The sequence below is a fragment of the Imperialibacter sp. genome, from assembly GCF_040222815.1.
Taxonomy (GTDB): Bacteria; Bacteroidota; Bacteroidia; order Cytophagales; family Cyclobacteriaceae; genus Imperialibacter.
The window spans coordinates 115,185-230,527 of sequence record NZ_JAVKCH010000048.1; the positions used below are offsets into that span (position 1 = coordinate 115,185).

General features: G+C 46.5%; 107 protein-coding genes (1 of these 107 only partly in view). 57 read left to right on the top strand and 50 right to left on the bottom strand.

What is annotated here, in order from left to right:
• Window positions 1–976 carry the 3' portion of a translocation/assembly module TamB domain-containing protein gene (locus tag RIF36_RS23445; RefSeq protein ID WP_350120281.1) on the top strand. The gene continues 4,046 nt to the left of window position 1, outside the view, so the window shows 976 of its 5,022 coding nt (coding positions 4,047–5,022); the start codon falls outside the window, past its left edge; its stop codon occupies window positions 974–976.
• A 4-nt stretch (window positions 977–980) separates the two neighbouring features.
• Window positions 981–3,257, top strand: a complete 2,277-nt coding sequence (gene tamL / locus RIF36_RS23450; RefSeq protein ID WP_350120278.1) for a translocation and assembly module lipoprotein TamL — start codon at window positions 981–983, stop codon at window positions 3,255–3,257.
• Here tamL and RIF36_RS23455 read toward each other — a convergent pair.
• From RIF36_RS23455 to RIF36_RS23465, 3 genes are all read right to left on the bottom strand, one after another.
• Complete coding sequence (locus RIF36_RS23455; RefSeq protein ID WP_350120275.1) at window positions 3,254–3,880, bottom strand: HD domain-containing protein; 627 nt, start codon at window positions 3,878–3,880, stop codon at window positions 3,254–3,256. The genes tamL and RIF36_RS23455 overlap by 4 nt on opposite strands.
• Window positions 3,881–3,931: 51 nt before the next feature.
• A complete protein-coding gene (locus RIF36_RS23460) occupies window positions 3,932–4,324 on the bottom strand; it encodes a DUF302 domain-containing protein (RefSeq protein WP_350072119.1) in 393 nt (130 codons plus the stop codon).
• Window positions 4,325–4,436: 112 nt separating this feature from the next.
• Window positions 4,437–6,941 carry a cation-translocating P-type ATPase gene (locus RIF36_RS23465; protein ID WP_350120272.1) on the bottom strand — a complete coding sequence of 835 codons (2,505 nt, stop codon included), beginning with the start codon at window positions 6,939–6,941 and terminating at the stop codon, window positions 4,437–4,439.
• 450 nt (window positions 6,942–7,391) lie between these two features.
• On the opposite strand from RIF36_RS23465, the gene RIF36_RS23470 reads away from it, so the two are divergent.
• Genes RIF36_RS23470 through RIF36_RS23480 form a run of 3 tightly spaced genes read left to right on the top strand, consistent with a single transcriptional unit; the run spans window position 7,392 to window position 10,298 of the window.
• Window positions 7,392–8,531 (top strand): Re/Si-specific NAD(P)(+) transhydrogenase subunit alpha, encoded by a 1,140-nt coding sequence (locus tag RIF36_RS23470; RefSeq protein WP_350093062.1) that lies wholly within the window; start codon window positions 7,392–7,394, stop codon window positions 8,529–8,531.
• Entirely contained in the window at window positions 8,531–8,845 is a 315-nt protein-coding gene (locus RIF36_RS23475) for an NAD(P) transhydrogenase subunit alpha part 2 (protein ID WP_339793075.1), read from the top strand. Before RIF36_RS23470 ends, RIF36_RS23475 begins: the two co-directional genes overlap by 1 nt.
• 7 nt (window positions 8,846–8,852) lie before the next feature.
• Window positions 8,853–10,298, top strand: a complete 1,446-nt coding sequence (locus tag RIF36_RS23480) for an NAD(P)(+) transhydrogenase (Re/Si-specific) subunit beta (protein ID WP_350120269.1) — start codon at window positions 8,853–8,855, stop codon at window positions 10,296–10,298.
• A 77-nt stretch (window positions 10,299–10,375) separates the two neighbouring features.
• On the opposite strand, the gene RIF36_RS23485 is transcribed toward RIF36_RS23480, so the two are convergent.
• From RIF36_RS23485 to RIF36_RS23495, 3 genes are all read right to left on the bottom strand, one after another.
• Window positions 10,376–11,461, bottom strand: a complete 1,086-nt coding sequence (locus RIF36_RS23485) for an amidohydrolase family protein (protein ID WP_350120266.1) — start codon at window positions 11,459–11,461, stop codon at window positions 10,376–10,378.
• Between the two features lie 122 nt (window positions 11,462–11,583).
• A complete protein-coding gene (locus RIF36_RS23490; RefSeq protein WP_350120263.1) occupies window positions 11,584–12,024 on the bottom strand; it encodes a DUF1801 domain-containing protein in 441 nt (146 codons plus the stop codon).
• Between the two features lie 35 nt (window positions 12,025–12,059).
• Window positions 12,060–12,407, bottom strand: a complete 348-nt coding sequence (locus RIF36_RS23495) for a nuclear transport factor 2 family protein (RefSeq protein WP_350120261.1) — start codon at window positions 12,405–12,407, stop codon at window positions 12,060–12,062.
• Window positions 12,408–12,751: 344 nt separating this feature from the next.
• Here RIF36_RS23495 and RIF36_RS23500 point away from each other — a divergent pair, with 344 nt between their 5' ends.
• The gene (locus RIF36_RS23500) at window positions 12,752–13,447 is read left to right on the top strand and encodes a glycoside hydrolase family 16 protein (RefSeq protein ID WP_350149693.1); all 696 of its coding nucleotides are present in this window, start codon (window positions 12,752–12,754) and stop codon (window positions 13,445–13,447) included.
• Between the two features lie 270 nt (window positions 13,448–13,717).
• On the opposite strand, the gene RIF36_RS23505 is transcribed toward RIF36_RS23500, so the two are convergent.
• The 10 genes from RIF36_RS23505 to RIF36_RS23550 form a co-directional block, all read right to left on the bottom strand.
• Window positions 13,718–14,341: a hypothetical protein gene (locus RIF36_RS23505; protein ID WP_350120258.1), complete on the bottom strand. Its 624-nt coding sequence runs from the start codon at window positions 14,339–14,341 to the stop codon at window positions 13,718–13,720.
• A 78-nt stretch (window positions 14,342–14,419) separates the two neighbouring features.
• Complete coding sequence (locus tag RIF36_RS23510) at window positions 14,420–14,998, bottom strand: Crp/Fnr family transcriptional regulator (RefSeq protein ID WP_350120256.1); 579 nt, start codon at window positions 14,996–14,998, stop codon at window positions 14,420–14,422.
• 1,502 nt (window positions 14,999–16,500) lie between these two features.
• Entirely contained in the window at window positions 16,501–17,346 is an 846-nt protein-coding gene (locus RIF36_RS23515) for a DUF5677 domain-containing protein (RefSeq protein WP_350120253.1), read from the bottom strand.
• A gap of 279 nt (window positions 17,347–17,625) precedes the next feature.
• Complete coding sequence (locus RIF36_RS23520; protein ID WP_350120251.1) at window positions 17,626–18,000, bottom strand: hypothetical protein; 375 nt, start codon at window positions 17,998–18,000, stop codon at window positions 17,626–17,628.
• Window positions 18,001–18,305: 305 nt separating this feature from the next.
• The gene (locus RIF36_RS23525) at window positions 18,306–18,809 is read right to left on the bottom strand and encodes a hypothetical protein (protein ID WP_350120249.1); all 504 of its coding nucleotides are present in this window, start codon (window positions 18,807–18,809) and stop codon (window positions 18,306–18,308) included.
• A 211-nt stretch (window positions 18,810–19,020) separates the two neighbouring features.
• Entirely contained in the window at window positions 19,021–19,623 is a 603-nt protein-coding gene (locus RIF36_RS23530; RefSeq protein ID WP_350120246.1) for a hypothetical protein, read from the bottom strand.
• A gap of 479 nt (window positions 19,624–20,102) precedes the next feature.
• Window positions 20,103–20,504 (bottom strand): ankyrin repeat domain-containing protein, encoded by a 402-nt coding sequence (locus tag RIF36_RS23535; RefSeq protein WP_350120243.1) that lies wholly within the window; start codon window positions 20,502–20,504, stop codon window positions 20,103–20,105.
• A 205-nt stretch (window positions 20,505–20,709) separates the two neighbouring features.
• Window positions 20,710–22,158 (bottom strand): hypothetical protein, encoded by a 1,449-nt coding sequence (locus RIF36_RS23540; protein ID WP_350120240.1) that lies wholly within the window; start codon window positions 22,156–22,158, stop codon window positions 20,710–20,712.
• Window positions 22,159–22,449: 291 nt separating this feature from the next.
• Entirely contained in the window at window positions 22,450–23,304 is an 855-nt protein-coding gene (locus RIF36_RS23545) for a DUF4382 domain-containing protein (protein ID WP_350120237.1), read from the bottom strand.
• A 36-nt stretch (window positions 23,305–23,340) separates the two neighbouring features.
• Window positions 23,341–24,816, bottom strand: coding sequence for a DUF4382 domain-containing protein (locus RIF36_RS23550; RefSeq protein ID WP_350120234.1), 1,476 nt, complete (start codon window positions 24,814–24,816; stop codon window positions 23,341–23,343).
• A gap of 87 nt (window positions 24,817–24,903) precedes the next feature.
• Between RIF36_RS23550 and RIF36_RS23555 the strand changes: the two genes are divergently transcribed.
• From RIF36_RS23555 to RIF36_RS23565, 3 genes are all read left to right on the top strand, one after another.
• A complete protein-coding gene (locus tag RIF36_RS23555; protein WP_350072138.1) occupies window positions 24,904–25,419 on the top strand; it encodes an RNA polymerase sigma factor in 516 nt (171 codons plus the stop codon).
• A gap of 66 nt (window positions 25,420–25,485) precedes the next feature.
• Window positions 25,486–26,394, top strand: a complete 909-nt coding sequence (locus tag RIF36_RS23560) for a FecR family protein (RefSeq protein ID WP_350120231.1) — start codon at window positions 25,486–25,488, stop codon at window positions 26,392–26,394.
• Window positions 26,357–28,909, top strand: a complete 2,553-nt coding sequence (locus tag RIF36_RS23565) for a TonB-dependent receptor (RefSeq protein ID WP_350120228.1) — start codon at window positions 26,357–26,359, stop codon at window positions 28,907–28,909. The genes RIF36_RS23560 and RIF36_RS23565 overlap by 38 nt, the downstream gene beginning before the upstream one ends.
• A gap of 106 nt (window positions 28,910–29,015) precedes the next feature.
• Here the strand turns inward: RIF36_RS23565 and RIF36_RS23570 are convergent, their stop codons facing one another.
• The 3 genes from RIF36_RS23570 to RIF36_RS23580 form a co-directional block, all read right to left on the bottom strand.
• Window positions 29,016–29,849, bottom strand: a complete 834-nt coding sequence (locus RIF36_RS23570) for a TIM barrel protein (protein ID WP_350120226.1) — start codon at window positions 29,847–29,849, stop codon at window positions 29,016–29,018.
• Between the two features lie 224 nt (window positions 29,850–30,073).
• Complete coding sequence (locus RIF36_RS23575) at window positions 30,074–30,337, bottom strand: hypothetical protein (protein ID WP_350149684.1); 264 nt, start codon at window positions 30,335–30,337, stop codon at window positions 30,074–30,076.
• A 330-nt stretch (window positions 30,338–30,667) separates the two neighbouring features.
• Window positions 30,668–31,339 carry a DUF6962 family protein gene (locus RIF36_RS23580; RefSeq protein WP_350120220.1) on the bottom strand — a complete coding sequence of 224 codons (672 nt, stop codon included), beginning with the start codon at window positions 31,337–31,339 and terminating at the stop codon, window positions 30,668–30,670.
• 200 nt (window positions 31,340–31,539) lie between these two features.
• On the opposite strand from RIF36_RS23580, the gene RIF36_RS23585 reads away from it, so the two are divergent.
• Window positions 31,540–32,811 carry a hypothetical protein gene (locus RIF36_RS23585; RefSeq protein WP_350120218.1) on the top strand — a complete coding sequence of 424 codons (1,272 nt, stop codon included), beginning with the start codon at window positions 31,540–31,542 and terminating at the stop codon, window positions 32,809–32,811.
• Between the two features lie 9 nt (window positions 32,812–32,820).
• Here RIF36_RS23585 and RIF36_RS23590 read toward each other — a convergent pair whose 3' ends face one another.
• The gene (locus tag RIF36_RS23590; RefSeq protein ID WP_350120215.1) at window positions 32,821–34,440 is read right to left on the bottom strand and encodes a sulfatase family protein; all 1,620 of its coding nucleotides are present in this window, start codon (window positions 34,438–34,440) and stop codon (window positions 32,821–32,823) included.
• A 90-nt stretch (window positions 34,441–34,530) separates the two neighbouring features.
• A complete protein-coding gene (locus RIF36_RS23595) occupies window positions 34,531–34,968 on the bottom strand; it encodes a PH domain-containing protein (RefSeq protein ID WP_350120212.1) in 438 nt (145 codons plus the stop codon).
• Between the two features lie 102 nt (window positions 34,969–35,070).
• Here RIF36_RS23595 and RIF36_RS23600 point away from each other — a divergent pair, with 102 nt between their 5' ends.
• Window positions 35,071–36,810 (top strand): family 43 glycosylhydrolase, encoded by a 1,740-nt coding sequence (locus RIF36_RS23600; protein WP_350120209.1) that lies wholly within the window; start codon window positions 35,071–35,073, stop codon window positions 36,808–36,810.
• 8 nt (window positions 36,811–36,818) lie between these two features.
• Here the strand turns inward: RIF36_RS23600 and RIF36_RS23605 are convergent, their stop codons facing one another.
• Complete coding sequence (locus tag RIF36_RS23605) at window positions 36,819–37,286, bottom strand: DUF1440 domain-containing protein (protein WP_350120206.1); 468 nt, start codon at window positions 37,284–37,286, stop codon at window positions 36,819–36,821.
• A 177-nt stretch (window positions 37,287–37,463) separates the two neighbouring features.
• Between RIF36_RS23605 and RIF36_RS23610 the strand changes: the two genes are divergently transcribed.
• Both RIF36_RS23610 and cysM read left to right on the top strand, forming a co-directional pair.
• Entirely contained in the window at window positions 37,464–38,303 is an 840-nt protein-coding gene (locus RIF36_RS23610; RefSeq protein ID WP_350120203.1) for a serine O-acetyltransferase, read from the top strand.
• Window positions 38,300–39,178 (top strand): cysteine synthase CysM, encoded by an 879-nt coding sequence (gene cysM, locus RIF36_RS23615; protein WP_350120200.1) that lies wholly within the window; start codon window positions 38,300–38,302, stop codon window positions 39,176–39,178. Before RIF36_RS23610 ends, cysM begins: the two co-directional genes overlap by 4 nt.
• Window positions 39,179–39,203: 25 nt before the next feature.
• On the opposite strand, the gene RIF36_RS23620 is transcribed toward cysM, so the two are convergent.
• From RIF36_RS23620 to RIF36_RS23635, 4 genes are all read right to left on the bottom strand, one after another.
• Window positions 39,204–39,353: a hypothetical protein gene (locus RIF36_RS23620; RefSeq protein WP_350072150.1), complete on the bottom strand. Its 150-nt coding sequence runs from the start codon at window positions 39,351–39,353 to the stop codon at window positions 39,204–39,206.
• A 9-nt stretch (window positions 39,354–39,362) separates the two neighbouring features.
• Window positions 39,363–39,659, bottom strand: coding sequence for a putative quinol monooxygenase (locus RIF36_RS23625; protein ID WP_350120197.1), 297 nt, complete (start codon window positions 39,657–39,659; stop codon window positions 39,363–39,365).
• A 155-nt stretch (window positions 39,660–39,814) separates the two neighbouring features.
• Window positions 39,815–39,940, bottom strand: coding sequence for a hypothetical protein (locus RIF36_RS23630; RefSeq protein WP_350120194.1), 126 nt, complete (start codon window positions 39,938–39,940; stop codon window positions 39,815–39,817).
• Complete coding sequence (locus tag RIF36_RS23635; protein ID WP_350120191.1) at window positions 39,927–41,453, bottom strand: arylsulfatase; 1,527 nt, start codon at window positions 41,451–41,453, stop codon at window positions 39,927–39,929. Before RIF36_RS23635 ends, RIF36_RS23630 begins: the two co-directional genes overlap by 14 nt.
• Window positions 41,454–41,538: 85 nt before the next feature.
• Here RIF36_RS23635 and RIF36_RS23640 point away from each other — a divergent pair, with 85 nt between their 5' ends.
• The 5 genes from RIF36_RS23640 (at window position 41,539) to RIF36_RS23660 (ending at window position 48,019) form a co-directional block, all read left to right on the top strand.
• Window positions 41,539–42,504 (top strand): S41 family peptidase, encoded by a 966-nt coding sequence (locus RIF36_RS23640; RefSeq protein ID WP_350120188.1) that lies wholly within the window; start codon window positions 41,539–41,541, stop codon window positions 42,502–42,504.
• Between the two features lie 56 nt (window positions 42,505–42,560).
• Window positions 42,561–43,640, top strand: coding sequence for a dipeptidase (locus RIF36_RS23645; RefSeq protein ID WP_350120185.1), 1,080 nt, complete (start codon window positions 42,561–42,563; stop codon window positions 43,638–43,640).
• A gap of 136 nt (window positions 43,641–43,776) precedes the next feature.
• On the top strand, window positions 43,777–45,687 hold the full coding sequence (locus RIF36_RS23650; RefSeq protein ID WP_350120182.1) for a sensor histidine kinase: 1,911 nt from the start codon (window positions 43,777–43,779) through the stop codon (window positions 45,685–45,687).
• Between the two features lie 54 nt (window positions 45,688–45,741).
• Window positions 45,742–47,190, top strand: a complete 1,449-nt coding sequence (locus RIF36_RS23655; RefSeq protein ID WP_350120179.1) for a CCA tRNA nucleotidyltransferase — start codon at window positions 45,742–45,744, stop codon at window positions 47,188–47,190.
• A gap of 136 nt (window positions 47,191–47,326) precedes the next feature.
• Complete coding sequence (locus RIF36_RS23660) at window positions 47,327–48,019, top strand: tetratricopeptide repeat protein (RefSeq protein ID WP_350120176.1); 693 nt, start codon at window positions 47,327–47,329, stop codon at window positions 48,017–48,019.
• On the opposite strand, the gene RIF36_RS23665 is transcribed toward RIF36_RS23660, so the two are convergent.
• On the bottom strand, window positions 47,998–48,732 hold the full coding sequence (locus tag RIF36_RS23665) for a ceramidase domain-containing protein (protein WP_152000490.1): 735 nt from the start codon (window positions 48,730–48,732) through the stop codon (window positions 47,998–48,000). The two genes, RIF36_RS23660 and RIF36_RS23665, sit on opposite strands and share 22 nt — an antisense overlap.
• Window positions 48,733–48,921: 189 nt before the next feature.
• Between RIF36_RS23665 and RIF36_RS23670 the strand changes: the two genes are divergently transcribed.
• Window positions 48,922–51,363 carry a TonB-dependent receptor gene (locus RIF36_RS23670; protein WP_350120172.1) on the top strand — a complete coding sequence of 814 codons (2,442 nt, stop codon included), beginning with the start codon at window positions 48,922–48,924 and terminating at the stop codon, window positions 51,361–51,363.
• 16 nt (window positions 51,364–51,379) lie between these two features.
• Here RIF36_RS23670 and RIF36_RS23675 read toward each other — a convergent pair whose 3' ends face one another.
• Window positions 51,380–53,023 carry an amidohydrolase gene (locus RIF36_RS23675; protein ID WP_350120169.1) on the bottom strand — a complete coding sequence of 548 codons (1,644 nt, stop codon included), beginning with the start codon at window positions 53,021–53,023 and terminating at the stop codon, window positions 51,380–51,382.
• A gap of 220 nt (window positions 53,024–53,243) precedes the next feature.
• Here RIF36_RS23675 and RIF36_RS23680 point away from each other — a divergent pair, with 220 nt between their 5' ends.
• The 5 genes from RIF36_RS23680 to RIF36_RS23700 all read left to right on the top strand — a co-directional run bounded on the left by RIF36_RS23680 (window position 53,244) and on the right by RIF36_RS23700 (window position 58,753).
• Entirely contained in the window at window positions 53,244–53,696 is a 453-nt protein-coding gene (locus RIF36_RS23680) for a DUF5004 domain-containing protein (protein WP_350072161.1), read from the top strand.
• Window positions 53,697–53,772: 76 nt separating this feature from the next.
• Window positions 53,773–54,396, top strand: a complete 624-nt coding sequence (locus RIF36_RS23685) for an RNA polymerase sigma factor (RefSeq protein ID WP_226940571.1) — start codon at window positions 53,773–53,775, stop codon at window positions 54,394–54,396.
• Complete coding sequence (locus RIF36_RS23690; RefSeq protein ID WP_350120167.1) at window positions 54,389–54,940, top strand: hypothetical protein; 552 nt, start codon at window positions 54,389–54,391, stop codon at window positions 54,938–54,940. The genes RIF36_RS23685 and RIF36_RS23690 overlap by 8 nt, the downstream gene beginning before the upstream one ends.
• Window positions 54,941–54,950: 10 nt before the next feature.
• Complete coding sequence (locus RIF36_RS23695; RefSeq protein WP_350149685.1) at window positions 54,951–56,021, top strand: DUF4097 family beta strand repeat-containing protein; 1,071 nt, start codon at window positions 54,951–54,953, stop codon at window positions 56,019–56,021.
• A 323-nt stretch (window positions 56,022–56,344) separates the two neighbouring features.
• Window positions 56,345–58,753 (top strand): PAS domain-containing sensor histidine kinase, encoded by a 2,409-nt coding sequence (locus RIF36_RS23700; RefSeq protein WP_350120161.1) that lies wholly within the window; start codon window positions 56,345–56,347, stop codon window positions 58,751–58,753.
• Between the two features lie 769 nt (window positions 58,754–59,522).
• Here the strand turns inward: RIF36_RS23700 and RIF36_RS23705 are convergent.
• From RIF36_RS23705 to RIF36_RS23720, 4 genes are all read right to left on the bottom strand, one after another.
• Entirely contained in the window at window positions 59,523–60,014 is a 492-nt protein-coding gene (locus RIF36_RS23705) for a DinB family protein (RefSeq protein ID WP_350120158.1), read from the bottom strand.
• Window positions 60,015–60,143: 129 nt separating this feature from the next.
• Window positions 60,144–60,686, bottom strand: coding sequence for a hypothetical protein (locus RIF36_RS23710; RefSeq protein ID WP_350085206.1), 543 nt, complete (start codon window positions 60,684–60,686; stop codon window positions 60,144–60,146).
• A gap of 62 nt (window positions 60,687–60,748) precedes the next feature.
• On the bottom strand, window positions 60,749–61,501 hold the full coding sequence (locus RIF36_RS23715; RefSeq protein WP_350120155.1) for an SH3 domain-containing protein: 753 nt from the start codon (window positions 61,499–61,501) through the stop codon (window positions 60,749–60,751).
• 270 nt (window positions 61,502–61,771) lie between these two features.
• The gene (locus RIF36_RS23720) at window positions 61,772–63,967 is read right to left on the bottom strand and encodes a DUF5916 domain-containing protein (RefSeq protein WP_350120152.1); all 2,196 of its coding nucleotides are present in this window, start codon (window positions 63,965–63,967) and stop codon (window positions 61,772–61,774) included.
• A gap of 555 nt (window positions 63,968–64,522) precedes the next feature.
• Between RIF36_RS23720 and RIF36_RS23725 the strand changes: the two genes are divergently transcribed.
• From RIF36_RS23725 to RIF36_RS23735, 3 genes are read left to right on the top strand one after another with little or no spacing between them, the layout of a single operon-like run.
• A complete protein-coding gene (locus RIF36_RS23725; protein WP_350120149.1) occupies window positions 64,523–66,259 on the top strand; it encodes a sensor histidine kinase in 1,737 nt (578 codons plus the stop codon).
• On the top strand, window positions 66,249–66,701 hold the full coding sequence (locus RIF36_RS23730) for a response regulator (protein ID WP_350085217.1): 453 nt from the start codon (window positions 66,249–66,251) through the stop codon (window positions 66,699–66,701). Before RIF36_RS23725 ends, RIF36_RS23730 begins: the two co-directional genes overlap by 11 nt.
• Window positions 66,698–67,816: a sensor histidine kinase gene (locus RIF36_RS23735; protein WP_350120146.1), complete on the top strand. Its 1,119-nt coding sequence runs from the start codon at window positions 66,698–66,700 to the stop codon at window positions 67,814–67,816. Before RIF36_RS23730 ends, RIF36_RS23735 begins: the two co-directional genes overlap by 4 nt.
• On the opposite strand, the gene RIF36_RS23740 is transcribed toward RIF36_RS23735, so the two are convergent.
• The 6 genes from RIF36_RS23740 to RIF36_RS23770 form a co-directional block, all read right to left on the bottom strand.
• Window positions 67,804–68,703, bottom strand: coding sequence for an SPL family radical SAM protein (locus RIF36_RS23740; protein WP_350120143.1), 900 nt, complete (start codon window positions 68,701–68,703; stop codon window positions 67,804–67,806). The two genes, RIF36_RS23735 and RIF36_RS23740, sit on opposite strands and share 13 nt — an antisense overlap.
• Window positions 68,704–68,791: 88 nt before the next feature.
• Window positions 68,792–69,505, bottom strand: a complete 714-nt coding sequence (locus tag RIF36_RS23745; RefSeq protein ID WP_317490196.1) for a cell division ATP-binding protein FtsE — start codon at window positions 69,503–69,505, stop codon at window positions 68,792–68,794.
• A 2-nt stretch (window positions 69,506–69,507) separates the two neighbouring features.
• Entirely contained in the window at window positions 69,508–69,711 is a 204-nt protein-coding gene (locus RIF36_RS23750) for a fructose-6-phosphate aldolase (protein WP_152000535.1), read from the bottom strand.
• A gap of 45 nt (window positions 69,712–69,756) precedes the next feature.
• Window positions 69,757–70,413, bottom strand: coding sequence for a fructose-6-phosphate aldolase (gene fsa, locus RIF36_RS23755; protein ID WP_350072172.1), 657 nt, complete (start codon window positions 70,411–70,413; stop codon window positions 69,757–69,759).
• Window positions 70,414–70,641: 228 nt separating this feature from the next.
• Window positions 70,642–70,875, bottom strand: coding sequence for a hypothetical protein (locus tag RIF36_RS23765; RefSeq protein ID WP_350072173.1), 234 nt, complete (start codon window positions 70,873–70,875; stop codon window positions 70,642–70,644).
• A gap of 27 nt (window positions 70,876–70,902) precedes the next feature.
• Entirely contained in the window at window positions 70,903–71,064 is a 162-nt protein-coding gene (locus RIF36_RS23770; RefSeq protein ID WP_350072174.1) for a hypothetical protein, read from the bottom strand.
• An 84-nt stretch (window positions 71,065–71,148) separates the two neighbouring features.
• Here RIF36_RS23770 and RIF36_RS23775 point away from each other — a divergent pair, with 84 nt between their 5' ends.
• Window positions 71,149–71,700 carry a GNAT family N-acetyltransferase gene (locus RIF36_RS23775; RefSeq protein WP_350120140.1) on the top strand — a complete coding sequence of 184 codons (552 nt, stop codon included), beginning with the start codon at window positions 71,149–71,151 and terminating at the stop codon, window positions 71,698–71,700.
• Here the strand turns inward: RIF36_RS23775 and RIF36_RS23780 are convergent.
• Together RIF36_RS23780 and RIF36_RS23785 are read right to left on the bottom strand one after the other, a co-directional pair.
• Window positions 71,686–72,162, bottom strand: a complete 477-nt coding sequence (locus tag RIF36_RS23780; protein WP_350120137.1) for a hypothetical protein — start codon at window positions 72,160–72,162, stop codon at window positions 71,686–71,688. The genes RIF36_RS23775 and RIF36_RS23780 overlap by 15 nt on opposite strands.
• A 50-nt stretch (window positions 72,163–72,212) precedes the next feature.
• On the bottom strand, window positions 72,213–72,806 hold the full coding sequence (locus RIF36_RS23785) for a PepSY domain-containing protein (protein ID WP_350085232.1): 594 nt from the start codon (window positions 72,804–72,806) through the stop codon (window positions 72,213–72,215).
• A gap of 121 nt (window positions 72,807–72,927) precedes the next feature.
• Here RIF36_RS23785 and RIF36_RS23790 point away from each other — a divergent pair, with 121 nt between their 5' ends.
• The 5 genes from RIF36_RS23790 (at window position 72,928) to RIF36_RS23810 (ending at window position 77,727) form a co-directional block, all read left to right on the top strand.
• A complete protein-coding gene (locus RIF36_RS23790) occupies window positions 72,928–73,116 on the top strand; it encodes a 30S ribosomal protein THX (protein ID WP_350149686.1) in 189 nt (62 codons plus the stop codon).
• 90 nt (window positions 73,117–73,206) lie between these two features.
• On the top strand, window positions 73,207–73,935 hold the full coding sequence (locus RIF36_RS23795) for a porin family protein (RefSeq protein WP_350120134.1): 729 nt from the start codon (window positions 73,207–73,209) through the stop codon (window positions 73,933–73,935).
• 274 nt (window positions 73,936–74,209) lie between these two features.
• Entirely contained in the window at window positions 74,210–74,470 is a 261-nt protein-coding gene (locus RIF36_RS23800) for a hypothetical protein (protein WP_152000516.1), read from the top strand.
• Between the two features lie 242 nt (window positions 74,471–74,712).
• On the top strand, window positions 74,713–76,635 hold the full coding sequence (locus RIF36_RS23805; RefSeq protein WP_350120131.1) for an ATP-binding protein: 1,923 nt from the start codon (window positions 74,713–74,715) through the stop codon (window positions 76,633–76,635).
• A 6-nt stretch (window positions 76,636–76,641) separates the two neighbouring features.
• Window positions 76,642–77,727: an alkaline phosphatase gene (locus RIF36_RS23810; protein WP_350120128.1), complete on the top strand. Its 1,086-nt coding sequence runs from the start codon at window positions 76,642–76,644 to the stop codon at window positions 77,725–77,727.
• 65 nt (window positions 77,728–77,792) lie between these two features.
• On the opposite strand, the gene RIF36_RS23815 is transcribed toward RIF36_RS23810, so the two are convergent.
• Together RIF36_RS23815 and RIF36_RS23820 are read right to left on the bottom strand one after the other, a co-directional pair.
• Window positions 77,793–78,635 (bottom strand): T9SS type B sorting domain-containing protein, encoded by an 843-nt coding sequence (locus RIF36_RS23815; RefSeq protein ID WP_350072180.1) that lies wholly within the window; start codon window positions 78,633–78,635, stop codon window positions 77,793–77,795.
• Window positions 78,636–78,719: 84 nt separating this feature from the next.
• On the bottom strand, window positions 78,720–80,000 hold the full coding sequence (locus RIF36_RS23820; RefSeq protein ID WP_350120125.1) for an aminotransferase class V-fold PLP-dependent enzyme: 1,281 nt from the start codon (window positions 79,998–80,000) through the stop codon (window positions 78,720–78,722).
• Between the two features lie 230 nt (window positions 80,001–80,230).
• Here RIF36_RS23820 and RIF36_RS23825 point away from each other — a divergent pair, with 230 nt between their 5' ends.
• The 9 genes from RIF36_RS23825 to RIF36_RS23865 all read left to right on the top strand — a co-directional run bounded on the left by RIF36_RS23825 (window position 80,231) and on the right by RIF36_RS23865 (window position 88,772).
• On the top strand, window positions 80,231–80,929 hold the full coding sequence (locus RIF36_RS23825; RefSeq protein WP_350120123.1) for a hypothetical protein: 699 nt from the start codon (window positions 80,231–80,233) through the stop codon (window positions 80,927–80,929).
• A 167-nt stretch (window positions 80,930–81,096) separates the two neighbouring features.
• Window positions 81,097–81,420: a PadR family transcriptional regulator gene (locus tag RIF36_RS23830; protein WP_350120120.1), complete on the top strand. Its 324-nt coding sequence runs from the start codon at window positions 81,097–81,099 to the stop codon at window positions 81,418–81,420.
• Between the two features lie 55 nt (window positions 81,421–81,475).
• Window positions 81,476–84,067: an ABC transporter permease gene (locus RIF36_RS23835; protein WP_350120117.1), complete on the top strand. Its 2,592-nt coding sequence runs from the start codon at window positions 81,476–81,478 to the stop codon at window positions 84,065–84,067.
• 113 nt (window positions 84,068–84,180) lie between these two features.
• Entirely contained in the window at window positions 84,181–84,516 is a 336-nt protein-coding gene (locus RIF36_RS23840) for a PadR family transcriptional regulator (RefSeq protein ID WP_350072186.1), read from the top strand.
• 6 nt (window positions 84,517–84,522) lie between these two features.
• Window positions 84,523–87,123: an FtsX-like permease family protein gene (locus tag RIF36_RS23845; RefSeq protein WP_350120114.1), complete on the top strand. Its 2,601-nt coding sequence runs from the start codon at window positions 84,523–84,525 to the stop codon at window positions 87,121–87,123.
• A gap of 57 nt (window positions 87,124–87,180) precedes the next feature.
• Window positions 87,181–87,738: a Uma2 family endonuclease gene (locus RIF36_RS23850; protein WP_350120112.1), complete on the top strand. Its 558-nt coding sequence runs from the start codon at window positions 87,181–87,183 to the stop codon at window positions 87,736–87,738.
• 7 nt (window positions 87,739–87,745) lie between these two features.
• Entirely contained in the window at window positions 87,746–87,934 is a 189-nt protein-coding gene (locus tag RIF36_RS23855) for a hypothetical protein (RefSeq protein ID WP_350149687.1), read from the top strand.
• A gap of 9 nt (window positions 87,935–87,943) precedes the next feature.
• A complete protein-coding gene (locus tag RIF36_RS23860; RefSeq protein WP_350120106.1) occupies window positions 87,944–88,261 on the top strand; it encodes a Uma2 family endonuclease in 318 nt (105 codons plus the stop codon).
• A 184-nt stretch (window positions 88,262–88,445) separates the two neighbouring features.
• Complete coding sequence (locus tag RIF36_RS23865; RefSeq protein WP_350085268.1) at window positions 88,446–88,772, top strand: PadR family transcriptional regulator; 327 nt, start codon at window positions 88,446–88,448, stop codon at window positions 88,770–88,772.
• A gap of 155 nt (window positions 88,773–88,927) precedes the next feature.
• On the opposite strand, the gene RIF36_RS23870 is transcribed toward RIF36_RS23865, so the two are convergent.
• The gene (locus RIF36_RS23870) at window positions 88,928–89,287 is read right to left on the bottom strand and encodes a DUF5615 family PIN-like protein (protein ID WP_350120103.1); all 360 of its coding nucleotides are present in this window, start codon (window positions 89,285–89,287) and stop codon (window positions 88,928–88,930) included.
• Entirely contained in the window at window positions 89,287–89,529 is a 243-nt protein-coding gene (locus RIF36_RS23875; protein WP_350072194.1) for a DUF433 domain-containing protein, read from the bottom strand. Before RIF36_RS23875 ends, RIF36_RS23870 begins: the two co-directional genes overlap by 1 nt.
• A 166-nt stretch (window positions 89,530–89,695) precedes the next feature.
• Between RIF36_RS23875 and RIF36_RS23880 the strand changes: the two genes are divergently transcribed.
• The 3 genes from RIF36_RS23880 (at window position 89,696) to RIF36_RS23890 (ending at window position 93,226) form a co-directional block, all read left to right on the top strand.
• Complete coding sequence (locus tag RIF36_RS23880; RefSeq protein ID WP_350120100.1) at window positions 89,696–90,532, top strand: ABC transporter permease; 837 nt, start codon at window positions 89,696–89,698, stop codon at window positions 90,530–90,532.
• A 45-nt stretch (window positions 90,533–90,577) separates the two neighbouring features.
• The gene (locus RIF36_RS23885; RefSeq protein WP_350120097.1) at window positions 90,578–92,278 is read left to right on the top strand and encodes an FtsX-like permease family protein; all 1,701 of its coding nucleotides are present in this window, start codon (window positions 90,578–90,580) and stop codon (window positions 92,276–92,278) included.
• A 177-nt stretch (window positions 92,279–92,455) separates the two neighbouring features.
• On the top strand, window positions 92,456–93,226 hold the full coding sequence (locus RIF36_RS23890) for a motility-associated ABC transporter substrate-binding family protein (RefSeq protein WP_350120095.1): 771 nt from the start codon (window positions 92,456–92,458) through the stop codon (window positions 93,224–93,226).
• Here the strand turns inward: RIF36_RS23890 and RIF36_RS23895 are convergent, their stop codons facing one another.
• Window positions 93,227–93,652 (bottom strand): type II toxin-antitoxin system VapC family toxin, encoded by a 426-nt coding sequence (locus RIF36_RS23895; protein WP_350120092.1) that lies wholly within the window; start codon window positions 93,650–93,652, stop codon window positions 93,227–93,229.
• Window positions 93,652–93,909 (bottom strand): DUF6364 family protein, encoded by a 258-nt coding sequence (locus RIF36_RS23900; protein WP_350120089.1) that lies wholly within the window; start codon window positions 93,907–93,909, stop codon window positions 93,652–93,654. Before RIF36_RS23900 ends, RIF36_RS23895 begins: the two co-directional genes overlap by 1 nt.
• A gap of 203 nt (window positions 93,910–94,112) precedes the next feature.
• On the opposite strand from RIF36_RS23900, the gene RIF36_RS23905 reads away from it, so the two are divergent.
• The 12 genes from RIF36_RS23905 (at window position 94,113) to RIF36_RS23960 (ending at window position 112,569) form a co-directional block, all read left to right on the top strand.
• On the top strand, window positions 94,113–94,451 hold the full coding sequence (locus tag RIF36_RS23905) for a PadR family transcriptional regulator (RefSeq protein WP_350120086.1): 339 nt from the start codon (window positions 94,113–94,115) through the stop codon (window positions 94,449–94,451).
• Window positions 94,448–97,117, top strand: coding sequence for an ABC transporter permease (locus RIF36_RS23910; RefSeq protein ID WP_350120083.1), 2,670 nt, complete (start codon window positions 94,448–94,450; stop codon window positions 97,115–97,117). The genes RIF36_RS23905 and RIF36_RS23910 overlap by 4 nt, the downstream gene beginning before the upstream one ends.
• A 174-nt stretch (window positions 97,118–97,291) precedes the next feature.
• Complete coding sequence (locus RIF36_RS23915; protein WP_350120081.1) at window positions 97,292–97,486, top strand: hypothetical protein; 195 nt, start codon at window positions 97,292–97,294, stop codon at window positions 97,484–97,486.
• Window positions 97,487–97,689: 203 nt separating this feature from the next.
• Window positions 97,690–98,733 (top strand): right-handed parallel beta-helix repeat-containing protein, encoded by a 1,044-nt coding sequence (locus RIF36_RS23920; protein ID WP_350120078.1) that lies wholly within the window; start codon window positions 97,690–97,692, stop codon window positions 98,731–98,733.
• Window positions 98,734–98,866: 133 nt separating this feature from the next.
• Window positions 98,867–99,529: a transposase gene (locus RIF36_RS23925; RefSeq protein ID WP_350120075.1), complete on the top strand. Its 663-nt coding sequence runs from the start codon at window positions 98,867–98,869 to the stop codon at window positions 99,527–99,529.
• A gap of 302 nt (window positions 99,530–99,831) precedes the next feature.
• Entirely contained in the window at window positions 99,832–100,164 is a 333-nt protein-coding gene (locus RIF36_RS23930; RefSeq protein WP_350120072.1) for a PadR family transcriptional regulator, read from the top strand.
• A complete protein-coding gene (locus RIF36_RS23935; protein ID WP_350120069.1) occupies window positions 100,164–102,800 on the top strand; it encodes an ABC transporter permease in 2,637 nt (878 codons plus the stop codon). The genes RIF36_RS23930 and RIF36_RS23935 overlap by 1 nt, the downstream gene beginning before the upstream one ends.
• Entirely contained in the window at window positions 102,793–105,441 is a 2,649-nt protein-coding gene (locus tag RIF36_RS23940; RefSeq protein WP_350120066.1) for an ABC transporter permease, read from the top strand. The genes RIF36_RS23935 and RIF36_RS23940 overlap by 8 nt, the downstream gene beginning before the upstream one ends.
• 192 nt (window positions 105,442–105,633) lie before the next feature.
• Window positions 105,634–106,263, top strand: a complete 630-nt coding sequence (locus RIF36_RS23945) for a response regulator transcription factor (protein ID WP_151998858.1) — start codon at window positions 105,634–105,636, stop codon at window positions 106,261–106,263.
• 370 nt (window positions 106,264–106,633) lie between these two features.
• Window positions 106,634–109,954: a SusC/RagA family TonB-linked outer membrane protein gene (locus RIF36_RS23950; protein WP_350120063.1), complete on the top strand. Its 3,321-nt coding sequence runs from the start codon at window positions 106,634–106,636 to the stop codon at window positions 109,952–109,954.
• Between the two features lie 11 nt (window positions 109,955–109,965).
• A complete protein-coding gene (locus tag RIF36_RS23955) occupies window positions 109,966–111,609 on the top strand; it encodes a SusD/RagB family nutrient-binding outer membrane lipoprotein (RefSeq protein ID WP_350120060.1) in 1,644 nt (547 codons plus the stop codon).
• Window positions 111,610–111,627: 18 nt separating this feature from the next.
• Window positions 111,628–112,569: a hypothetical protein gene (locus RIF36_RS23960; RefSeq protein WP_350120057.1), complete on the top strand. Its 942-nt coding sequence runs from the start codon at window positions 111,628–111,630 to the stop codon at window positions 112,567–112,569.
• 45 nt (window positions 112,570–112,614) lie between these two features.
• On the opposite strand, the gene RIF36_RS23965 is transcribed toward RIF36_RS23960, so the two are convergent.
• From RIF36_RS23965 to RIF36_RS23980, 4 genes are all read right to left on the bottom strand, one after another.
• Window positions 112,615–113,085 carry a DUF6265 family protein gene (locus RIF36_RS23965; RefSeq protein WP_350120054.1) on the bottom strand — a complete coding sequence of 157 codons (471 nt, stop codon included), beginning with the start codon at window positions 113,083–113,085 and terminating at the stop codon, window positions 112,615–112,617.
• Window positions 113,086–113,143: 58 nt separating this feature from the next.
• A complete protein-coding gene (locus tag RIF36_RS23970) occupies window positions 113,144–113,950 on the bottom strand; it encodes an AraC family transcriptional regulator (RefSeq protein ID WP_350120051.1) in 807 nt (268 codons plus the stop codon).
• Window positions 113,951–114,036: 86 nt separating this feature from the next.
• Window positions 114,037–114,621, bottom strand: coding sequence for a nitroreductase family protein (locus tag RIF36_RS23975; RefSeq protein ID WP_350120048.1), 585 nt, complete (start codon window positions 114,619–114,621; stop codon window positions 114,037–114,039).
• A 145-nt stretch (window positions 114,622–114,766) separates the two neighbouring features.
• Window positions 114,767–115,186, bottom strand: coding sequence for a response regulator (locus RIF36_RS23980; protein ID WP_350072216.1), 420 nt, complete (start codon window positions 115,184–115,186; stop codon window positions 114,767–114,769).
• Between the last annotated feature and the right edge of the window lie 157 nt (window positions 115,187–115,343).

Below are 115,343 nucleotides of genomic sequence, written 5' to 3' on the forward strand. Positions count from 1 at the left end.
GCTCGAGCCAAATGGCCGGACGACACTTTCCGGCACTTATTCCATTAGCAGTGGACACTATGAAGCGAGTCTGTACAACCTGGTAAAAAAACGCTTCGAGATTTCCCCGCAGAGCACCATTACATGGCGTGGCGATCCATTGGACGCTTCACTAAATGTGCGGGCTATCTACAAGGTGGAAACTTCGGCAGCTCCGCTGATGGCCATCAGAACGTCCGGTGAAAGCACTGGCCTGGCCAGTAAGTATCAGCAGAAACTTCCTTTCCTTGTTTATCTGAATGTGGAGGGGCAACTGCTCCAGCCTGAGCTATCCTTCGCACTGGATATGCCTGAGGATGAACAAGGGGCCATTGGCGGCGACGTGTATGGCAGGTTGCAGCAATTGAACAGCCAGGAGAGTGAGTTGAACAAGCAGGTGTTTTCCTTGCTGGTGCTCAATCGCTTTTTTCCAGGCTCGGGCAGCGATGGAAGTGGCGGAGGCGCTGCGGCGGTCGCACGGGGCAATGTGAACAAGGTGCTGTCGGGGCAGCTCAACAATTTTTCGGATAAACTCGTCGGCAAGACAGGCCTCGACTTGAACTTCGGCTTGGATAGCTATACCGACTACCAGGGAGAAACTCCCCAGGACCGAACCCAGCTTGACATCAATGCACAAAAGAAGCTGTTCAATGACCGCCTGATTGTTCAGGTGGGTAGTGCCGTGGATATAGAAGGGAGCAGTCAAACAACGGAGGGTACAACACCTGTTATTGGCAATGTCAGCCTTGAATACCTGCTCTCAGAGGATGGACGGTATCGACTGAAGGGCTTCAGAAAGAACGAATTTGAGAGCGTGATTGACGGACAGCTGATCGTCACTGGCATTGCTTTTATGTACAACAAGGAGTTTAATAAGTTCAGGGAACTTTGGCAGAAAATAGCGAAGGACGAAGGAGTGGAAGGCGAGATTGAAGGAAATAAAGCTGAAAAGAAATAGGAGTTTGAAGGCATTCATCAAAATACCGGTCTTTGTTGCGGCGTGCTTTGTTGCAGGCATGGTTTCCTGTCGGGTAAAAAAATTTATCCCGGAGGGCGAATTGCTCTATACAGGGTCAAAGATCGACTTGAAAGCGGAGACCAAAGTGTGGCACCTCAGTGAGATAGAAGACGAGCTGGAAACTGTGATGATGCCTGAACCCAACTCCAAAATACTAGGCATCCGTCTCGGGTTGCTGGCCCACTACAAGGCCCAACGCAAACACCCTGGCCTCTACTACCGCTTTATTAATAAAAAAATAGGAGAGGAGCCAGTGTACATGTCCGACGTTAATCCCTTGCGGGTAGAGGAGCTGATGAACAACCGACTGGAAAACCGTGGTTTTTTCAGAAGCGACATTAGCTCAATTGAAAAAAAGGGAAAGCATGCCGGCTTGGTTAGATACAGGGTGCGTGTGAGGGAACCCTACACGATTAATAGCTATCAGCTAGATAGCGGCACGCTGCCCATTTACAACGATATTAGTGAATACATGAAACGCAGTGGCTTTGTTAAACCGGGTGCCCGGTTCGATTTGGAGCGTTTCAAAACAGAGCGGGATCGGATCGACCTTTTCCTGAAGAACAAGGGCTACTACAATTTCAATGCTGACTTCCTCATTTTTGAGGCCGACACCAACGGGCTCGCAGATAAATCTGTCGACCTGTTTCTAAGGCTCAAGAAAGATGTGCCTCATAAGTCGGTGATTCCTTATGAAGTTGCGTCCATCAATGTGTTTCCGCACTATTCACTGAACGAAGGCGTGAAGAATGACACAGTAACACTGTCGGAAATCAAATTTATTCAGGACTCGGGCTTTTTTCAGCCCCGGCGCCTGGCGCCTTATGTTTTGCTTGAAAAGGGCAAGAGGTACAATCCCACTGACTCACGACGAACAAGCAACCGGCTTTCGTCGATTGGCACCTACAAGTTTGTGAATATTCGTTACGATGAGGTAGGCCAGGAAAACGGCGGTGATACTTTGGGTTATTTGGCGACCAATATTTACCTGTCACCACTTAAAAAACGTGCACTCCGAGCAGAACTTCAGGGGGTAACGAAATCTAATAATTTTGTTGGGCCCTCACTTTCGCTCACATACAGCAATCGCAATCTTTTTCGGGGTGGAGAAACACTGAACCTCACGGGTCAGGCTGGCTATGAGCAGCAGTTGATCAAAGGCGACAATACCGGCCTAAGTAGTGTGCAGCTGGGCTTAAAAGGTGATCTTGTTTTCCCGAGGCTCCTCTTCCCGGGTGAAGTGGGTCGAAAATTTAAATACGCAGTGCCTAAAACACGGTTTAGCACGGGGGTTGAGTACCTGAATAGGAGTAAGCTATACACCCTGCAGTCAGTCACAGGCTCCTTTGGCTACAACTGGAATGCCAGCAGGTATGTTTATCATGAGCTGACTCCCTTGAGTGTCAATGTTGTGAACCTTGTCAATACGTCGCCGGAGTTTGAGACCATACTGGCGGAAAATGAGTTTTTGCAAAGCAGCTTTGACCAGAAGTTTATAGGAGGCCTCACCTACACCTTTACCTACAACGAACTATTAAGCTCGGGCATCAGGAATCCGTTTTTTGTAACGCTTAATGTGGATGTAGCAGGCAACGGACTGGGTTTACTTAACAAGGTGGCTTCACAGACAGAGAAAAACACCTTTCTTGGTTTGGAGTATGCCCAGTACTACAAGAGCGACATCAACATTCAGCATTATGCCTACATCAGTAAGACGCAGAAGCTTGTGACGAGGCTTTTTGCTGGCTTTGGTTTCCCCTTTGGTAATTCAGTGACCCTGCCTTTCTCCAAACAGTACTTTTCCGGGGGGCCGTACAGTGTTCGGGCTTTCAGGGTGCGGTCGTTGGGGCCTGGCACCTACTATCCCGATAGCGAAAACGTAGGCTCATTTTTCGATCAGGCTGGCGACATCAGGCTGGAGGCCAACCTCGAGTATCGGTTTCCGATCTATTCGTTTCTTAAAGGTGCCTTGTTTGCCGATGCGGGCAACGTTTGGCTGACCAACGAAAACGCTGCGTTGCCCGGTGGCAAGTTCACTTCCGGGTTTATTAGGGAGCTGGGGGTTGGCGTGGGAACAGGCTTGCGGGTGGACATTCAGAATTTTGTGATAAGGCTCGACCTGGCAGCTCCCATTCAGAAGCCTTATTTGCCCAAAGGAGAGCGCTTCGGATTTGACTGGAAAAACCCGGTGCTCAATTTTGCCATTGGGTATCCTTTCTAGTTACTGAGCTCCATTAGTTCGTGAGTAAGATTAGCTTTTGCCTGAAGTTCATACCTCGAATGAAATGCGTCAGTTTTGAAAATTCTTTTCCTGTCCAGGAAATGCTGAACCACCTTTCTCCTCCCTTTTCTATACACAAAGTTGGGGTAAACAGCATACTCCTTTCTCACTGCCCTGATGTATGTCTGATAGATTTCAGAGCTTTCTCCCAGAATTGCCAGGTCAATATCGAGTAGGTACTGGGTATCGCTGTCTTGTGTGGCAGTATGCTCCTTTGTCGCCAATATTTGCTTTGCGCATCGTTCTATTTTTTCTTCGGGAACTCCCAGCATCCGTAGTGCGTCGTTGGCGGCCACAGCACTTTTCTCCTCGTTGTCATTCCTGAGAGCGTTGTACGCAAAGTCGTGATAGAAAATGCTGAATAAAAGTGCATCAAAATCAGCAATTTGCGACTTATGCGCTGTGGCCAGGCCGACCATATATTCAATATGGTTCAAATTGTGGTAGTGCCGACCAGATGACAAATACGCATTTTCAATCTCCTGCCATAGCTTATCAATCAATACCTGATCTTGCGAATAGGCTATAGCCAGATCGTGCCATATCTGCCTGATGTTTTTCATGCAACTGCACCGTTTCGGTTCATCATGAATAGCAGCCTGTTTCCTCAGGGATCAATTAAGGTTATTGATTGCCCTCGTTAGCTTTTGCTGAACCTCCTTTGCTATGCCTTCCAGGTCTGTGTTTTTTACTGAGCCCATGGAAGCGATTGGGTCAACTGCCGACACCTCAATTTCTCCGTTGGCCTGCTCTTGTACCACCACGTTACAAGGGAGGAATACGCCGATTTTATCCTCACTTTGCAGGGCTTTGTAAGCGAACTGCGGATTGCAGGCACCAAGAATTTTGTACTTTCTGAAATCTACATCCAGCTTCTTTTTCAGCGTTTCTTTGATGTCAATCTCAGTCAGTACCCCAAATCCTTCTTTTTTCAATTCAGCGGTCACTTGTTCTGTTGCTTCATCGAAGCTTTTACCCTTTAGTATTTTATTTATGCTGTAGCTCATGGCTTTGCAATTAAATAGTGTTGTTAATTGTTTCTATTCTTTCAACAAAAAGCCGGGAGATATCATTCAGAAAAATCAGCCTTTACTCACCAGGCAATGCGGATAAGCTCTATCAATTTGAAGCCATTCTCCTTTTTCGCCGCTTCACCATCTCGTACCAAATCACAAACAGGAAACCAATTCCGCCACTTGTGCCTAACTGTCCCAAACCAAGGGGGCCAAAACCAAAGAACCGTGTAAGCGGAGGCACAAAAAGAAGCAACCCTAGAATAAGGACAGTGATGCCGATAATGAGTGGAACCAGATTGTTTTTATACTTCAATGTGGTGAGGACTGAGTAGAAAAACGACCTGTTAACCAGTGTGAGAAAAATGTTAGAAGAGATGAGGGCCACAAAAACCATGGTGCGGGTCACCTCTTCACTGGCGCTTGCATTCACTGCCAGCTGGTAGGTGAGCAAGGTGCCCGCTGTGATTGCCAACCCTTGCACCACACTGGTGGTAAGCTCCCTCGAATTGAAGAAAGTGCTGCTGAAAGGTCGTGGTTTTCGGATCATTGTATTTTTCTCTAAAGGCTCATTTTCATAGATGATGGAGCAGGTAGGCCCCATGATCAACTCAAGCAAAATGATGTGCAGGGGCGAAAAGATATTGGGATATATCCAGCCCAGAGCCAGTGGAAGAAACACAGTAAGGATGATTGGTATATGTATGGAAATAATATACTGGATGGCTTTTTTCAGGTTCGTATAGATTTTCCGTCCCATGGCCACTGCTTCCACCATTTTGGAAAGGTCGTCTTCCAGCAAAATAAGCGACGCTGCCTGCTTGGCGATTTCTGTACCTTTCTTGCCCATGGCAATGCCAATATGGGCGGCTTTCAAGGCAGGCCCGTCGTTTACGCCGTCGCCTGTCATGGCCACAATCTCGTTCGTGGCTTTCAGGGCATTAATAATTCTCAGCTTGGCTTCGGGAAACATGCGGGTGAATACTTGCATCTCTTCTACTTTTTCCTTCAGCTCGTCTTCCGTTAGCTGCATCAACTCATCACCGCTGATGCTTTTATCGAACCCGTGGAAGCCCACCTGTCGGGCAATGGCCCCCGTAGTGAGGGCATTGTCTCCAGTTACTATTTTTACCTGGATGCCTGCGGCGTAAAACTGTTCCAGCACCAACGGAATATTCTTTTTTGGTGGATCGTAAAAGGCCACCAGACCTTTGAAAGCAAAGGCAAACTCCTGCTGAGTAGACGGGAAGTCATTGCCATCAAAACGGGCTTCGCCTACTCCGAGCACCCTAAAGCCATCTTTAGCCAGGGTGTTAATAGCTTCATGCACTTGCTCCTTTTCACCTGCCGACAGGCTGGACACGGCGATCATGGCTTCGGGGGCGCCCTTGGCAGCAATGATTCTTTTACCCTCTTGGTCTTCAAAAATATGCGTCATCATCGGCGGTTTCCCACCCAGCGGATACTCATGGATCATGTTGAAAGCTGGTCTTTCATCAGGTACTGCTGATTTTCCGTAGGCGTTGTGCAGTGCCACTTCCATCGGGTCGAAAGGGATGGGTTCGCTGGCCCACATGGCCAACCGAACAAGAGACTGAGCCTCTGCTGAAAGTGGCTGGCTGGCATCCACCACTTCCTGCGACGACAGGACGAAAAGGCTGGCCAGACTCATTTTATTTTCGGTTAGTGTGCCGGTTTTATCAGTGCAAATCACCGTGGCGCTGCCCAGTGTCTCCACGGTCTTCATCTGCTTCACCACTATGCCAAGCTTCATCAGTCGCCAGGCACCAAGGGCCATGAACGTGGTGAAGGCCACGGGTATTTCTTCCGGCAGAATGCTCATGGCGAGTGTCAGCGCTTTCAACAGGCTGTCCAGCACATTGTAAGACTGGAAATAATTGATGGCCCATACAATCAGAAAGACAACGGCGCCGATCAGCACCATCTTTTTAACGAAGTTCGTTATCTGCTTTTCCAGCGGTGTTTTTTCTTCGGCGATGTCTTCAAGGCTTTTGCCAATCTTGCCGAGGCTGGTAGCATTGCCAACAGCTGTGACAGTGGCAATGGCCAATCCGCTGGCCACTGTTGTGCCCAGCGAAACCTTGTTATCTTCTTTGGAAGCATCTTTATACACTGCCATCGACTCGCCAGTGAGAATCGATTCGTTGACTGAAAAATCGTTGGAATGCACGATAACGCCATCTGCGGCAATGGTATTGCCTTCTTCAATCATCAGGCTGTCGCCCACCACCAGTTCCTCACTTTTTATTTCTACCGTTTCGCCGTCTCTTATCACCTTGCACATGGGCTGAGTGAAATTTTTGAGCTTTTCCAGGGCATTGCGGCTGCGGGAGTCCTGATACAGAGAAATGCCCGCTACTAACACAATGGCCGCTGCCAGGAAGAGGCCATCACCGAGATTGCCGGTAAAAAAATAGATGGAGGAAACCGCCAACAGCAGCATAACCATGGGTTCTGCGGCAATGCTTTTGACGGCTTCGAGCACGCTGCTCTCTTTTTTGTAGTTCAATGTGTTGGCACCATGATTCGTCCTGGCTTTGAGGACTTCTTTAGCTGAAAGACCCTGAATATTAAAATTATTACTGGTCATAATGGGGTCGTTGTGGAGTAGTTTCTGGCATCATCAGCCTGGTGACGTTTGCAGTTCGTTTAGGAAAGTAACACAAAGAATCGATTCATCAAGCCGAAATGAATAAGTAACCCTGAAAATGGCTGACTGCTGTACATGGCGGGTGGCTAAACTGCGTCTGTATAAGAAACACGTAATGCTATAAGTTGGCAAATTTTTGCAAAAGACTCATATTGAAGCTATTATCGCAGGTTGTGGGAATGTGGGAAGTGGTGCGCATGAAAGAGAGGCGCAGATGAAGACTGGAAGCTTCGTGATTTTTAATGCATAACTTACAGGCAAATATTTCCTGGCAATTGGTGCAGAAATGGCTCAAAAGTTGGATAGTATAAAGTTTGCAGGACTTTTTTAGCCATGCGTTCATTTGCCTTGAAAGTAGCAGATACACCCTATAGCTAATAACGCAAAATAATGATTGTAGGCCTTCTAAAAGAAAGCGAAAATGAACAGAGAATCGCTTTTTTACCAGAAATTGCTGCCAGATTGGTTCAGCAAAAAGTTCAGGTTTTTGTAGAAAAAGATGCAGGTTTAGCAGCATTTCAATCCAACCAGTTATACGAGGACGCAGGTGCGGAGATAGTTTCCAGAGAGCAAGTTTTGGCTAAATCTGATTTGCTGGTGCAAATTGGAGAGCCCTCTCCTGAGCTGGTTGAGCAATTGCGGAGCGATTCAGTATGGCTAAGCCAATACAATCCCCTTTGGAATAAAGACCTTGTGAGGCTGTTTCTTCAAAAGGGCATTACCAGCTTCAGCATGGATTCCATACCCAGAACATCGAGGGCGCAGGCGATGGATGTGCTTTCTTCGATGGCTACTGTTTCAGGCTACAAAGCCGTGTTGGAAGGGGCCAGCCAGCTCCCCAACTTTTTCCCCATGTTCATGACCGCAGCAGGCACCATCCGTCCGGCCACTGTATTGGTGCTGGGAGCAGGTGTGGCTGGCTTGCAGGCTATTGCCATCGCCAGAAAGCTTGGTGCTCAGGTGCAGGCTTTTGACGTACGTTCGGCTGTAAGAGAGGAGGTGATGAGCCTCGGAGCCAGGTTTGTCGAAGTGGAAGGTGCCAAAGAAGACGCTGCGGCTGGTGGATATGCGGTGGAGCAAACGGAAGAATTCAAACAAAAGCAGCAACAGGCCATCAACGACCATGCTGCAAAAGCTGACGTGGTAATATGCACGGCCCAGATTCCCGGAAGACGAGCACCGGTGCTTCTTCCAAAGGAGGCAGTGGAGCGAATGAGACCGGGATCGGTGATCGTTGATTTGGCGGCATCGAGTGGTGGGAATTGCGAATTGAGTAAGGACAATGCGACCGTTGTGCATCATGGTGTGAAAATTATCGGGCAATCAAATTACCCGTCGCTAATGCCCATAGACGCCAGCAAGATGTATGGAAAAAACGTTTTTAATTTCCTCGAATTGCTGATTGCCGACGATGGGTCGCTGAATCTCAATTTCGAAGATGACATCGTGGTCGGCACGTGCATCACCCACAAAGGGGAAGTTTTGAATAGCCGGGTAAAATCACTTTTTGGAGAGCTAATTGATATTTAATGGAGCAGGTATTTGTTTTCTTTTTCACCTATAGAGAGGCCATTTTCATTATCGCCTTGTCGGTTTTTTTGGGAATTGAAGTGATTTCCAACGTGCCATCCGTATTGCATACCCCACTCATGTCGGGCGCCAATGCTATAAGCGGTGTAATCATTATTGGCGGGATTATCCTCGTTGGTCATGCCGATGCGTCAAAAGTGTCGTTGGAGCTGATTTTGGGAATTCTTGCCATCATTTTTGCCACGCTCAATGTGGTCGGCGGTTTCGTGGTGACGGACCGCATGCTGGAAATGTTCAAAAAGAAGAAGAAATAAACCATCTATGGATCAGGTAATAGGAAGTTTAAATGGTGTCGATTTCACCCTTGGCGGGGCTTTGCTCGAGTTGAGCTATTTACTGGCTGCTCTCCTCTTCGTGGTGGGTTTAAGACTACTGAGCCATCCGGAAACGGCCAGAAAGGGAAATTTCTATGCGGCTGCCGGGATGTTTTTGGCCATGGTCACCACACTGCTGCTGCACAAAGACAGCCAGGGAGAGGCTATTCCACTGGCTAATGTATGGATCATTTTGGCGGCGCTGGGAGTTGGCACTGTACTGGGATGGGTGATGGCCCTGCGTATTCAAATGACGGCGATGCCACAAATGGTCTCGTTTTATAATGCCACAGGCGGTGCGGCGTCGGCCCTGGTGGCAATGCTCGAGTTTCCCAACACCGACATGGGCAATGTGGGCTCTGGGCTGGCCACACTGCTGGGGCTGATAGTGGGAAGTGTTGCTTTCAGTGGCAGCATGTTGGCCTACGGCAAACTCGACGGAAAAGTTGGCGACACTGTCTCGGGCTGGATGAAATACTTGAATTTGGTTCTGCTGCTCGTGGTGGTGGGGCTGTCGGCTTATATGATGGTGTCAGGCCAAACAGCGGGCGAGCTGAGCTGGGCGCTATATCTGCTGCTTGGCATTTCATTGGTGTACGGGGTCACTTTCGTTATGCCTATCGGCGGTGCCGATATGCCGGTTGTGATTTCCCTGCTCAACAGTCTCACGGGCATCGCTGCCACCATGGCAGGTTTTATCTACGGCAACCAGGCGATGATTTTGGGAGGTATTTTGGTGGGTGCTGCAGGCACTATCCTTACGGTGCTTATGTGCAATGCCATGAACAGGTCGCTGCTCAATGTAATTCTCGGTGCGTTTGGCGGGACGGGGGCAAGTGCCGGTGCCGGGCCCGAAGGCGACATGAAGGAAATCAACATGAGCGATGCGGCCATTTTACTTTCTTATTCTAAAAGTGTGGTGATAGTGCCTGGCTATGGCCTCGCTGTGGCGCAGGCACAGCATGTTTGTCATGAACTCGACATGCTGCTTGCCGACAAGGGTGTGCAAGTGAAGTACGCCATTCACCCGGTGGCGGGCCGCATGCCAGGGCACATGAATGTGCTGCTTGCAGAAGCCGATGTGCCTTACAGCCAACTGGTGGAGATGGATGACATCAACACCGACATAGCCAACACCGATGTGGTGGTGGTCATAGGTGCCAACGACGTCGTGAATCCGGCCGCCATCAATAATCCCGGCAGCCCCATTGCGGGCATGCCAATCATCAATGCGCATCTTGCTAAGAACATCATTGTGATGAAACGAGGCAGGGGCAAGGGCTATGCCGGCATCGAAAACGAACTGTTTTTTGACCCTAAAACCAGGTTGCTGTTCGGCAACGCCAAGGATACTTTGCAGAAGCTTGCCAGCGAGGTAAAGAATTTGCATTAAGAAAGCTCGCAGGCGGTTTTTAAGTCAGGGCCATAACAGATGGCCCTGGTTTCAAAAAGAACCTGATGCAGTGTTATTTATTGAAGCCCCAGGAAATTACTCGCATTTTGGAAGTAAACCTTTTCCAATACCTCCCTGGATAGGCCCAGGCCCCTTGTGTGTTGCTTCCTGATGACCAGCGAGTCGGTGGTGCTTAGGTACCGCCACAGGTCGTTGTAAGTGGCATCGAGGTCATCCTGCTCAGCGTTTAGCTGTTCGGCTGTCCAGCCCTCTGCCGGATCGTAGTTCCCAAAGTCGGTGCCAAACATGATCCTGTCCTGGTACTTCACGTAGAATTCCCTCACCTTGTCGCTGTTCTGGCTGGCCAGGTCGCCGAACCTGGCCGCAGGCTCTACCATCATGTTGGGGTACTTGTCCAGGCGCTCGGCTACCATGTCCACGCTGTGCGACATGCTGCCCATGTGGGCGCACAAAATAGGCAGGTCAGGATTCGCTTCAATCCACCGGTCACGGGCGGCGATGATGGTTTCATAGCCTGGGATCTCAGGATGGGCGAATGCATGGTATTGCGGATTGTTTTTGTAGTACTCGTAGTGCGGGTTCATTGGGTTGTCCAGTGGTCGCCATGCCTGTACCGGCTCACCTATATGGGCCATCACGGGGATGCCGGTTTCCTTTAGAAAATCCCAAATAGGCTGTAGCCGGGCATCGTCAATCTGGATGAAATTGCCTGAAGCATCTTTTGTCACCATGCCGAAGTTCTTCCACACCTTCACCATTTTGGCTCCGGTGGCAATCTCCTCTTTCAGCCGTTCAATGTTTTTAGTGGCAAAGTCCGGGTCATCGATGCCCACACCCACCAGGGAACTGCATAGATAGAATATCTCTGGGTTTTCGATGTTCATGTCTACATACTCTTCCCAGCTGCGCCGGATGCTAGCAGAATCCTCATGAGCCACATCCACCAGCACTGCCTGCATGTTCCAGTCCTGAAAAAAGGAGGAAAGGTAGGGTCGGGGATAGCGATAATGCGCATGCACGTCAATTTTGCGAATCGACTGCTGGTCAATGGCCTCTGGCAGATCGCCGCTAGCCTTGTCCGAAGTGGAGCTACAGGCGGCCATTACAAGGAGTGTAAACAGATAATTAACTGGATTTTTCATATAAACAGATTCAATGTCGTTTAGTTAAGTGGTTCAATCTCCCAATTCTATTTTTTACCCTTCCCTTCTGTCCAGCTGGGCAGCTCAGTCCAGGTCGTGGTTTGAATTCCCAGTTTCAAGTCCTACTTTACTCTGCAAGAACATTCGTGGTGTTCGTTGAGATACGCAATTGACTCCTGACAAATTTTTTCCAGGGTCGAAGTGTTGATATCCGAAAGTCTCTTTATGTAGATGCAGGCCTTAGCTATTTTGAACTTGCCTAAATCCTCCAGCAGTCCCCTGGTCTTTTCTGTTTGCGAGTGGACATACAGTGAAAACTCCGCTTTTCGTGGAGAAAAGCCAATCAGAGGAGCATCTCCTTCGTGGCCACTTGCATATTTATAATGATAGCTGCCGAACCCAATGATAGTCGGCCCCCACATTTTAGGTTCAAACCCCGACCATTCCCGCATTAGCTCAATTAATTGAAAACTATCTGCTTTCTTTTGGTCATTGGTCACGTAGGAGTTCACAAAATCAACTACACTGACTTCTGTTTCGGATGTCTTATTTTTCTTACTCATATCGGCTTCCGCTTTCAAAAATTTGTTGGGCGCTATCACTTGGCCTGTATGCAATAGGAAGTTATTTTTTGAATTTGGTTATTGTTATTGAACTCATACAGGTCGCAGGCCGAAACAAATGAAACTCGTTTGTTGTCCCTTAAAAACTCGGCAGTTCCACTTATTACAACACTATTTCCATCGGCAATTACGCTTGAGGTCTTGAAGTTGGTTGTCACCGATTGAAAGTATTTAGCCACCTGTTCGCAATTGTCGATGATTGCTTTTTTGCCCACAAATTTATTTTCCTGTACAACTACCCACTCTGCATTATCGGCTATGAATTCATACGTTTTTACAAATTCTCCGTTTGAAAATGATTTTGCAATTTCTGTCTTGATCATTTTGTAAAAGTTTTGAGTATGAATAGCCCGTTTATCCATTGCCTGCTAAGGTCGGTCAATGATTTGTAGCTAAATGTCATGCACTTCCCTCGCCGCTAGCCACGCTTTGCCAACCGTGGTTTTAGCGAAGGCTGGCAGATGATAAAAGTAAACTTTGTGGCGGAGATTCCAATCCTGCTACCACCAGATTACCAATGAGGCCTGCATTCATTTTTGCTGTATAGCTTTAGTATTAATGGTTTTTGTATTTTGGTTGTAAATTACTTGTTGTGGTTCGGCGATTAACTTTTCTATTTGTTCTTAGTGCTCTGGTTTCTTGTAAAGAAGAAGACCCCGATCCTGCGGTGGAGAACTGGTGTCTGGTTTTTGAGGATGAATTTGATTCCTTGGACCAAACAGTCTGGGAGCCTTCAGTAGCACCAAATGGTATCACCTACAGAACAGATCGACAGGAAAATGTTAGAGTTGAAAATGGTTTACTCATCATGGAACTTCACAAAGAAGATTATGAGGGATATGCTTACACCGGAGCTGATATTGCGTCTGTCGACTATTACCAATATGGAAAAATAGAGTGCAGAGCAAAGCTCCCAACTGCTAATAGAGCCTGGCCTGCATTTTGGATGTTGGGGTCGTATGATGAATACGGAGAGTGGCCGAATTGTGGGGAGATCGATATTTTGGAGTACTGGGGGTACAATGCTCCTGACGTTTATACAAATATTCACACCAGGAATTCGAATTGGAAGAATGGCAGGAATAGAGAAAAGCATTCAACTTCAGTTTCTCTTCCAGATGCTACCGAACAATTTCATATTTATGGACTGGAATGGTACAGAGACCGTTTGGAGTTTTATATAGATGGGAGCCATTACTGGACTTTCGATAAGTTTAGCGACAACTGGAGGAAATGGCCGTTTGACCACCCTATGAGGATCGTTTTTCAAATGTTTGCGGCTCCAGATTACGAGGGCTCTGATGCAGAACTGCCTGATCAATTTGAGGTGGATTATGTTAGGGTCTATAAAGCCTGCCAGTAACCTTTCAAGCCAGAATAGCTGAGCGCTCTTAGGCATTCAATTTACTGATCACATGTAGGAAATAGCCCCAGGAATTTTTTATAAGGGACTAGCGGTTTGCAGCCATGCGCAGGTGGGGAGTTTAAGCACTGAGCTTTCAAAAAAGTACTGGAGTTTGATTAAGCACTAATCTGCCTGAAAGCACTGAAGCCCCACTTGTGTGGGGCTCGCTGATGCAGGCTCGTGTTACACCTTTGCTGTTTCAGTCACATTCCTATCTTCGCAAAATCACTAAAACTTAAACCCAAAATCAAGCCCGGGTTGAATAAAGTAGTTCGGCCATTCTTGTTCTACTGCTTTAAAAGATTCCGGAACGTTAGTTCTCACAGGCCAATAACTAACTCCAATGGCTGGCTCAAAAAAGAAGCGGTTTTTAAAAAAGGTAAACTGGTAACCTAAATAAAAGTCTGTATATAATGTGAATCCATTTCCAACCTTCTTTTTATTCTCATCCATATATTTTTCAAAAGCATTCAATACATAAACAGATGTATAGAGTCCTTTCCACCAAAATCGCTGATACCCAATTTGAGGAGCAAGTATGCGTGCATGTCCGGGATAGTTTAGTCCGGGTGCATCAAAATCTGGTCCGAAAGGGATGCCTAATGGCCAGGCATAAATGGATTTTTTAAATCTCAATTGAACAACGTCTTTTGGTGTAATCCTGTATCCTGCATTTATTTGGATATACTTAGGTGGATTTGGGTCATCAGGAATAAAATTTCCTAACATCAACAATGTACTCCCAACAAACCACTTTCTATAAGTACTGTCTTGTTTGGCATACTGAGCTTTGAGTTGAAATGTACTTGCCATCATTAAGACTAAGCCAATGAATAAAAATCTCTTTTGCATCTCTTTTTTGTTAAACGATGGTGCAAAAGTAGATTGGCGGGATACGAAAACTCGTTCACTTAAGTTAAGAAATACGTTTTAGCTTTTTCTTTCAAGAATTCTTGCTCTTAGTCTGCTTAATGATTGAGGTTTGATCCCCAAATAGCTCGCTAATTGGTGCTGTGGAACACGCTGAATAAGGTCTGGTCTGTTTTGAATTAAGTTCAGGTATCGTTGTTCGGGAGAAGAGGTCTTAAACTCGTCAAAGTCTATTTGTTGTTTAGCTAACAATTCTTCCGCCAATATTCTACACATGAGTTCAAACTTTGGAAATTTACTGTTTATTTCCACTTCCATATCAGCATTTGAAACGGTAAGAATGCTGTCTTCAACACAGCTAATGAAATATTCAGAAGGAGCTTTATTTATAACACAATGAGGCGTTATGGCGTCCATCTCTGTGTAGAAAGCTGTTGTTTTTTCCTCTCCGTCTACTATATAATAAATCCGAATACAGCCTTTTAGAACAAAATAGCTGTCTTGCGATTTCTGGCCTTTTTTGAGTAAAGTTGTCCCTTTCTTTACCGAGCGAAACAGGTCTAACGAAAGTATTGCGTTCTTCTCATCTTCTGTCAGAGAAATGTATTTTGATATAAAGTCAAATAGTGTGTCTTGCATTGTTTTTATGTGTTGTTACGTTATTGCCTTCTGTTTTACTTGCTTGCCACTAGCGCTCAGCCAAGCGGCCCTTGGGGACTGGTAAAAGATACCGCCGCCGTCTGCAAATAGCCACGCTACCGATAGCTGTCGGTAGAATAAAAATACACAAAGCGGCATGGACTGCAAGCCATGAGTAACACCGTTGCTATCTGTTTCACTTATCTGGCTTTCCGGTTCGCAGTCAATAGTAACTTTGTTGCGATTTTTCGGAAGTGGTTCCCTGATTTTGGGAGCTGCTTCAAAACCAGCCGGTTCCGGTTACCTGTTTTTCTGTACTACTTCAGGAATTTCGGTCACTAACATCCGAAATTTTGGATATACATAGGATAATTCGGTTATCACATGCGAAGTTTTGTATACCACTTAGAAATTTTCGGCTAGTACATACGGATTTCTGCTTTCCACTTAGGAAAAATCAGATGTCAGTTACCCATTTTTGGTTTCTACATAGGAAATTTCGCATGTTAGTTACCCATTTTTGGTTTCTGTATCGAAAAATTTGGATGTGGGTTATGGATTTTTGGTTATCACATACAGAATTTCGGATATGACATACGAGATTTCGTATGTCACATAGAAATTTTCGGTTATCACATACAGAATTTTGTATGTCATATAGGGATTTTCGGATACAACATACGGATTTTTGTATGTCACTTATGAAAATTTGCATGTTGGTTACCCATTTTTGGTTTCAATATCGGAAAAACCGGATGTCAGTTATGGATTTTCGGTTATCACATGCAGAATTTCGGATATGACATACGGATTTTCGTATGTCAGATAGAGATTTTCATGAGGAATAACCAACAATCGGTGAGTAGGTCTTGGCAATGAGGCCCAAATAATTGTTAGATGATTTTTTCATATAACCTTGTGTAATGCACTGCTCCACGCATTGCAGACACTTAACCACACAGATGCCTAAGGGTTGGCTGTGGGTTAGAATGTGTCGCTTCGGCATTGGTGTGGTTGTCGGAGCATCAATTGAAAAAACAAGGTGCCGTTAGGTGTCTAAAAAATTCTGGATGTAAATATTTGCATGTCTGAAATTGTCATTCTGTTCCCCTAAAAGCATAAAGTCCTTAAGTCCATGAAATAAGTTGTTTCTAAAACGGTACACAATTATGCCAACTGACAAAATTTTGTGATGAGGGTTGTTATTAAGATTCAAAAGGCATTCTCTCACTAGATTCATTCTGTCATTCGGACGAAAGTGTAAATTTTCAAAGCGCTGATTTGTATTTCCGTTCGCAGTGTATCGATTCTGAAAATAAATCAAAATATCGTTGAAGTCATTTAACTGAAGATTTCGATTTACAATTTCAAGCTGTAGTTGATCAATTGTAAAAGAGTTATTAAATATGGTGTTTTCATATATATTCCAAAGAAGGGCAAAATTCTTTACCTCTGAGATATCTTGCTCAGTCAGATTTGTTCCATACTTATTATTTATCCAATCAATCATTTTTCATGGTCTTGACGGTGTCTGCATATGCCACTAATGCATCATTAGATTCACTAAATATCTCTTTCGTTGAATCAACTGGGAATTTTTGGTTGAGAATATTGAGCAAGGCGTTTATTGAAATATTAGTCTGTTGAAGAAATAGTGTTGCTAATCTCTCCTGATGTTCGCTAAAGAATTTAGCTGCATCTTCAGAACTATTGAATGCACTCATATCCTTCTGCTGCATCCCTAAATAGATTCTTGCTCCATAGTAGGAATTATGAATTATTTCAGAAACGTCTCGGTATATACTGTAAAATGCAAATGTCAAAAGGCCATTTACGTACAGACCGTATGTCTTTCCTATTTTTTCTAGTTTCAGCTTAGTAGTTTCAGGTGTCCAGCTATTGATTTCCTTGCCGCTTTTCGTTGTGAAGTCTGCTAAAGCCTCTTTCATATGATTTGGAGCTGCTTTTTCTATTTCATCTAAGTTGTCAGCAAGTGCTTTTTCAACCTTGAATCCATTTATGTCAATACCATGAAACAGATCTCGATACCCCTTTTGATAGGCATATTTCTTAGAGCTAAGGACAGCAGCGTCTCCTTCAGCGCATATAAAGCCGACATTAATGACAGCTTCCAAAAAGGGCCTTGAAAGAATGATCATGTCTCGGTAGTGCTTATTTTCAACGAGCAGGAGTATACTCTCAAGACTTGCTTTGTTCAAAGTTAAAATTGGTCCGATTACAGAAGTTAATTCAGAATAAGCAATCTTGGTAGGGGAAATAGCACGTATTGCTCTGTCGTAAAAGCTAATTTGTTTGTTTAAATGTTCTATCTCTTTCTTGATGCCCATTTGTATGATAGGTCAATTGGCTCTTTTGCTTGCTCGGTGGAGCGCAGGAATGAGCGGCAAACAAATGTGCCAATGTTCGAAGCACTAATCTGTCCAGCGCGGCATTATGCATAACGACGGGCTCGTGCATGGGGATTGCAATCCACAATCGTCTCCTCACAAAGTAGCCACTCAATTGATAAATTTATACTTTGTGGCGGACTTTCCAAGCCCGCAAATGATTGATCACGACTGAAGCCCACATTCACTTTTAGTATCCATGTGTTGGGCTTTCGTTTTTCATTTTATTCGGCTTAGGTCTCCGCCGTCAAAGCCAGTTGTTATCACGTCTACATTGGCTAGCTGACTGTTCGTAAATGCGTCCGAGCTTATGTAGTCCGCCAGGGACTTTACAACCAGTTCAAGTACAGCCATCCAGTCAAGCTGGTCGGTCAGTTCCGTTGGAATTTCCAAGTATTTATTGGTCGGTTCGAAATCGACTTCGATTGCCCAGTCATCGTCGTCTGGATCATATTCTTTAGCCCCAATTAAATAAATCATGTATCCTTCGGTTGTCTCAAGAATTCCGAAATGACATGCTTCAATTCCTTGAAGGTCAGTTGCTAAAATTTGGTTGTTTGAAATCCAGTCAGCAATTAAGTTCTCTAGTTTCATTTCTTGTTGTACGTTTGAGCAGCCGAGATGTCCGGTTAGGCAAAAAGATAAAAAACACGCAGTAAATAATTGTCTCATTACGTTCCGGGAATGAAGCCCAACGCCTCAGTAAAGTGAGTGTGGGAGTTTTATGCAGCTCCGCTTCCACTGGCACTTAGCCACGCTTTGCTAGCCGTAGCTTTAGCGAAGGTTAGGCGATGATAAAATTATAATTTGTGGCGGGCAATCCAAGCCAACCGATACTTGAAAACCGCCGAAGCCCACATTCATTTTTAGGCCCTTGTTAGCGTGTTTTCCGTCCTACTTCAAAACTGCTGAAGGAACTCCTCAAGTAAGTCTTCATCCTCCATTTCCATGATAGCCTTGCCTAGTTTGATCTGCCCGCCACAGGTTGCTATCGCCGACAAAGCCATGATCAGCGTCGTCTTGTCCAGGTCCTTGGTCAGGTTGGATACTGCAAAAGCCCTAAGGGCAGACAGTCCTTTTAGGTAGTAGTCTTGGAACTCGGCTGGGAGCTGCGGATTGTGTCCAGCGTGTCGTTGCTGTTCGATGGTTGAGCAGATAGCCAGTAAGTTCCAGTCGAAGAGATTCTTTTGTATGCCAATTCGAACAAGTTGCGGAAGTGCTAAGTAGGATGCGAGTCCAACGTCACCCTGATGGTGCAGTTCTTCCCACAGCTGCTCCCAAATGTCTGCTATCGTTTCGGAATCTTGAGCAGCCTCCAAAAGAGTCAGTGGAACGGATGCGTCGAAAGCAGCTCGGTATCCACCGTCGATCTGTTGCCATATTTTATCCGTCAAGTCGATCATATTCACGCTAACCCAGCTAAGCAGCGTGGGGATTGGTAAGAGTTACCGCTGCCCTCCGCAAATAGCCACGCCGATGAATAAAAATACACAAAGTGGCGGGGACTGCAATCCCCACAGCCATTTCCTTACAGGTGAAGCCCCATGATGTCTTAGCTTTGTGTTATAGTGATTTTTCGGCCGGCCCATCTTCGCATGATTTGATTACAGAATATTACGGAGAGCATTTCTCAAATAGCATCAGATTTATTGTTAGGCCCTCGTTCAGAAGTATGGCAGATTTGTACATCTGCAATGCTGAAATAGACTCTACTAAGTCAGCATCTTCAAAATGCAACCGTTCAAATGAATACGCATTGTATTTAGGGTCATGCTTAAGAAGCGGATTCTGTTGAGGATTGATAGATATTTGATTCTGTTTCAGACCATAGGATTTTAAAAGATCGGAATAGTCGTCAAGTTGGGTTTTCAATTTTGTTGCCAGGCCTTCTCTGATCATCAAGGTTTCTATTTGCTCCTTTGAGTGAGGATTAAAATAAAGCCCGTTTTCGTTATATCCTCCAGAAACTTCAATCATTCGATCTTGGGTGTCATCGATGAATTTAATCAATTCAGAGGTTGAACTTCGCAGTTCTAGTATGTCGGAATATCTTACAGAATCTTGCTTTAGCAAGTTTGACAGTTGCTCAATGGATTGATGATGAAAAGTCATCGTAGAATATTCTAACAAATGATTATGCAAATCATGTTGTTCTGGGTATTCCTTGCTTCCGCAACCAAAGCATAGAACAACTAAGGCAAATGCTATTTCTTTCATATATAAATTTTGTCATTACGTACCGTATACCCTGACATCAGATTATAATGTTTGGCTGACGTCATGCAGACAAATCCATTGGGTTCCGCTGAATACTGCGTCGCTCTGATCCGGCGGAAAGGGCAAGTCGAGCCGCAGCAAGTCTTGACATCTGTAGGCGTCTATTTTTTGCTGTCTCCAAGTGATCGACAGAAAGTTTCACCAATGTTTGCAAGTAGCTGAGAAAAGGCCGCTTTCTTTTTTTTTATCCGCTTCTGTAGTCAAGTCCCGCAGTACTTCACTATAACGCCCGGCTAAAATGAGTGGGGGATTTTAGGCAGTACCGCCTCCATCACCACTTAGCCACGCCGATGATAAAATTAACTTTTGTGGCGGAGATTCCAAGCCAACAAACGACTGGCTACCACTTAAGCCCACATTCATTTTTAGCCACGTGTTATGCACATCTATTTGGCTTGATATTCTGCAAAGGCATGAATTTAAGTGAAATGCTGCCGAACCGGATAATTCGCTATTCTTTCTGCTAGTAAAGCTGGACTCACACCGTGATTGTTAAGTGCATCCGGGTCGGCTCCATGGGTCATTAGCAGTTTTATGAGGTCGCCGGAATTGTCTCGGCAGTTAAATGTGGCTCTAAAGAGTGGAGTATTACCGTCTAGGTCCTTGACGTCTACGGTCGCACCATTTAGAATTAGGAGTCTGCAAGATTCTACATCGTAGTTCTGGCATGCGAAGTGAAGAGGTGTCCAGCCGGTTTTGTCCTGGAGGTTTACATCTGCGCCAGAGTCTATGATGCTCCGAAGTTTGGGTAAATTACGTTCTATGGTTGCATAGTGTATGTCGGTGCGTCCCAATTTATCCGACTTGTCAGTTGCTGGCATCAAGTTCATTTTTGTAAAGCAAGTCCGCTCTTGCCGTTCTTGTGCATAACACTAGTGTAAACCAAGGGTTTGGTTTACACACCTTATAACTATTTTTCAAGTTAATAATTAAAATACCTAAACAAAGCCCATAAAGCTATGCTATCCGTTAGTAAACGTATAATATATGTGTATTTATGCTCATAATAGTAGGGTGCGGTTTTCTCTACTTCTTCCTCACTACCAGCACCATATCCGCATTCCCCGGCACCGACACTTTTCCGTCGGTTACTGTGCCCCTGGAAACAACCTTCCCAGTCGTCACATCTATCCATTCAGTGGTGTAGCCGCCTGCCGGTAGGTTGAGCGAGATGTCATAGCTCTTCACTGCCAGCGATTCCCAATACACCACCCACATGTCGTTGCCATTGCTCATGGCCAGCGTGGTGGCACCGGGTGCTGCTTTCACCACCGAGGCATCGGGCTTCAGGTTCACAAAGTCATGGGTTTCCATGAAGGTTTTCAGTACCCCAAACTGCTTCCTCAGCGCAGGACTGCCTCCCCCCGGAGATTCGTAGGTGGTGTCTTGTCCGTTTTCCTGGCCTACAGAAAAGGAGTAATCCAGATGGCTGAACAGGGCACCGCCTGCCATCACAAACTGCCATACCTGTCGGCGATAGGTTTGGTCTTCACCTCCGGCAAAGCCCGTTTCGTTAAAGCCCAACACCTTGTTGAGGTAGTAGTTTTCGCTGGCAGCCCTTGGGTAGGCGTAGTGGAAATTGAAAATGTCGATCTGAGGATCCGGCTCAGTAATGGGGTAGTAGAAGTTGGAGATGTTCTGCGAGATCAGGTGCCTGTTGGTCAGCTTGCTTTCCTCATCTTTGATCCAGCTGGCTACCTTCTTTTGCCATTCGTTCGACGCTTGCGATACCACCTGGATCTTGTCCGTCCACGGGCTTTCACCATAGTCGTTTCTGGTGAAAACAATTTCGGTATTATCGGCCCAGGGTTCGTTTTGTATTTCAAAGTAAAAGTTACCGAAGCCGTTCAGCTCCCGTACCAGCTTTCGCACGTAAGCCTCCTGACGAGCCAGCAGTCCTTTGTTGTTCAGGGTATTCACCTCTTTAGCCTCCAGCGCTGGCGTGCCATTGATATTGTTTGCGGGGTTGAAGGCAGCGTAGTTCCAGCCACCGCCATAATGAGCTGAGAAAAGGCAAACTTCCACCATCACCTTGTTTGTGCTGGCAAGGGTCATGAAGTCTTTCAGCCGGGCAAAGAAGGCCGGATCCCACTGATCCAGGTCAAATTTGTTGCCGCCCAGCGCATAGCCGGGCTGGTTGCTCCGCTTCCAGGGTAGAATAGCCCGTCCGTCTGCCGGTGCCATCGTGTTCTTTTTGATGCCAAAGTCGCCCTGCTTCTCCAGATAGGCACCTGTGAACAGGCGGGTATGGTTAAGTCCTTCGCTGCCAAGGGTGTTCAAATAAGTTTTGTAGTCGAAGTCGAGGTTCATCACCGCCCCGTAGTGTTCGCCGGAACCAATAATGATCAGAGGCTTGCCCTGGAACTGAAAGTAATGGGGGTTTTGAGGGTGGAGCTGGAGGACGTTTTGTGCCTGGGCTGAGCATGTGGCTAATAACAGGCCTAGAAAAATGGAGCGTATATGAGCGACTTTCATAAATGATATTTGTTGCAGTTAACACCGTTCGGGGAGAGGTGGTGAATTTTTTTTTTGTAAATATAAAGATAGCCAAAGTTAATGCTGCTAACCTATGCGGCTAAAAAGTTGGCGCTGCTTTATGTCACCTCGTCAGGGAGCTGAGATTCCCCGATCTGGAGGTTGTTTGTCAGGCAGCAGATAGCAGCTTGAGGTAACCGGGGCAATAAAAAAGGGAAGCAAAGCCCAAAAGCCCGCCTCCCCTGAAACCTAAGAGATTTACCGTGCTAATACGGTATCTTAAACTTCTTTTTATTCTTGGTTGAGTACAAAATCTTGGGTGGTAGCATTAGCCGCCACAATCTCCACTCCATCGGAAGTAGTGGCTGCGAACCCGCCCGCTTCTACCGTTACATCGTAGAGGCCAGCCTGCAAGCCAAGCACCGTATAGGTACCATCTTCGGCGGTTAGAGCGGTGGTGTTGAGGGTGTCGGCAGCATAAATCGACACGGTGGCTCCGCCCACTGCCACTATTTCAGTTTCAGTTTCGCCTTCCACTTCGGTTGTTACAGCGCCCACCAGCCGGCCGGCAAAAGATTGGTTGGAGGCCTTGATAACAGGCTTGAAGCTGAACCCGGTGATTCCAGATGGAGAACTGGTGCTGCCTTTGGCTACAAAAGAGCTGGCAACGTCGAAGTCGAGCAATAGTTCGGCAGTAAGGCCGCCCGCTACTTCAATGCCAGGCTTCACGAATATTTTAATGCCCGAGGAAGAGCCGCTGGGTACTTTCAGGTCAAAAGTAGTGCCGTCGCTCAATACCACCGTGGCATCCGCTACGTACACTCTGATGAGGTCGTAGGTTCCTTCGGGAATTTCTACATCTGCCAGGTTTTCGGTTACACCGTTGGTAAGGTCGAGAAGGTTGGCTGATACCTCGCCTTCCATGATGGTTATAAAGGCACTTTCTGAATCTCCACTTTTCTGTCTGGCTTCAATTTTAGTAACGGTTACGTTTGCCTCGCTCACCAAATCGCTTGGAAAAGGTGCGTCAGTCATTTTTACTACTATCTGTCCGGTTCCTTTGGAGTCACTATCATTGTTGCACCCCACAAATACGGCAACAATAGCCATGGCAATAAATGATGATAAAATGTTCTTCGTTCTCATTAGTTTTGTTTTGTTGTAAAAGAATAACTGGTTTGATCAATTGTTGGTCAGATCGATATTGACTGTAGTTTCTTTTCCTTTCTCGATCAATAGATTCTCAAGAGTTGACGTTTCGTAGTCGGTTAATTCTGCCTGCACCTGATAATCTCCGGGGGCGAGACCGAGGATGGTAAACTCGCCATCTTTGCCGCTCAGCGCTGTGGTGTGAAGCGTGTCGGCAGCAAATAAGGTTATCTGCGCTCCCGACAGGAGCAGGCCACCCGTGTCGCTAATGGTGCCTGAAAGAGTACCCGTGGCAAATTGATCGGCCGCCCGAATCACAGGCTTGAAGTTGAACCCATTGATGCCGGCGGGGGTGTTTGGATTGCCTCTCACCACAAAGCTGCTGCTAACGTCAAAATCCAGTAAATAGCTGGCATTTTCGCCCTCCTTTATTTCAATATCAGTGGCTGGTTTCACCTTAATGCCATTCTTGTCGCCTGATGGAATATTGAGATCGAATAGTTGCCCGTCTTTCAGCAGCACACTTCCATCGGTGACATATACTCTAAAAAACGAATATGAGCCCACCGGCAATGCTGTTTCACTTAACCTTGCTGTGATGCCATTACTCAGATCGAGTAAATTGAAGGTCGTCGGCTCGTTAAATATTGTGACAAACGGTATCGTGTCATTTGCCACACCAGTCTTCACCTCAATTTTAAAAATTGTGACGTTAGCTTCTTCAATCAAGTCAGTTGGGAAGGGGGCATCAGTCAACAGTAGCTCCAGCTTTCCAATGGCGAGTGGCAGGCCTGTGTTGTAGAAGATTCTATCTGCCTCATCGCAGGCATCCTGTTCGGTATCAAACACATTTTGTAACGCAGTATTGCCTGCAATCGCCTGAGCGCCCGTGCTTGTAATAGCCTGGATAGGAAACTGAATAGAAAGAAGGTCGTCGTCGCCGAATTCACTTAAAAGCCGAAAAAGGGAGGCATCGTTGGTCACTGTTCGGCTGTCGGCAATCTGGTTTTGCAGGTTATAGGTGGCTATGGAGATCGGGTACTCTATGTCGATGCACTCGATGTCATCGTCAAGCCCGTTGGCCGCACATTGGGCTGCCAGCATGTCTAGCTCTTCCTGACTGGAAACTGCCACCTCCGTGTGATCGGATTTGATCACACGCAAGGGGAAGTCCAATAAAAAACGGTCTGACTGGTAAGGGTTTAAATAATATATGTCCTGTAAAACAGTTAAATCAGCCTGCGTGCTGACAGTAAATACCTTTCCCCTGAAGCTTCCCTTTACCGGTAGCGTCAGTGTCAGACAACTGGCATTATCGATTACATTATCGTCAGAGCCATCCTTTAGCGACATTTTTTGTAGCAGCTGCCCAAGGACGGATCCTTTGTTGAAAGCAATTTCTTTGTCGGGTGCGGTAATATCCTCCGAAGGCTCCTGGCAAGAGACCACCGTCATCACCACGCACAATAACAAAATAGCCTGCTTGAAAAATGTAAATTGTCTCTCCATAGCTTTTTGCCAAGCTTTCGATAATAAAACCGGCTGGCGGTGAAAACTCCTACCGGAAAACCTAAACTTTGTTAAATTGGGGTTCATATGAGCCATGAGAAGGGAAATGTTTGTGATGAAGGCAGGTTTAAAACACTTTTCAGAGAGCTCTCCAAAGACCTTCATGATTTTCTCTATTATAAGTACGGTGCAGGAAACCATCCTGCAGACATAGTGCAGGAAGCTTTCGTGAAATTATGGAATAACTGCAAGAACGTACCACCAGAAAAGGCAAGGGCCTTCCTTTTTACTGTGGCCAACAACCAAATGTTAAATGAGCTGGCAAAAAGAAAGACGGCGTTGCGGTATCAGGATACCGTAGAAGCAAAGCGATACACACTTGAGTCGCCTGAGTTTGCGATGGAGGAAGAGCAATACAGGCAGCGACTTCACGCTGCGCTCGAAAGCTTGACCGAGGATCAGCGGGTGACTTTTATGTTGAATCGGGTAGAAGGCAAAAAGCACCAGGAAATTGCCGATATGCTGGGTATAGGTCGCAAGGCAGTTGAGAAGAGGATATACACAGCATACAAAATTATAAGGGAGCAGCTGGGTGATTTTTGAATGAATAGAAAATGTGGCAGGTAGGAGATTCTTGTATTCATCTGTTTTTATTAAGAAGTAAAAATTATGAACGAAGAAGACTTGGTAAAAAAATGGCTCGCCGGAGCTCTTTCAGAGTCGGAACGGCTGTCGTTCGAGGGAACCGAAACATATCGAAAACTACAGCGGATGGACGGTATTCTGCAACAGATGAAAGCTCCCGACTACGACGTTGAAGCGGAAGAGAAAAAGTTGCCTACCGCCTCTCAGCCAGCGGGCGTTGTACCGATATGGCGACGAAACGCTTTTTTGAAGATAGCTGCATCTCTGTTGCTGGTGCTTAGCGCCGCACTTGCCATAGGCTACATGTCGATGGGAGATGAGACAATCAAGGTGCTGGCGGCCACGAAAACCACGACTTACTTGCCCGATTCTTCAGAGGTTGTGTTGAACAACGCCTCAAGTCTTACCTATAGTAAAAGCCGGTGGAACAAAGCCAGAGTAGTTGAATTAAGCGGCGAAGGTTTTTTTAAAGTCTCCCATGGCTCCCGTTTTGATGTGAAAACATCATCGGGCACAGTAACCGTTGTGGGTACGCAGTTCAATGTGAAGAGCAGAGCAGGGTATTTTGAAGTGCAATGCTATGAAGGAGCTGTGAAAGTTCGGTCAAATGGCTCTGAGCAAATATTAAAAAAAGGTCAGGGATGGCGTTTGATAGGTGGTTTGTCAGCAGCTTTGGAGTTAGGTGCCGGCGATGGCCCCGGTTGGATGGGTAACGAGAGCAGATTTGAAAGTGTGCCCTATGGTCAGGTGGTGGAGGAGTTTAAAAGGCAGTATGGCGTTAAGGTAAACCTGGTTCATGTGGATGTCAATCAGGTATTTACCGGAAGCTTTACGCACGACAACATAGAACTTGCTCTGCAATCAATCACGCTTCCGCTCAATATAAAGTTTGACCTTGAAGAGAACCTGGTTCGTTTGTCTGGTGATCGATAAAAAAGTAAAATTTTTTCTCTTTCTACCTCTGCTTTTTTTAGCGGCACACATTTTTGGCCAGCAAAAAGATGATGCCCACTCGTTGTTATCGGTTCTCAAAGTTCTTGAAACCAGGTATGGAATTGCATTTTCCTATGCAGATAAAAATGTTGCAGACCATTTTGTTGACCTTCCGGCTGATGACCTGAGCCTAACGCAATGTTTGAACTACCTGCGGGAGGTCACCGATTTGGAATTCGAGCAATTGGATGATCGATTCGTTGCCATACGGAAGCCGGAGGCTATCCCCAGGGTGCTCTGTGGCTACCTGATAGACATTGGAACCAACGAGCCTGTGATATCAGCCATGGTACGACACCGGTCAGCTTCTGCAGTGACCAATTTGGAAGGATATTTTGAGTTAGCGCTTGAGGAACCAGCATCCACCTTGCGTGTGAGGCATCTGGGGTATCAACCCCTGGAAATAGATCTGGTTGAAGAAAAAATTACGGATTGCCTGACCATCAACCTCACTCCCAAAACAGTTGAGCTTGAAGAGGTACTTATCTCCAATTATCTCGTTGGTGGAGTGAGTAAAACCGTTTCTGGGGGTTTTGAGGTAAAAACCCGGGAACTACAGGTGCTGCCAGGCATGAGTGAGCCAGATGTGCTTTACACCATGCAGGCTTTGCCGGGTATACAAAGTGCCAACGAGTCGGTGTCCGACATCAACATAAGAGGTGGGAGTAATGATCAAAGCCTTATTCTTTGGGACGGGATAAAAATGTATCAGTCCAGTCATTTTTATGGCCTTATCACTGCTTTTAACCCCTATTTTGTTGACAAAGTAATCCTGACAAAAAATGGAACCAGTGCCCGTCTGGGCGAAGGGGTGTCAGGCACCATCGAGATCAAACCCGACGACGACATCGCCAAAGAGTGGAGTGGCGGTGGCGGCATCAATCTGCTAAGTGTAGACGGTTATCTTACTGCACCATTATCTTCCAGGGCTTCAATAAGTGTCGCTGGCCGCAGGTCTATAGCCGATATTGCAAGAACACCCACATACAATAACTACTTTGATAGGGCGTTTCGCAACACCGACGTCGCCAGCGCTTCGGCGGGCGATAGCTTGTTGAATAGTAACGAAGACTTCTATTTTTATGATTTAACGATAAAAGGCAACTACCAGATTTCAGACGACGACAAGCTAAGTCTCAGCTTTCTGCAAATTTTTAATGACTTGATCTATACTGAAAATGCCGAAGTAAATGGTGTAAGTGAGCCAAAGACAAGCAGTCTTACTCAGCAGAGCATGGCTTCGGGCATTCAATATGAAAAACACTGGAGTCCTTCGGTGAAGTCAACGCTTAGCCTGCCTGTCTCATGGTACAGGCTCAGGGGTGTTAACAACGATATTCCTAACAGCCAGCGGTTGGAGCAGGAAAATGAGGTGTTGGATATAGGTTTCAAAATTGACACCCGGCTGCTTATTAATGCAACTACCGATGTGACCGGGGGTGTGCAACTCACAGAGGTAGGCATTGGTAATCTGGAAGTGCTGAGCAATCCGGCTTTTCGGAGATACATAAAGGAGGTCAACAGAAACCAGGTGCTTTTTGTTGATGTCAATCACTCTACGCCATCAAACAATACCAACATAAGTGGAGGGTTGCGTGCCAACTACTACTCTACGCTCGATCAATTTACCCTGGAGCCTCGCCTTGCCATTCATCAGAAGCTGGCCGAAAATGTTGCACTTGAAGTGCTGGCTGAGCAAAAAAGCCAGTTTACTACCCAGGTGATCGATTTGCAAAACGATTTTTTAGGTGTCGAGAAACGAAGATGGGTTCTTTCCAATGGGGAGAGCATCCCACTTGTCCGCAGCAAACAGGCTTCGGTGGGTTTGCTGTATTCTCCTGATAGGTGGTTGATTAGCGCAGAGCCTTACGTCAAACTGGTCAAAGGCATAATTACGTCCAGCCAGGGGTTTCAAAACCAGTTTCAGTACCTGAGATCAAGCGGCAGCTATCAGGTGTTTGGTGTGGACTTGCTGGTGAAAAGAGACTTCAAAAAGCTTTCTGCCTGGACGAGTTATGCGTTGGCCAAAAACCGATATAACTTTCCTCAACTAGCGGTGAGCGCTTTCCCCAATAACCTTGATATTTTACACAATCTGACGGTTGGTACCAGCTACACCAATGACCGCTTTCAAGCATCAACAAGCGTTAGCTGGCATTCTGGCAGGCCCTATACTCACGTAAATTCGAGTAACCCGATTGTCAGTGGGAGCATCAGTTACGACATCCCCAATGCAGCCAGAGTAAGCCCTTACTTCCGTATTGACTTGTCAGGCAGGTATAAATTTGCTTTGGGAGCCAGGGCTCGGGGGCAGGCTGGCTTTTCGATTTGGAATCTGACGGGGTACGAAAATGTATTGGGAACTTATTATCGCATTGACGACGGTAACTTAAAAACTATCAATCAGGCTGGATTAAAGCTTACACCCAATATGATGTTCAGGGTGTTTTTCTAAGTGAGGCGAAATCGAACTTGATGATATCGGGGTGGATTGGAAAAAAGCGTTGTCATATCAGGAAAAATATATCTTATCCTGATATGACAACTGGAAGAAGCGTCTATTAAATCACCTTGAGCACTCCCCTCACATAGCCGAAAGACTCGGCAGCACCCGCTAGCGGATCTTTGCCGTCTTTCTCATACTCCAGCGACATATAGCCGGTGTAGCCTACTTTAATCATGGTTTTCAGGAACGCCGGTATGTCTGTCACACCACGACCAATCTCAAGCGGCTTGCCATCTTCCTGGGCTTTGTCTTCGTCCTTTAGGTGGATGTCGTAAATGCGGTCTTTGAATTTTTCAGCCCACACCGACGGATCTTCTCCAATACGCACCACATGGCCAATGTCCATGCAAAGGCCAATACGCTTGTCGAGCCCTTTCACTTTTTCGTAAACATCCTTAGGGCTGCGGTAAAGGTCATCTCCCGGGCCATGGTTGTGGATGGCCAGTTTGATGTCTGTCTCTTTCACCTTCTTTTCAGCAAGTGGCAGAAGGTCGTAGTTGGGCACGCCAATGATCATTTTCATGCCTGCTGCCTTAGCATAGGCAAACGCCTGGTTCACTTCGGCTTCTGTTTTCATGTAAACGACGCCTGCACCGTACAACTCAAGACCTGCATCGGCTATTTTCTTTGCAGCCGCTTTGATGTCTGCCTCTGAAGAATCAAGCGGCAGGTGCATGCTTTTTAGTGCAATCTTGGAAATGCCAAGCCTCTTGGTGTATTCTATGGTGGTATCCAGCGAAAACTCACGAAAGGTGTAGCTGGCAAGGCCAAGCTGAAAAGTGTATTTGCTGGCCCTGGCTGGTTTGGCGGAGCTAAGGGCTGGCGCAAGTACCATCCCGGCACCCGCAAGACCTGCTGTCCGTAGGAAATCTTTTCTATTCAATGTCATCGTTAAGCATGGTTTAAGTAGACTTTAAATATAAGAGATATCGAGCGAAAGGGCTATAGATTTTATGCACTGAATGCTAATTCATGACAAATATCCTTTTAGACAAACGCCTGAACTGCAAAAGCGGGCTTCTACTGTTTTTCCTCCAGTACCTGAAAGTGCTAGCTCTCAGTTTTCATATTGGTGTAATTGGATATTAGAAATGGATTGATCTCTCCTAGATATCAAAAACTGTAGCCCAGGCTAACGCCCGCCCAGGGATTAATGAAGACAATTGGTGTGTATCCTGCTCGAATCTCCAACCCTTTGCGCCCCATATACCTGTAACCTACTCTAAAACTGGGGAGTGCTCCCACCTGCTTGTGTGATCTTTCTTCAGGAGTGTTTGCAAAACTTACGCCTGTGGTATAGGCTGGGTTGATGGAAAAGCCTAACTCTAGCTTGCTGGTAGATTTTCCCATCAACCAATTGAGCTGAAGGGGAATCATGTAAAATTTGGAGTCAACATTTTTGCTGTGTTCTGGAAAAGCTGGAGCTATTCCTATGGAAGGTGCAAATATGGCACCATTCTTCAAGGGTATACGTCTTTCGTAACTGATCGAGCCAAAAACCCCTGTTCCACCCAGTTCTGCAATAATTGCGTTCCTACGAAAAACCGGAGCTTCTTGAGCGTATGAGTGTGATGCGGAAAAAAGAACAATTGTGACAAAGAAAAGAGCTGATAATAGTTGAGGTAGTTTCATAGTATGGGAGTGTAAAAAATGATAGGATGAGATAAATTTAGTTAAAAAAATTATTTGAAAAAAAATGCAGTCAAATTATACTAGTACTTTACTGGATTTCATTTCAATTTTTTGCACTCCCTTATAAATAAAGAAGGTAGCCACAGCCATCAGCACGTGACTAAGTGCCAAATGATTGAACCACTGGTGGATGGACAGCTTGTTCATGAAGACAAGTGCTGCCAAAGCAGCGAAGGCAATGCCGATGAGGATGCTTTTGCTCGCCGGGTTTTTTGTTTTTAAGTAGAGGTAGCCTTCAAACGACAACACCACGAACATCAGGCCATAGCCGGAATGAAACTCAACAAAGAAGAAATTGAGCGTGAATATGGTGAGGCTCAGGAATGTGAGCAACTCAATGATATTGATCACTTTCAGTATCTTGACGGCAGACTCTTTGAAAAGCACTCCGGAGTGTTCAATTGCGCCTCTTTCAATCAGCATGATGGCGAACATACTGATGACCCAGCCGGGTAGCTTCCAGCCAAAGGAAAAGGCATAGAGAAACGCATGCCCAAGCCAGCCACCGAACGCTGTGGCAATGCCCATAAGCAGGAAATAGTATTTGAACCAGGTGAATACTTTCTCAGCTCTGCCCGATTTTTGAAGCTTATAAAAGTAAAAAATACACAGGCCAGAGACCAGCAGGTCGGTGATGGTAACAATGGGCTCATCTATTCTAAGTCCAAATAGATGAATGGTATTCATAGCATCCATATTTTGGCAATCCTATTGACTTCATAACGGCCCTTCCGGGCTTTAGTTCCACAATCTTCAGCTTTGGTGGGTTGCGCCTGATGTTGCATATCCCGCCGACTACGCTACTATTTTATTTATTTGATCAAACGGCTTTTATTTATGGCTAATGATTAATTTTCATGGATTTTTTGGATTTGTTTCTCTCGAAAATGTATAAACACTATTTTCAAGGCGTATTTTTTTGTGTCGCTCTGTGGCATGGTTGCGCTGCTTTTGGTCAGTCTGCTTTGCCTGTTGATGACAGAAAAATTGTGCTGATAAAAGCGATAAAGACAGATGGAACCGAGGTTGCTGGTTTTTTACTCGATTTTGATAAGGAAAACGGGCTTCTTCATTTTCAACAACGAGATGAACTGTTGGTGGAGGAGCTGAGGGCTGAAGAAATCGATAGGATTGTCTATTTCAAGAAGGGCAGTTTCTGGAGAGGTTTTGGTTGGGGCGCATTGGTCGGAGAATCATTGTGGGCTACCTACGTTTTCAGCAACGAACCTGGCTACTTTGGTCGGGGGTTTGATCTGGTGATCGGATCGGTGCTGTTAGTTCCCCCGGTGGGCATTGTAGCCGGTATTGTGGATGGCGCCAAAGGCGTGCATCTTGATTATGAGGTGGGGGGTGATAAGGCTGCCTTCCAGCTGCCGATAGACAGGCTTTCACGATTTACCAACCAGGATGTGCATTTGATACGGCCGTCGGAAAAGGGTAAGAAAAGGCTTCGTAACTATAGCTTCACGGAGACACCGATATCACGAAGACACCCTCAGTATAGCCCCCGGTTTCACTTTGGCCTTTCCTATGGGCTTGGGCTAACTGGCATGAGTAGAAAAATCGAGAAGGACTACAGCCCTTTGCAGTTTGATAGCAGATATGGTGACAGCAGAAGAGGACATGATGGCATATTTAGAATCGGCGTTTCTTACTCGCTGAGCGATACACTCGAAGTGGGTTATGACTTCCAGAATGAGTATGGCGATGTGGTAAACTTGTACGGAAGCAGGAATGGTTACGAGATCAGAACATCCGTTTACATGTTCCAGAGCAGCCACAAATTATATGGTATGTACCACCTAAGGCCGTACTACAGAGCTGTTGGCACGCCTTTTCAGCTATCCGGTGGCGCCGGGCTGATTTTTAGCAACACCTACCTGGCGACGGAAACATACGGCTCCTCCTCGTTTCCTGAGGTTTTTGTGTATGACGAAGAACGACGCACGACACTTGTGCCGGGTCTTGCCTTCATGGCACAGGCATCTTACTTCATTAACCCGAACTTATCGATCCAAATATTGCTTGAGCAGGATGTGTATACCAGAGCCTCCACTGAAGGTCTTAGCCTGGGTGAGCCGGTAAACTACAGCACAAAGCCACTCAAAATCGCTCCCAATCTTTTCTCCGTTGCCACTGGGCTCCGGTTTCATTTATGACCGAAAGGCTTACTTGAGCTCTTTATACTTTTCAATATACATCTGATCCAGCTCCTCCGAGTCTTTGTACTTCACCCTTAGCCCGGCCAGCTTTTCCTTCAGGTCTTTCACTACATCGGCATAGGCCGGATCGTCGTACACGTTGGTCATTTCCTGGAGGTCTTTTTTGCGGTCGTAGAGCTCCCATTCGTCCACATCGTGGTAAAAATGTACCAGCTTATACTCCTCGGTGACTATGGCATAGTGGCGTTTTACCATGTGCACACCCGGGTATTCGTAGTAGTGGTAGTAAACGGCGTCTCTTTTGAATGTATCGTTTTCGCCTTTCAGGAGTGGAATCAGGCTCTCACCCTGCATGTCGGCTGGCACTTCTGCGCCTACGGCTGATAGCAACGTAGGTGCAAAGTCGAGGTTTTGCACCATTTGGGTGTTGGTAGTGCCCGGCTGAATCACCCCTGGCCACTTCACCAACAATGGGGTTTTGAATGATTCGTTGTAAATAAAACGCTTGTCGAACCAGCCGTGCTCACCCAGGTAAAAGCCCTGATCGGACGTGTAAACGATGATGGTGTTTTCAGCTAAGCCATTTTGCTCCAGGTAGTCGAGCACCTTGCCCACACCCTCGTCCACGGAGGCAATCGATCCGAGGTAGTCTTGCATATAGCGCTGGTAGCGCCATTTCATCTTTTCTTCCTGGGTCATGTTGGGGTAGTTCTTCTTGAACTCCTCATTCATGGGGCCATACACCGCATCCCATTTGGCCCGCTGCTCAGGATTCATGCGGCCCACTTCTCTCTTGAAGGCGGCTTTGTCCCAGTTGGCAGTTTCAGGGATGCCCAACTCGTCCATCACCTCAGGGTAGATCTTGGAGTCGCCCGCCCAGTTCATGTGGGTGAGCAGGTTCATTTCAGCCTCTTTGGCTGCAGAGCCACGGCCTTCGTAGTTGTCGAACAGCGTAGCAGGTTCTTCAAATGTTTTGTTGATATACTCTGTGTAGTGCCTTTCCGCTGGTAACCACTCTCTGTGCGGGGCTTTGTGCAGGTACATGAGCAGGAAGGACTTCTCAGCATCTCTCTCTTTGTCCAGCCAATTGAGTGTCATGTCCGTGATGATGTCGGTCACGTAGCCTTCCACCTTGATATTGCCTTCGTTTTTGGTGATAAAGTCTGGGTTATAGTAAGCGCCCTGGCCTGGCAGAATTTTGAACTGGTCGAAGCCCTTGGGGCTATTGCCAAAGTGCAGCTTGCCGAACATGGCCGTTTGGTAGCCTTCTTTTTGCAAAAGCTGCGGGAAGGTGACGTTGGTAGTATCGAACGGAAAGTTGTTGTCAATTTTGCCGTTCAGGTGGCTGTGCTTGCCCGTGAGAATAACGGCACGGGAAGGTGCACAGATAGAGTTAGTGACACTGGCATTGGTAAACAACATGCCTTGTTTGGCAATCCGGTCGATATTGGGCGTTTCAATCAGCTTGTTGGAATAGGCACTAATGGCCTGATAAGCATGGTCATCCGACATGATGAACACGATATTGGGGCGCTTTTTCTCTGCTTCTTTGGGAGCAGAAGGGCTGCAAGAATAAAGGGAAGCGGCGAACAAAAGGCCGAAAGTCAACTGACTGATGGGTTTCATTGGGAGCGGTTTAAGCTTGAGTAAAATCCAATTTACCAATAATGATCAAAAATCTATGGCGAGGATGCGATGACCGGCAATAAGGCGGTTTTAAACTAATACTTCGATGGTTGGATTGAGCTGCTTCAGGGCCTCCAGGAATTCGTTTTCCCTGTCAGGCGAAATGACTACTTCGCCACCTTTGTACTTTATTCGGAGTCTCCTGATGGAATTAGCCGGTGCCGACAGCAAGGTGTAGGTGCGATGAGCCGTCCAGATGTCTTTTATCTCGACTTTATCAGCTATAAATGGCCCGATTTTTACAATCAGAACACTGTCTTTAATGGCATAGCCGGTGCCGAAAAATATGGTGAGAATGAAGACCAGAATGGGGATCCAAATAGCCAATGAGATAAAGATTGAAGTGGTGTGCATCGATACAAGAGACCGGTAGATGTTGGCTGTGCCGAGATAGGCAAGTAGCAGTACAATGAGCCAGACTAGAACGCTTTTGCGGGAGGGGTAGTATCGTTGAGCAGTTGTTTGCATCAGAATTTACTTGTTGTAATATAGGCAATTCCGCCCATTCCGAAATTCTACGAATTCTGATATTTACTATTTTTATATTTACTCTGCTTATTCATTATACCTATGATACGTTTCACCCTAATAGCCCTCCTGCTATTTACTGGTATTGCTTCTTTCGCTCAGCAGTTCACCTATTGCAATCCCATCAATATCGATTATGGCTACACACCAATCCCCAACTTCAGCGAAATGGGTCGGCATCGGGCCACAGCAGACCCCGTCATCACTGTTTTCAAAGGCAAATACTATCTCTTCTCAACAAATCAGTGGGGCTACTGGTGGAGTGATAATATGTACAACTGGAACTTTGTGCCTCGCAAATTCCTGAAGCCATGGCACGATGTTTACGATGAACTCTGTGCACCAGCCACGCTCGTGTTGGGCGATACGCTCTATGTCATTGGTTCTACGCACACGAAAGAGTTTCCGCTTTGGATGAGCACCAACCCCACAGTAGACGACTGGACTGAAGCCGTTGACAAGTTTGAGGGCGCCGCCTGGGATCCGGCCTTTCTGGAAGACGACGACGGTCGGGTGTATCTCTACTATGGCTCCAGCAATTTTTATCCCATGTACGGAATAGAAATTGACCGAAAAACGCTTCAGCCAAAAGGAGAGAGAGTGGACATGATCCAGCTAAATGACAGCATTCACGGTTGGGAGCGCTTTGGAGAGCACGCCGACAATACTTTTCTTGACCCCTTTATGGAAGGTGCCTGGGTGAATAAGCACAATGGCAAATATTATCTGCAATATGGCGCTCCCGGCACGGAGTTTAGCGGCTATGCCGACGGTGTTTACACCAGCGACAAACCCCTTGGGCCCTGGACGTATCAGTCGCACAATCCTTTTGCCTACAAGCCTGGAGGATTTGCCAGAGGTGCCGGGCATGGCGCCACTTATCAGGACTTGTCGGGCAACTGGTGGCATGTTTCCACGATAGTCATCGGCGTGAAGAACAACTTCGAACGCCGCCTTGGCATTTGGCCAGCGGGGTTTGATAACGATGGCATCCTGTATTGCAATACCACTTTCGGCGACTATCCTCACTACCTGCCAAATAGCCCGGCTGATCACTTAAAAAGCAGGTTTACCGGCTGGATGCTATTGAACTACAATAAGCCTGTTCAAGTCTCGTCTACTTTGGGAGGTTTTGCGCCTAATCAAGCTGTGGATGAAAGTATTAAAAGCTATTGGAGTGCTGCTACCGGCAACAAAGGAGAGTGGTTTCAAACTGACCTGGGCGAGGTGAGCCAGGTGAATGCCATTCAAATCAATTATGCCGATCAGGATGCTGACTTCCTTGGCAAGCCGACCGGTTTCTACCATCAGTACATTATCTACATTTCAGAGGATGGCAAGAAATGGAAGGTGGCTGCCAACAAGGCACAAAATAAAATAGACGTGCCTCACGACTACATCGAATTCAGTGAGCCCATTAAGGCTCGCTACCTGAAGATGGAAAACATTCATATGCCCACAGGCAAGTTTGCGCTTAGTGGCTTCCGGGTTTTTGGTAAGCAGAACAAGCCACTTCCGGCACCTGTCAGGCATTTTATCGTGCTCCGTGGCGACAGCGAACGCCGCAATGCCTGGCTCAAATGGGAGCAGATGCCCGATGCCACCGGCTACAATATTTACACAGGTATTGCACCCGATAAGCTATACAATAGCGTCATGGTGTATGGTGCCAATGAGCATTATTTCACAGCCATGGACCTGGACAAAACCTACTATTTCCAGATAGAGCCTTTCAACGAGGCGGGAGTCGGGCCAAGAGGCGAAATTATGAAAGTGGACTGAAGCCCCTGTCAGGAACTAAAATGTTTTCTGGCGAGCAACACATTTGGCAAACCAATAGCCACAATTAGTATACATGAACCAATGATGGCTGAGGTCAGGTTGAAAGGGAACTTAGGCGTATTGGATAGCGGGAGCACTACCTGATTCATTACCAGCCACACACAGAGGCCATAAGTGACTGCAGGAAGTAAGATGCCCGCTCGCAAAATTGACACTCTGCTATAAAGCAAAAAGAAGAGAGTGGCCCATGCGAAGGCAATTAAGTAATGGAACAGCAAGCCGAAAACTGCGACCATTGCTCCACCGGAGAGCGCTTCAACACCAAAAACACCACTGGCAACGAATTTGAGTACGGCTGAGGGGCTTGTGGAATTTCGGAGCCAGGCACTGGCGAAAGCGGAGAGGATATCCAGTGTGCCTGTAGCAAAGCCAGCAAAAACAATAGCTTTACTCAATGGCTTGTTTGATGTGCTCATAACGAATTTGTTTAAGTAGCCGGATGTTCTGGGTTAAATAACAATTATCCCGATATTTACTACTATCGGAAGGGGGTGGATAGTCAAATGACATCAGTTGAATGCCAGTTTGCGACAATTCTTGTCCTTTCATGGAATTGACGGGAACCCTTTTCTCTAAAAACAGTTTGATACATCATGCAGAAGGAATTTCTAGATAAATTATATAAAGATCACCAGGAGTGTCCCAGGTGCCCTAGCCCTAAAAGGGTATCACAGTTTTTTGTTGACTTGCTCGAAACGCTGTTCCCCGACTTCTCGATGAGGGCTTTTTCGTCGAGGCGGGAACTCGAGATACACCTGAAAAAACTTCAGATTGAGCTCGATGAGATGCTTACCCTTAACCCCATGAAGGGTGTGGTGGATTTGGAAGACGTGGCGAAGCTTTTTTTCGATACGTTGCCGGAGGTTCACTCAAAAATCATTGACGATATCAAAGCGCTGTACGAAGGTGACCCGGCTGCAAAGAGTCAGAGTGAGGTAATTCGCACCTACCCAGGCTTTTACGCCATTGCTTCCTACAGGATTGCGCATGAGCTGCACAAGCTTGGTGTGAAGGTAATTCCAAGGATTATCACAGAGCACGCCCACGGCAAAACAGGGATCGATATTCACCCGGCAGCCACCATTGGGGAGCATTTCTGCATTGATCATGGTACTGGCGTGGTGATAGGAGAAACCACCATCATTGGTGACCACGTAAAAATATACCAGGGCGTGACCCTTGGAGCCCTTAGCGTCGACAAAAAAGATGCGGAAACGAAAAGGCATCCAACTATTGAGGACAACGTGGTGATCTACGCCGGGGCCACCATTTTGGGTGGCGAAACCGTTATTGGCCATGATAGTGTGATTGGTGGTAATGTTTGGCTGACTCGTAGCGTAGCTCCAAACACCAAAGTCTACTACCAGGCCCGCATGTACAACAGCGACACGCAGGAAACTGATCTGCTCATCTTCAAAGAATCTGCTCAATGAAGCTTTTTGACTTGATTGGCAATACGCCATTGGTAGCGTTGGAAAAAATTCCAACCAATAAGAATGTGACCATTTACGCTAAGCTGGAAGGACAAAACCCCGGCGGAAGTGTGAAGGATCGGGCTGCTTACAATATGATCAAAAGTGCTTTGGAGCGTGGCGATATAAAACCAGGCGACAAGTTGGTTGAAGCAACAAGCGGAAACACAGGCATTGCCCTGGCCATGATTGCCCAGGTAATGGGTGTGCACATGACCCTGATCATGCCTGACAACTCTACCAAAGAGCGTGTGCTGTCGATGGAAGCTTACGGAGCCAAAGTGATTTTAACACCAGCCGCCAAAACCATTGAATACTCCAGAGAGCTGGCCGATAAAATGGCTGCTGAGGACGGCTATACCATCCTCAATCAGTTTGCTAATCCCGACAACTGGAAAGGACATTACAAAACCACGGGCCCCGAGATTTGGAACGATACCAACGGGAAAGTGACCCACTTTGTATCTGCCATGGGCACGACAGGCACCATCATGGGCGTAAGCCGTTACCTGAAGGAAAAGAATAGCAACATTCAGATTGTTGGCACTCAACCGACAGACGGCTCCAGCATACCCGGTATACGCCGCTGGTCACCCGAGTTTCTGCCCAAGATATTTGAGCCCGACAGAGTGGACAGGGTAGTGGACGTGAGCCAGGAACAGGCCACAGAAATGACCCGCCGCATGGCCAGAGAAGAAGGCATCATGGCGGGCATGAGCAGTGGCGGCGCTTTGTACGCTGCCTTGCAAATTGCTTCCGAGCTGGAGTCAGGTGTGATCGTCTGCATTACCTGCGACAGGGGTGATCGGTATTTGAGCTCCGATTTGTTTGGGTGAAAGCACTCAAAACTTCATTATTTCCTCATCTAATGGGTTTGAGGCCATTAATTTCCTTTCTGAGAATAACGGCCTCTTTGGACGCCTTGGCAGTCTTTTCCAAACGATTCTTCAGGTTTTCGATCTGTACCTGAAGCTTCTTTGATACGTTTTCTATATCTACGCTATTCTTCATTTTGATGCCTTATAAAGGATGCGCCAGCAACACCTCTCTGGATTCCAGCAGCGGCACGATTTTCCCGAGCACTATTTCTTTAAAGTAGTCTGCATCCCGGTGAGCTTGCAGCGCTGCCTCGTCTTTGTAGCCCTCGTATAGGGCAATCGTATGGTCGTCGTCTTTGCCCTGATGTAAAGTGTAAAACAGGTTGCCTGCTTCCGCTCTTGTCTTCGGAACCATTTCCTGTAGGTGTTTGATCACAGTGCCAACCTGGCCTTGTTTTACTTTCCAGGTAACGATGAGGTAGAGGGATGGTTGGTTCATAGTTATTTGTGTTGTTAGGTTATAAGTTATTTGTTCTACTCAATATCGCAAGGGTCTCCCTTGTGATAGTTATTCAATTGGCGTCCGCCACCACAAACATGGCTAACCATAAATTCCTCTTGTAGCGTCCGATGTGTTTTCTTCGCCGCCCACTCTTACGTAGGGGCACTTCCTGCTACTTCCCTCAAGATCGCAAGGGTCTCCCTTGTGATGTTGACCCGATTGGCGTCCGCCATTTCCGGAATGGCCAACCATTCATCCGTGCCCCTACTTCTCTCCAAGCGCCTCAAACTTAAACTTCTCAGTCGCTGCTGGTTCGTGCTCCCGCTTCATGATGGCCTCAATCTGCGCTACCACCTCGGGGTTTTCTGCCGCCACGTTATTTTGTTCCTGTGGATCACTTTTTAAATTGTACAACTCCACTTCCAGGTTGCCTTCAAACATTCCTTTCCTAATGCCTTTCCAGTCGCCCATTTGCACTGCTTGCTGCCCAGTGTACTCCAGTAGCTCCCAGTAGAGGAACTCATGCTTAGCTTGATTGCCCCTTCCCAATAAAGTTGGTAAAAAGCTGATGCCATCTGTTTTGGCCGGAGCGGCTATGCCAACAAGTTCGCAGAATGTCGGCATTACATCATAAAAAGCTGACGCAAGGTCGGTGGTAGTGCCAGGCTTGATTTTACCCTCCCAGCTTGCGATCATGGGCACACGTATGCCGCCTTCGTAAACAAACCCTTTGTTTCTTCCATAGCCATTGGTGTATGGGCCGGTGCTGTTGAAATACTCGAAGTCCACGCCGGCAGTGTAGGTAGGCCCATTGTCGCTGGTGAAAATGATGAGCGTGTTTTCGTAAATCCCCAATTCTTTCAGTGTTGCCACCAGTTCACCCACCTGATCGTCCAGGTAGCTGATCATTCCCGCATAGGCTGCTCTGGGGTAGCGGTGAGGAAAATAGCCCAGGTTGCCAAGGTAGGGCTGCTCGTCGCCAAAAATGGCATGGTACTTTTCCACGTACTCTTTCGGCACCTGCAAAGGCAAGTGAGGCAAGGGAGAAGCATAATACATAAAGAACGGGTTGTCCTTGTTTTCACGCAAAAAGCCCAGCGCCTTCTCATGCATGACACCAGGAGCGTAGTCAGCCTGGTAAAACTTGTCAAAGCTCGACTCAGCCAGCGTATCAGAACCCGTCGCCAGTTTTTCTCCAGGAGCCATGAAAGCATTGCTCAGGTAAATCCGGCTTTCATTTTCCCAGATATGGGTAGGATAAAGGTTATGTGCCTGTCGCTGGCAATTGTAGCCGCAGAAGTAATCGAAGAGCTGCGTGTTAGGTGTGCTTTCGGAGGCAGGTGCTCCCAGGCCCCATTTTCCAATAAGGGCCGTTTTGTAGCCCGCTTGCTGCATCACTTCACCCATGGTGAGGGTGCTGTCGGGTATCGGGCGCTGCCCTTCCAGGGTTGAGTCGGCCAGCATGGCTGCGAAGTCCCACACGGCGCCCCGCTCCTGCCATTCGTCATTACCTCTAATGAAGGAATGCCCCATGTGCAAGCCGGTGAGCAGTGCATACCTCGATGGCGCACAAACCGGAGCTCCGGAATAATGACGGGTAAACTTCATGCCATTCTTCGCCAGTGCGTCAATATTGGGCGTCTGAATTAGCTTTTGTCCGTAAGCTCCGACATCTCCATAGCCAAGGTCATCGGCCAGTATGTAAATAATATTGGGTTTCTTCTCTTCCGGAGTGGTAGAACAAGACAGCAGCACTGCGCAGAGAAAGAGCAGAATAATGGAAGACCGCATGATAGATGGTTTGGTGTTAAGTAGCCAATATAGCCATTTTATGTTTTTCTCTTTAAAGTAACTGGCAGCGAAAAAATCCCCCGGAATGGGGGCCGTTTCGAGTGCCGATGGTTTTATATTTACCCCTATGATCAAATGCTTCTATTTCAGTCTCTTAGTGGCTGCTTTTGCTTGTGACGCCAGGCCAACCCCACATGTAGAGTCAACGGTGAAAGCCCTGGCAACTGCGCTGAAAGACAATTATATCTATGAGGACAAGGCAGAGCAAATGAGTGAACACCTGCTCAAGCGCCTGAAGGAAGGAAAGTTTGATGGAGAGATGACCGACGAACAACTAGCCAATTTGCTACACCAGGAAGTAAGGTCGGTAGTCGATGATAAGCATTTGAGAATTTGGCTTGGCAGCCAGGGCAGAAGCAGTTCTAATCGAAGGGAGGTGCCCAGCTTCCCCAATGGGTTTGGGAAGGCGAAGATTTTGTTCGATCGGGTAGGCTACCTTGACATTACAGGTTTCTATAACCCGGGTAGCGGCTTCAGGGCCGACTTGACTGAGCAAATGACGATACTGTCACGAGCCAAAGCTGTGATCCTGGATCTTCGTAATAATGGTGGTGGCTCGCCCGACGCAGTGCAGCTCATCTCCAGTTATTTTTTTGACAGAAGTAAACCTGTTCATCTTAACACGCTTTATTTCCGAAACAGGGATTCCAGTACCGATTTTTACACCCTGCAGGATATTGAAGGCCCCGATCTTAGCAGTAAGTCGCTTGTGATACTTACGAGCGACTACACTTTCTCAGCAGCTGAGGAGTTTACTTACAATATGCAATCGCTCAAGCGAGCCACCATTGTGGGTGAAACAACGGGCGGCGGGGCTCATCCGGTCAACCGGTACACAATTTCAGAAGGAATTGTGGCCATTATTCCTGTTGGTCGGGCCATCAACCCCATAACAAAAACCAATTGGGAAGCTGTCGGTATCAAGCCTGATGTGGAGGTTGATGAAGAAAGTGCGCTTGATAAGGCAATAGAACTGCTTTCCGGCTCCTGATATTTTTTTAGAGGGGACTAATTCCTAATTTGAAATCGACAAATTTCAAACCCTCTATGTTTACCATCGACGCCCACCTTGACCTGTCCATGAACGCCCTGGAATGGAACCGGGATATAAGACTTTCAGTAGCCAACATCAATAAAAGGGAAGAGGGGCTGGCCGACAAGCCAGATAGGGCGAAAGCTGTAGTTTCATTGCCTGACCTGCGGCGGGGAAACATAGGCCTGGTGGTGGCTACGCAAATTGCCCGCTATGTGGCACCCGGCAACCCTTTGCCCGGATGGCATTCACCTGAGCAAGCCTGGGCACAAACGCAAGGCCAACTAGCCTGGTACAACGCCATGGAGGAAGCCGGTGAAATGACTCAGATTACCAACCTCTCGTCACTCGATACGCATATCGCCATGTGGAACAATGGGCAGCCAAATGAGAGTAAGCCTGTAGGCTATATCTTGAGTTTGGAGGGAGCAGACTCCATCGTCACCGTTGCTCATCTTGAGAGGGCCTATGCTTATGGGCTGAGAGCATTGGGCCCGGCGCATTATGGGCCCGGCCGTTATGCTCAGGGTACCGACGCCACGGGAGGGCTTGGCCCAAAAGGCCGGGAATTGTTGAAAGAAATGGAGCGGCTGGGCATTATTCTGGATGCTACTCATTTGTGCGACGACAGCTTTTGGGAAGCTTTGGAACACTACCATGGGCCTGTTTGGGCCAGCCACAACAACTGCCGTGCGTTGGTTAACCACAACCGCCAGTTCAGCGACGAGCAAATCAAAGAGCTGGTGGACCGGGGTGCTGTCATCGGCGGAGCACTGGATGCCTGGATGATGGTGCCAGGCTGGGTGCGGGGCCAATCGACCCCCCGGGCGATGGATTGCAACCTCGAAAAAATGATCGACCACATGGATCACATCTGTCAGCTAGCGGGCAATGCGCTGCACATCGGCATTGGATCTGACCTGGATGGTGCCTTTGGAAAAGAGCAATGCCCCTACGATTTAAACACGATAGCTGACCTGCAAACAGTGCCAGATTTGCTGGCCAGGCGAGGTTATTCTGAAAAAGAAATTGAACAAGTAATGCACGGAAATTGGCTTAGATTTCTTCAAAAGGCATGGACGGAGAAAGATTGACGAGCTAAAGTTTCATTCAAAGTGCTTAAGTCATATATTTAGCAAACCAGATAAATGGGAATTGCAAGCTGGTAAACTAAGTGCCGGGAAGGCGTTTGGTGTTACTAGCTCTAAAGCACCATCAACCAAATAGTTCATGTTCTTCAAGGGAGATAATTTTAGACAGTTCATCTTTCTGAGTAAGCCTGCTGTCTGCTTTCTTTTGCTGGCTCTTTTTCTACCGAAAAGAGGCACCTGCCAAGATGCGGGCAAGCCTGATTCGTCCATTGTCGACGAGCTTTCGTCAAAGGCAGATGCTGCCATGCTTTCTAATGTAGATTCAGGCTTCTTCTATGCTAAAAAACTGTTGGAGCTTGGCGAGCAAGAGGAGTTTGATTATGCCAGGGCCAGAGGATACGAGAAGCTTGGCTGGACACACTGGGTGGAGGGGAACTACGCTGACGGCCTGAAAAATGCTTTGGACGCCATCAGGGTGTTTGAACAGCACGGCCCTTCTGAAGGTCTCGTTAGCGCATTTTTATCGGCTGGGAGAAACCTTTTTGAGCAACGTAGCTATACCATGGCGCTGACTTATTATCAACGGTCGGAGGCTTTAGCGCAAGAATTGGGATTGGAAAAGCCGCTGATAGAAGCCTACAGGGACCTGGGTGGTATTTCTATCTCTCTCGGCGACTATGAAAAAGGTCTTGATTATTGCAACCGTGGCCTGGCAATCGCTAACCGCCTTGGACTGAGGTCGTCTATTCCGATATTTTACAGCCACATTGCACTCATTTATTTTAATCAGGGCGATGTCGAGCAGTCGGTGGACTATAACTGGCGGGCCATACTGGAGGGGAGGCTGATCGGCAATCGCCGCATAGTGGCACTTGGTTTTGAACGCCTGGCCAATATCGATCTTCAGCAGGGTTTGTACGACGAGGCCATCCGCAAAGGAAAAGAAACACTTGAGATGGGGCAGGAGCTAGGCTCCTCCCTGATAGCTATGCGGGCCTATATGGTGCTTTCCAGAGGGTATGAAGGCAAGCGAGACTATGAGAAGTCCCTCACTAACTACAAGCTATATATTGAGATCAGCGATAGCACTTACAACGCTGACAAGGAAAGCATCATAGCGTCCATTGAGGCTGTATATGACCTCGAAAGCAAGCAGGGAGAAATAGAATTGCTTGAAACGGAAAAGGCGCTGAATGAACAGGAGTCCAGGGCCAAAAACTACTACATACTCCTTTCGCTCGTGGCTATTGGTCTTCTGATTGCACTCACCTTTGCTTTGTTCAGGGCTTCCAGGTTTCAAAATCAACACAATAGTGAACTTCAGGTCAAGAACGATGAGATAGCAGCACAAGCCAAAAAGCTTGGAGAGATGAATGCTACAAAATCGAAAATTTTTTCCATCATAGGTCATGACCTCCGGAATTCGGTGGCCAACCTGAAGCAGCTGCTGGATTTACTGAATAGCAAGAAAATAACCTTGAAAGAGCTCAGAGAAGTAGCTCCCGAAGCCAAGCAAAGCGTAGATGCGTCATTTGACGTGCTCGATAACCTCCTACATTGGGGGCTTACTCAAATGAACGGTATTAGAACCAATATAGAGCCGGTTTTGCTCCAACCCATTCTTGCTGAAATCGTGTCTCATTTCACGCTTTTTGTTGAAAGGAAGGATATCACGCTGACCTTCGAGTCGGAAAAAAGCGCCACTGTGATGGGTGATGCTCCTCAGCTGACTGTAGTGCTTCGGAACCTGGTGGGCAACGCCATTAAGTTCACCAAAACAGATGGAGCCATTGTCGTTCAGGCAAAAGACATGGGCGATTTTGTGAGAATTTGTGTGAAAGACAACGGCGTGGGTATTTCTGAAGACAAACTGAAGCTCTTGTTTAAGCATGAAACCCACTATTCCGAATCTGGAACCAACGACGAAAAAGGAACCGGCCTGGGGTTGCTTCTCTGCTACGAATTTGTGGAGAACATGGGCAGCTGCCTGCAGGTAGAAACGGCTTTGGGCGAGGGCACGACCTTCTTTTTTGACATGAAAAAAGCCTGATACTGCTTTTCTTACTTATGCTATTCTTTCTGGAGAATGGGCTAACTTTGTGCTATGGGTGAGCATGTGAATAAAATACTCAGCATTTTGGAGAAGGAACCTGCGTTTACCATTGTTGGTAAAGCAGCAGACGAGCTGGGTGTGGAGGCGTACGTTGTTGGGGGTTTTGTGAGAGATATTTTCCTGGGTCGTCCATCCAAAGACCTCGATTTTGTGTGTGTTGGCAGTGGTATTGCACTTGCAGAGAAAGTTGCCAACAGCATCAAGGGCAAATCAAACCTCAGTATTTTCAAAAACTTCGGCACTGCTCAGGTCAAGTGGGGTGAGTATGAGCTTGAGTTTGTGGGAGCCCGCAAGGAAAGCTACCGATCCGACAGCCGTAAGCCCCTTGTAGAAGATGGCACCCTGCAGGATGATCAAAACCGCAGGGACTTCACCATCAACGCCATGGCCATTTGCCTGAACAAGAAAAGGTTTGGCGAGCTTGTCGACCCTTTCAATGGCATTGAAGACCTGCGCAAAAAAACAATCAGAACACCGCTGGATCCCGATATCACTTTTTCGGACGACCCCTTGAGAATCATGCGGGGCATTAGGTTTGCTGCGCAGCTTGGCTTCGATATTGCGCCCGATACCATGGAAGGCATCACCAGAAATGCCCATAGGCTAGAAATTGTTTCAATGGAGCGGGTAACAGATGAGTTAAATAAAATCATTCTGTCGAACCCGCCTTCTTATGGCTTTCAGCTCATGTTTCATGCCGGTGTCCTCAAGTTTGTCTTTCCTGAAATGGTTGATCTTTATGGCGTAGAGGTGATCAATGGCAAGGCACATAAGGACAACTTCTTTCATACCCTGAAAGTGCTCGATAATGTTAGTCAGGTTACCGGCGACCTGTGGTTGCGCTGGGCAGCCATTATGCACGACATCGCCAAGCCAGCCACAAAGCGCTTCAACGACAAAGTGGGTTGGACCTTCCACGGCCACGAAGACAGAGGTGCCCGCATGGTACCCAAAATTTTCAGAAGGATGCGCCTGCCCATGGACTTAAAAATGAAGTATGTGCAGAAGCTGGTCAGGTTGCACTTAAGACCAATAGCGCTTGTAAAAAGGGAAGTGACTGATTCTGCCATCCGTCGCCTGTTGTTCGAAGCGGGGGATGATGTGGAGGACTTGATGAAGCTGTGCAAGGCCGACATTACCAGCAAGGATCACAACCGGGTGCAGCGCTACCTCAGTAATTTTGAACTGGTAGAACAGAAAATGGCGGAGGTAGAAGGTAAAGACCATGTTCGGAACTTCCAGCCACCAGTTTCCGGCGAAATGATCATGGAGGCCTTTGGCATTCCACCTTCCAAACCCATTGGCGAAATCAAAGAAGTGATCAAGGAAGCGATCATGGAGGGCGACATTCGCAACGAATTTGAGCCTGCCTATGAGCTGATGCTGAAAACAGGACTGAAGATGGGCCTGAAGCCCGTAAAGGAGTTGAAAAACCAATAGAGTAACCTGCCCGGGAGCAGATCAATTTTGGTAGCACGACAGGTTAAATGTTGTTAAATCGTGCGGAAATATTTCGTGATTCAACTGAGGAAGTTAATTTCGGGATTGTTAAAGAAGCTTATTAACTAAGAAAAATATGAAAAGAGTAGTTGGTACGTTGATGTTGGTGTTTTTTGGAGCGGTTGCAGCCTTTGCTCAGGATTCGCCTCAGTCCACGCCTGAGTTCAAAAGGAACAAGCAAGTGTTTGAAATGGCCTCTTTGTTCAACGATGCTGCCGTAGCCAGAACAGCGCTGTATAACATGATTGCCATTGATAGCAAAAATCCAGCGCTACTTGACTCACTGGCTCTTTTATACTACGAATTTCAAAATTATTCATCTGCCGCCATCGTGACTCAGGCAGCACTGCGGGCCAACCCAGGCAACCCATTGATGCTGGAACTTTCTGCTATTTGCTACGAAAGCCTTGGCTTGCCCGACAGAGCACTCGCACAGTACGAAACGCTTTACATGAAAGAGAACAATCCGTTGACACTCTACAAAATGGCGTTTCTTCAGCTACAGGTGAAGCACTACGTGGAAGTAAACACGTCAGCGGATATTCTGCTGGCAAAGCCGGAATTGAAGGAGACCAAGATCGTGTTTCCTAAAGCAGATGAAACCACGCAGGAAGTAAGCATGCATGCTGCTTTATATAACCTCAAAGGGCTGGCCGCCAAGGCTCAGGGAGACAATGTTGGAGCCAAAGCCATGTTTGATAAAGCGCTGGAGGTGTCCCCCGATTTTGAAATAGCTTTGAAAAACGCTCAGGAAGCAGTCTCTAAATAAATCTCGCCTTTTAAATTCTCCAGTCTCCGAAATCTGTAGAGGAATTCAGCCAGGTAAAATGCGCCTACGCCGGTGGAGATATGCCATAGAAAATGCGTGCCCATGGGCAGTGCATTTTCCTTCCAGGCATCGAGTTCCCTGAAAACAAGCGCTAGCACGAACAGCGCTATCGAAGCCCCTATTATTCCCGCATAACGGTACTTAATCTTGTTTAACAGCAGCAAAATTGGCAGAAAAAGGAGAGTGCCTGTGATGGCGTATGAGATATTGAGTGCGGTATGAGGTGACACAATAAAATACATGCCATACCTGATGCCCGCCGCAGGCACAATGATATAGATGATTTGCCACCACTTGGGCAATACTTTGATCCAAAAATAAATGCTGAGTGAGATGGTCAAAACGGCTGTGGGGAAGACGTCCAGCCACAGGAAAAACTCACTATTGCGGAATGCATGAAAGAGTGTGCTGCCAAGTCCGCCCAAAAACAGTAACGGCATGCAGTAAGCAAGGAAAAGGTAGTTCTTCAACTCCTTATTTAGTTTGAATGCCCAATAAACTGCCGGGAGTAGGATAAGCAGTGAGGAAATGGCATTCCATGGCTCTACTATGATCCATTCAGGATGAAATTCATGGTACACGGGCCCGCCGTCAGGCAGGCTGGCAAAGTACCGTGCATGCTCTGTATTGTTGGGTAAATCAATTACCTGCATAGTTAATCACCTCATTTACTTCTACTTGCGTCCCGTTGATCGGGGATATGTGCCGAACACATAAAGTTCTGAACAAAAAAGACGTTAAAACACTTACTAAATAGTATACCAGGCGACAGGAAGTGATGTTCATCATTTGTTTCAGGCAAATTTTCGCACTTCTCATTCGCTTAACAACACAAAGTTATCATGAATTTATCACGCCCAACAATATTCTTTATTGCAGGACTCATTTTATTTACTTCAGCGGATATTGCCGCTCAAAGGGAAGGAGGAAAAGCGGATGTTGTAGGGAAGATCGTTGATGCAGGTAGCGGCGACCCTCTCGAATTCGCTACGGTTTCCTTCTATACGCCCGACTCCAGCCTTGTGTCTGGCGTTGTTACCGACCTCCAGGGCCAGTTTAAAATTGAGCTGGCACCCGGATCCTATTACAGCCTGGTGCAGTTTGTTTCATACGAAGACAAGTATTTCTCAGGAATAACCTTATCGGAGGGGCAGAAACGTATGAATCTGGGCACCATAGCTGTGGAAGCAGACAGTGAAACCTTGCAGGAAGTGGTGGTGGAGGCAGAGAGAGGCCAAATGGAAATGAGCTTCGACAAACGCATATTTAACGTGAGCAAAGACCCAAGCAATGTGGGACGAACTGCCACACAACTGCTCGACAACGTGCCGTCAGTTACCGTTGACACCGATGGAAATGTGGCGCTTCGGGGAAGCCAGAACGTAAGAATTTTGATTGATGGAAAACCATCCGGGCTGGTGGGGATCAGCGGTTCAAACGGGCTCCAGTCGTTGCAGGGAAGCCTGATCGAAAGCATTGAAGTAGTGACAAATCCTTCGGTTCGCTATCAGGCGGAAGGATCGGCGGGTATTATCAACATCGTGCTGAAAAAGGATGATAGAAATGGAGTAAATGGATCTTTTGAATTGAATGCTGGCTACCCGGCCAACTATGGAGCCAGCGCCAATGTCAACTTTCGCAGAGAGAAAATAAACTACTTTGTCAACTACGGGGCTAACTACCGGGAGAGCCCGGGCGGAGGTAGCTCCTTTCAGCGATACACGCTTCCTGACACCTCATTTATTACAAGAAGAACCGAAGACAGAACCAGGGGAGGCTGGGCACACAACCTGCGAGCCGGAGCCGATTTCTTTGTGACCCCAAAAGACATCATTACAGTATCGGGAGTGGTGAGGTACGAAGACGGAGAGAATGTGAATAATCTGATTTACGAAGACTTTAATAGCAACGATGTGTTGCAGAACAGAACGGGTCGGGTCAATACCGAGCAGGAAAATGAACTGAACTCAGAGGTGACGCTAAACTACGAGCGGTCGTTTGACGATAAAGACCGCAAACTAACGGCATATGCCCAATTCAGGGATAATAACGAGTCGGAAGATGCCGATATTGAACAGCGCCTGCTCGACGGCGAGGATCCTGAAATGATCATGTTGCGTCAACGGTCGTTAAATGATGAAACAGAAAGGAACCTCCTGGTTCAGTCGGATTACGTGCACCCTTTTTCTAAGGATGGAAAATTCGAAGCCGGATTCAGAAGTACTTTCAGACAAATTTCAACTAACTATCTTGTGGAAGAGCAGGATTCCGTTGGCACCTGGAATAACCTTGTGAACTTCACCAACGACTTCAGATATACGGAGAATGTGCATGCTGTGTACGGCTTGATCGCTAATCGCCACGGCAAGGTGTCGTACCAGGCTGGTTTGAGAGCCGAGCTATCCGATATCCAGACGTTGTTGCTGCAAACCGACGAAACAAACAATCGGCTTTATGCCAACCTTTTCCCAAGTATCCATGCCAACTATCATCTCAACGAAACCCACTCCTGGCAGGTAAGCTACAGCCGCAGGATCAGTCGGCCAAGGTTCCGGGAGCTGAACCCTTTCTCTTCTTTCAGCGATGCAAGGAACATACGCACGGGTAATCCGAACCTGAATCCTGAATTCACCAACAGCTATGAAATTGGCTATTTGGTCAATGGAAAAACGTCTACCATATACGCTGGCGTGTATAACCGCCGAACCAGTGACGTGAGCCAGAGAGTGAATTACGTGGATGCCGATGGTGTGACATTTTCACAGCCGCTCAACCTCGCCTTCGAAAATGCTTTTGGCGTAGAGTCAAATATTTCCAAAGACTGGTTTGACTGGTGGACATCAAGCCTCAACTTTAACTTCTACCGGAGTATCATAGAAGGGGACTTTAATGGAGAGTCGCTCAACGCCGACACCTACACGTGGAGTGGGAGAGTAAACTCCAGGGTGACACTTTGGAAGAAAATCAACTACCAGGTGAATGCTTTCTACAGAGCGCCTCAAAATACGCCTCAAGGTGAAAGGCTGGCCTACTATGCCATCGACATGGGGCTGAATAGAGACATCCTCAACGGCAATGGCACTATCAACTTGAGTGTGAGGGATATACTCAACTCCAGAAAGTGGAGGGGCATCACTCAGGGAGAAACATTTTATCAGGAAAGCGAATTTCAGTGGCGTGCCCGCCAGTTTATGGTCAGCTTTGTTTACCGCCTCAACCAGAAGAAAAGAGGTGGAGGCCGGGAGGAACGAGAGGATTTTGAAGGCGGCGACGGCGACTTCTAAAACCCAGCCATTTTAATCAACCTTTCTTAAATACCGGCTTTCCTCCAACAAAGGTGGCTATCACTTTGGTGCTTCGGATCTCATCGCCCGGTATGGAAAGAATATTTTTATCCAACACCACAAAGTCGGCTAGCTTTCCCGGCTCAAGGCTGCCTTTTATCTCTTCTTCAAAAGAGGCATAAGCTGCATCAACGGTATAAGCCCGGAGCGCCTGCTCCGCAGTTATCTTTTGCTCAGGCACCCAGCCGTCTGGGTCGGCTCCGTCTAGCGTTTGGCGGGTGACAGCCGCATAAATACCTTCCAGTGGAATGGGGGGTGCTACAAACCAGTCGCTGCCAAAAACTACCCTGGCCCCGGCATCCAGCAATGATTTGAAGGCGTAGGTTGTTTTGATGCGCTCGGCACCAATTACTTTTTCAGCCCATCGTCCGTCGTCTATGGCATGATAGGGTTGCACTGAGGCAATGATGTTTAGCTCAGCAAACCTTGCGAAATCATCAGGAAGTATGTGCTGTGCGTGCTCAATGCGGAAACGACGGTCTTTTGATCCGTTTTCTTTTTCTACTTCTTCAAAAATACCGAGCAGCGTATGTATAGCTCTGTCGCCAATGGCGTGTACCATCACTTGCAGGTCGGCTGAGTCGGCACTCTTGATCCACCGATGGAGGTCGTCTGGCGTATTGACAAAAAAGCCGGAGTCGGTGGGGGTATCAGAAAAAGGCTCGTAGAAGGCGGCTGTATGCGAACCCAGGGAGCCGTCCACAAAGCCTTTTACGCCACCAAACCTTAGCCACTTGTCGCCGCCTTTGTATGCTTCTGCATCTTTCAGGGCATTGCGCCAGCTAGCCAGCGAACCTGTCACATAAACCCTGGTGGTCATTTCTTCTTCTTTGTGAAGCTGAGCATAGGCCTCGTTCATATCGTTGAGCGCATGCACCGAGGTTACACCGTGAGAGGCCACATGTTCCATAGCGGTTTTGGCCGCCCTTAGCTGTTGTTTGAGAGAAGGGTCAGGCAACACTTTGTAAAAAGGTCTCCTGGCGTTGTCCTTAAAAATGCCTGTAATATTACCGGCTTCATCTCTTACAATAGTTCCTCCGGCAATATCTGCCTGCTGGTTGCTGACATTTGCCAGTTCCATGGCTTTGCTGTTGACCAGCACCATATGACCGTCCAGCCGGTTGATGAACAATGGATTTTTGGCTGTTACACTGTCGATCCAACTTTTTTGTGGCAGTTCGCCACCCCAATTTTCGTGGTTCCAGTCACCGCCAAGTATCCACTCGCCCGGCTCTAGGGTGGCTGCATAGGCTTTGATACGTTCAATAAACTCTTCGGGTGTGTCGGCGTCTCTGAGCTGCACCGACAGTAGGTTATAGCCACCGTCCATAAAGTGGGTGTGGGTATCAATGAAACCAGGGATGATCATCTGGTTATCGTAAGCTTCCATGGTAGTGTTGGAGCCTTTGTAGGCCAGCATTTCTTGCAGACTGCCTACGGCAAGTACCGTGTCGGCCTTAACCGCCATGGCTTCTGCCTGTAGATTGCTCTCATCGCCCGTCCAGATAAGCTTGGCACTCACGATCAGATCGGCTTCAATGCCCCTGGAGCACCCAACGCTAATTATTAAAATGGCAATAAGTGCAAATAATTTATTCATGGTTATAAGGGATAAGTAGTAGACTTTGAGTAAATATGCAATAAAACTGTGATTGAATAAATAGAAAAGGCTTCCTGATTTTTTGCAGAGAAATGGAAGCTTTCAACTGGAAGGATTGTCTTTTAGTAAGTGCTGTTTGCTTTATTTTTTTGGTGAGCTGTTGCAAATGCCCTGGGTTTTACATGAACTGAACCATTAGTATATCCCTAATCATGATCCAATGAAGGCTATTTACTCTTTTGTTTGCCTCGCTTGTTTGCTGGCTTCCTGCACAAGCCAACCCGATAACTACGAACTCATCGAAGGAGAATGGAGGAATGTGTCGCTGCAACTGATCCAGCATACTATCGCCAACAGCTCAGCTGACTCCACACTGACCATCAAGAATGGCGACTGGGACAGCGTTCTCCAAATGCGCCCGATCCGAACTACCTTCAATAGCGATGGTACCTACATGTCCCGCTACTATAACCTTAGCGACTCTCTGATTTTTGAGTCGGGAGGGCATTGGCATTTCATTGGCGACAGCCTCTACCTGTCGTCCGACGAGGGCGACAATAGCTACCTTTTTCAAGTACTGGAAAACAACCAGGCCAGGTTCGTTTCCCGCCTCGACTGGGACAATGACGGCCATCCGGACGATGAGTACGACGGTATTCAGCAAAAACAATAGAACAATTTTTCACATTTAACCTCCTCATGCAACCCTCTATTTCTCCCAAGGTCTTTGGTATAGAATTTCGAAAGTTTTGGAGAAAGCAATTGCATACAGGTTGGAGGATTCACAAGCATATACAGTGACGGAGGAAGGGAAAAGCGCCGTTGTCAATATCCATCAGTCCCTTATCGACAGTTGTCGGGAGGGGAGCAGAGAGGCGCAATACCAGCTTTACAAACTGTATAACAAAGCCATGCTAAATGTGGCATGGCGGATAGTGAACAACCAATCTGATGCAGAAGACATCCTGCAGGAGTCTTTCTTAAGTGCCTTTCGCAATATTCAGTCGTACAAGGGCGACGCCACCTTTGGTGCCTGGCTGAAGCGAATAGTGGTGAACAAAGGTATCAACCACCTTCGCAAGCGAAAGCTGGAAATGAGTGACCAGGAAATTGGTGAAGTGGACGTGGCCGAAGAGCAAACGTCGGTTGAAAATGATCCTGAAGTTTTGTTAAGTGTGGAAAGGATCAAGAGAGCCATTCCACAACTTCCAGACGGTTTCAGAGCGGTGTTGTCGCTTTACCTGTTGGAAGGCTACGATCATCGTGAAATTGCGGACATATTGGGCATAACAGAATCAACATCGAAGTCGCAGTTTAATAGGGCAAAAAGCAGATTGAGAGAAATTTTGAAGTCGGAGGTGAATTATGAGTAGTCGTTTAGAAGAATTTATTCGCAACCACAAGGGGGACTTTGATGACAGGGAAGCCTCCGATAAGGTATGGGCCAACATTAGCAAAGGGCTTGATAAAGAAAAAAAGGAACCTGTTCCTATGTGGAACTGGACATGGAGAGTAGCGGCAGTGTTTTTCTTCCTTACCAGCTCCTGGTTTGCAGTGGAAAAAGTGATGCAGTACAGGGAAAACGGAGGAAATGAAGTGGCTGTAAGTGAAGAGTACAAGGAGTTTGTGGAGGCTGATCACTATTACACAACATTGATCAGCCAGAAGAAACAGGAGATAGAAGACTTTCGGCTGGCCAATAGCGATCTCGAAGAAGAGTTTTTGCAGGATGTGGAGAAACTTGACTCCATGTATATGGACTTGAAAAAGGAATTGAAAAGCTTTCAATATAATGAGAAACTGATGGATGCAGTAATTCGCAATCTCCAATTGCGTGTCGAAATTCTAAATCAACAAATCAGTCTTCTGCAGCGGATTCAGCAGAAAAAAGCGATGGAGGAAGCAGTTTCTATTTAAGAGAAAGATCATGAAAAAAGGAATGTATAAACATTTGAAATATTCGGCACTGGCCCTTTGTCTGCTGTTCGTGGCAGGCCTGGCGAGTGCTCAGGGCTCCGAAAAAGAGAAGAGGGTGTCGAAATCGTACAAGGTAAACGACAACCGTCTGGAGTTTTCGGTAACGAATAAGTTCGGAAAAGTGGAGATTTCTACCTGGGACAAACCACAAATAGACGTGGAGGTGGTCATCAAAGTAGATAACCGAAACGAGTCGAGGGCTATGAAGATGCTTGATCAGATCAATGTCACTATCATGGAATCGTCGCAGGCGATCTCTTTCGAAACCAGGATCGACGGTAGCCTGAACAACAGGAACAATGAGGAATTTGAGATCAACTACACGATTAAAATGCCATCAAATTTACCGCTGACAGTGAAAAATAGCTTTGGCGACACTTACATCGGTTCTTACGATGGTCCGGCTACCCTTGACATTGCTTATGGCAATATCAAAGCCGAAACATTTTCGAACGATCTCAGGCTGGAGCTATCGTTTGGTAGCGGCGACATTGCCAGCACCAAAAAGACCGATATGACGGTGAAATACAGTAAGCTTGATGTGGGCAAAGTGGGCAACGCTACTATCAATAGTCAGTTTTCGGACCTCGATATTGAAGAGCTGCTGGACGTGAACCTCGACGCCAAATATGGCAGTGTGGAATTTGGTTCGCTTAACAACATCACCGGTAGGGTGAGCTTCTCGGGCTTTGAGCTCGATCTGCTCCGGAAGTCAATGGATCTGACCACCAGCTACTCTGGCGACTTCACAGTGCGCAAGGTGAGCAAGGGCTTTCAGCGCATCAGCCTCGACGGTAAGTTTGGGTCGTTTGATATTGGATTGGAAAGTGGAGCCAACGCTTCAGTAGAAGCCAATATGAAATACTGCGACATGTCGTACTCAGGTGTGCCCTTCGAGTTCAATTACGTGGTGAAAGACCACAACAGCAAGGAGTACCGTGGCAAGCTGGGCACGGGCCAGGGTGGCACCATCAACCTCAGCAGCGACTACGGTGATGTAAGAGTAAGAACAGTGCAGTAACAAGCATATAATTCAAGTCCTGAAAGGCCATGCCAGTATAAGCTGGGGTGGCCTTTAATTCTTCTCCCGGCACAACCGGCGCTTAAAGTACTCAACCCTTTGTTAGGCTTTATGTAGTTATACCAGGAACTATACCTTTCCATTATGTTTGCTCGTTCAGCTAATTTCTCTAAAATTGCGAGCGGGCTTTTGCTAGCAATTGCTTTCCCCTGGAACCCTCAAGTTTTTTCTTTAAAAGTTCTATCAAGAATTTTCGTGCAACCACTATGTATATACCCGAGGAGAACGACCGTCACGCTCCTGATTTACTAAAACCTGGTCAGTTGAATAAGCTTTTACAGCGCCAGCTTGAGCAGTTTCTTTCTGCTGGTGAAACGATACCCCCGCATCTTGAAGGATTCCTGCAGACCGTTAGCGAAACCTACGAAAATTTTGAAAAGCAGCTGCCTGGCGAAGAAATCCGTTCTCTCGTGTCTCAGCAAATCGGTAGTATGGGTACCTGGGAATTGACTTTGGACAGCCAGAACCCTCTGAGAGGACAGTTGGATTGGTCAGAAGAGATGTACGGGATTTTCGGGTACACCAAAAATGAGGTGCCGGTGACCCTGGAGCTCTATTTTGCTCACTTGCTACCTGCCGACAAACGGCTGGTGGAGACCACTCTTGGGCAAATGATTGCATCGGGAGAAGATTGCCGCATGGAACACTGGCTGATCAGAAAGGACGGTAGCGAATGCTTCGTGTGTCAGAGGGGAACGCTTGTACGTGATCCGGAAAGTGGTGAGCCCCTTCGGCTGATTGCCATAGTGCACGATATTACGGACCAAAAAAGAGCGCAGGAGGAGATACAGAATAAGGAGACTCATCTTAGTATGACTCAGCGTATTGCCAGGGTGGGTAGCTGGGAGATGGGCCTGCAACAGTCGCTGAATTCGCTTGCCGGCTCTCTTCGGTTGTCTGACGAGTGTTATCGGATTCTTGGCTATGAACCAGGAGAGATTGTTCCTGACGTTCATGTAATCACTTCGCACATTCACCCGGATGATAGAAAAAGGGTGCACGCAGTAGTTGGGGAAGCAATGGCGGTATCGTCGCCTTTTGAGGTAGAATGCAGAGTGATTACCCGGCAGGGCCAGTTGCTTCATGTAGTTGGCCGTGGTGAGATAATCATTAACGGCTTGCGCAACAAGCCAGTGAAAGTGATCGGTATATTGCAGGACGTAACCGAGCAGAAGCGAGCATCTCTGTCACTGGAAGAGGCCAAGGCCAATTTTAAAAACATTCTCGAAAATACCGATACAGCATTTGTACTGCTTGACGCTGAAAGAAGAATTCTATTGTTCAACCGGCAAGCCGATGAATTGGCCAGAAGAGAGGCTGGATATGCAATGATTATTGGTGAAAAATACGAGGACATCGTGCTGCCAGGCAGGAAGGAAATAGTAAGGCAAGCACTGGAAAGTGTAGCGCTTTCGAAGCAAAAGTTGGTCTACGAGTCCCACTACGCAAATGCTGACCGCCCGGAATGCTGGTTTTCTGTAAGCATACATCCCATTGTAAGTGAAAATGATGAGCTCATCGGTATGAGCGTAGCCACCCATGAGATCACGAAAGAGAAAAATCATCTTGAGCAAATCAAGGTGAGCAATGAGAGGTACGAGTTGGTCACCAGGGCTACGAAAGATGTGATTTGGGACTGGAATCTGATGGATGACATGGTGTATCGTTCAAATACTTTCATTGAAGTGTTTGGAGGAATAAGCGTAGCCGATGAAATGCTCAAAGATGGATGGATAGAACAGGTGCATGAGGAGGATCAGGCTCGTGTGCACCAGCACATGATGAGCTGCATAGAGGATCCCCGAGCGAATGTGTGGGAAGATGAGTACCGGTTTTATCGAAAAAATGGTGAATTGGCCTACGTCAGCGACAGGGGTCTGATTATTCGCAACAGCCAGGGCCAGGCGGAGCGAATGGTAGGGGCCATGAGAGACATAACTACTCAAACGTTGCTTGAAAAGGAAAGAGACAAAATCACCAACGACCTGCTGCAACGAAACGTGGCACTTGAGCAGTTTACTTATATAGTTTCACATAACCTGAGAGGGCCTGTTGCCAACATACTTGGGCTTTCGGGGTTGCTAAAGTCCTCTGCGCTGGACGAGCAATCCTTTCAGATGTGTTTAACCTCCATGGAGTCCACCACAAAAAAACTCGATCAGGTCATTAAAGACCTGGACCAGGTATTACAGGTGCGTCAGCAGCTCACACAAACAAAAGAAAAAATAAGCCTGCGTGGGCTGGTGGAAGAAATTCAAGTGATGATAGGGCATGAGCAAGGCCACAATGATATTTGGATAAATATTGATTTTTCAAAAGCAGATGAGGTGTACAGTTTGAAGAGCTATCTGCACAGCATTTTTCATAACCTCATCACCAATAGCATTAAGTACAGAAAGCGTGACCAACCGTTAACTATCGATATAAAAAGTGATCAGTCGAACGGGCATACCGTACTTAGTTTCAAGGACAATGGCACGGGCATAGACCTGAAAACCAATCGTGAGAAGGTTTTTGGGTTGTATAAGCGGTTTCATGAAAGCATCGAAGGAAAGGGTGTGGGATTGTTTATGACCAAGACGCAGGTAGAATCGCTGGGAGGAAGAATTCACCTTCAAAGTGAACTGGGTGGTGGTTCAGAGTTCACCGTTGAGCTTCCGCATCCAAGCTAAACCGCCAGGATTTTTGTTGCATGTCATTGCCTTTGCTTGGCCTGGATACGATGTGCGAGAAAACCGGAGTTGGGCCTCCGACTTTCGAACGTCGATTAAAAAATTTACAGGCAATTCAATAGCAGAATATTTTCAGTCGGGGAAAGTGGGGTTTAGCAAAAGCAACTGGAAGTGGGCAGCAAGACAGTGAATGAAATCACCTACTAAACGGGCTACAACGATGTGGATGCTTTCAGAAAAGTGTTTAAGAGGTTTACCGATTTGTCGCCCATCGACTACAAGAGACGGTTTGCCTGATATTTGTGTAGCTGAGGTTCGCTGATTTCGACTTTCCTGCTGGTCAATTCATCGGCTAGCTAAAGGAGGACAAATAAAAAACCCCGCATCAAAATGACACGGGGTTTACCTGTGCTGCCAACTTGTTTTTAGAGTAATTCCGCTTTTGTCTTGGTCTGATCATCGGTTTTTCTTACGCCAGTCCCAATTCCGGCCGCCTTCCGGCATAAGTTCCTGTATCAGGATTTTGACTGAATAAGGGAACATTTATTTTTCCACAATTTTTAACTGCTCGGGGTAGTAGAACAGCAAAGCGACAACGATTAAATATTCCCGATAACGAGTTTTCACAAGACTGGTGGTGTTTACCGGCAACTAAAATAAGGTAAGTTCACCCTCGAATTTCAGTAAATGAGGAACTGCCTGAAATAGATGAGTATTCGTGGCATGGTAGTGATTTGGCACGAAGATAGCTTTGCCCAGAGGAGTTGTATTACAAGCCTGCTCTGGTTTGTGACACCCACTTGGGTGCGTCATCAATTGTCTGGCGGAGGAGTAGGTTTAGCTGAGCTGCGTGGTGCTGCACATGTCGCATATTATAGAGAAGCATCTCAAAAACCGAATAGTTCTTATAGTCGTCTGCCCAACGATGCCCGGCAATGTCCTCCGTCAGGCTAATGACCAGTGTACGGCATTTTTTCCGGCTGGCTTCCAAATAGTCAAGCAGCTCTTCTTTGCTGTACACCCTGTCGGGCATGGCACCATTCGGGTCAAACTCTGAGAGCGTAAATGGAGGAGTGGGCAAAAATTGTTTTGGGTCGAGTGTGAGGTAGTAGTCGAGATAGAACAGACAGTGATAGGCCATGTACCAGAATTTGGTGTCGGTATCCCATTGCTCAGCAGGGCACATTTTTAGCGCATTTTCAAGCATGTCGATGCTGGCACCGAGCTGCTTCCATAAAGTTTCTCTCATTGACTCTTTCATTTCCGCAGACTTGTTTTCCGTGAACCAAGGTGCAACGGCCCTGGCATTTGACAAGGTTCTAAGGTACGAAGGATGTTTTATTTGCCATCGGCTTCCCTCTTGCGAAATGCTCCAACGTTGAACGTATTTTTACTTCTCAATTGCTATCCTAAAACAATTCCCCTTCCTTGTCAGCAACCCATTGTCACTTGCTGATGTGTAGCTGGCTATTTCATTTCCAAACCTCTCGTAGAAACCAAACGACTTTGGGTGGCTGGAGCTAAGGTAGATGTCCGTGAAGCTCAGCTTTCCATAGTAGGGTATGATAACCTCTTTCAGCCATCGCTGCCCAATGCCCTGGCCCTGCTCCATGATATGGAAGTATTTGAGGATAAGAGATTTTTCGGGCTCCGGTATCGGATACCTCGATTCAATAGTTGCCAGCTCGCCATGCACCATAAAAAGAGCGCCCTTCAGTTCTTCGCCCTTCATCAGTAAGTGTGAATCTACCCCCAGGGTCGCTTTTTTTTGCAGTTGATTAAAAAAACGGGTAGCATGGGTCAGCTCATTGTAGTCGTCCCAGTCGTTGGCAAGTTTCCATTGTACATAGTGCCCTGTTGGGGCCAGGAATTCAGAATGGAATACCTTGCTGAGGAGAAACGACCAGTCGCCTGAGGTGTACAGTGTTTGCATAACACCACAAAAGAAGTAAATATATGGTTCGCCCGGTAGAGCGAACCATGCAAAAGCGGGGATTAGTGCTGCGCAGCCACACTGTCGGCCGGTTCAGCCATTGGGTCAATATTCATTCCTTCCAGCTCGCCCTCCAGCCTGGGAATAAACGTGGAGCCAGAGAAGTCAGGGTTGTTTACAATGTCGGAAATGGCCTGCTTTCTCTTTTCCATGTCCTTTTCGTTCAGTGCGATCCTGCCAAATTTGGCGGCTGCAATGTCAACAGGCTTTGGCGACAAGTTTTCTTTTTTTACCCAGCCTGTTTCTATCCAGGTGCCCTCGTTACGTTTGCCCACAACTTCCGCCCAGTCGTCCTGCAGGCTTTTTATGGCTACAATATCCATTTGGGCGAAGCTTTTGTCGGACTTGGTGAGCAGGTCGGGCCTTTTATAAATAGACACATCATCGGTGAACACAGCGGCCATGCCTCCCTCAATCACCAGCAGGCTTTGTGCCCAGCCTTCTTTGCCATCAGCCAGGCTCACCTTGGCATAGGCCCGGTTGTTGTCGCTGGAGTCAACAGCAGACTCTCTCAGCAGGGTTAGCGTTTCACCGATACTAATAGAGGTGATGTACTTGCTTTTCGAGTTAGGCTCAGCCCTTACGGAGAGGTTGTCCCACACGCATACCGCAGCAAGTGGTTGGGCACCTGCTTCGCTTTCGTCGGTACTAGCCTCACCTTCCATCGCCGTATCACCGGTGGCGGAAGTTTTTTCTGTTTGTGAGCATGCTGTCAGGAGAAAGGTTGACAGAAAAAAGAATGCTATCTTTTTCATAGTGAGGTTGGTTTGGTTGTAGTAGTTAGATAATTATTTCTTCAAAATAGGAATAATAAAGATGTAATGAATCATCTATTTCAAAAAAATCCACATGGAAACTACAGCCAGATCAACTGGATTGAAATACTTGCGCTACGATGATTCCCTGTAAAGGCAGTGAGAATAGAATGCAAAAACGAAAGCATTGCGATCTGACGCAGCCGAATAGTTTCAAAAACTAGAAGGTTATAAAATTAAAACCGACGTGACATTCGACTTTTTTTGTCTTTAAATATTCCACCAGTAAGTAAACTTCAGCACAATGGCTCTGTTCTTTACATTGAACAGCCCCGACTCATAGGGCGTTGGCAGGTAATTGTCGGTATACACTATGAACAAGTCGGAGGCCGGCGCATAGCGCCACTGTATCCTGGCATTCAGGTTCACATTGTCCTGTTGATCGTTGTACTGCAAAAAGCCCGTGAGATAGAGCTTGTTAGTCATAGTCACGTCGAGGCGTGGGCCAATCAGCCAGAAGTTGGTAGTGTTCCATGGCTCGTCCATCACTATCTTGTTGTAGCTCGAGCTTAGGGCTATGCTTACATAGGGCTGGAACCGGTAGCCAATATCGGTGGTAAAGTTGAATCTTGTGCCGTCGTTATAGTAGCCGCCATAGCGGGTGCTGAACCCGTAGGTGAAAACACTTTGTGGCCGACTGCTAAACTCTGTGCCCCACGAAGCCCAATTGTGCTTGCTGCCTGTTTGCAGGCTGTCCTTGCCGGAGTTAGTAGGGTCAAAGGGAAACAACAGTTCCACATAGTCATAACCCCGCCACACTGTAAACCTCTCCTGCTTTCTGAAAACGAAATTGTAGCTACCGAAGGTAGTGTTGTCGGTCAGATAGAAATCCGGTTTAAACACCGTGTATGTGCCAAGCGTAGGGCCATGGCTGAGCAGCAGCTTGCCTTTTGGAAAGAAGTTGTAGCTCACCTGGGGCGACAGTCTTACGAAGTTTTTGCGGGGCACATAGCCTGCCTCTGCAGTGAAGTTTTTGCCCACATATTCGTGCTGCCAGGCAACGGTCAGTTTTCTGCCAGCGTATTGCAGGTTAGCTGCCTGAGTGAAGTCCTGCCCTTTCACGTCGGGGCTAAACGACTTAAGGAAGAGTGCCTTGCCGGTCAGCTTGTTGTTTGACGTGGCCAGGTTGTATTCCAGGCCCATGTTGCGGTTGTACTGCGAGTAAACCGGCTTATCTGAGTTGAGGTCAGGCGTGTAGTTGATCGACTCTTTGTTCACAAACAGGAAGCCTATATTGGAGCGGGCGAAGACCCTGCGTTGCACTGCCATCACGGCAAAATTCTGTGAAGGGAGGGCTGTCTTTTCCACCTTTCCTGTTTGCATGTCCATCAATCCTACCCGCCAGTTTCGGTTAATTCTTCCGCTGAGTCTGGCACCAAACTGAATAGGTACTCCCAGCCCAACTCGCCGGGAAAAGAAGGGGCGAATGGAGGAGTAGCCAAAATTGGCAAAGAGGTCGCCGTTTTCCAGAAAAAACTGTCGTCGTTCGGGAAAAAATAACTCAAACCGATCAAGGTTGGTCACTTGTCTGTCTACATCCACCTGCGAGAAGTCGGGGTTGATAGTCAGGTCCAGATTGAGGGAGGAAGTGAGGGCAATTTTAGCGTCAGCTCCCACGTCGCCGGTCACGTCGGCATCGGTGCCTTCTTGGTAATTTTTGGCCACACGACCCAATGTGTAGGGAATCACCGAGATGTTGGGGCCCGCTGCTGGTGGCGGCTGGTCCCAAACGAGTATGCCGGTGTAAGCCAGCGAAGCACTTGGAAACTGCCGTGGTACAGGTGCCCAGCTCGACTTCTCGGTCGTTTTCAGGTCGAGGCGACTGAAGTTGATGCCCCAGTTGGTAATACCATTTTTGTATCGGATGCTTTTGAACGGCACGGCCATTTCGAAGACGTAGCGGTCGTCGTAATTTTTTACCGCCGAGGTCCATTTGTTGTCCCAGCTGAGGTCCACCGAGCCCCCGTTGTACATAATCCCATCCCATTGTGCACCTGCTGCATTGGTGCCAAAACTGAAGCCATTGGTTTGATCGTCGAACGGATCCATAAACAGCAGGAAGTTGTCGTTTTTTCCGAAGCTGAAATCTCTTCGCAGCGACTCCACATAGTACGGGCCTTCTATTGGACCATGAAAGCAAGTGGCGACAAGATAAAGGGTGTGGTCGTTGTAGGTCATGCGCACGTCGGTGCGCACCCTGGCAAAGCTGGTATCCATGGGCAGGATACTAAAGAAGTCGGTAGCGACGTCCGCATCTAGCCAGGCCTGCTCGTCCATGGCACCGTCGATAACTATTGGTGAAGATGCCTTTTTAATGTGGAGCTTGTAGTCTTCATTTTTTTTTTGAGCAAAGGTGACAGGCCGTGTTAAAATCAACAGCGTCACCAGGAGTAAAAAATGCTTCACGTAGTAGGAGTATTGTTTAAGAGGTTCCGGCAAAAGTAAAACCTTATTTTAAGTTTTGAACAACGGATATGACCAACGGCCATAAGTCAGTTGATTGCGGAGTAGAGAGGGCTTTCACTTTGCATAAAGACTAACTAGTGCCACATCTTTTTCAGAGCCATTGAGTCTACTGGCATTGGCCATTTTTAGCTGAAAAGAGGCTGACTTTGTTTTAAAGTAAAAAGAAAGACTATGACTTTTTATGTAAAAAATTACCGGCATTAGTGGGCAGTATTCAAGATTAAGGAGTGAAACGCATCGTCTTAATTGATGGGTGGTTGGAACTTGTTTCTGTAAATCCTGTAGATTTATAACAGGTTCAAAATGCAATTTCACATTTTTTGTCTGATAATATTTATCTTATTTGTTGGTATTTTACAATTTTTATTATAAATAATTGCCTCATATCACTTTTAGTCAACTTTTGGTGGTATGGAACAGCTTTACGAAAGATTAATAATTCGGATAAAATAACAGAAAAATAGGCTGTGGCATCAGATTCATTCGACAGCCTTTATGAGAAGAAAAATGCTATCGGAAGTTGACAAACGTATTATTGGGGGTTTTGCGACGGCTTTTTTGCTTCTGGTTGTCACCATGTTCTTTTCCTACCGGAATATGTCGCAGTTTCGTTCCATCACCTTTGAAGTATCGCACACACACGAAGTGCTTTTTCAAATTGAAGAGATTTATTCAAATCTGCTTGAAATTGAATCGAGTCGGCGGGGCTTTCTGATCTATGGAAATAAATCCTTTGAAGACACCTACAAACAAAGGAGCAAGGACATTGCCATACACCTGGATAGCTTGGAAAAGTTGGTAGCCGACAATGCCAGGCAGCTCCAAAGTTTAGATACATTGGGACAGCTAATAGCGCAAAAGATTGCATTGGGAACCGTGGAAAGTGCGGGTATTCAACAACTTCCAGCTCCGCCAAATCGAAATTCATTGACAGGCAAACAACTTACTGATGCCATCAGACGGATATCGGAGGGTATGAAGAGCAATGAAAGAGATTTACTAGGCAAACGGGTAGGTCTTGCAAATGCCGCCAACCGCCAGTTTTACCAATTGTATGTCGCCTTTGGGTTGATTATTCTGGTGATCATCGTGATCGCATTGTATATTTTTCGGGGTCGGATGAAGGAGCGTCAGCTTGCTGAAAATGTGCTCAGACAACGCTCGGAAGAAATAAAGGACCTGTACGATAATGCCCCCTGTGGTTATCATTCTCTTGACGAAAGGGGTGATTTTATTGAGATAAACAACACGCTGCTAAGCTGGCTCGGCTACAGCAAGGAAGAGGTATTACACAAGAAGAATTTCTCAGATTTTCTGAAAGAAGAGGAGAGAGAGGTTTTCAGATCGAATTTCCAATTATTCAAAGCCGGCGGTCGGGCAGATGCTGTTGAGTTTGAGCTTGTTAGAAGCGATGGTACTTCTTTTCCAGCTATATTGAATGCAACGGCTGTAGTTGACGAGAACGGAAAATTTATTAAGGACCGTGCTTCTACCTTCGATATCACAGCCAGAAAGCTGGCGGAAGACAAGGCTCATTTTTTGAACGCTGAGTTGGAAGCCTTCAGTTACTCCGTGTCACACGACTTACGGGCTCCGTTGCGGTCAATTGATAGTTATACGAAAATTATTGCGGAGGAGTACAATGACAAACTTGACGACGAAGGTAAAAGACTGATCAGTATCGTGATGCGAAACGCCGCCCGGATGTCTCGTCTTATCGACGATTTACTGGACTTTTCACGCCTCGGCCGGAAGGAGCTGATCAAGTCTACCTTTAACATGAAATTGCTGGTGCAAAGTGTGCTGGAAGAAATGGAGGTACGGAACGATGATCCCAAGGTTTTCTTGAAAAATGAGATAGAGCTTGACGCCTGGGGGGATAAAAAAACTATAAAGCAGGTTTGGTACAACCTTATTTCAAATGCCATCAAATACTCCTCCAAACTTCACCGGGCTGAGTTAGCCTTTGGCTGTTATTCCGAATTACACCGGCAGGTGTACTTTATAAAGGACACCGGCGTAGGTTTTGATATGGCCTACTACGATAAACTGTTCGCAGTTTTCCAACGGCTGCATAGCCCAAAGGAATATGCCGGCACCGGTGTAGGGCTGGCTTTGAGCCATCGAATTGTTACCAGACATGGGGGAGAGATATGGGCAGAATCTATTCCTGACAAGGGATCAACATTTTACTTCAGTTTACCGACAAAAAATATGAAAGATGATATCTGAAACAGAAGGGGAACGCTACATGGTGATTGTAGATGACAGCGAAGAAGATGCTGAGCTCACTACCAGGGTGCTCAAATCCGGAAAGTTGATCACGAGTGTCGTGCATTTCTCTGATGGAGCGGCAGCTCTGGACTATTTCTTTTCAGCTTCATTCAGCCGGCCACCTGTTCTTGTGTTGCTGGATCTGGACATGCCAAAAGTGGGTGGGCTGGAAGTTTTACGAAAGATAAAACAAGACGAACTCAAAAAGCACATCCCTATCGTGATCATGTCATCTTGTGGAGACGATAGCGTGGTTCGGGAGTCTTACGCTCTTGGCGTAAATGGTTTTGTAAGGAAACACGTGCAGTTTGAGAAATTCAAACAAGAGATGCTTTATGTTGGAGATTTCTGGCTAAGAACCAACTACTATCCGGCCAATCCAAACCTAACTGACCAATGAACAAGCCCAGTTCTTTGCGAATATTGATCCTGGAGGATTTTGAAGAGGATGCTGATCTCTTAAAGATAAATCTTAAGAGACAAGGTGTAGTGTTTGAAGACGTTATCGTAGACAACAGGGATGATTATGTAACCCAACTGATTGACTTCAAACCGGACTTGGTGCTGTCCGATCACCTGCTTCCTCAGTTTGATTCTACCGAGGCGCTCAAAATTTGCAGGGAGGAGATGGGAGATATACCCTTCATACTCGTGACTGGTACGGTATCGGAAGAGTTCGCAGTGTTGTGCCTCAAGCAGGGTGCCGACGATTACATACTTAAGAGTAATCTGGCACGCCTTTCTTCGGCTATTTACAATGCCATTAATCAAAAGGAAGGAGAAAGAAAGCGCAGGGAAGCCGAGGCCAACTTGAAAAAGCAGAACCGGCAACTGAAGAAAATCAACGGAGAGTTGGATAGCTTTGTTTATAGGGTATCACACAATCTCAGGGCACCGCTTACCTCAGTACTGGGTCTTATACAGCTATCGAAGCTAAACGGAGTGTCTCAATCTGAAGTAGAAAAATACCTAAGCTTGATGGAACAAAGCGTAGTGAAGCTTGACAATACTGTACGAGGTATACTTGATTATTCACAAAATACCCGCAAAACGCTTGAGTATGTGGCAGTCGATCTTGATAAGGTTATTACTGAAAGCATATTCAATTTCAGGTACCTGGAGAGATTTGAATCAATAGACATTTTGAAGGACATCAAACAAGATGTTCCCTTTCATTCTGATGCGCTGAGGCTCACTTTTATCTTTGACAATCTTATATCCAATGCCATCAAGTTTTCAAGAAAGCTAACGGATGAGCCTCGCTTTATAAAAATAAGGGCCACAGTGGATGAGAAGAAGGCCATTGTTTCTGTGGAGGACAATGGAGAGGGTATTGATCCAGAGTACCGCAACCAGGTATTCAATATGTTCTTTAAAACATCGGAGTCTGGTGCTGGGCTTGGTTTGTATATAGTGAAGGAAACTGTCGGTCGGCTTAATGGAAACATAACTTTGGATTCGGAGCCTGGTAAGGGCACTAAACTGACCATCCAAATCCCGAATCACGCAGATTGAAAAACAATGCGATCAGGCAGGCCATACATTGCCGCCAATTCTACCATTTTTTTATTGAGCGCTTCCGTGTAGTATTTGGGCATTTCGTTTTGGTGTTCAAAGAAGCGCTGGTACTTTTCGTTGAGGTGTGGAAAGTGCGCTGCTATGGCTTTCATGACAAGCACCTTGCTGTCGGCAGCATCATTACCAAACAGGGTCAGGCTGGCTGGCATTACGTATTTGGCTCCCACCCTTTGAAAACTGCTCATCATCTCGTGAAGGTGTTCGCCGGTATCAGACAGGTAGGGTAATAGAGGCATGAGGCTTACACCTGCATGAAATTGCCTGCTCAGGCAGTCGCTGAGGGTGAGCAGCCTTTTCGAAGGGGGTGTTGCTCCCGGTTCAAAAATATGTGCGAGCTGGTCACTAACTGTCGAGAATGAAAAGGTAATCAGCAGGCCCGAGGGAGCTTTGTCTTTGAGGTCATCAGGCAAAATAGCCTTGCTTTTTATTTCCTGTAGCAAATCAAAATCTCTGGAGATAAGATCCGACTTGGTGATCATGTGCAGGGGAAACCTGTACTTTAGGATTACCTCAAGCAGGCTTCTGGTTACTTTGAAGGTCTTTTCTGCTTGTAAATAGGGGTCGGTTGCAGAAGAAAGCACTATGTAGCCGTACTGCCCCTTTCGGGCCCGTAGCGCCAGGGCCTTATCAAGCAGTGTCGGTGCATTTTCCTTCACAGCCAGCTTTTCCTCCATATGCGTACCGTATTTACTACCTCTGATATAGCAGTAGAGGCAGTTGAAAGAACAGCCGCTGTAGGGATTGACGGTGTAGTCGTCCAGAAACCAAGGATCACGCCTTTTGGTTTTGTTGAGGATGGTTTTTGCCTGGATAAGCTGTGGCATGGGCCCTGGAATATATTGGCAACTTCTTCTGCACGTAACTATTTGTATGCAGAAAACTAACTACTAAAAGTAAGCAATTAAGGCTTGTTTAGAAGTCCTCTGTCGAGAGGCTGAAGCTATCTTTTTTGGAGTCGAGCAATCGACCTGCCTCACATTTGAGTACCCGCCCCGGGTATTTCTTTAGAAAGGCGTGGTTGTGAGTCGCCATGAGGATGGCTGTGCCACTGTTGTTGATCTCCAGAAAAAGTTTGAAAATGCCGTCAGAAACATCTGGGTCGAGGTTACCCGTAGGCTCGTCAGCCAGCAGTATAGCAGGCTCGTTGATTAGCGCCCGGGCAATTACTACCCGCTGCTGCTCACCACCGGAAAGCTGGTGGGGCATTTTGTTGCCTACTGACCCAAGGCCTACTTTCATCAATACTTCTGACTCACGGGCCTTCATTTTGGATCGGTCAGTCCATCCAGTGGCTTTCATCACGAAGTTGAGATTTTCGGACACTGTTCTGTCGCTAAAAAGCTGGAAGTCCTGAAACACGATGCCTATTTTCCTGCGAAGGTAGGGTACTTTTGAGCTTTTGATGTTTCGGATAGAGTGACTTGCCACAGTGGCGTCGCCAAGTCTCAAAGCAAGGTCGGCATAGAGGGTTTTAAGCAACGACGATTTCCCGCTTCCTGTTCTGCCAATCAGGTAAACAAACTCACCTTTTTCAATCTCAAATGTAATGTCATTCAGCACTGTGCTGTTCTCCTGAAACACAGTAGCATTACTTATCGCAACAACGGGCTCAGAACTAAATGACATTTTCAGAGGCTTAGCTTTTGGAGCTTGCCAAAGGGCAGCTCAGTGATCAATTTTTGAAGCGCTTCTTCCTTCCCCTCCAATCCGTACTTTTCAATATTTTTCAAAGGCCTGTCGGCCCTGAAATAGGCAATAAGCACAAAATTATCATCCCTCAGCTGGATGTAGTCAGGTATTTTGGCCTTGCCCTTTACTTTAATAATATACATATCTTCAATTGTAGATGAAGATACAACTGCTGAGACACTCATTTGTTAGGAGTTGCCCTTTTTGTAGTCGGCCAGAAACTTCTCCAGACCGCTATCAGTCAACGGGTGCTTAAGCAGCGCTGTGATAACATTAAGCGGGCAGGTAACCACGTCGGCACCTATTTCAGCACATTTGATCAGGTGCATGGTGTGGCGAACCGATGCTGCCAGTATCTGAGTTTCGAAGGCATAGTTGGTATAAATCTGCACCATTTGCTCAATCAGGTCAAGGCCGTCGTGAGAGATGTCGTCAAGCCTTCCGATGAAAGGAGAAACATAGCTGGCTCCAGCCTTCGCTGCCAGAATGGCCTGGCCTGAGCTAAATACCAATGTGCAGTTGGTTCTGATGCCTTCAGCAGAAAATGCTTTGATGGCTTTCACACCGTCACGGATCATCGGCACCTTTACTACAATTTTGTCATCGATTTTGGCAAGCTCTTTTCCCTCTTTTATCATGCCTTCGAAGTCGGTGGAGATAACTTCGGCACTTACGTTGTCGTCCACAATCTTACAAATGGCTTTGTAGTGAGCCAGGATATTTTCTTTGCCTGTGATGCCTTCCTTGGCCATCAGGCTTGGGTTGGTGGTTACACCATCCAACACGCCCAGGTCGTTGGCTTCTTTGATCTCGCTAAGGTTCGCTGTATCGATGAAAAACTGCATAGTATGAGGGGTTTTAAGAATGCTTACAAAGCTAGTTAATCTCTGCTAAATTGTAAGGAGGGAAATAAAAAATGGCAAACCGAATATCGCACCGCTACAACCGCTTACCCTTGCTTCCTTCCGGACCTGGGGGATTCAGCAGGAGCTGGTCGTACCGATTTGCCGCTGCAAAGTTATGGAATTATTAATGGTAAAATCAAATAGAAAAAGAACTTTGACAGGATTGTCTTATTCTACCAGGCCTTTGAGGTACAGATTAAACTCTAGAGGACTGCCGTCTTTGAATTCATCCGCCGCCAGGTCTTCAAAAATATCTTTGTCAAATACCCTTTTGGTTTTTTCTATTTGCCCGTTGGAATGGACAATGAGTTCTGTGCCCCTGAAGCTCTCCGGGTTTACCTGAACAAGTATTTTGAAGCCTTCTAGCTCTTTTTTGAAATATTGATGGATAATGTCTTTCATACCTACAGTAAAGGTATGAAATGGAAACTACAGATCGTCTATTCTTCTGTAACTGCTGTCTCGCCTGACAGCCACATCGTAAAATGTATCGTCGTCGTCGGTGTCGTCACTGGTTACAACCACCGTCTTGTCGTAAGTGTTGTCCCACAAGTCAAAGTATAAATCGTCTAGTTCTCTTTCTGCTTCCATGTGCCATTGTTTGAAAGCAAGGTATGGCGGGCAGTTTACAACTATCGAAATTATTTTTTAATCTTAAGTGAAATATTGGTAACAATGACCGCACCTCAAGTGAAGGAACAGTTTGAGACAGAAAGATTGAAAATAAGAAAGATCGTGCCCACTGATACGCCACATGTGTTCGATACCTATGCGTCGCTTAAAAAGTCGACCAAATACATATCGTGGCCTACTCACAAGTCCGTAGAAAAAGATACCCTGCCTTTTGTAGACTATGCGCTACAAGCATGGAATGCGGGCACCGACTTCACTTACCTGATTTTTGACCTGACTGGCACCCCTGTTGGTTCAATTGGCTTTATCAATGAAAAGGGCAGAGTGTCTTTTGGCTATATTCTCGGCCCGGCCTTTTGGGGCAAAGGGTTTATTGTGGAGGTGCTAAACGAAATGCTGCCCTGGTTTGCCGCCCAGGTTTGGGTGTATCGCCTGTGGGCGTGCTGCGATGTGGACAACGTTGCTTCGAAGCGGGTGCTGGAAAAGGCTGGGCTTCAATTTGAAGGACGAATCGCCGACTGGGCTGTATTTCCTAATCAAAAATTTAAAAGCAAAGACTGTTACTTTTTTCACTATCCTTTAATGAAGAGATAGCACCTTTTCAGCGGGCTCAGTAGCATCAGAAATATTCACTTTCTCGACCAACTCATCTTCCAAAGCCGATGCCCATGTTGTCAGGTACTTCACCACATCGTCCCGATAGTTGTGGCGAAGGTTCCGTTCGGTCAGGGGAAGTTTGCCAAGCACTTCCTGGTCAGAGAGCCTTTCGAGGTGAATAAGGTCTTCCCTGTCAAGTCCTGCGCTTAACATTTCGCTGATGAGCAAGTCCATTGGCATGCCACTGGTGGGGCAGAAGTCGTTGATTTGATCCGCCCAGTCGCCATGGCCCCTCATTGCATAGGCGTGAATACTGGCCCTTGTTAGCTGAGTAATTTCCTGAGCCAGGTTGCCGCAATTACAGCTGCCCATATGACCCCACATGTAGTTGTTGCCCTTTTTTAGTTTTTCAGCCGTGCGTCGAATTGCCTGAATCAGGGCCGCATTTGCTCTAGCCATTCTCTCGTGTTTTGAGTGAAAATTTAATCATCTCCTTGAGATTTTGCTAACTATACGAGAACCTTATTTGTTTGCTTTCTCATGACTTTCGGCCCATACCAGAGCCAGAAGCCCGTGATGGTGAACACAAGAAGGGCCAGGCCAGTAACTGTGGTATATGCGAGCTTAAAGAGGCCTTTCTGCCATCCGAAGGTGTCGTCGATAATGGAACCGTCGTGGATGTGCTCAATCAAATCCGATAATCTGGTTTCGGTATGGAGCACCTCACCGGTGGTGCAGTCTATCTGAAAACTCTTGTAATGATCAGCGAAGAGGACTTTCACTATCCCCTTGTCCTGTCGAATATCAAGCCTGTCGATCACTGGGGAAAGCGAAGCATCGATAGAGTCGAGAAGATATGCCTGGGCGATCAGCGTTATTTCATTTATTGATTTCCATTCTTGTGGATCGGCTGACTGTCCGGTTCTGGTTTTGGCCAGAATCAAATCACCTGAATGCTTTTTCCACCCGAGTAGTAAGCCTGATGTGGACACAATGAAGAAGAATACAAAGAGAAATGCACCAGTTAGGCGATGCACCTTTCGGAAAACCCTCAACACCTTTGCTTGCGCTTTGCGGGATGTGTTGTTTTCGGAATTACTCATTTTAGTTTCCTTTCTGTTTCTGCGAAACTATCGGATACTGGAATTTATTCCCTCCCGGCTATGGAAATTGTGAAAGGAAGTTGTGAGTTCATGACCAGAAACCGGCAATGGTACATTCGTCGTGAAGGAACCACTAAAATTTGCTAATATTGCACTTCAACTTAAATTTGCACCGAAAAACATAACTAAAATGGGAAGAGGAGATAAAAAGACTAGAAAAGGAAAAATCACAATTGCTTCTCACGGCAATTCCAGGCCAGCTAAAGAGAAGAATGAAAAAACCAAAATCCAAAGCCCAAAAGAGTCCTAGGCTCGTTAAAGGTTTTTGGTACTTATGAATGTCTCATAGGAAAGACAATAAATCTTGCCTTTGAGACATTTTAATTTAAAAGGAATCCAAATGAGGCTTTTTCGGGTTTTCATCTTCATTGCGGCTTGTCTGTCTGGGGTTTCTGTATCTGGCCAGGAAACTGATAAAACGGCTACAGCTCCCACTGGCAGCAGCAAAGGAGGAGCATGGGGCTATTTTGGCTTGCGTGGAGGTGCGCATTTCAGTGAAGTGCTTTTCAGCGATACGTTCAGGCCTGTGAATATGCAGACGAGCTTTGTTTACGGCAAACAATATGGTGCTGTTGGAAAGCTCTTTCTGGCGGAACATGCGGGTATTCAAGTGGAAGTAAACTACATCGAGAAAGGCTATAAGCAGCTCCTCGACTCGGGTTTTTATACCACCAAAATGAATTATTTGGAAATCCCCTTGCTGATGAATGCCTATCTCGGAAAGCAAAAGACCCAATTTTTTGTGAACATGGGGCCCTACCTGGAGATATTCCTCAATCAGAAGGACGAACTGCAGGGAGTGGTGAAGGAAGGCGAAGAGTTTTATCGGTTTGATCCGAATGTTGATCGAACCATAGGTTATGGGCTGAGAGCATCGGGAGGGCTCAACAGACTATTCACCTTCGGGCTGCTACAGCTTGAAGGAGGTCTGGAGGTCACCATCAGCGATATGATTTTTTCAAACAGGCTCCTTTCTACTATCCCCGACAGCTCAAAGCACCTGGTAGGCTTTGTGTCTTTGGCCTACATGATTCCTATAGGTAAAAAGCCTGACACTGGCGGACAGTAATCCCCACGTTTTCAAATTTACATCACAACCAGAAAGAAAGCAGCATCCCCGCTATCGGTACGTGACGCTGAGTTCGTTATGGCGCCTTTTGCCGATCTTAAAAGATCCGCCCAGAGTTTTTGAAGAAAAAGAGTACCTGCAAATGGTTACGAAATCGTTTGCTGAATTAAATTTGTGTTAACATTATTTATTATTCTTTGTATATTATCTAATGAAATGATTAATTTTGTGCGTAATTAACAAAAATATCATCACTCTATTAAGCATTACTATTATGGCTACTTCGGCTAATGAGAAAATTGAGATGGCTTGCGTTGAGGCACGTGAGAAACTCGCACAACTGGGGATTGAAGAGAAAATTCAAGCGGAGCTGGACTGGGTACTTGGAAGTTTCAGGAATGACCAAAACTCGTCTGGATTGTATGAGATAGGAGCAAAGGCCTTGAAGGCACTTGTGAAATATAAAAAAGACAAACCCAAAGCCATCACCAAGAAAATGATTGATGAGCTTGAAAAAGCATTGAAAGCGAAATAAAATATTTTCTACACACAGAGCTGTTTCAATAGACAGTTGCGAATTTGGCGGTAGACCAAATGTCGGTATTTTGAAAGCGAACCTCCCTTTTAATCAGGCTCGTCAGTCAACTATCGTTGAAACAGCTTTTTCTTCACTTCCCATCCCAAGACTTCACAAACCTTTAATCACAGTTCTGTTAGGTACTGTATCATAATTGCTATTTTTGCTGTGTCAGTGATTTTAGGCGCACCCATGCTTCAATGAAAGGAAGGAAGATACTTTTTATACTATTGTTCTTGATGAGTGGGTCGGTGCCCCCCTTGTTTGGGAAACACTTTTATCAGGAACCAGCGAAACCATCTCACGATCACGTCTCGCTTGTCGACAGCATTAATCATCTTGCCAGCGTTTTTCTTAGAACTGAGCCCGATTCAGCACAAGTACTGATCACCGAAGCGCTGGAAGTTTCCCGGCAGTATGACTACACGGGAGGCGTTGCAAGGGCGTTATTTCTACAGGGCAACTACTATCAAAACAGAGGCCAGCTAGAGCTTGCTTACAGGACTTTTTACGAATCGCTTCAACTACATGAGGCTCAGAAGGATAAAAAAAGTGTTGCGGAATGTTATAATAGTATTGGCGATGTTTTCAGGAGACAAAGGAACTACAGGGAGGCAAGCAGAAACTATGATTTATCCTTTGCGTTGGCCAACGAAATAGGAGACTCGGCGCTCGTTTCGGAGAATATCAATAATTTTGGGGACGTTTTCAGAGATCAAAAAGACTACAGTTCGGCCATTCTTCGGTATAACGAAGCGCTCGAAATTGACCTAAAAATAAACAATGGCTACGGCGTAACCGATGGCTACAATAACCTGGGTGATGTGTACCTCTACCTGGAAGACTATGACCAGGCCATATCATACTACAATCGTGCACTGAGGCTGGCTGAGTCAATGAATAACCAGCTGGAGGTGGCAGACAACCTCAATAAACTCGGCCGGGCTTATGCTGCAAAAGACGATCTGGAAACTGCTTTGTTTTACTCGAAGCTGGCAGCCACGGTTAGCGGCAGAATCAGGCTTACCGAGGAGCTTATGGAAGCCTACTACAGCCTGGCGGAGGTGTACCAACGGGTGGGCAGGTATGACAAGGCACTTGAAAGCCATATGCTGTATTCCAAGTTTCAGGATTCACTGCTTGACGTCAGGTCTGTTCGCAAAATATCGGAACTACAGTTTTTGTTTGAATCGGAGCAGAAAGACAGTGAAATTCTATTAAAAGAGGCCGAACTTGAAACTCAGTCTGTTCAGCTCAAATGGCTGATTACGGCGGTAATACTGCTGATCATTTTGGCACTGGTGTTTTATAGAAACTACATTTCAAAGCAAAGAGTTAACAACAAGTTGATAGCTCAGCAGGAGGAAATCAAACACCAGACCGAAAGCCTTGAAGAAAAGAACCGACAGCTGAAGATCATCAATGAAGAAAAAAATGAGATCATTGGCATGGTGGCGCACGACCTGAGAGCCCCAATCAACCAGGTCATGTCGGTGGTTAACCTTATGCACTATGAAAAGGAAACCTTTTCCGACGATATGGTTTCCTATCTGAGTATTATGGAACGGGCTACGACGAGGATGAAATTCATGGTGAGTGAGATTCTTGATGCAGAAGCGATAGAAAACACTACTTTCAACATGGATATTGAAAATGTCGACCTGCGTGAAATTATTGAAGAGGAGAAGAAGAATTACCGGTTATATGCCGATAAGAAGAAGTTAAAACTGACTACCGAACTAGTGGGAAACCCTGCTTGCGCCAGGGTTGACAAAAATATTTACCGGAATATAATAGAAAACCTTGTTTCCAATGCGCTGAAATACTCTCCCGAAGGAAAAGAGATCAAGTTGATCCTTCGGTTTGAAGCTGACAAAGTGATCACTTCGGTGAAGGACGATGGGCCTGGGCTTAGTGATGAAGATATGAAGAGGGTTTTTGGGAAATATCAGAGGCTAAGTGCTCAGCCAACGGGAGGAGAGGAAAGCATTGGACTTGGGTTGTCGCTGGTGAAAAAATTCACGGAAGCCATGAACGGAGAGGTGTGGTGTGAAAGCACAGAAGGAAATGGTGCCGAATTTTTTGTGTCATTTGAAAAAGTAACTTCCAATTCAAACAAATAAACATCAATGTATCTAGCTAAAAGAATTCTTGTGCTGCTATTGGCAATAGTGGCATCCTGCAATCCTCCAAAGGAGGTTCCGACTCAGCCTGAGAAAAAGGCCGTGAAGAATATAATCTTCATGGTGGGCGATGGTATGGGATTAACCCAGGCAACCGCCGGTCTTGTTGCCAACAACTTTAAGCTTAATCTTGAGCGGGTGCAGTATGTGGGGCTAAGTAAAACTTTTTCCAGCGATGCACTGATAACTGACTCAGCTGCTGGTGCTACAGCTTTTTCTACTGGTGAGAAGAGCTACAATGGAGCCATTGGTGTTATGCCTGACTCCACTTCCCGAGAAACCATACTCGAAACAGCTGGCAGTAAAGGTCTGGCAAGTGGCCTGATCGCAGTTTGCACGATTACACATGCTACTCCTGGTTCCTTTTATGCCCACCAGCCTTCCCGAAACATGCATGAAGAAATTGCTTCAGATATGATTGACTCACCACTCAACTATTTTGTCGGCGGAGGGAGAAAGTATTTTGCAACCCGAAAAGACAGCACTAGCATATTGCCGGCGCTGGAGGAAAAAGGATTCAGTTTTGTTGAAAGCCTGGACGCATTCAAAAGCAGTTCGTCAGAGAAAATTGGCTATTTTATAGCCGATGGTGACCCTGCCCCTGTGGCTAAAGGCAGAGGGCCAATCTTGAGCGACGCTGTAGAAGCGATGCTACCAAAGCTTTCGAATGACCCAGAGGGCTTCTTTTTGATGGTAGAAGGTTCTCAGATTGATTGGGGTGGGCACTCCAACGACTCTGACTATATCACCTCTGAGATGATCGATTTTGACAACGCCATAGGCAAAGTGCTCGACTTTGCTGCGAAAGATGGTAACACCCTGGTGGTGATTACTGCGGATCATGAAACCGGTGGCTTCTCCATCGCTGAGGCAGAAGACCCATGGAAGTTTGAGCCCAAGTTCACTACGGGTCATCACACTGGTACTATGGTTCCTGTATACGCATTTGGTGCTGGGTCTGAAGCCTTTGCCGGCATCTACCACAACACGGAGATTTACCACAAGATGATGAAGGCCTACGGCTGGAAATAACCTAGAAAGTGTTTTGAGCTTCCGGCACATTCTGGCTGGAAGCCCAAAACATTTGCTTCAAAATGTTACTTGATAATACTCACTTCGCCTTTCCATGTCTTACCCTTTATCGAGTTGGTGAGCGTATAAAAGTAGACGCCTGACGGCCAATCTCCGCCAGCCCAATCATTTTGATAGTCTTCAGTTTCAAAAGCCATGTCGCCGTCTCTGCTCACTACCTTGAGAGAAGACAAAGGCTTGATTCCTTTGATAAAAAAATGATCATTGAATCCGTCCCCGTTAGGTGTAAAAGCCGAGGGAATAATCAGTGGTTCCTCAATCAGGTCGAAATTATCTATAAGGATATTGCCATTCGTTGCACGATTGCCTTCAGGGGTTGCTACAAAAATCAGATACCTCAAGTTTTCCATTTCAGGCCGGATTACTTCCTCAAAGTGTATCCAATCTGTGTTATCCACCAAGGGGGATTGCCATAAAAGCTCCTCTGTAAGGCAGCTTTCCGTTCCTCCGTAAACTGTCAACTTAATTGGCCGGTTCACCCATATGAAAGTGCTGTTATCATCATAACCCATGTCATCGGCATGAGCCAGGCTTACGCTGATCACATAAGGGAAGCCCGCAATCATCGGGAGGTTCAGTCTGGTTTCCATGTCCTCCCTCACTTCAAAGGGTTCGAAAGCGAGACTCCGGGTAACTATACCCATGTATGTGTTGCCATCGTCGGCTGGCAAAGTCACACCATAAGAAAAAGGTTGGGTATCCGGTGTGCTGTCGTCGGAACAGGGGTACCAGAAAGCTGGTGGTCTGTTGGGGCGGTTCGCTCCTTCAAATGATTTGTTGTTGACCAGCTGAGCCCAGCCGGTCTGTTGAAACGTACAAGCAAATAATAACAATACCAGGTTCTTCATTCAGTTAAATATCGCCTGAGGCTTTTTAATTCAATGACAATTTCTGGCTCTACACAAACACCTAAAGGTAAACAGAATTTAGCCTTATTTTGAAACTATCTTGGTCAAAGCGTCTACCAGTTTATCAAGCTCTTTAATGGTGGTATACAAATGCGGAGCAATCCTGGCGCCCTGTATATCATCGTTGTCGATAGCCACGGTAAATATCTTGTATTCGGTATAAAGGGTATCTACTAATTCATTCGGAGACATGCCTTCGACTCCCAGATTGCAAATGGCATAAGACTGGCCTTCTCCCAATGGTGTGTTAATTTTTATTTTGGGCAAACTTTTTACCTTACTCACCCAGTAGTGTTTGAGGTAGTTCAGTCGTGACGCTTTAAGCTCACTGCCAATGCTCTCGTGGAACCTGATGGCTGCTGCTATCGATAGTTGATTGGAGCATGGTTGCGTACCAAAGTGCTCCAACTTCTTGATGTCGTCTTCAGCAAAGTCAGTGTCGCCAAAAAGAGGCCAGATCTTGCCCACCTTTCCTTTTTTTACGTACAGCAGGCCGTTGCCTAACGGGGCGCACAACCATTTGTGAAGGCTACAGGCAAAATAATCGCAACCCAGTTCGGATATTTTGAATGGTAGATGGGCAAATGCGTGCGCACCGTCCACAATCACTTCGATGCCTTTTCTGTGGGCCATGGCACATATTTCCTTGATTGGCAGCACCTGGCCTGTCAGGTAGGTCATGAACGACACCAGAATCACTTTGGTCCTGCTGGTAACAGCTTTCTCCATAAGCTGCACAATTTGCTCCTGCGAATCGGGGATCAATGGAAGTGAAACAATCTTCAAGGGCGTGCCAAATCTCTTTTGTCGCTGGTCTAACGCCTGAATCATGCTTGGGTACTCTCTATTGGTATGGAGAATCTCCTCGCCCTCTTTCAACTTCAGTCCTTGAATGATGATGTTGAGAGATTCAGTGGTGTTTCTGGTCATGATGAGCTCATCGTCACCACAGCCTGCAAAGTCTGCAAGCTGCTGCCGCAATGCGTCTCTTTCCTCAAACTGCTTCCGTCTCATGTAGAAGCTTGGCGACTCATTGATCATCCGCACGTTGTCAATTTGATCTCCCAGGGTCACATTGGCAGCGGGACTAAAATAGCCAGCCTCCAGGTTGATAAAATGTGGGTTTTGCACATAACACTGCTGCACCTGGTACCAAAACGATTCGTCAGCTACGAGATCAGCCTCGGACTTGCCAGAATGTTTTTTTAATACAAGGAGGTTATTCTGCGAACCAGCCAACGGGAGAAATGCAGCACCAAGAGCCGCTTCACCAGTTTTTGTTAAGAATGATCGCCTGTCAATCATGGGTATTTTTATTCAATAAAGCAAATTCTGCCGAGGTAAGCACTGTCGTTTAGGGGTATGTTGCAGAAAGTTTGTCTTATAGTTACTTTCCAAGAAATACATAGGTTTCTTGTTTTCTGTATAAATACCACCCATGCATTAGCGGGTGGTATTTTTTATGCCCAATAGTTTCTCCAAAGACATATCTTAGCCAGCTAATATTGCGTTATATTTCAAAATATTTTTCCTATTTGAACTACATCATTATGCATCTTAACAAGCTGCTTTTTACGGCACTTCTGGCTTTTCTTTTTTCTCCAGCTTTTTCGCAATCTTTTAATGGACGAAACCTTGCAGATCACATGCTGATCAAGATAATGGATAAAAGTCTATACCAGCAGGAATATCCTGTCGATGGTTCTCCTTACTTAAATCCAGAGTTTGTAGAGGGCGAGGTGTACACCACCAAGGGGAGCTATACCGGGGTGCCGTTGCGGTACAATATTGACTCAGATGTGATTGAATTCAGTCAGAACGAAGGAGTTTATGTGCTTGACCCGGAGCCGAGGATAGAGAAAGTGGTGATAGGAAAGGATGTGCTTGTGGTGGACAAAGGAGAAGCGATAGGTAAAATGGATAACAGCTTTTACCTGCGGCTTGACAGTGGCAAGGCCCAGTTGCTGATGAAAAAAGCGGTGTCGTTCAGAGAAGCTCAGCCGGCCCAGGCCTTGCAGGCGGCGTCCACCCCGGCCAGGTACCAGAAAATGCCGGATCAATACTTTTACAAGATTGGTGATGGGGGAGTTGCTAAGATAACCAGCATAAAGAAATTGATAGCAGAGTTTCCAGACAAGCAGGAAGAGTTGAGTGCTTTTGCCAAAAAAGAAAAGATATCTCCTAAAAATGAGAAAGAGCTGGTGAGCTTTTTTGAATATTATAATTCTTTGTAGGCTGGCATAGTATATATTTCTTCCAGCCGGCCCCACTTTAATCATTGCCTCGCATTTCCTTTGCAAACAGGAAATAAATAATTCTCATATCATTTGGTTTTAGGAATCAAATGTGTTTAAATTAGATTTGGTTTTAGGAATGATATAACGAAACGATTATATACGATATGAAATTAGGCGCATTTGAAGAACTGGTATTGCTGGCAGTGGGAGCTCTTGGAGACGAGGCTTATGGCGTGACCATCAAAGAAACTTTGCAGGAGAAGCTCGGTAAGAATCCAAGCATTGGCGCCCTGCACTCCGCCTTGTACAGGTTGGAAGACAAAGGGTGCGTGACCTCCGAAGAGGGTGGTGCCACCACCGAACGTGGAGGACGCCGGAAGAAATTTTATAAGCTAACGGCGTACGGCATTACTATGCTGGAGGAAGCCAACCAGCTGCGAATGGAATTTGCCCGCCAGGTGCCAGGGCTAAACTTAAGCACGGAGTGAGTCGTGCCCACAGCGACAGATCAGATTTTTTCGCTGTCAGTTTACTCACAAGCTGGTGGCACGACTTATAGAAAAAGCCATGTCGAATAGAAAGATACATCCCCCCCGCCTCGCCGACCGCTTCCTTAAGTGGTTCTGCTCCGACGAAGTGCTGGAAACGCTTCAGGGGGATTTGTATGAGCTGTATGAGAGGCGGAGGGAGAGAAGGGGAAAGCTGCTGGCCGATATTTACTACGCATTCGACGTGCTAAGTGCACTTCGGCCATTTGCATTTGAAAGGAAAAGGTCAAACTCAAATTATACAACGATGCTTCAACATTACTTAACCATTTCGTGGCGGAACCTCAGGGTCAACCGCCTCTACTCGCTTCTTAATATATCGGGGCTGGCCGTCGGTTTAACCTGCGGCATACTTCTGCTATTGTGGATTTCGCATGAGCTGAGTTACGATACTTTCCATAAAAACCAGCCAAACATCTACCAGTTGATGCGTCATGAGGTAATGAGCGGTGAATATTTCACAGGCGATGTTACGCCTGCACCATTGGGGCCGAGCCTCAAGAGTGGCATGCCCGAAGTAATTTTTGCAACCCGTACGCTTGGGGCTGGCAAACAGCTGGTGAACGCAGGGCACGAAAACACCTATGAAGCGGTGCTTTATGCGGATCCCGATTTTTTTGACATAATGACCTTCCCGTCTGTTGCGGGGAATGCGATAGAAGCTTTAAATTCTCCCGGCAGTGTGGTCATTACCGAGCGAACTGCCAAAAAGCTATTTGAGCATACAGACCCAATAGGAAAGGCGATCACCGTTAATAATACCGACGAATTTTTGGTGGCGGCAGTTGTTCGGGATGTCCCAACCAATAGCTCGATCCGATTTGATATCGTTATTCCTTTCAGTACCTATGAGCAAAACAGAAAGCTTAAATGGGATAATAATTCCTTCCAGACATGGATAATGCTTGCTCCGGCCACGGATTTGCTTGTTTTTAATGAAAAAATAGATGGCGTGGTTGAAGAGCATTTGGACAACGAAGAGGTTCATTTGTTTGCTTTTCCCATCGAACGCCTGCACCTCTATGGCCACTTTAACAACGGAAAGCCCGATGGTGGCAAGATAGTCTTTGTGTACCTTGTAGGAGCCCTGGGAGTGTTTATTTTGTTGCTTGCCTGTGTGAACTTTATGAACCTGGCCACGGCACGTTCTGAACGGAGGGCAAAGGAAGTGGGGATCAGGAAGGTGATAGGGGCGCAACGAAGGATCATTGTTGGCCAGTTTTTAACTGAGGCAATGATGATCACTTTTTTTGGCCTGTTCTTAAGCATTGTAGCGGTCAACCTCCTGTTGCCATCATTTAATGAACTCACAGGTAAGGATCTGTCAATGTCACTGGCCAACTGGCAACTATGGTCGTCTGTGTTGGCTCTCGGCTGGGTTACCGGCATGGTGGCTGGGAGCTATCCGGCATTTTTCCTCAGTGGCTTCAAACCTGTACAGGCCGTAACGGGTCTGGGTAAAGCTGGAAAGGGAGCTTCCATTTTCCGTCGAGCGCTGGTAACGTTTCAATTTTTTGTGTCAATCTTCCTGATTATATCTACCATTGTCATTTATGTCCAACTCGACCACATTCAGGGCCGGCCACTGGGATACGACCAGGAAAACCTGATCGAACTACCGGTGCGTGGAGACATGGCCAAAGCATTTGATCTTTTTAAGAATGACCTGCTACAAGTGCAGGGCGTAACGGCGGTATCTGCCGGAGGAGATAATCTCATCAGGGTAGGCGGAGGCCTCACTGGTTTTCAGTGGCCGGGAAAGGGGCCCGACGAAGACTTCCCCATCAATATTACCTGGGTGCATTACGATTGGATTAAGGCTGCTGGCCTGGCAATGGCAGACGGCAGGGACTTCAGCCCGGCGTTTGGCGCCGACTCCCTGGCTTGTTTAGTCAACGAAACCGCCGCCAGGCGAATGAGGTTGGAACAGCCTGTGGGAACTCACCTGGGCGACAATAATTACATTGTGGGTGTGGTAAAGGATTTTGTATATAATGACCCCACCAGTGATCCAGAGCCCCTTGTAATTTACCTTGGAACTAACCGGATCAGCCATATTTTTGTGCGCTTTCAGAACGACCAGGACTGGCAGAAGAGAATTGGTCAGATTGAGGAAATATTCGGGAGCTACTTTCCGACTTATCCCTTCGAAATGCATTTCACCAAAGATGAGTATCAGAAGCGCTTTGAGGTGATTCGGTCAATGCGTGGCATGGCCATTCTTTTTAGCGGATTAGCCATCTTCATCGCCTGTCTGGGCTTGATAGGTCTTTCAGCTTACGTGGCCGAACGACGAAAAAAGGAAGTGGGTATTCGTAAAGTGCTGGGTGCCACAATTTCGAATATAAGTATCGCTCTTTCTGTGGATTTCCTTAAGCCTGTATTTTTGTCCTTTCTTCTGGCAGCGCCCCTGGCGGGATGGCTGTTTGACACGGGACTGGATGATATTGACTACAGGATAGAGCTCTCCTGGTGGATATTTGCCCTTGCCGGGGGGCTGGCTTTGTCGCTGGCACTCCTTATGGTGAGCTATCATGCTATTAAGGCGTCAACAGCCAATCCGGTAGAGTCACTTAGAACTGAGTAGCCACTGACCCCAATTTGACTATCAAGCGCTGTAAAGTTGAGATATGTTATACTTTATATAACATATCTCAACTCTTTCCGTATATTTGTTATACTATATATAACTAATGGCAAATGGAAAAGGAATACATAGGTGAACTGGAAGAGTTGGTGTTGCTCTTGATCGTTATGCTGAAGGATGATGCCTATGGGCTGGCCATCCGCAAAGCATTGAAGGAACAGGCGAGCCGCACGGTAACCATTGGGGCTGTGCATGGGACAGTGAATCGCCTGGAAAGCAAGGGTTTTATTGAATCGAGACTTGGTGGTGCTACTGAGGAAAGAGGTGGCAGGCACAAAAGGATTTTCAGCCTCACCGCTTCTGGCAGGAAAGTCTTGGAAAGGAGCCGTGATGTGAAGGTGAATTTGTGGAGGCAGATTCCTGAATTGGCCATCAATAAGCTGGGATAATAGTCTATGGCTGCGTCCAAAAATCAACGACCTCCCAAATCGGCAGACAAACTCCTTTCATGGTTCGTCAAAGACGACCTGCTGGATGAAATCCTGGGCGACCTCCAGGAATACTATCTGGAGCTTGCCGACCAGCCAAAATGGAAACAGAGCCTTTTCTACTGGTTTCATGTGCTCCATTTTCTGCGGCCATTTGCATTAAAGAGAATAATAAGGTCAAACTCAAATTATACAACCATGTTTAAGCACTATTTCAAAATCTCCTGGAGGAACCTTCTCAGGAACAAAGGCTACTCTCTCATCAACATTGGTGGATTGGCGGCTGGGATGACGGTAGCCATCCTCATCAGTCTGTGGATCTACGACGAACTCTCTTTTAATAAGTACCACAATAACTACGACACTATCGCTAAAGTCTACCGTACCAATAAATTTGACAGTTTCGCCAGCACGGTTCATGCGCCGGGGCTTGCCTCTGTACTCAAGACCGACTATGGAGATTTTTTTGAAGACGTGGCACTTGTGAGAGCCAGGCTGGAGGAACGGGTTATTGCTGTTGGAGAAAAGAAGTTTTCACAAAGTGGTTACTTTATGCAGGACGGTGGGCCACAAATCCTTACTCTGGATATGAAGTATGGCAGCCAGGCCGGCCTGAAAGAAATGAACTCCATTATGTTATCGTCGTCACTTGCTGGCAAGCTTTTCGGCGAGGCAGACCCTGTTGGGGAGATGGTGACCATGGATGCCACCACCAGCCTGCAAGTGACTGGTGTGTACAAAGATCTTCCCAAAAACTCCGAATTCAGTGAAGCATCCTACCTGGCACCTGCCGAGCTATATGTAAATGGCTGGACAACACTCAATGTGTGGGATAATTACTTTACCTACATCTATCTCCAAATCAAACCAGAGCATTCGTTTGATGAGATATCAGCTACCATCGCTGAGGCAATGATTCCTCATGTTGACGAAGAAACAGCAGAGTCAGAGCCGAGAATATTTCTTCAGCCAATGAGCCATTGGCATCTTTATTCGGAATTTGAGAACGGCACGCCGGTGACAAGCCAGAGGCTGAAAGCCGTTTGGTACAATGGCATTATTGGCGCATTCGTGTTATTGCTGGCCTGCATCAATTTCATGAACCTCAGCACAGCCAGGTCCGAAAAACGTGCCAAGGAAGTTGGGATACTCAAAGCTCTTGGTTCGCACCGCAGTCAGCTGATACAGCAGTTTTTTGGTGAGTCCATGCTGGTCACTTTACTTGCCTTTATAGTCGCCATTTTCTTAGTAGTGCTCACGCTGCCCTGGTTCAATGTGGTGGCAGCCAAGGCCATGGTATTCCCATGGACAAACCCCCTCTTTTGGCTGGCCGTTTTGTCGATTGTTCTGGCAACGGGATTGTTCGCTGGTAGCTATCCTGCTCTTTTCCTTTCATCACTCAATACTGTGAAAGTGCTGAAGGGTACATTCAAAGCGGAGCGCTTGGCTTCTTTGCCAAGGAAGGTGCTGGTGGTTATCCAATTTACCGTGTCGATCAGCCTGATCATTGGCACACTGGTAGTGTATCAGCAACTGGAATATGCTAAGAATCGGCCCGTTGGCTACTCCCGGGATGGCTTGATCTCGCTGAGGAGTGCTTCAAAGGAGTTCAAAGGAAAGTACCTGGTGCTAAGAAATGAACTGAAGCAAACAGGCATGGTGGAGGAAATTGCCCAGGCCAACTATTCGGTGACTGACACCAGGGGCTGGAATGGTGGATTTGCCTGGCATGGAGAAAAATATGAGCAGACATTTAACACGATTTTTGTGACGTATGAGTACGGCAAAACCGTCGGGTTGCAATTCGTTGATGGCAGAGACTTTTCCAGAGACATAACGAGCGATAAAAGTGGCATCATCATCAATGAGTCAGCCGCTAAGCTATTTGCGCTGGAAAATCCCGTCGGCGAGGAGCTAACATGGCAGGATAGGGGTTCATACACCATTCTCGGAGTGGTAAAAGACATGGTGAAAGGTTCTCCTTACGAACCCACCGATCCGTCAGTCATGTTCTTGGGAGAGTTCGATATGTCGTGGTTGTACATCCGCCTTAATCCAGCGGTCAGCACGCACGAAGCCCTCCCGAAAATTCAGGACGTCTTTGCGAGACTCACCCCGTCTACACCCTTTGACTATACATTTGCTGACGAGGCTTATGCACTCAAGTTTGCAGAGGAGGAGCGAATTGGTAAGCTCGGGTTTGTGTTTGCTGGCCTGGCCATTCTGATTAGCTGTATGGGATTGTTGGGACTATCAGCTTTTGTAGCTGAGCAACGCATCCGGGAAATTGGCATCCGCAAGGTGTTGGGCGCCTCGGTAGCCAACCTGTGGCAAATGCTGTCCAAAGACTTTGTGGTGCTTGTCGTTATTTCCTGCCTGGTTGCCATGCCTTTGGCCTGGTATTTTATGGACAGCTGGCTGGATAGCTTCGTATACCGATCTACGATAAGCTGGTCGGTTTTTGCCATTACCGGTGCCATTGCCTTGCTGATTACCCTGGCTACCGTAAGCTTTCAGGCTATCAAAGCAGCAACGGCTGATCCGGTGAAGTCGTTGAGGACAGAATAGTTGGCTATTCCTAAAAGCTGAGAATTTCGTATATTTCACTAGTAAAAGTGATTTGCTATGGCTACAGAAGTAATGAAGCGGTTGATTAATGTAGACGAATACTACAAGATGGCTGAGGTGGGTATCCTGAAGCCCGAAGATCGTGTGGAGTTAATTAACGGTGAAATATATGAGATGAGTCCTATTGGAAATAAGCACTATAGCGCAGTTAATAAGGCCAGCAACTTTTTGAAAGAGGTATTACTTAAAAGCGTGATTGTCAGTGTGCAGAACCCCATCAGAATCAATGAGGGAAATGAACCGGAGCCTGATATTTGTTTGCTAAAGCCCCGAAGTGATTTTTATGTCAATCAATTTCCGGGGCCTAATGATGCTTTACTTATTATAGAAGTAGCTGATAGCTCACTTCAGTTTGACAGGGAAGTAAAAAGTGTCACATACGCACTGGCAGGCATACCTGTTTATTGGATTATTAACCTGAAAGAAAACGTTCTGGAGGTTTATAGCGATCCGGGGAAAGGCAGATACCAATCATCTTCGTTCAAAAATATAGACAGTAAGGTATCCCTTCCATTCATTGATTTGGACATACTGGTTAGCGAAATAATGATTTGAGATTCATATGGCTACAGAAGTAATGAAGCGGTTGATTAATGTAGACGAGTACTACAAAATGGCTGAGGTGGGCATCCTGAAGCCCGAAGATCGTGTGGAGTTAATTAACGGTGAAATATATGAGTTGCTTACTATAGGAAGCAGACATGGAAGCGTTGTCAAAAGCCTGGCCAGGATATTAAAGAAATATTTTTAAGGCCAAGCCGTGATAGGGATTCAGAGCCCTGTCAGACTTGATGAAAACAACGAACCGGAATCTGATATTTCCATTTTGAAATATAGAGCTGATTTCTATTCTCAGGCGCATCCCGGCCCGCTGGATTTGTTAGCCATCATTGAGGCGGCTGACTCTTCGCTACGTCATGACAGACAAGTTAAATTGCTACTCTATGCATATTATGGAGTCCCGGAGTATTGGATCATCGACATTGCGACGAAGCAGATAACAGTACATCTTGCTCCGGTTGGAAAGGGCTTTCAAGTCAACAGAATTTCGGAATTGGAGACGAGATTATACTGCTAGGAAAAGCCATTGTAGTGAGCAGTTTGCTTAAGTTCTAACGATTATCAAAACGTATTTTTCTACCACACCTTCCCGGAAGTGATCAATAGCCTCGAAGAGAGGCTATTGTTTTTTGTAGTCATTTACTTAACAAAACTGAAACTAATATATTATCTTCACGTTTGTTAAGTAAATAAAATGGCAAATGAAGGAACAATCAATCGGTGAATTTGAAGAGCTGGTGTTGCTCATGGTGGCAGCTCTGCACGACGAAGCATATGGGGTCACGATCCTCGAGAACCTGGAGGAAAAGCAGAACAAGAAGGTTAATATCAGTGCCATTCACGTCACGTTGAAGCGGCTGGAAGACAAAGGCTTGGTCATCTCCCGGTACGGTGGCATCACCAGCGACAGGGGAGGCAGAAGGAAGAAGTTTTATGTGATAACTGCGCTGGGTAAAAAACTGCTCGACAACCAGTATTCTTTGCGAACAAGCCTCTATCAGCAGATTCCCAAAATCTCCTTTGGATGAGTAGCAAGCAGCCCCCCAAATATCCCCTCCGCTTCCTCCGCTGGTTTTGCCGGGAAGACTACCTCGATGAGATAGGCTTCCGGCCGGGCTATCTGTTGGTGCGTTTTGAGAAGTATACGGGGAGGTACATTATCGGTGGATCGTCGAAAAAATCATTATTGGTCTACCCGGATGCGAACTCTGTCCTTTTCTACGGTAATGATGGCTTGCTGCTCCAACTCACTTTTATACTTATCAAGAATTTTAATACTGACCTGCCCATGCTGAAGTGCGGAGAAGTTTACAATGCGTATGATACCCCGGTGCGGCTTACCCCTGAATATGGCCAATTCCCCGAAGTCTTTGTCGAGAGTGATCAAAACCCGGTTTTCCGCAAAAGCAAGTTCGATAACAGCAGCGTCTCCAGGATCTTTGAGAAAATCGCCAATCCATTTCACGTCATAGCCCGCCGTAGCAAGCTCCTCCCTGGCACCCGACCACATACAACTGTCAAGGAGAACTTTAGCTTTAACCATTATCCGGCAGGAGTCAGCTCAATACGCTCATGGCTCACCAGCTTATGTGCGTATAGTAAGCATGCCTGGATATCCTCCATTTCCAGCCAATCGTATCCTTGTAATATCGTGGCAGGGGTGTCCCCGGTGGCCAGCATTCCCAGCACGTGTTCAACGGCCAGTCTTCTGCCCCGGATAATCGGCTTGCCCCCGAATATTTCCGGGTTTACTGTGATGCGCCTGATTAGTTCGTGTTGTTCCATAGTATACTTAAACTGCTGTCTTACAGTAAAAATACAGCTTACGTTATTAAAAGCGAATTATTCGGTTGGCAGGATCAATAATTGTGGTCTTGCTACCCTTAAAAGCAAGAGGCCACACAGCATTATTTACCTGGTCAACCCAATTGGAAGAAGTTAAGCGATAAAAATGAACCCCTCACCCCCCAAATATCCCCTCCGCTTCCTCCGCTGGTTTTGCCGGGAAGACTATCTCGATGAGATAGAAGGGGATCTTATTGAGCTTTTTGAGAAAAGGCTTGAAGGGTCGACCGCACTGGCGAAAAGACGCTTTGTGTGGGATGTGGTTAAGTCATTCAGGCCAAGGAATCTCAAGTCATTTAAGAAAACTCAAAACTCAAATTATACCGCTATGTTTCGACACACACTTTTGCTAGCCTTTCGAAATTTTAAGAAGTACAAAAGCGCCTTTCTCATCAACCTCATTGGACTGACGTCGGGCCTAACCTGCACACTTCTAATCTATTTGTGGGTCAACGATGAACTGAACGTCGACCAATTCTACGCCAACAATGACCGCCTGTATCAAGTGCTTGAAAACAGAGAGCAGACCTTCGGTATATGGACAGCTGAAAGTAATTCAGGGCCAATGGCGGAGAGTTTACGGGCTGATGTGCCCGAAATAGAGTATGTGGTGGAGGTCACTCCATACAGAGATGCAGCTTTGACGGTGGGTGAGAACACCATCAGGGCGGACTATAGGTTTGTCGGGAAAGATTACTTCAATGTGTTTTCTTTTAAGCTGTTGATAGGGAACAAAGACAAAGTGCTGGCCGACAAAAGCTCCATTGTTCTCACGGAGGAAGTGGCCGAAAAACTCTTTCAGTCCGTTGATCAGGCCATAGGCAAAACGGTAGAATTTGATCACAACCACAAATACATTGTTTCGGGCGTTGTTGAAACCGTGCCCAATAAATCGAGCCAGCAATTCGACTTTCTTTTGCCCGTTGAGGTGTTGAAAGGCTGACAGGGAGAAGGCTGGAGTTGGTACAATACGTTTATCGGGACTTACATGATTTTAAAACCGGGAGCAGACGTGGCTGCCATCAATGAGAGACTTAAGACCTATGTGGCCGAAAAGATCAAAGGAGAAACCAACAGGACTCCCTTTATTACCCGCTATTCCGAAAGGTATTTGTATGGTACCTATGAAAATGGCGTGCAATCGGGAGGGCGGATTGAGTATGTGAGGCTCTTTTCCATTATCGCCGTGTTTATTCTTTTCATTGCCTGTATCAACTTCACCAACCTGGCAACTGCAAAAGCTTCCAGAAGGATCAAGGAGGTTGGTATCAAAAAGGCCGTGGGCGCCGGAAGATCGGCACTTGTTTTTCAGTACATCGGCGAGTCGGTCTTCATGGCGTTTATCTCTTTGTTGGTGGCAGTGCTTTTGACCTTGTTGCTTCTGCCCAAATTTGGTGAGATAACCGGCAAACAACTCGCCCTTCAACTCGACTTGAGCATGGTTGTGACGTTGCTTGCTGTGACCCTTGTAACTGGCCTTTTGGCTGGTAGCTATCCTGCTTTTTACCTGGCTGGCTTCAATCCGGCCGCAGTGCTAAAGGGCAGACTCAGCACGTCAGCAGGAGAGCTGTGGGCCAGGAAGGGGTTGGTTGTATTCCAGTTTGTGATTACTATCGTGCTGATCACCTCGGTACTTATCGTTTACAAGCAAGTGGAGATGGTACAATCCAAAAACCTGGGATACGACAAGGATCAGGTGATGTTGTTCCGTCGTGAGGGTAAACTCGATAACCCGTCAGCCACACAGACGTTCCTGGCTGAGATCAAAAATATGCCTGGAGTCGTCAATGCCTCCAGTTCTTCGCACGACATGACGGGACACAATAGTGGCACCTGGGGCGTTGAATGGGAAGGCAAAGATCCAAACGACCGCACAGAGTTCGAGAATGTGACAGTGAACTATGGACTGATGGAAACCATTGGCATTCAAATGAAGGAGGGTCGAGCATTTTCCCGGTCGTTTGGTGCTGACAGCTCAAAAATTATATTTAGTGAGGAAGCTGTCAAGTACATGGGCATGGAAGACCCGATTGGAAAGACCATCAAGTTATGGGGTGAGGACAGGCAGATAATTGGCATCGCCAAAGACTTCCACTATGAATCGCTGCACTCGCCTGTGAAGCCCTTGTTTTTTAGACTCAACTCAGATGGGGGCAGGCTGTTTATGGTGAAAATAGAGAAGGGGAAAGAAAAGGAGACTACTGAGCGGCTGGCGGCTTTTTATGAAGGCTTCAATCCGGGCTTTCCTTTTGAATACCGATTTCTGGACCAGGACTACCAGGAGCAATATGGAGCCGAAAAAAGGGTAAGCACATTGTCTAAGTATTTTGCCGGGCTTGCCATCCTGATCTCCTGTCTGGGGCTTTTTGGCCTGGCCACATTCACCGCAGAGCGGAGGCTAAAAGAAATAGATATACGCAAAATACTGGGCTCGAGTGTCGGCCAGATTGTTTATATGCTTTCTGCTAGTTTCAGTAAAATGGTGCTGGTGGCCATCCTGATCGCAGTGCCGCTGAGCTTTTTCATTGCCGACTCATGGCTCGACAACTATGCTTACCGCATCGATTTGGAGTGGTGGTATTTTGCTGTTTCTGGAGCTTTGGCTCTGGCTATTGCCTGGGTGATTGTTGGCTGGCAGACCTTAAGGGTGGCGTCGGTAAACCCAACAAAATGCCTGCGGGATGAATAAGCAATTCAATTATTCGTAAGTTTTTCAAAGCCGTGTCGTCACGGCTTTTTTTGTGGCTTTTCACCAGGCCGCCTGATATATACCATCTTGAATGAACTTGAACAGCCTTTGAACGCCAAGACCTACGATCTTTTCATTAATTGATACCAATAGGTTCAAAACAAAAACTCAATGAAAATGAAAAACCAAAGAAACACAGCCGAAACCAGACGCATGTGCTGGAAAATTGCATTCATGATGGTCATGTCGATCCTTTCGTCCAGCCGCTTAATGAGTCAGTCGGCCAAATACACCATCCTCGTGGATGTGGCTCATGGGCAGAAGTTCTACAACAACCCCAACAAGCTGAACCCTTCTGCTGGCAGTGATGCGCCCAGAGTGGAGTACCTTGTGGGGCAGTTGGGTAAAAATGCCGGCAGCCTTGGCGCTCAGATTGGATTTCTTAACGAAGCCATTACGCCGGCACAACTTGCCAAGTGTGATTTGCTGTTCATTCACATTCCGTCAAGTACGTATAGTGCGGCTGAAGTAAAGACCATCACTGAGTATGTGTCAAAAGGAGGTTCCTTGTTCCTGGTGATGGAGGAGGACTATTGGTCGACGCTTAAGCAAACCAATACCAATGATTTGATACGTCCGTTTGGCATCCAGTTTGGCGAAAATAGCACCGACTCTCTGTCGGGAGGCTTTACCAAACCTACGCCAGTCATCAAAAGCCCACTGAAAATCACCTACCATGGTGGGCGTGTGGTGCAAGGCGGCACCCCCTTCTGCTTCAATAGCCAAACTAAGAAACCTTTCGGGGTTTTCACTACGGTTGGTAATAGAGGGAAAGTGATAGCGATGGGTGATGGAATGACTCCCCTGTACATGACGAGTTGGAATGGAGTGGACGATTACCAGTGCAGTGAATTTATGGGTGCAGTGCTGGGCTGGTTGTTGGAATAGTTATAGGCCGTATTGCAGAACAAAATTAAGTGGATCAATAACAGGCAATTCAGAAGCAAAAAAATCGGTGCTGTTGGTGGTGATAAGAACGTCACAGAAGCCACTTCTGGCGCACGCATGCTGAAGTCCATCTTCATAGTCAGGCCATAGCTCCACTTTTTGTTGCAAAAGCATTTCTGGGTCGAATGGAGTCAATTGAAGTAAGCTTAAATAGGCAAAAGCACGCTGGGCGGCAGTTTTAGGGTTGTTGATCTTCTTGTCAATAAAGTAGAGCAATTTATAGAAAGTAATGAGGCTGATATAGCCCTCCCATCGTTGTTTTTCAATTTCTGAGAAAATGAAATCAATGGCTTTCTGCTGCCGTCTTTCTGCATCATTAAAGTGAAAGGCTATTAAGACACTGGCGTCAAGGAATAATCTCTTCATTATTTCATGGATGATTTGCCCACTCTATTCCTTCGTTGTTGGAGGTGGCGTTCAATTTCCTTTGCATCAGGTCTTTGACCAGGTTGTTTCAAAGACTTAATTTCTTTGCTAAGCTTCACTTTTTTTTCATCAAATTGTATCAATGAATCAATATAAGTCTCAAACAATTGGCTAAGGCTGGTATTGTTCATTTTAGCGAAGGACTTGGCCCAGCTTATTTTGCTCTTATCACGAACACTTAATGTTAACTTCTCCATACGTGTGAATCGTATTTTTATATACATAAATATACGTATGCTCGTTGAGTAAAGAAAGAGTTGGGGGAAGATATTTTCTCCAAAAACTGCCACTTTTTGTCATGGCCGTTTTTGTTTTGAATTTTCTGGCGATTTTTTCTCATCCCCCTGCAACCTCTCACTTTTCGCCAGGTACTATAGGCAAAGGTGAAACAAATAAGCAAATGAAGGAAACATACCTTGGAGAATTTGAAGAGCTTGTTTTGCTCACAGTCGGTATTTTATACGACGACGCCTATGGTTTGGCTATTGTAGATGAGCTGGAAAAGCAAACAGGCCGCAATGTGATGCTCAGCTCGGCGCACAAAGCTTTGGTGAGGCTGGAAGACAAAGGCTATCTCAAATCCAAGATGGGAGGAGCCACCGAAAGCAGGGGAGGCAGAGAAAAAAGGCTCTACGAGCTCACTCATGCGGGTGCTAAAGTGTTGGAGCAGTCCAAAGAGCTCCGCAATGCCATGTGGAATCAGGTGCCCAAGATTGTGTGGGAAGGAAATAGCCTATGAGCCAGTCGACTCCAAAAAATGCAGGGCCGCCCAATTGGGCTATCAGTTTCTTTCGCCGATTCTGCAACGACCACCTGTGTGATGCAGTGCTGGGCGATATGCTGGAGCTCTACAATCGTCGCTTCACCAAAGCGGGCAGGCGGAAAGCCGACTGGCTGTTCATCTGGAATGTAATACAGTTTCTCCAGCCATTTGCCTTGAAAAAAACAAAGAAGTCACAAAACTCAAATACAGCAGCCATGTTTAAAAACTATCTGAAAGTAGCCTGGAGAAGTATGGGCAGGCAAAAAATGTACACTTCGATTAAAATAGGTGGCTTTGCACTTGGCATAGCAGCTTGTATCCTGATCAGCCTTTTTATCCGACAGGAGTTAAGTTATGACAACTTTTATGGAAATGGAGACAGGATTTACAGGGCTTACAACGAATTTGCCTCAGAAGGCGAAGTCAACAAATGGACATCTTTCCCTGCGCCTACGGCAGGGATTTTCAAAGCCGACTTTCCGGAGGTAGTCAAAGCTGGTCGTTTGATTCCCTACCCGGGGTGGTTCAATGCTGGCAGTAATTTGTTCCGCAGAGGCGACCAAGTGCAAAATACGTATGAAGAAGGCTTTGCCTATGCCGACCAAAGCTTGATTGACATTCTTCAAATACCTATGGTATATGGCCAAACTGAAAATGCCCTGGCCGATCCTTATTCGATTGTGATTTCAAAAACAGTTGCCGACAAGTACTTCCCCGATGAAGACCCGGTGGGTAAGCCGATTATTTTGAATGACGATGAGAAAACTCCCTACAAAGTGGGAGGGGTAATGCAGGATTTTCCCAACAACACTCACCTGCAATACGACTATCTGATCACACTGACTGGATTAGAATTCTGGGAAGGCGAGCAAACCAGTTGGTGTTGCTGGAACTACAACATCTATTTCGAACTACAGCCAGGGACTGACCCAAAGGAGCTGGAGACTAAACTCCTTGCTGTAAGGGATACTCATTATGTTGGCCACCTGGAGAAAAACGGTGATCAGTCGGCTGAAGAAGTAAAGAAGAACCACTTTTTCAGGCTTCAGCCGATAGCGGAAGTTTATCTATATTCCGACGGTATTCATTCCAATGTTGAAACGGGCGATATCCAGTTTGTCTGGCTTTTTGGAGGGGTAGCATTCTTCGTTCTTCTGCTGGCCTGCATCAACTTTATCAACCTTTCCACCGCTAAGTCGGCCAATAGGGCGAAAGAGGTGGGAATGAGAAAGGTCGTGGGTTCATTCAAAATCCACCTTGTCAGACAATTCCTTGCCGAGTCAACTCTTTATAGCCTTGTGTCGTTCCTAGTTGGTGTTTTGCTGGCGTGGATAGGTATGCCATTCTTCAATCAGTTGGCCGATAAATCGCTTACCATCCCCTGGCTGGAGTGGTGGTTCATTCCTACACTTTTTGGCTCCGCAGTTTTAGTAGGCATACTCGCTGGTCTTTACCCAGCCTTCTATTTGTCAGCATTTAAGCCCATCGACGTACTAAAAGGCAGCCTAAGCAGAGGAAGCAAAAGCTCCAGAATGCGAAGTGTGATGGTAATATTTCAATTCACCACATCTATTGTATTGATCATTGGCACCTTCATTATTTATCGCCAAATGCAGTATATCCTCAATAAAAAGATCGGTTTTGATAAGGAGCATGTGGTGTTGATTCAGGGGGCAAATACGCTAGGGGATAGAGTAAAAACCCTGAAAACGGAGCTTGCCAGCCTGGCAGGCGTCCAGAATGCAGCAATAAGTGGCTACCTCCCTATCTCTGGCACCAAACGTGATGGTAACCCTTTTTGGAGAGAAGGAAAGTCCAAAGAAGACAAGGCTGTGGGAGCTCAACGCTGGTACGTCGACAGCGACTATATGGGCACCCTGGGTATGAAGCTTGTTGATGGGAGAAACTTTATACAGGGTATGGCCGCTGATTCCTCATCCATTATCGTCAATCAGGCTTTTGTAAGGGAGTTTGGTTTTGAACAACCGGTCGGTGAAAGAATACAAAACTGGAAGCCTTATACTATTATTGGTGTGGTGGAAGATTTTCACTTTGAGTCGCTCAAAGGCAAGATCGAACCCCTCACCATGGTATATGGAGAATGGGGTGATGTGGTATCTGTCAAAGTGAGCTCTTCCGATATGAAGGAGGTCCTCGCTTCGATCAAGAGTGTTTGGGACGACTTTGCTCCCAATCAACCGATGAGGTATTCGTTTCTTGATGAGAGTTATGCCCGGATGTACGAGGATGTGCAAACTATGGGTAGGGTATTCACTACGTTCGCTGTGCTCGCCATTGTTGTAGCCTGTCTTGGTCTGTTCGCCTTGTCTGCCTACATGGTAGAGCAACGAGGCAAAGAAATCAGCATTCGAATTGTGCTCGGTGCCTCTGGTCGGGTCATCTTTAACCTGCTGACCCTGAATTTCATTAAACTGGTGTTCATTTCTCTCTTACTGGCGATACCTCTGGGATGGTACCTGATGAAAAGCTGGTTGGACGATTATGCCTACCGTACAGAAATCACCTGGGAGGTTTTCGCTCTTTCCGGATTGATAGCTTTGGGTATTGCGGTGCTAACCATCAGCTTTGAGTCCATCAAGGCATCCAGAATGAACCCGATTAAGAGTTTGAGATCTGAATAGCATGAATAATAAGCAAATAAATGGGTAAGGAAAGAGCTCCGGGAATTCCGGGGCTTTTTTATGTGCAAAAATGCCTCTGGTTGATTACCCGGAAGTGATGATTTTTTTACCCATCCCACAGGTTGTTTTCGAATAAGTGATAATTAACGTACTTTACGTATAAATAAAGTGACTATGGATCGTAGTGAATTCAAAAGGGAACTCGAACGGCACAAGAATCAGATAGATGCCAGTATCAAATTTCTTCAGCAAGGGTTCGAGGATTTGAACAAACGCAACTACGAGTTTTACGAATTCATAGAGTCGAACTACTACGATTTGGAAGAACGGCTCTCTGCCCTGGAGAGAAAAGTAAACGAAATTTCCTGACCGAAGATTTCGTGGTTAGTAACAGCTTTTGATTGCATGCGGGCCTTGGATTTACTCAAGGCTTTTTTTGTGAAGGCAGGGGCTTGGCTTGAGCAGCTTTGAACAGCATTGTGACGCTCTTGCAGGAACTTGAACAGCGCTTGAATGGCGAAAGGGGTATGGCAACTACTACTTGCATCGCAAAAACACAAAAATCAAAAGCGATGAAAAAATTACTCTTTACCCTTTCTCTTTCTTTACTCTTACAGGCGGGCGCTGCATTGGCTCAGACATTATATGTTAATCCTGACGCTGACAATGATGCAGCCGACGGCTCTGAGTCTGCACCCTATGCGTCATTGGAAAAGGCAGTAGCCATAGCCAATGAACTTACGGGTAGTGCGCCGATCACCATTAAACTTTTTCCGGGTTTGTATTCTCTCACCGACAAGGTCGCCATCCACCCGTTGCGGATGCTTAACGACACAACTAGGTTCACGGTAGAAGCGGTGGTGATGCCTGACGACGAAGACTGGCTTCCGACTAAAATGCCGGTGATTCAATCCATTTCCAGCAATAACTCCAGCACTCAGTTTGTACATTCCACAGGTCTGCTGGTGGCAACAAGCCATGTCACCATCCGTGGCTTGAAGTTTCTGGGAAGTGCCCGGCCAGATGTGACTTACTATTATCCCATTTCTAAAGAAGACGAAACAATCGGAGACATGGTGGTGTCTCAATGTTACTTCGTATCCGAGGTGCACAGCTCTCAGATTCAGGGCGCTATTTGGGCCCAGGGACCAAAGACCAGTATCGACCATTGTATCTTTTACAACTGTAGGAACGCCATTCTGCTTTTCCGTTCGGTAGAAGACTTCTCAGTCACCAATAGCATCATCTATGGAGCGAATGAAAGCGCCGTGTGGATGGGGCCGGTAGAGCGGTTTACTTTCAAAAACAATGTGATTGCTGGTGGTAATTATGTGTGGGTTAGGCCAGGTGGCTCCAGCCCGGCTTATAAGTTTATCGATTGCGTTATGGTAGACAATGAGCACTATATGGGCTACTATGGTAGCAATGGGCTGGTGGAAACAACCAACAATAAGAATTTCGTGGAAACGAATGTTGTGAAAAAGGGAGAGGCCGAGCTTGTGATCAGGAAGGAGCCAGCCTATCCCGTCAACTATTTGCACCTTACACCTGAGTCTGTTGGGTATGGGTTGAATGCCGGGATATTTAACAAGCCCAAGAGCTCGTCTGGGATGTAATAGACGACCAGCAGTAAGCGGTACCACGGGTTTTCAACCCGGCAAAAAGGTATTTTGATAGTTACCGCTTCTCAGGAGCCTCTATGCTTTTGGGAAGTTTTTTTATTTTAGGGTAGGACTAAATACCACTTTGATGTCAAACAAAAGCAAAACCTTTTACAGACGTAACCTTCCGCATCTGCAACCGGTTGGTGGGATGTTCTTTGTAACATATATGCTTTGTGGCGCAGTACCCAGGGAGGTGAATGAACAGTGGAGAAGAGAATATGAAGATGAGTTAATGAAGCTAGTGGGTGAAGAATCAAAAGCTTCGCACGCCGAATTAAAAAATATGGTCGACAGGAAGTTTTTGTTAAAGCAAGAAAGATACCTTGATAGTAGAAAGGATGGGCCTTTTCATTTTCGTGATGATAAGTTGGCCAGCGTTGCTGCTGAGAGCTTATTTTTTTGGGATAATAAAAAGATAGAGGTCATATGCTTTTGCGTTATGCCAAATCACGTTCACTCAGTTCTTCGGACATTCAGGCCTGACGAAGTTGAAGATGGTGAGAAGGTTATGCTTAATAATGTTATGCAGTCCATTAAACGTCATTCAGCCAACAAATGCAACAAGCTATTGAATCGAACGGGCCGTTTTTGGCAAGAAGAAAGCTTTGATCGACTGGTCAGAGACAGAAACGAGCTTTCAAGGATTATTTCCTACATCATCAACAATCCAGTAAAAGCTGGCTTTTGTAAATCGCCAAAAGATTGGAAATGGAATTATATCAAGCCGGATTACAATGAGTTTATGTGATTCAATCCCTACGATTGTATGGAAGAGGGTATTGACTAGCCGGGTTAGAAACCCGGGGTACTCAGTACCGCAGGTTTTCAACCTGTCATTTATACCCTTTCAACCCATGTCATCCAGATTCATATGCTGACTGAGAAGTAAAACTATATATCCCGGTTGTAAACCTAACCTCCAATTTTTTAGCTCCTAAGCTAGCAATCACTATCTGGTTTTTTTGTCACTCCCTAATATTTTACATACAAACAGTGAATAAATTAAAATCATTTTACATACATTTAATGAACAAATGAATAGTCAGACAAATGAAGGGTACCAACTTAGGAGAATTTGAAGAGCTTGTGTTGCTCACGATAGCGGCCCTGATGGAGGAGGCCTACAGTGTGGCAGTTTGTGACGAACTTACCAAACACACTGGTAGAGAGGTGAAGCTGGGAGTGGTGCACGCTGTCTTGAACAGGCTGGAGGAGAAAGGCTACGTGAAAAGCGGACTGGGTGAAGCAACCAATGTGCGGGGAGGTAGAAGAAAGCGCTTTTACAGCGTTACCAATGGAGGCAAGGCTACCTTGCTCAAGGCCAAGGAACAGCGTGACCAGCTGTGGAGCCTGATTCCGGACATCGTGTTTAAGGGGATTTGATGAAGACAAAGCAGTCATCATCGCCACGCATCGACGGACCGCCCCCCTGGGCCAGCCGCTTGCTCGAATGGTATTGCAAGCCTTCGCTGTACGAAGACCTACAAGGCGACCTGCATGAGTACTTCGAGCGGAATGTGGAGACGAAAGGGCTGACCTACGCCAGGTTCATTTACATCATCGATGTGCTCAAATTTTTTAGACCATATACAGTTCAAAAACCTCAAATACTAAGAAGGATGAATCAGTTTTACATTTTTGGCAACTACGTCAAAACATCGGTGCGGAGCATGACCCGCAACCGGCTCTTTACCGCTATCAACGTCGTGGGGCTGGCAGTCAGTATGTCGGTCGGTTTGCTCATCATTGCCTTCGTGTCAGACCTGCTTTCTTACGACGACTTCCACGAAAACAAAGACCGAATCTACAGGCTCATTGCCAAGGATCAGCGCTCGAACGGGTCTATTATGGAGTTGGCAACCACGTCTGTGAAGGCTGGAATTGATGTCCGTGAAGAAGTGCCTGAAATAGAGAGCCTCACCACCATGAGAAGGGGCTTTGGGCGAGATGTAAGAGTTGGTGACAAGGTGATCCAGGTAGGTGGATTTTGGGCCGACGAGTCATTTCTGGATGTGTTTTCATTTAAGCTTTTGAAGGGGAACCCGGTCACTGCGCTGAAGGAGGTTAACTCTCTTGTGCTGACGGAAACGACTGCCAGAAAACTTTTTGATGATACAGACGTCGTGGGGCGAATTGTAAAGCTCGACACCGCTAGTTATCAGGTGACCGGCGTGTTGGAAGACGTTCCCAAACTTTCGCATATCCGGTTTGACGCACTGGCTTCATTTGCGACAGTGGCGGCCGAAGAGCCAGACATGGACGGTGGCTTCTACAATTGGGAGAATATCTACATGAGCCATACCTACATGACCGTCAAAGAAGAAAGCGATTTGATGGCGATACAGGAAAAGCTTGATAAGATAAGCGAAACCGAAAATGCGGCGTTGGAGAACCGGAGGATAGATCTTTTTCTACAGCCCCTTAGCGACATCGCTGTAGGGCATCACTATGTCAACGAAACAGGGTCAACAATGAATGCCATTGCCCTTTGGATACTGATCGGACTGGGAGCTGTGGTGATTATCTCGGCTTGTTTTAACTACACCAATTTATCCATAGCCAGAGCGCTCCGTCGGTCAAAGGAAGTGGGCATTCGGAAGGTGGTAGGGGCGTCCAAAGGCCAGGTAGTCGCCCAATTCCTGACCGAATCGGTATTGATTTCATTATTGGCTTTACTGATTTCGTTCGGATTATTCTTGCTGCTCAAAGAGCAGTTTGTTTCACTTCATCGCTTCATATCAAATTTGGTGTCGCTAGACCTTTCTCTACAAATGCTGGTGCCATTTACTGCATTTGCTGTTGTCATAGGAATTGTGGCTGGCTTGCTGCCGGCATTTTTCTTTGCAAAAACCCGATCCATTGCTGTACTAAAGGGGGCTTCTGCCATCCTCTCTTCAAAGAGACTTGGTCTGCGGAGATCGCTTATCGTGGTTCAATATGTCTTTTCACTTATTTTTATTACTACTACGCTTATCGGGTTTTTGCAATACAAGGGCATGCTATCCTACGACCTTGGATTTTCGACAAGCAACATCGTCAACATTAGGTTGCAAAATAATAAGCCTGAAATAGTGGAGGCCCGTATTGCAGAGTTGCCGGAAGTCGAGCTAATATCGAAATCAGCCATCATTACTTCTCTTGGCTCGACCTGGGGTACACAGGCCAAATACCAGGGAGACTCTGGTTTTGTGTGGCAAAACGGGATCAACGAGCAATACCTGCCACTGCATCACTATACACTGTTGGCAGGGAGGAACTTTGCGGCGAAAGCTCAAAGTGCCACTGAAACAGAAGTCATCGTCAACGAAAAGCTGCTGGCTCGTTTTGATATTGCCCAGAATGATGTGACAGGAGCGGTAGGTGAAGTGTTGACTATCGAAGGCAAACGGCTAACGATTATTGGCGTGGTGAAAGATTTCCATTATGAAACCCTGGAAGACCCTATTGAGCCCACTGTGCTGCGATACGAAGCTCAACCCGATGGCTATTTGAATGTGAAGGTGAGTACGACCGACTGGGCTGCTACTATGGCTTCTTTGGAATCGACCTGGGATGAAATAGATCCGGTTCACCCGCTGGATGCCAAGTTCTACGACGAACAGATTGAGCAAGCTTACAGCCAGTTTTCTGTGATGCTCAAGGTGATCGGCTTCCTGGCTTTTCTGGCAATTTGCATCGCCTCCATGGGTTTGTTTGGCATGGTTGTGTTCGCCACCGAAACACGCCTCAAAGAAATCAGTATCCGTAAGGTGCTGGGAGCTGGCGAAAGTAGCCTCATTTATCTATTGGGCCGGGGCTTCCTTTTACTGCTTGGGATAGCTACGGCGGTAGCAATTCCTGTTACCTATCTGTTTTTCGACCAGGTAGTGCTGGCTCAATTTGCTTTTCACGCCCCGATCGGAGCTGGTGAGCTTTTCGGCGGAGTCATCGGTGTGCTGGTGATAGCCTTTCTTATGATCGTTAGTCAGACAATGAAAGCTGCCCGCACAAACCCCGCTCAAGTACTTCGGAATGAGTAAGCGCCGTCACATATCACCCCGCACCGGCGGCGCTCCAAAATGGGCCAGCCGCTTGCTCGAATGGTACTGCCGACCGTCGCTGTACGAAGACCTGCAGGGTGACCTGCTGGAGTACTTCGAACGAAACAGGGAAGCCAAAGGGGTGGGGTATGCGAGGCTCATTTACATCATTGACGTACTCAAGTTTTTTAGACTATACACAGTTCAAAAACCTCAAATATTTAAAGGAATGAATCAGTTTATCTTACTATCCAACTACTTCAAGACCTCGGTCCGTAGCATGGCCCGAAACAAACTTTTCAGCACCATCAATGTGGTGGGACTTGCCATCAGTATGTCAGTCGGGCTGCTCATGATTGCCTTCCTCACGGACATTTATTCATTCGATACTTTCCATGAAAAGTATGACCGGATTTATCGGGTTGGGAATACTTATCAACGGCTGCAGGAGGACCAAAGCAAATTCGCTTCTACCTCTATTCAGGCAGCCAGCCGGATCAAAAGTGATATTCCCGGCATTGAAGAAATGGTGCTGATAACCAGAAACTTTCGTGGAGATGCAGCCTACAATAACAAAATAATTGCCATTGAGGGGCTTTATGCGGAGCCATCCTTCTTTTCAGTGTTTTCATTTAAGCTAAAACAAGGTGATGGAGCCACCGTGCTTAAAGAACCCTATTCCGTTGTGCTGGATGAAACAACGGCCAAAAAGCTTTTCGATGACAAAGACCCGGTCGGAGAGCTGATCAAGCTCAACGACAAGGATAGCTACACTGTTACCGGAGTGATGGAGGACATGCCTGGAAATTCTCATTTGCGGGCACCAGTGGTGGCCTCTTACTCCACATACGAAATTAAAGAAAAGGAAAATGAAGAGTCGACCAGGCTGACCCGCTGGAACAACATGTGGTCCAACTACATCTACCTGGTGGTGAGGCCTGATCAAGACATGGAAGCCCTTCAGGCAAGCCTTGACCAAATAAGTGCTGAGGAAAATGAGGTGGATGAGCACACCACGATTAACCTATGGCTACAGCCCATGTCAGCAATCGTGCCTGGCGAGGATCTCAGCAATCAAATAGGGCCGTCTTTTGAACTGAAGATGGTTTGGATCATCACTGTTTTAGCTTTTGTGGTACTCGTTTCGGCTTGCTTTAATTATACCAACTTGTCCATTGCCCGCTCTTTAAGGAGATCCAAAGAAGTGGGTATTCGCAAAGTGATAGGCGCTTCTGGGGGGAACGTCTTTGGGCAGTTCATTCTGGAGGCAGTCGTTATTTCCGGGCTGTCGCTGGTCTTTGCCTTTATTCTGTACTACACAGCTATTCGGCCCCGCTTTTTAGGCCTTAGTGAAGAGATAAGTGAAATGATCACTCTTCTCCCTTCCCCACTGACATTCTTTTACTTCCTGCTGCTGGCCATTGTGACGGGAGTTTTGGCAGGGTTCTTTCCAGCTCTGTTTTTTTCCAGAATCAGCGTGCATAAGGTGCTGAAAAATGTTTCATCTCTGAAGCTGTTTGGCAACGTCACTTTCCGTAAGGTGCTTATCGTTTTTCAGTACACGCTGTCTCTTGCTTTTATTATCGGTGCTACCATGGCCTACAAGCAATACGATTTCGCTGTCAACTTTGACCTTGGGTATAAAACGGATAACATCCTCAATATAGATCTGTTGGGTAATGACGTCGAAAAAGTGAAAACCGCATTATCTGAAATTCCAGAAATCACTGATATGTCGGCGTCAACACTTGTAACAAGCGTTGGTAGTTACTGGGGCACAAAAGCCAAATACAAGGACCCTCTGGATTCAGCCAGCATACATTACAACGGTATTGACGAAAACTACATACCCATCCATGGGCTGGAGATCATTGCTGGCCGGAATTTCATCCAACAGTCCGATAGTTCGGCAGAGAGCCAGATTATTGTTAATGAAAAGCTTCTCCAGCGATTCAATATTGGAGAGCCATTGGATGCTATAGGGGAGACCCTGAAAGTGGATGATAAGGACGTGAAGATAGTAGGTGTGGTAAAGGACTTTCACTATGGCAAGATAGATTCGCCAATCAAAGAATTTGCCTACCGCTACAAAGCAGATCAATACTATGTGATCAATGCGCTGATTTCATCGTCCGACATTCCTGGCACAATGGAGAAAATTGAAAGCAAATGGGATGAGATGGACGCCATCCATCCTTTTGAGGCGGAGTTTTACGACGACAGAATTCAGAAATCGTATGAGGAGTACCTTGTAATGGTAAAGATCATTGGCTTTTTGGCTTTCCTTGCTATCTCCATCGCCTCGTTAGGTTTGCTGGGAATGGTGGTGTTCACAACGGAAACAAGGCTAAAAGAGATTAGCATAAGAAAAGTGCTTGGTGCATCTGAACAGGCCCTGGTGTTCCTGCTTGGCAGAGGATTTATCTTCCTTTTGCTTATTTCTGCCACTATTGCTGTGCCTGCTACCTGGTATTTCTTCAATCAGATAGTATTTAACGACCTTGCCTACAAAGCGACCTTTGGCTTCCTGGAGTTGTTTGGAGGTGTTCTGGTTGTTTTTGGCATTGCTGCGCTGGCTGTGGGCTCTCAAACTGTGAGAGCTGCCCGGACTAACCCGGCGGAGACGTTGAGGAACGAGTAGAACCTATTTGATTAAAACTTTATACAAGGGGGAGCAAAAATCCCCCTGTTTACGGTAGAGGGTTAGGCAACTCTAAGCTGTTACCAAGCGTAAGTAAGGTCATATTCCAACCGTATTTTATGGCCGTGATCGATTTGCTTGATATAGCTGCTTTCCAGTTAGCCTAATTTTTATTGTATGTGGTCAAACACTATGACAACCATTCCTACCAAGATTTGCATTGTTGAAGATAACTTTGTTATCAAAGAAGGCTACAAGATACTGATCGATAGTATTTCTAAATACCACGTCGTGAACACCTATACTTCTTGCGAAGAGGCCCTGGATAATATCGAAAGCGACGCACCAGATGTAGTATTGATGGACTTGGAGCTGCCGGGTATGAGTGGCATTGAGGGCATTGGGCGAATCAAAAAAAAGCTTCCCAAGGCCAATATCATAGTGGTGTCGCTGCATACCGACAAAGAATCAGTTTTTCAATCGTTCAACGCAGGTGCAGCAGGCTTCATGGCCAAGGCTGTTAGCTACAGCGATCTCCTTGACGGTATTGATGAAGTGCTACAGGGAGGCGCCCCTCTTTCCAAAGAAATATCACGCATGGTTATCGAATCTTTCCAACGAAACACAGACTCACCGCTTTCTCGAAGGGAAACTGAAGTGCTGGAAAAACTGGCCGAGGGCAAGAGCTATTCCCAAATTGCCGATGAATTATTCGTTCACAGGGAAACCATCAAGACCCATATCAAGAACATTTACATCAAGCTGGGAGTAAAATCGAAGGCCAACGCCATTGAGATAGGCCGACACAACAAGTACATCTAAGTTTCAACCTGAATATACAATTAGAAAAAAGCCTCTATAGAGGCTTTTTTCTTTTCCAGCTTGCTCTATTCCCCCTGCAAAGGAATTTTCCTTTGTACACATGCTTTCTCAAGCGGACTTTCATTATAGTATTTTCAATGAAACATGCTTTCTGTTGGAATTATTGAACGCTCCATATTTTAAAATCCCACAAATAGGGGGAATTAATCCCGCAACACTTCGCTGACATTTGAGCTTGGATACTTCCGCTAAGGTAGCGGACTCTTTCCGGCAGCGAAAACCAAGGACAGCGAGGCGACATGCATAACCTGTATGTATCGAATGGCTTAATAGCCACAATCATTTTTAACTACAATCCAATTATTTTCTTATGAGAAAAATTCTACTGATTACATTTTTGTTTACTGCGACAGCATTAACCCATGTTTGGGCGCAGGACCGAACCGTATCCGGTAAGGTAGTCTCAGCCGAAGACGGCACAGAGCTACCCGGTGTGAACGTGGTGCTGAAAGGCACGGCAACTGGTACCGTCACTGATATTGACGGTAATTACAAAATCACCGTTCCTTCATCGGGAGGGACATTGGTTTTTTCATTTATTGGTCTTTTGTCCCAGGAAACTGAAATCGGCTCCCGTTCCGTCATCGACGCAACCATGGAGTCCGACGTGAAACAACTCTCTGAAGTTGTTGTGACAGCAGTTGGCATTGAGCGGGAGAAGAAAGCACTTGGTTATGCTGTAACAGAGCTCAAGAGCGACCAGATTGCTCAAAAATCTGAGCCCGATGCTTTGAGGGCCTTGCAGGGTAAAATACCCGGCGTCAACATCATTGGCGCAGGTGGTGCGGCAGGCCAGGGTTCAAACATCACCATCAGAGGAGCTTCTTCTCTGTTGGGAAACAACCAACCACTATGGGTAGTGGATGGTGTGCCTTTTGACAATACCACCTATGCCACTGGCTCATTTACCAGCCAAACCACTACGTCCAACCGTTCTTTTGATCTTGACCCCAACACCATCGAGTCGATGACAGTGTTGAAGGGTGCTGCAGCTGCGGCCCTCTACGGCTCAAGGGCTGCGAATGGTGTGATTGTGGTGACAACTAAAGCTGGTAAAAAAGGAACCCGTAAGGGGATGGAAATCAGTGTAAACACTTCTTACTCTACTGAGAAAGTATCCAATTTGCCTGATTATCAAACCCAGTATACGCAGGGAAACAACTTCCTTTACGTTGATGGTAACTTCGGCACATGGGGTGCTCCTTTCGATTTGAATTCCCCTGCATGGCAGGTAAAGGAGAATGCCGACCTGATCAAAAGTATAGATCCAGCCACGGGGCGTCCCTGGGTAGCTCACCCATATGACCGCTACAGCAATCCGAATAATACACCTTACTTTCCGCAGTTTGCGAATGATTCCGTGCTACTAGGTAGTTACAATACCCCAAAGGATTTTTTCCAAACCGGCGGGGTGCTTGAAACAGCCGTGAATATCTCAGGAGGCAATGACAAGGCCAATTTCGTAGCGGGTCTTTCCAGAATGAACAACCAGGGAATTGTCATCAACAACGAAGTGACCAGAACCAGCATGAACTTTGGTGGCAACACCACACTGGACAATGGCATTTTCATTGGCGGCAGCATGACGTACGTAAATACTGATCTTACCTCGCCTCCGTCAACAGGTTTGTTCTCGGGCGGGCCATCTGTAACACAGCGTCTGCTTTTCACGCCACCAAACGTAAATGTAAAAGGGCTACCTTATCAGGATGCCAATGGCAATCAGGCTTTCTATCGCCCTGACAACGACAATCCTTATTTCTTGGCCCATCACGCTCCGCATACCAGCGATGTTGACAGGTACTTCGGAAATTTTAATATTGGATACGACGTTTTCGAATGGTTGAACGTGACTTACAAAGTTGGATTCAACGGCTTTACCGACCGCAAACTCGAGGTGCTTCCAAGAACCAATACAGCGTTCCCTACAGGTAGAATCATTAAAGACGACCTGAGAAGGATGGAGCTGGATGGTAACTTACTTATCACCGTTTCAAGAGACTTGTCTGAGAATATTGGGTTGAAGGCCATCGTTGGTCACAACGCTAACCTTAGAACGGTGGATCGTCAGGCATTTCAGGGAGTCGGCATCATCGTTGATGGTATCAACGATCTTGACAACACCCAAAGTGTGACGCCTTTTGGAGGAAATAAATCTGAAAGAGCCTACCAGGCTTTCCTTGCTGACCTTTCGTTCTCATACAAGGACTACCTTTTCCTTAACCTAACAGGTCGGAATGATTTAACGTCGGCACTGCCTAAAGACAAGAGAAGCTATTTCTACGGAGGTGCAAGCTCATCCTTCATTTTCACTGATGCCTTGAATATTTCTAACGACATCCTGAATAGCGGAAAAATAAGGGTAGGCGTTGCCAAAGTGGGTAGTGACCCATCGCCATACCTCACACAGTCAGTGTTGTTCAATACCAACCCATCCGGGCCAGGTTTTGGTAACAATATTGCCTTCGTTGATTTTCCTTTTATTGGAACCAACGGACAAACTGTTTCCGGTGGTTTGGGCAATGGACTGTTAACACCTGAGTTTACTACTGAATATGAAATCGGTACCGATCTAAGGTTGTTCAAGAATAAGGTAGGAATAGACTTTACTTATTATAACCGAAACACTACTGACCAGATTGTGGCTATTACTGTGCCGTCGACTTCTGGCTTTAACAGTGCCGTGTCCAATATCGGTAAAGTGAGCAACAAGGGAATCGAAGTTGGCCTGGATCTCACGCCAGTATCGCTGGCCAACGGCTTCAACTGGAATATTTTTGCTTCGTTTACCCGCAACCGTAACGTGGTTGAAGAGCTGACAGAAGGCCTGGATGAAGTGTTTATCAATGGCTTCGGTAATAGCGTAAGGGTTGTTCATGCTGTAGGTTTGCCATATGGTCAGATCAAAGGCTCTGTAGCTGCCAGATCCGAAGACGGTCAATTGTTAGTTGACCCTGCCACAGGAAAGCTCATTCAATCATCTGAGGAGCAAATCATCGGAGACCCTAACCCTAATTATATTTTGGGGGTTACTAACAGCTTCAGTTTTAAAGGAGTAACACTGAACGTACTCTTCGATTATCGTGATGGTGGCGACATGTGGTCGGGAACCTACAATCAGGTATACGGCCGAGGCCTAACAACTGGTACGGTGCCAGAAGGCCCAAGAGGCCGTGAGGTAACGGTTATAATTCCCGGTGTTGTAGGCGATCCAAGTACGCAAAGTGCGAAGCTCGATGACAACGGAAATACTATTCCTAATACAACGTCACTTACTGTCAACGACTGGTACTTTATCAACACATTCGGGAGCTCAGGGCCAGAAGAGTTCTCTGTGTTTGACGCAAGCACTATACGCTTAAGGGAAATTTCTCTTGGCTATTCTTTGCCAAAGACTCTCCTGAACAAGACACCTTTTGGTTCTGCTAACATCTCGTTGTCAGGTAGAAATCTATGGTTCAAAGCCCTCAATTTCCCAGATGACCTCAATTTTGATCCAGAAACAAACTCCCTGGGAACGGGTAATGTGGAGGGATTGAGTGCATTTCAGAGCGGTAACGCCCAGGGCATCGACCTGGGAATTATCCCAACGACAAGGAGATATGGTGTTAACCTAAGATTCACTTTTTAATTGAAGAGAATATGAAGATTTTAAGAAATAGACTTTCAAAGGCAGGGATAGTGATGCTGACGATATTTAGTATGTCGTGTGGATCAGATTTCCTGGATATAAACACTGACCCGAACAACCCGTCAGAAGCGTCATTGAACCTGCTATTGCCAGCAGCACAGCTGTCGGCTGGTTTTTGGACAACCAGGAACGTGCAGGAAAATGCATCTGCATTTATTCAGCACTACACAAGGTTGAACCAGAGCACCTACAATATCACCGGTGCTAACTTCTCCAACGATTTTAATTCGATGTTTGATCAGGCGCTTAAAGACTTGCAAACAATTGTCAAGCAGGGAGAAGAAGCAGGATTCAAAGGTTACTCTGGTATTGCCAAAGTAATGAAGGCCTATCTGTATATGGTGCTGGTGGACACCTGGGGCGACGTGCCTTATACAGAAGCACTGCAGGGTGAGGAGGTATTGTTTCCGCATTACGAAGACGACGCTGCTGTTTACGACCACATCATTGATTTGGTAGATGTTGCAAAGGCTGACCTGAAGGAAGCCATTGAGAACAGCGAGTCACCAGTTTCAAGCGATTTGATTTACGGTGGAAATTACAGCAAGTGGGTGAAGGCAGCGAATACGCTTAAACTCCGTTTACTGCTCAACATCCGTCTAGTCGATGCCGCCAGATCGAAGGCAGGCATTGAAACGCTGATAACGGAGAACAATTTTATATCGAGCAATGCTGACGATTTTCAGTTTACGTTTGGGTCTTCCGTGTCTCCAATGAACCAGCACCCCATTTATCAGCAGGAGTACATCCCAGGCAGCAAAACGCAATACATGAACAACTACTTCATGTACAATTTGATTGCCAAGAATGATCCCCGTTTGCCATTCTACATTTTCAGACAGGGAGAAGATGATGACCTGGACTTCCAAACGCAGCCTTGTTCTCAAAGGAGCGATTGTGTGTATGGATGGCTTGGGGGGCAAGAGCCTTCAAATGGCCTGCCTGCATTGGGTGCTGCGGCCGACGGTTATATTGGCAGAGATCATGGCGATCCGTCAGGCATCCCTGGTGATAATACTATCAGGGCAACTTTTGGTGTGTATCCGATAGGCGGCTCCTATGATGTAGGCCCGGGTGGCGGAGAGCGTAGGTTTGACAGAGGTCACGGCACAGGTGCTGGTATTATGCCCTGGCTGACCAATTTCCATGTGTCATTTATGCTGGCAGAAGCAGCCATCACGCTTGGGACACCTGGCGATCCTTTGGCACTTACGCTAAAGGGCATCGAGGACTCTTTCAGCAAAGTGGAGGCTTTTGGCCTGGCGATTGATCCTAACAATGCGATAGCAATGGATCAGGCGGATGTTGATGACTATCTTAATGATATTTCGGACCGCTACACAGCGGCCGGTAACAACAGCCAAAGACTGAACATTGTAATGACTGAAAAATTCTATGCCAGCTATGGCAATGGATTTGAATCTTACACCGACTACCGTCGCACAGGAATGCCAAACGATCAGCCGTCGGCGCTTGCTCCAAGCGGCCCATTCCCTTTGAGGCTTCCCTATCCTCCGGGAGAGCTTTCTTCTAATCCAAATGCCCCCAATCCGGTGCCTTTGGTGAGTGAGCCAATTTTCTGGGATGCTAACTAACTTTAAAAGCAAACGAACATGAAGAAAATAAGCATATTAACTGTAGTATTTGCCTGGCTCATTCTACTGAACGGTTGTCAGGACGAGGACTGGAATCCGGCGCCGGATATCAATGATAATATTGGGGCGGTGACGAAAATTTCGGTAAACCCCAATAAAAACTTCTTCAATGCCCTGAACCCTTTGGCTTCTGAAGAAGTGGAGTTTACCATTGATGTGGATGGGTTTGACGTGACAGAGGTGTCGAGTGTTGATATCATGCTAACATTTACTGAGAAAGATGGTACCTACAATGAGCTGGAGGATGTGTACGTTGATAAAGTGTACGATGCAGTGAAGGTTGGCGAGGTTACTACCTTTCCATCTACCTTTGCCCTTACAGCAGCCTCAGCGGCGGAGTCGCTTGGTGTGGATTTGAGCTTCTTTAAAGTTGGCGATGGCTTCAATCTAACTTTCCCAATACACTCTGCTGATGGAAGAACTTTCACAGTGGCGTTGAATAGCGATTTGTGTCAGCAGCCTGCTCAGCCATCCTTCGGGGGTTGTAACGTGCGCTGGTCGATTGCCTGCGCTTCCGATCTTGGCGGAACGTTTGACTTTTCTACAACTGTGATCGCAGCTGGTCCTGGTGGGGCGGCTGGCAACTGTAGCAATCCCGTTACAGGCACTGGCACACTCACGGCCCTTGGTGGCGGCAGGTACGCCGTATCTGATGCTACGTTTGGTCAGTATGACTGCGCCTGGGCCGATACGCCTGCAGTAGGAGTGAGGTTGGTGGATGTGTGTAACAAGATTAGCCTTACTGGCTCCGATCAGTACGGTCTTATTTACACTTTCGTTATTAAAAACAACGATGGCACAAGCCTGACGATTGACTGGTCTAACGATTATGGAGACGCCGGTACCACTGTCCTGACACGAACAGACAGCAAAACCTGGCCATCGGAACTTTCCAATTGATGGTGTTATTGATGGAGAATAAAAAAGGGGCGGAGGCCCCTTTTTTTATTCTCTCTTTACAAATTCAAAGTCCACAGCTTGCCCATCCCCGGATATCTGAACCTCCAGCCTGTCTCCCTCTAGCTTGTAGGCGATCTTCTTTGGAAAATCGTGGGTTGGATTCTCACAAACAAAGCCCTGATCGCTAAGTTGGATAAACTGAAATAGCACAGGCGCTTTATTCTCTGGCACGTCGGCAATGTAGTAGATGCTTCCATTTTCAACCACAATGCTCAGTTTTTCCAAAAACGTAGTGTCTTCTCCCTGCAGAGAAACTCCGAACCCTATCCACTTTGTTTTGCTGTCCCTTTCCCACCTTTCATGAGCACTTTTTCCTTGTTTGACATTTGTGCGCTCCCAGGTGCCCTCCAGCCACGAGAGCTTTTTAAAATTTTTAGCTGAAACAGCGCTTACTGACTGCGCATTTAACAATGACGCTGTCAACAGGATGAGAGTGATAGCTAGGATTGACTTCATAGTTTTTTTATTCAATCATAGCTAAGGAACAGCACTTTGTATTGTAAAAAGCCGACATCTATTTGTGAAGGAAGAAATTGGCCATGTTTTCTTCGTTGAAAAGGTAGCTTGTCGGCTCTGCCCCGGTAAATGCTTTGAAGTTCTTAATAAAATGAGACTGGTCGAAATGGCCGGAATCTAGTGCCATTTGTACCCATGCCGGATCTTGGTTTTGCATCAAGTCAAATATTTTGTTGAACCTGATAATTCGGGAGTAGTATTTGGGTGATATCCCTACATGCTGATGGAAAAGTCTTTCTAACTGTCTTTCGCTGATACCAACTTCCACCGCAAGCTCGCCGATGTGCCTGGTTCCGCCGCTTTCGAAGATGATTTGCAGCGCCTGTTCAACTCTGGAAGTATCGTTTTGGTACTTCGAGCTTACTGAACTGAACCAACTATCTATTCTTTCGAAAACCTGTGAGCTTTCAGGACTTTGACAAACGATTGATTCAAGCTCCGAAAATTTGCCATTGACTACTTCATGGAAATCAGCCACTTTGTCTGTAAGAGCATGCATCGGAAAGCCAAACAATTTGGCCAGAGCGGTGGGCATCAGCTTGATTCCAATCATGCCATAAGCACCGGTGTTTCTAAGAAAGAAGTGTTTTTTTATTTGTCCGGCGAGAAGGTGCAATGCCTGGGGTTGCCATGCTTTGTAGAGGCAGATTTCGAAGTGCGAGCCATAGTGTAAGATAATCTCCGGGTACCCATCGGGGATGATTTTTTGGGTAGTAATGGTTTTGTCGCCTTCGCTGTCTACCCGCCAATAGCTCTTCACTACTTGTCGCAAATGTGGTGCCGGATCTTGCTTCTTGTATATCATGAATAAATAAAGCTGCCTGGTTTTAAATATAACGGAGGGGCAGCTTTATTAGACCATCATTGTTGATTTATGATTGTCGCAGGCAATTAGAAATCAACGACTGCAAATTCTTCAATTTTCTTCCTTTTTCTCGGAGCCAGTTCTCTCTGTTGGAGGGCTTCGGGCAGGGTCTCATGGCTATCCCGATAGCCAATAGCAATGAGTACTACTGGTTGCAGATTTTCACGGAATTTGAATAATTCTCTGGCCATGATTCTGTCAAATCCACCTATTTGATGCAGCGAAAGCCCGAGGTGAGTAGCTTCAACACTTAAATTACCAACTGCCAAACCCAGGTCATATAATGCTGAATGATTCGTAGTGCCATTGCCGTAAGTAGTACGTGCCATCACCAATAGCAAAACGGGGGCATCTGGCGCCCAGGGCTGGTTGCCTGGGGCAAGTGTCTTCGCCAGGGTATCGTGACTTTTGGTGCCTTTTTGAGCCACCAGTACTTCCCAGGGTTGTTCGTTCATGGCGGAGGGAGCCCAGCGCATGGCTTCAAGAAGTTGGTTGACGGCGCCACGGCTCACCTTTTTTGATGAGAAGGATCTTGGGCTCCACCTATCTTTAATGAGTGGATGGATATCGAAGTCTGTGGGGGTTTCCTTTTGTATTAATGTGGATGTCATGGAGGTATCAATATTTAATGTATATACATATAAATACGATAGTCTCCATGAAAGTTCCACAATGCTCAAAAATAGCCGGTAGGGTGAGAACTCTCTGCAATCACAACCTTCAAAGAGATTGCTATTGCACTTACAGTCACCTGGTTCACGGCAAGTCTTCAGTTTCCACAAGCTTTTTTAACTTGTAGACAGTCAATGGCTTAGATATAAAGTCAGTTACGAATGACAGTTCTTTAATCTTCTCAATTTCATCTCTCAGAATCGTAGAGCTTACCACATATAAGCAGGTATGATGAGTTTGATGGAGGTTTAGTCGTTGATAGTCAGAAAGGAATTGCCAGCCGTTATACAGTGGCATATTCAAGTCCAGCATAATATGGGTTGGATAGCTCTGTGCTTGCTGATCCAAAGAAGACAGATAGGCTAAACCTTCAACAGCACTTTCAAAACTTCTGATTTTGAAATCGCCAGAAATCTCCTCAATCATTTTTTTACAAATGAAATTATTGATCGGGTCGTCATCAATAACAATTAGCTCCTTCATATCCGTAAACTCCATTATCATAGACGTAATGCTGTTTTACTTTAGTAAATATAAAAAAAATAACATTAAGTAAAACATTATCTGAATTCGTATCACAGCTTTATTGATAGCTTAAGAAAAAATTGGCTCGTAAATTTAACCTAAAACGATATAAATAACTTCAAAAAATAACTTCTTA

Coding starts and splice junctions, on each gene's coding strand:
- RIF36_RS23540 (WP_350120240.1), bottom strand. CDS start 22,158: ATGAAAGTCGCTCATATACGCTCCATTTTTCTAGGCCTGTTATTAGCC.
- RIF36_RS23845 (WP_350120114.1), top strand. CDS start 84,523: ATGGCTGCGTCCAAAAATCAACGACCTCCCAAATCGGCAGACAAACTC.
- RIF36_RS23600 (WP_350120209.1), top strand. CDS start 35,071: ATGATACGTTTCACCCTAATAGCCCTCCTGCTATTTACTGGTATTGCT.
- RIF36_RS23735 (WP_350120146.1), top strand. CDS start 66,698: ATGAACAAGCCCAGTTCTTTGCGAATATTGATCCTGGAGGATTTTGAA.
- RIF36_RS23745 (WP_317490196.1), bottom strand. CDS start 69,505: ATGTCATTTAGTTCTGAGCCCGTTGTTGCGATAAGTAATGCTACTGTG.
- RIF36_RS23640 (WP_350120188.1), top strand. CDS start 41,539: ATGGGGGCCGTTTCGAGTGCCGATGGTTTTATATTTACCCCTATGATC.
- RIF36_RS23965 (WP_350120054.1), bottom strand. CDS start 113,085: ATGAAGTCAATCCTAGCTATCACTCTCATCCTGTTGACAGCGTCATTG.
- RIF36_RS23520 (WP_350120251.1), bottom strand. CDS start 18,000: ATGAAACTAGAGAACTTAATTGCTGACTGGATTTCAAACAACCAAATT.
- RIF36_RS23915 (WP_350120081.1), top strand. CDS start 97,292: ATGGATCGTAGTGAATTCAAAAGGGAACTCGAACGGCACAAGAATCAG.
- RIF36_RS23840 (WP_350072186.1), top strand. CDS start 84,181: ATGGAAAAGGAATACATAGGTGAACTGGAAGAGTTGGTGTTGCTCTTG.
- RIF36_RS23975 (WP_350120048.1), bottom strand. CDS start 114,621: ATGACATCCACATTAATACAAAAGGAAACCCCCACAGACTTCGATATC.
- RIF36_RS23605 (WP_350120206.1), bottom strand. CDS start 37,286: ATGAGCACATCAAACAAGCCATTGAGTAAAGCTATTGTTTTTGCTGGC.
- RIF36_RS23595 (WP_350120212.1), bottom strand. CDS start 34,968: ATGCAAACAACTGCTCAACGATACTACCCCTCCCGCAAAAGCGTTCTA.
- RIF36_RS23570 (WP_350120226.1), bottom strand. CDS start 29,849: ATGACATTGAATAGAAAAGATTTCCTACGGACAGCAGGTCTTGCGGGT.
- RIF36_RS23545 (WP_350120237.1), bottom strand. CDS start 23,304: ATGAGAACGAAGAACATTTTATCATCATTTATTGCCATGGCTATTGTT.
- RIF36_RS23940 (WP_350120066.1), top strand. CDS start 102,793: ATGAGTAAGCGCCGTCACATATCACCCCGCACCGGCGGCGCTCCAAAA.
- RIF36_RS23865 (WP_350085268.1), top strand. CDS start 88,446: ATGAAGGAACAATCAATCGGTGAATTTGAAGAGCTGGTGTTGCTCATG.
- RIF36_RS23810 (WP_350120128.1), top strand. CDS start 76,642: ATGTATCTAGCTAAAAGAATTCTTGTGCTGCTATTGGCAATAGTGGCA.
- RIF36_RS23480 (WP_350120269.1), top strand. CDS start 8,853: ATGGATCAGGTAATAGGAAGTTTAAATGGTGTCGATTTCACCCTTGGC.
- RIF36_RS23960 (WP_350120057.1), top strand. CDS start 111,628: ATGAAGAAAATAAGCATATTAACTGTAGTATTTGCCTGGCTCATTCTA.
- RIF36_RS23535 (WP_350120243.1), bottom strand. CDS start 20,504: ATGCCAGCAACTGACAAGTCGGATAAATTGGGACGCACCGACATACAC.
- RIF36_RS23515 (WP_350120253.1), bottom strand. CDS start 17,346: ATGGGCATCAAGAAAGAGATAGAACATTTAAACAAACAAATTAGCTTT.
- RIF36_RS23650 (WP_350120182.1), top strand. CDS start 43,777: ATGTTCTTCAAGGGAGATAATTTTAGACAGTTCATCTTTCTGAGTAAG.
- RIF36_RS23510 (WP_350120256.1), bottom strand. CDS start 14,998: ATGCAAGACACACTATTTGACTTTATATCAAAATACATTTCTCTGACA.
- RIF36_RS23490 (WP_350120263.1), bottom strand. CDS start 12,024: ATGAGTAAGAAAAATAAGACATCCGAAACAGAAGTCAGTGTAGTTGAT.
- RIF36_RS23930 (WP_350120072.1), top strand. CDS start 99,832: ATGAAGGGTACCAACTTAGGAGAATTTGAAGAGCTTGTGTTGCTCACG.
- RIF36_RS23575 (WP_350149684.1), bottom strand. CDS start 30,337: ATGATTCCCCTTCAGCTCAATTGGTTGATGGGAAAATCTACCAGCAAG.
- RIF36_RS23955 (WP_350120060.1), top strand. CDS start 109,966: ATGAAGATTTTAAGAAATAGACTTTCAAAGGCAGGGATAGTGATGCTG.
- RIF36_RS23675 (WP_350120169.1), bottom strand. CDS start 53,023: ATGAATAAATTATTTGCACTTATTGCCATTTTAATAATTAGCGTTGGG.
- RIF36_RS23465 (WP_350120272.1), bottom strand. CDS start 6,941: ATGACCAGTAATAATTTTAATATTCAGGGTCTTTCAGCTAAAGAAGTC.
- RIF36_RS23525 (WP_350120249.1), bottom strand. CDS start 18,809: ATGATCGACTTGACGGATAAAATATGGCAACAGATCGACGGTGGATAC.
- RIF36_RS23770 (WP_350072174.1), bottom strand. CDS start 71,064: ATGGAAGCAGAAAGAGAACTAGACGATTTATACTTTGACTTGTGGGAC.
- RIF36_RS23795 (WP_350120134.1), top strand. CDS start 73,207: ATGAGGCTTTTTCGGGTTTTCATCTTCATTGCGGCTTGTCTGTCTGGG.
- RIF36_RS23785 (WP_350085232.1), bottom strand. CDS start 72,806: ATGAGTAATTCCGAAAACAACACATCCCGCAAAGCGCAAGCAAAGGTG.
- RIF36_RS23980 (WP_350072216.1), bottom strand. CDS start 115,186: ATGATAATGGAGTTTACGGATATGAAGGAGCTAATTGTTATTGATGAC.
- RIF36_RS23625 (WP_350120197.1), bottom strand. CDS start 39,659: ATGAACCAACCATCCCTCTACCTCATCGTTACCTGGAAAGTAAAACAA.
- RIF36_RS23920 (WP_350120078.1), top strand. CDS start 97,690: ATGAAAAAATTACTCTTTACCCTTTCTCTTTCTTTACTCTTACAGGCG.
- RIF36_RS23590 (WP_350120215.1), bottom strand. CDS start 34,440: ATGAAACCCATCAGTCAGTTGACTTTCGGCCTTTTGTTCGCCGCTTCC.
- RIF36_RS23945 (WP_151998858.1), top strand. CDS start 105,634: ATGACAACCATTCCTACCAAGATTTGCATTGTTGAAGATAACTTTGTT.
- RIF36_RS23585 (WP_350120218.1), top strand. CDS start 31,540: ATGTATAAACACTATTTTCAAGGCGTATTTTTTTGTGTCGCTCTGTGG.
- RIF36_RS23505 (WP_350120258.1), bottom strand. CDS start 14,341: ATGCAAAAGAGATTTTTATTCATTGGCTTAGTCTTAATGATGGCAAGT.
- RIF36_RS23555 (WP_350072138.1), top strand. CDS start 24,904: ATGAGCCATGAGAAGGGAAATGTTTGTGATGAAGGCAGGTTTAAAACA.
- RIF36_RS23550 (WP_350120234.1), bottom strand. CDS start 24,816: ATGGAGAGACAATTTACATTTTTCAAGCAGGCTATTTTGTTATTGTGC.
- RIF36_RS23935 (WP_350120069.1), top strand. CDS start 100,164: ATGAAGACAAAGCAGTCATCATCGCCACGCATCGACGGACCGCCCCCC.
- RIF36_RS23670 (WP_350120172.1), top strand. CDS start 48,922: ATGAATTTATCACGCCCAACAATATTCTTTATTGCAGGACTCATTTTA.
- RIF36_RS23870 (WP_350120103.1), bottom strand. CDS start 89,287: ATGGTTAAAGCTAAAGTTCTCCTTGACAGTTGTATGTGGTCGGGTGCC.
- RIF36_RS23850 (WP_350120112.1), top strand. CDS start 87,181: ATGGCTACAGAAGTAATGAAGCGGTTGATTAATGTAGACGAATACTAC.
- RIF36_RS23855 (WP_350149687.1), top strand. CDS start 87,746: ATGGCTACAGAAGTAATGAAGCGGTTGATTAATGTAGACGAGTACTAC.
- RIF36_RS23680 (WP_350072161.1), top strand. CDS start 53,244: ATGAAGGCTATTTACTCTTTTGTTTGCCTCGCTTGTTTGCTGGCTTCC.
- RIF36_RS23780 (WP_350120137.1), bottom strand. CDS start 72,162: ATGGCTAGAGCAAATGCGGCCCTGATTCAGGCAATTCGACGCACGGCT.
- RIF36_RS23705 (WP_350120158.1), bottom strand. CDS start 60,014: ATGAAAGAGTCAATGAGAGAAACTTTATGGAAGCAGCTCGGTGCCAGC.
- RIF36_RS23620 (WP_350072150.1), bottom strand. CDS start 39,353: ATGAAGAATAGCGTAGATATAGAAAACGTATCAAAGAAGCTTCAGGTA.
- RIF36_RS23530 (WP_350120246.1), bottom strand. CDS start 19,623: ATGAAAGAAATAGCATTTGCCTTAGTTGTTCTATGCTTTGGTTGCGGA.
- RIF36_RS23880 (WP_350120100.1), top strand. CDS start 89,696: ATGAACCCCTCACCCCCCAAATATCCCCTCCGCTTCCTCCGCTGGTTT.
- RIF36_RS23970 (WP_350120051.1), bottom strand. CDS start 113,950: ATGATATACAAGAAGCAAGATCCGGCACCACATTTGCGACAAGTAGTG.
- RIF36_RS23695 (WP_350149685.1), top strand. CDS start 54,951: ATGAAAAAAGGAATGTATAAACATTTGAAATATTCGGCACTGGCCCTT.
- RIF36_RS23910 (WP_350120083.1), top strand. CDS start 94,448: ATGAGCCAGTCGACTCCAAAAAATGCAGGGCCGCCCAATTGGGCTATC.
- RIF36_RS23730 (WP_350085217.1), top strand. CDS start 66,249: ATGATATCTGAAACAGAAGGGGAACGCTACATGGTGATTGTAGATGAC.
- RIF36_RS23715 (WP_350120155.1), bottom strand. CDS start 61,501: ATGAAAAAGATAGCATTCTTTTTTCTGTCAACCTTTCTCCTGACAGCA.
- RIF36_RS23495 (WP_350120261.1), bottom strand. CDS start 12,407: ATGATCAAGACAGAAATTGCAAAATCATTTTCAAACGGAGAATTTGTA.
- RIF36_RS23690 (WP_350120167.1), top strand. CDS start 54,389: ATGAGTAGTCGTTTAGAAGAATTTATTCGCAACCACAAGGGGGACTTT.
- RIF36_RS23710 (WP_350085206.1), bottom strand. CDS start 60,686: ATGCAAACACTGTACACCTCAGGCGACTGGTCGTTTCTCCTCAGCAAG.
- RIF36_RS23895 (WP_350120092.1), bottom strand. CDS start 93,652: ATGAAGAGATTATTCCTTGACGCCAGTGTCTTAATAGCCTTTCACTTT.
- RIF36_RS23800 (WP_152000516.1), top strand. CDS start 74,210: ATGGCTACTTCGGCTAATGAGAAAATTGAGATGGCTTGCGTTGAGGCA.
- RIF36_RS23805 (WP_350120131.1), top strand. CDS start 74,713: ATGAAAGGAAGGAAGATACTTTTTATACTATTGTTCTTGATGAGTGGG.
- RIF36_RS23470 (WP_350093062.1), top strand. CDS start 7,392: ATGATTGTAGGCCTTCTAAAAGAAAGCGAAAATGAACAGAGAATCGCT.
- RIF36_RS23455 (WP_350120275.1), bottom strand. CDS start 3,880: ATGAAAAACATCAGGCAGATATGGCACGATCTGGCTATAGCCTATTCG.
- RIF36_RS23905 (WP_350120086.1), top strand. CDS start 94,113: ATGAAGGAAACATACCTTGGAGAATTTGAAGAGCTTGTTTTGCTCACA.
- RIF36_RS23660 (WP_350120176.1), top strand. CDS start 47,327: ATGAAAAGAGTAGTTGGTACGTTGATGTTGGTGTTTTTTGGAGCGGTT.
- RIF36_RS23890 (WP_350120095.1), top strand. CDS start 92,456: ATGAAAAACCAAAGAAACACAGCCGAAACCAGACGCATGTGCTGGAAA.
- RIF36_RS23950 (WP_350120063.1), top strand. CDS start 106,634: ATGAGAAAAATTCTACTGATTACATTTTTGTTTACTGCGACAGCATTA.
- cysM (WP_350120200.1), top strand. CDS start 38,300: ATGAAGCTTTTTGACTTGATTGGCAATACGCCATTGGTAGCGTTGGAA.
- fsa (WP_350072172.1), bottom strand. CDS start 70,413: ATGCAGTTTTTCATCGATACAGCGAACCTTAGCGAGATCAAAGAAGCC.
- RIF36_RS23885 (WP_350120097.1), top strand. CDS start 90,578: ATGATTTTAAAACCGGGAGCAGACGTGGCTGCCATCAATGAGAGACTT.
- RIF36_RS23725 (WP_350120149.1), top strand. CDS start 64,523: ATGAGAAGAAAAATGCTATCGGAAGTTGACAAACGTATTATTGGGGGT.
- RIF36_RS23765 (WP_350072173.1), bottom strand. CDS start 70,875: ATGAAAGACATTATCCATCAATATTTCAAAAAAGAGCTAGAAGGCTTC.
- RIF36_RS23875 (WP_350072194.1), bottom strand. CDS start 89,529: ATGGAACAACACGAACTAATCAGGCGCATCACAGTAAACCCGGAAATA.
- RIF36_RS23665 (WP_152000490.1), bottom strand. CDS start 48,732: ATGCAGGTAATTGATTTACCCAACAATACAGAGCATGCACGGTACTTT.
- RIF36_RS23900 (WP_350120089.1), bottom strand. CDS start 93,909: ATGGAGAAGTTAACATTAAGTGTTCGTGATAAGAGCAAAATAAGCTGG.
- RIF36_RS23475 (WP_339793075.1), top strand. CDS start 8,531: ATGGAGCAGGTATTTGTTTTCTTTTTCACCTATAGAGAGGCCATTTTC.
- RIF36_RS23925 (WP_350120075.1), top strand. CDS start 98,867: ATGTCAAACAAAAGCAAAACCTTTTACAGACGTAACCTTCCGCATCTG.
- RIF36_RS23580 (WP_350120220.1), bottom strand. CDS start 31,339: ATGAATACCATTCATCTATTTGGACTTAGAATAGATGAGCCCATTGTT.
- RIF36_RS23830 (WP_350120120.1), top strand. CDS start 81,097: ATGAAATTAGGCGCATTTGAAGAACTGGTATTGCTGGCAGTGGGAGCT.
- RIF36_RS23820 (WP_350120125.1), bottom strand. CDS start 80,000: ATGATTGACAGGCGATCATTCTTAACAAAAACTGGTGAAGCGGCTCTT.
- RIF36_RS23750 (WP_152000535.1), bottom strand. CDS start 69,711: ATGTATATTATTAAAGTAAAGGGCAAGGCCAAAATACCTGACTACATC.
- RIF36_RS23775 (WP_350120140.1), top strand. CDS start 71,149: ATGACCGCACCTCAAGTGAAGGAACAGTTTGAGACAGAAAGATTGAAA.
- RIF36_RS23460 (WP_350072119.1), bottom strand. CDS start 4,324: ATGAGCTACAGCATAAATAAAATACTAAAGGGTAAAAGCTTCGATGAA.
- RIF36_RS23815 (WP_350072180.1), bottom strand. CDS start 78,635: ATGAAGAACCTGGTATTGTTATTATTTGCTTGTACGTTTCAACAGACC.
- RIF36_RS23485 (WP_350120266.1), bottom strand. CDS start 11,461: ATGAAAAATCCAGTTAATTATCTGTTTACACTCCTTGTAATGGCCGCC.
- RIF36_RS23635 (WP_350120191.1), bottom strand. CDS start 41,453: ATGCGGTCTTCCATTATTCTGCTCTTTCTCTGCGCAGTGCTGCTGTCT.
- RIF36_RS23655 (WP_350120179.1), top strand. CDS start 45,742: ATGGGTGAGCATGTGAATAAAATACTCAGCATTTTGGAGAAGGAACCT.
- RIF36_RS23610 (WP_350120203.1), top strand. CDS start 37,464: ATGCAGAAGGAATTTCTAGATAAATTATATAAAGATCACCAGGAGTGT.
- RIF36_RS23645 (WP_350120185.1), top strand. CDS start 42,561: ATGTTTACCATCGACGCCCACCTTGACCTGTCCATGAACGCCCTGGAA.
- RIF36_RS23740 (WP_350120143.1), bottom strand. CDS start 68,703: ATGCCACAGCTTATCCAGGCAAAAACCATCCTCAACAAAACCAAAAGG.
- RIF36_RS23560 (WP_350120231.1), top strand. CDS start 25,486: ATGAACGAAGAAGACTTGGTAAAAAAATGGCTCGCCGGAGCTCTTTCA.